We start from the raw sequence: 115,343 nt of genomic DNA, 5'->3' as shown, positions 1-115,343 counted from the left end.
CTCAAAATTGTTGGCTGCTTTAAAGTCGTATCTATTATTGTTGATTCCAAACCATATTCAGATTGATAAGATTCAGGCGATAGGATAAAAACTGCCTCGTTATCTAAAAAATGCTCTTGAACGTGCCGTTCGTTAGTCGGGCTAATATAATTAGAGGGGTTAGCACTCGGTGCTGCAATCGGTATCCCTGCTTTTTCTATTAATTCTAGAGCTAACGGATAAGCCGGCATACGCAGTGCTATAGTTTTAAGCCCTGCCGTAACCGCATGAGCTATATTAGCAGTATCTTTTAAAGGCACAACTAAGGATAAAGGTCCGGACCATAATTTAGTTGCTAGCAGATTCGCAATTTCATTAAACTCACCGATAGTTTTAGCTTGTTCTAGGCTTGCCACATGAACAATTAGCGGATTAATAGCCGGGCGGTTTTTTAGCCGAAAGATTTTTAAGCAAGCCTCTTCATTGGTAGCATCAGCACCGAGTCCGTAAACTGTTTCGGTCGGGAATGCGACCACTCCGCCCGATTTAATAAATTTCGCTGCTTTATTAATCATTGCGGAGTCACTTGAAGCAATCTCGATGTCATTCTCGCGAAGGCGGGAATCCAGATTTTTCTGTCTCTGTCCTGCTGAACTTGTTTCAGCATTTGTTGAAAAATATCCTGAAATAAATTCAGGATGACTATAATTTTTCTGGATTCCCGCCTTCGCAGGAATGACATAAAGGAATGCGAGAATAACATAAAAGAATGCAAGAATAACATACAAAGATGTAAAAATGACATTGAAAATTTGCTCATAAACAATCAAATTTTGCTACTTTATGAAATAAATCACATGTTGCTTGCAGTAATAATAAGCGATTATTGGCAACTTTAAGATCTTCATCGTTAACCATTACGTTATCGAAGAAATCGGCAATAGGCATAAGTAGTGAAGCTAACAAACTTAAAGCTTTCGTAAAATCTTTATCAGTAACACTATTTATGATTTGATTAGAAAGATTTGTTATTAAGCTAAATAATTCTTTTTCATATTTTGAAGTAAAAATATTAATATCAATCTCGCCGCCTATTCTTTTAGCCCCTAAAATATTACTTGCTCTTTTGTAAGCGGTTAATAACTCTTTTCCTTCATCGCTTACTAAAAATTTTTGTAAAGCATCAAGTTTTAGATTTATAATAACTAAATCATTTTCTATTTTCAAATCAAGAACGGCATTAATTAACAAACCGTCATATTGATTTTTGAAATAAAATTTTGCTCTTTCTTCAAAAAATGAATCTATTAAATTATTATCTCTATTAGATAAATCTTTATATAAATCAGCAGCGAAATTAATTAATTCAACAATATTTATTTGCAGTTTATTTTCTAATATTATCCTAATTATGCCGAGTGTTTGACGTCTCAATGCGTAAGGATCGCCTGAACCGCTAGGAGCTTCACCCGCTAGCATCAACCCGACTAGGCTATCTAATTTATCGGCTATCGCTAGCAGTGCCGCATTGCCGGTAGGTACATTATCCGAAGGACCTTGTGGTTTATAATGATCTCTGATCGCCTCCGCTACTTCTTCGCCTAGCCCTTCATGCATCGCATAATAACAACCCATAATTCCTTGTAGCTCGGGGAATTCTCCGACCATTTCACTAACTAAATCACTTTTGCAGAGTTTAGCCGCTGTTATTAATGATTCATTTCTTGGATATAAGTAACGACAAATATTTTCCAGTCTTTCCGTTTTTTGTTTTAAATTACCGAGTTTAGTATGAAATGTTACCCGCTCAACTTTCGATAATTGTGATGCCAAACTTTTAGACAAGTCTTGTTCATAAAAATATAAAGCATCGGCTAGCCTTGCCGCTAATACTTTTTCGTTACCTTTTACGACTAACTCGGAATCGCTAAATTTGCCGTTAGCTACAAATAAAAAATACGGTGCAAAATTTCCTTTACTATCAAACAAGCAAAAATATTTTTGATGAGTTCGCATTGAAGAGATCAATACTTCCCTAGGTAATTTTAGGAATTTCTCCGGTACTTTGCCAATCATCACAATAGGAAATTCCGCTAGCCCCGTGACTTCTTCAACTAGCCGCTCATCTTCCTTTAAGCTCAAATTATGTAAATTTGCTATTTCCTGCAAACCGATTTTGATCCTTTCCTGCCGTTCTAATCTATCTAAAATAACGTCATTTTCTAAAAGCTTACTTTTATATTCAGCGAAATTATTGATTGTTACCGCCCTATTGCCTTTAAGCCTGTGCGAGTAGGTAATATTATTAGCCGTTAAATGACCGAATTTTAGCGGTAATATTTCACCGTCAAATATACATAATATATTGCGTAAGGGGCGAATCCATTTTATTTTATAATCACCCCAATACATCGATTTCGACCAGCTATATCTATTAATAGCCGCAATTATAATTTCCGGTAAAACTTCTTTAATATCTTTTTCGGCTATTTGCTTAATGAAAAAATAATATAAATGATTATTTATTAGTTTAGTAGAAAGATGTAATTTGTCGGTATTATGTGCCTTGCAAAACCCTTGAATAGCTGTCTCGGGAGCTTCTACCGCCGGACCTTTAATTTCTATTTCCTGCGGCAAAATAGATTGAGGTAAATGAGTAACATGAACGGTAATTCTACGAGCCCCTGAAAATACTTGAGCTTTAGCAAATATTTCCTGCTCTTCAAAAATTTTTGTAAAGATATTTAAATATGCCTCTTCGGCAGTTTTTTGCATGAAAGCCGGTATTTCTTCACTAAAAAGCTCTAATAATAATTCACTCATATTCAATCCTTAACTCACACTAATTTAATATTCCCAAGACTTCGGTATTATTCTTGCGTCCCTTTATGTCATTCCTGTGCAGGGACGTTATTGCATGGCTTGTGCTGATGTACTATTTGTACGTATAGCTTAGCTCGTTCTAAAATTTTAAGTCTATAGCTTAATAAACTTTGCTATAGCTATGAAAGATATCACGAGAAGATAAAAATAGAGCAGTGCCTAAGCTATTAATTTTTGTGGATTCTTTGTACATGGTGCACCCTGAAGGATTCGAACCTCCGACCTACGGATTAGAAATCCGTTGCTCTATCCAGCTGAGCTAAGGGTGCTGGAATATTGCTAATCTTATAGCAGTTCAGCTTTTATTTTTCAAGCTTTCTTTGATGTGAACTTTTAAAAATAACTTGTCTCTTAACGTGTAGTGTATTAAAAGTAAAAAAAATCGTTATTGTGAGGATATGCTGTGTGTTGTTGCATGGCTCATAATTTACCGTATTATGGTTATTACAAGTATGGTGTCATACCGTGGCTTGACCACGGTATCCAGAAAAAACCTTAATAAAAAGACTGGATGCCGTGATCAAGTCACGGCATGACACCGTACACTTTGCAAAAATTTGAGCCATGCAACAACGCCCGTACCTTTTCGTAATTGTAAATTATGTCAGAAATTTTTACCTATGACCCTTCATTAAAATCAGCATTTTTAAATCTTAAAGTTAAGGCTAGTGCAAAAGCTAATTCGGTTAATAATTTTATAGCCGTAAATGATAAGCTATATTTAAAATTATCAATTAAAGCGATTCCGGAAAAAGGCAAAGCCAATGCGGAAATTATTAGTTTTTTATCTAAAGAATGGCGTATTGAAAGGAATAATTTGGCAATTATAAAAGGTCAAACAAGCAATTTAAAGACTATATGGATAAAAAATATAGAGTCGGACTATTTAAATTCTTTTTTAAAGCACTATATAGAATAATAAAGTTATAAAGCTATATAGTATTAATGTAAAGGTTTTCAAGATTAGGATTTTAATATGACACAAGAAAAAAAGAAATTTGATACAGAAGTCGGTAAAATTTTAAATTTAATGATTCATTCTCTTTATAGTAATAAAGAAATTTTTATAAGGGAATTAATTTCTAACTCTTCGGACGCTTGCGATAAACTAAGATATCTATCACAAAGTAACGCTAGTTTGTTAGGGGACGATAATATTTTAAAAATCACCGTTAAAATCGATAAAGATACCGGGCAGATTATTATTCGTGATAACGGTATCGGGATGAATAAAGAGGATTTAATCGAGAACCTTGGAACTATCGCCAGATCCGGTACGGCAAATTTCCTCCACAATCTTTCCGGTGATGCTAAGAAAGATAATATGTTGATTGGGCAATTTGGCGTCGGGTTTTACTCCGGTTTTATGGTAGCGGACAAAATTACCGTTACTTCAAGAAAAGCCGGCGAAAATAACATTTATAGCTGGGAATCTGACGGACTAGGAGAGTATATTATAGCGGATTCTGATAGAGAATTTACTAGAGGTACTGAGGTAGTTTTGCATGTTAAAAAAGAAGAAGATAGCTATCTTGACCATTTCCGATTAAAACACATAGTTAAAAGCTATTCAGATCATATAGCAGTGCCGATATATTTCTTTGACGAAGCCGGTAATAACGAAATTCAGCTTAATTCTGCTTCGGCTTTATGGACTAGACCAAAATCGGAAATCACCGAAGAACAATATAAAGAATTTTATAAGACTTTATCTTACTCCTTAGATGAGCCTTGGCTTACCATGCATAATAAAAATGAAGGAGCAATAGAATTTACTAATTTGCTTTTTATTCCGTCAACCAAAACCTACGATTTATTCCATCCTGACCGCAAAAGACGAGTTAAGTTATATATCAAAAGAGTATTTATTTCCGATGAGAATATTGATTTAATTCCGTCATATTTAAGATTCTTACGGGGAGTAGTAGATTCAGAAGATTTACCGCTAAATATTAGCCGTGAATCGTTGCAGCATAATAGTACCCTTGAGAAAATTAAAAATGCTATTACTAAGCGAGTTCTTGGAGAACTTAAGAAAAAGAAAGAAACTTCTCCGGAAGAATATAGCAGTTTCTGGACTAATTTCGGTGGAGCATTAAAAGAAGGGCTTTGTGAAGCAACTACCGATCATGAAAAATTGTTAGAAGTTTGTATATTTCGAAGTGCTTTGCATAATAAAATGATTAGTTTAGACGAATATATCGCAAATTTTAAAGAAGGACAGAATACAATATATTACCTTAGCGGCGATAGCCCTAAAAAATTACTTTCAAGCCCACAAATTGAAGGGTTGTTAAGTAAAAATATCGATGTTTTACTCTTCACCGATACCGTCGATGATTTTTGGGTTAATGTTAATAATAACTATAAAGATTATGCTATTAAATCGGCTACTAGAAGTGATATAGATATTGAAAAAACAATAGGAACGGCTGAAGAAGAAAAAGATACCAAACAATCTGATGATGAGTATCAAGAATTAACTAATTATTTCAAAGAAACATTAGGGGATTTAGTAAAAGAAGTAAGAATTTCAAGAAAACTTACCTCAAGCCCTGCATGCCTTGCCGTTAGTGAGGCTGCTATGGATATACGCATGGAGAGGTTTTTAATTGAACAAAAGCAAATTCTTGCTTCTTCAGCAAAGATTTTAGAATTAAATCCTAAAAACAAAATAATAGAAAAAATCTTTAATGATTTGAAAGTGAGTAATAAAAATAACGAAGAGCTAGTTAGGCTAATATTCGATCAGGCTTGTATTTTAGAAGGCGAACCGGTAGCGGATAGCGGGGCTTTTTCAAAAAGGCTTAACGATATGCTGCAAAAGGCTATATTAAGTGAATAGGTTAATGTTATTCCCGCAAAGGTAGAGCCATTTACCGTATTATGGTTATTACAAGTATGGTGTCATACCGTGAAGTATAATGTCATACCGTGGCTTGACCACGGTATCCAGAAAAAACCTTAATAAAAAGACTGGATACCGTGGTCAAGCCACGGTATGACACCGAACGGTTTGCAAAAATTCGAGCCATGCAACAACGTCAGAGGCGTCTCGCCATGACGATTTCGGAAGCCATACAACAACACCCGCCGATACCATCAATGATCCTGATTTTTTGCTTTCCTACTTAACCAATTCTGTAAATAAGACTCAGCAAGCTTAGCATCTTCAATAACTATAACGTTTTCAGCATTTCTTGTACCAGCCGATACGGTAAAATTAAACGAGCCGGTAATGACTTTTTGTTTATCAATAATTATCACTTTATTATGAGCAATGCCGGGTACTTTATCTATGCCGACATCAATTTTTGCTCTTTGTAATTCATGTATTTTAGAAAATTTTTGCTTCAAATTGCTTCGATCGAGTAATATCCTGACTTTAACTCCTCTAGCTTGTGCCTTAATTAAAGCGTCGGTAATTAAAGGATCGCTCATACCGTATGCCTGCATGTAAATAGAGCTTTGTGCTTTATCAATTTCATTCGCTATAAATTTAGTGCAACCGGAGGGAGGCGTAAAGCAGGTATTGACTTTACTTTTTGAAATTTGTGATATTTTATAGTCTAGCGGTTTTTCATTACTTGGTTCTTGGGAATCACCGAGTAAAGTCGGCTTAACTATATTACCGGATGGAGAAAAATTAACTTGAAATAAATCGGTAAAATAATTAGGATTTTCTAAGTAAGAACCAAGAGCAATTCCTAAAATAAAGATAATTACTATTTCCGTAATTTTTCGAATATAATGCTTTTTTCTCATTAGGTTTTATAAATAATTATATTTTCCACAAAACGTAGTGTATGTAAGTAAAAGTGCACTCTATGTCATTCCCGCGAAGGCGGGAATCCAGAAAAATTATAGTCATTACTTCATTTATTTCAGAATCTATTACAAAAAGATGCGGCAAACTTGTTCAACATGACAAAGAAAAGTCTGGATTCCCGCCTCCGCGGGAATGACATAGGAGGAGAATCCAGAAAAATTCGCTTGTATCAAGCTTTATGAATGACGCTATACTTTATTTCTTACGTAACTACCGGGGGCTTCTTCAATAGTTGTTAGGTTTTTATAATCTATCGATTTTTTAAGCTCTATATTATTATTTTTTTGTAACCAATCAAGCCAATAGATCCACCAAGATCCTTTATGTTCTTTAGCTGTCATAAACCAGTCTTCGCTGCTAAGCAATAAATCATCATGAGTACGATAATTATATTTAGATGTTGCCGGAGGGTTAACTATTCCTGCTATATGCCCTGAATCCGTTAAGCAGAAAACTTTATTACCGTTTAGTAACTTCATCCCTTCATATACCGAACGCCAAGGAGCTATATGGTCATCTTTTGCGGCAATACAAAAAGAATTACAATCGATATTGCTTAAATCTATGGGCGTACCTAGTAACGACAAAGCATTCGGTTCTTTTAGTAAATTGTTAAGATACATATTGCGTAAATAATAGCTGTGCATTTTTGCCGGCAGATTAGTATGGTCGGCATTCCAATATAATAAGTCAAACGGCATCGGGTTTTTTCCAAGCAAATAATTATTTACGAAGAATGACCAAACTAAATCGTTAGCCCGCAGTAAACTAAAGCTATTCGATAAATATCGCCCGTCAAAATAGCCTTTTTGCTTCATATCTTCTTCGATATGCCCTATTGTCGATTCGTTAATAAATACGCTGACTTCACCCGGGTGAGTATAATCCAAAAGAGTAGTAAGAAAGGTAGCACTATTAACGCAATCCAATTTTTTTGATTTTAAATAGCTAAGTAAAATAGCTAAAAAAGTGCCGCCGATACAATAGCCGACAAAGTTAATTTTCTTATAGCCAAGACTCATTACATACTCACAAGGAGCAAGTAAGCCGTCCTTTAAATAATCTTCAAAAGTTTTTTCCGACATATCACTATCCGGATTAACCCAAGAAACAAGGAATACTTGAAAATTATTTTCTACTAAATATGATATTAATGAATTATGGGCAGATAAATCGAGTATATAATATTTATTGATACAGGGCGGAATAATAAATAACGGCACTGAATGAGTTTGATCTTTCGGCTCATAACAAATAAGCTGCATTAAATCATTCTGAAAAACAATTTTCCCTTTTGTCTTTGCAATATTTTTTCCTAACTGGAAAGCTGATTTATCGGTAGTTTTGATATTTAATAAGTCACCTGAATTTTTGATATCTTTCAAAAAATTCTCGAGACCTTGAACAAGATTTTGTCCGCCGCTCTCCAAAGTTTCACGTAAAACCTTAGGATTACAAAAAGCAAAATTCGATGGGGAAAATGCATCGATAAACTGCTTTGTTATAAATTCTAAATGTTGTTGTAAATTCGGTGATAATTCATATTGTCGAATATTTTTTTGTATGCATTCTGAAGACATTAAATAAAATTGTTTAACGAAATCAAAATAAGCATTATCTTGCCAAGAGGAATCTTTAAATCTTTTATCTTTATTATCAGGAGAAAATATAGGTTTTGCCGTGCTACCGACAAATTTTGCACAAGCATTAGAGGTAAGTGCTCTAAATTTCTCTACATACTCAATATTAACCTTACAAAATTTTTCCGGATTTGCCCAAAATTGTTCAACCATACTGGTGAATATTATCCTGTTTCGGTCACTATCGACTAAGCTACTCGGTATCATACTACCTTTCCCTTGCATTAACTGAAGGAGAACTTCTTGATATTTATCATTAATTTCTTTTAAATTCTTGATTATTTGCTCGCTAGGAATGTTATGCATATATTTGATTTTGTTTTACATTTGTGTTAAGTATAATGGTACCCAAAAACTAGACAAGAAAATAGAGAAAAGTAGGTATAATATCTCCTAGGAAAAGGAGCAAAAAATGAAAAAAAATGAAAAAACAAGTTAAAAAATATAGTGCAGAAGAAAAAGCAAAAATAGCAATTGAAGCAATATCTGGAGAAATGACTATAGCTCAAATTACCAGCAAATATGGTGTTCACGCTAATCAGATTTATAAATGGAAGAAAGAAGCTTTAGATTTTATGGTTTCTGGATTTAAATCGAAATCTAAACAACAAGATACCGGCCAAGAAGATTTAATTAAATCATTATTTGAGCAAATAGGCCAGTTAACAGTTGAAAGAGACTGGCTTAAAAAAAAATCTAGTATCTTTGGATTTAGAGGTTAGGAAAAAAATGATAAGTTATGCTTCAAATTTAACCATAGCAAGACAATGCAAACTTTTAGATTTAAACCGCTCAAGTTACTACTACCGAGCTAGGAATACCTTAGATGATAAGGAGTATAGAGTACTGAACAGAATTGATGAGATTTTTACAGAGCATCCCTATTATGGTACTAGAAGAATGTCTCATGTCCTAAAATCCGAAGGGTTAAATGTTAGTCGTAAGATGATAAGAAAATATTATAAAATACTTGGTATTGAAGCAGTATACCCAAAGATTAATTTAAGCCGTAGGAATCAGGCTCATAAAGTATACCCATATCTATTAAATAATATAGAGGTGGTTTGCTCCAATCAAGTTTACTGTGCAGATATTACTTACATAAGATTTAAAGCAAGGTTTTGTATATTTGGTTGCTATAATGGATTGGTATAGTCGTTATATTTTGAGTTGGCGGGTGTCGATTAGTTTAGAAAATGATTTTTGTATTGAAGCTCTAAATGAAGCAATATCTATACATGGCAAGCCTGACATTTTTAATACAGATCAAGGAGTACAATTTACATCAAAAGATTTTACTCAAATACTTGAGCAACAAGGCATAGCTATTAGTATGGACGGCAAAGGCAGAGCCTTAGATAATGTATTTATTGAACGTTTTTGGCGATCTTTGAAACAAGAGAAGATTTATCGTTTTGATCTTGAAACGGTACGTGAAGCAAAGATAGCTATCAGAGATTATATAGAATTTTATAATAAGCAAAGACCTCATCAATCGCTTGAATATAAGACACCTGAAATGATACATTTTGCAGAAAAACTAGAAAATTATCAAGAGGCTATATGACATAGAAAATGCAAACTTTACTTTGAAAAACCAATACATTAATACAGGAGAATTACACCTCTAAAATTTAAAAAATTTGTCTAGACAAAGGGTACCACCTCACTTATCCTTGAAACCATTGCTTTCACTATCGCTATCTAACCACTTTTTCTGCCCCTTATTTTTTACCACTTTACTTAATTCTATTTGTGTTAAGAATTTATTTCTTGGCATTATTTACTCGCGAATTTTTCTTATTCTATATTATTTTATAACTTGTGGGTAATTGAAAGCTTGCAGTGACGTTTACACTACAACTTTAAACTATCCCACATACTATTAACCTTGTCGATAACTTCTTGAGTCATCTCTATTTTTTCACCCCATTTTCTATTAGTCTCCGGGGATATTTTGTTAGTTGCGTCTATTCCCATCTTACTACCGAGACCGGACACGGGCGATGCGAAGTCTAAATAATCTATCGGCGAATTATCGATAAAAGTGGTATCTCGTGCCGGGTCGCTTCTGGTTGCTATTGCCCAAATTACTTCTTGCCAGTTGCGAATATTAATATCCTCATCGACGACAATAATAAATTTACTATACATGAATTGCCGCAAATATGACCAAATTCCCAGCATTATTCTTTTTGCCTGACCGGGATAGGATTTACGTATTGAAACAACAGCTACTCTATATGAACAACCTTCCGGAGGAAGCCAGAAATCAACAATTTCAGGAAATTGTTGTTGAATTAGCGGAATAAAAATCTCATTTAACGCTTCACCGAGTATTGAAGGTTCGTCAGGCGGTTTACCGGTATAAGTGCTTAAATATATAGGGTTCTTTTTCATAGTAATAGTTTTTATAGTAAATACCGGAAAATCTTCGACATCGTTATAATAACCGGTATGATCGCCAAACGGTCCTTCCGGCAAATATTCATCAAGACTTACATAACCCTCAATAATAATTTCACTATGAGTCGGTACTTTTAAAGCAATATTTTTACAATTTACTAATTCTATTTTTTGATTGCCAAGCAAGCCGGCAAAATTATATTCAGAAATATTTTCCGGTAGCGGCATAACGGCAGCCAACGTTACTGCAGGATTTGCCCCTATAACTATCGCAGCAGGAAACGGTTCTTTTTTGCTCTCTTTCCAACGTTTATGATGTTCTGCCCCACCTCGAAGCTTTAGCCAACGCATTAATAGCTTATTAGGAGCTATTACTTGCATCCGATATATACCGAGATTATAATTATCTACTTTATCTTCACTAGGTCCTTTAGTTACCACAATCGACCAAGTAATTAAAGGTGAAGCGTCAAGAGGCCAACATTTTTGAATCGGTAATATATTAATATCCGGCTGCTCAATAACGATTTCTTGACATTCGGCTTTTGAAACAGTTTTTGGTGACATAGCAAATATTCGCTTAGCCAGCGGTAGCATTGAAAAGGTTTCTTTAAGAGATGCAGGAGGTTCGGGTTGTTTGAGGAATGCTAATAATTTGCCAAATTCTCTAAGTTCTGTAGGGCTGTTTAATTTTAGCCCCATGCTAATACGCTCTAAGCTAGCATATAGATTAGTTAAAACAGGAAAAGAGGACTTTGTGCCGTCACATTTTATGACATTTTCAAAAAGTAATGCCGGACCGCCTTGGGCAAGCGATCTTCTGCTAATTTCCGTAATCTCTAAATCAGCTTGAACTTCGATAGATATACGTTTCAACTGACCGTTTTTTTCTAGAAATTCTAAAAATTGCGGTAAATCCCGAAAGCTCATAAAATACTCAAAATTTGATGTCATTCCCGCAAAAGCGAGGCGTTGTTGCATGGCTCTAAAAAAGTGCTGTATGTCATTCCCGCGAAGGCGGGAATCCAGAAAAAACACTTAAAATAAGCAAAATTATATAAAATTTTACTATATAATTCGCTTAAATATTCTCTGGATTCCCGCCTTCGCGGGAATGACATAGAACATGCTTAACCTATCCACGCAACAACGCTTAAGTAACACTCTTACGTAAAAATAAATATAACCCTATTACTATAGCAACAAATATATTAAGATAACAAGGAAAGATAAAACTTAAATCCTTAGAAGCAAAATTTTGAAGAGTAAAATGTAGAGAAGTAACGGCTAACACCGAAAGAGCCGCAAGTAAAATCGGCATTAATGTGGATTTTCTACTGTAAGGATATTTAAAAAAAACAGCCAAAGCCAAAAAAGTCAAGGCAAAATTATATAGCGGCCACAGCAATCTTTGATGCCCTTCAGCAATTAATTTAATTTTCTTCTGCGTCAGAAGTTCAGTATCCGGCTGTAATAATTCTTTAATATAATACTCGTTAATATCTCGGTTATGTTTATTTCTTTCGTGAGCTAGAGGGTTATCGCTACTTAGCCTTACTATCAATGCGTTAAATGACAATTGAGTTAAATTACCGTTATTATCGTATATTTGTCTTATTCCTTTATCTAATTCAAATACCGGATCGTTATCATATATACTTAATGTACCTGACTCGGCAAATAATATAGAAGGATTTTCAAGGTTTCGGCTATCGAAAACTATTAAGCCGGACATAACGTTATTAGCTAATTTTTTATCAATATAAATAGTAATGTCTTTTGATATTTTATTAAAAATTTTTTCCTCTATCATATTGGAAATATAGTTATTTTTTATAAAACTTAAGCGGGATTTTAAATTTATATAAGATAAAGGCATGGCAGTAGAAGATAGATAGTAAGCAAATAACGTTACTATAAGTGCAATATATAAAGCAGGTTTAGCTAACTGCAGGTTATTTACGCCCGAGGCTTGCAATATGATTAACTGCCTGGCTGTTTTTAAATCGTTATACGTATAAATAACGGCAATAACGGTTATTATCGGCAATAAAACAAATAATAAGGAAGGCAATACTAGGATTATCAAATTAAAAAAATCGGTGATTTTTATACCTTTATCAAAGAGATATAAAAGCTTTAATATTTGGGTGATCCATACCAAACTAGTTACCGAAAAAGTAACCGTGACAAGCAACGGAAAGATACTTCTTATAAAATATTTTTGATATAATAACATTGATAATTTATTGTAAATACAGTTTTATGTTATTTCTAGTCCTTCCTTACTTCCTTTATGCTATTCCTACTGCCCTTTATGTCATTCCTGCGAAGGCAGGAATCCAGTCTTTATCATGCTGAACTTGTATCAGCATCTAATTTAAAGGATATCCTGAAATAAATTCAGGATGACTATTATTTTTCTGGATTCCCGCCTTCGCGGGAATGACATTAAGCCACAAAATCAAAATCTTTGCCTGCTTCTATATATTCCCTAATTCGGCTCATTAGATTTTGAAAATATGTAAGATTATGCCAAGTCATGAGCATAGAGCCTAGTATTTCGCCGACCTTAACCAAATGATGTAAATACGCTTTAGTATAATTTGTGCAAGCGGGGCAAGAACAATCAAATTCTAAAGGCTCGTTATCGTCGGCATATTTACTATTACGGATATTAACAGTACCGTATTTAGTGAAAGCTTGACCGTTCCGCCCCGACCTTGTCGGAATCACGCAGTCAAACATATCTATACCTCTCTCAACCGCACCGATAATATCAAGAGGCTTACCCACACCCATTAAATAGCGAGGTTTGTTTTGGGGCAATAAGTCAGGTGCATAGTCTAGCACTTTAAACATTAATTCCTGCCCTTCACCGACGGCAAGACCGCCGATAGCATAGCCTTCAAAATCCAAATCTACTAAATCTTTTGCCGATTCTGCACGTAATTCTTCATAAATTCCTCCTTGCATAATCCCAAATTGACCGTAGCCGGCACGTTTTACAAAAGCTTCTCGTGACCTATACGCCCATCTAGTCGTTAACTGCATAGAGGTTTTGGCTTGCTCAAATGTTGCCGGATAAGGTGTGCATTCATCAAACGCCATTGTAATAGTGCTGCCGAGCAAATGCTGTATTTCGGTGGAACGTTCCGGAGTTAGCATATATTTATCACCGTTAATATGCGAGTTAAAAGCTACGCCTTCTTCAGATATCTTACGCAATTTTGCTAGAGACATTACTTGAAAACCGCCGGAATCGGTTAATATCGGTTTACCCCAGTTCATAAATTTATGAAGACCGCCAAGGCGAGCTATACGCTCGCTACTTGGTTGCAGCATTAAATGGTAAGTATTGCCTAGTATCACGTCCGCACCCGTTTCGGCTACCGACTCCGGCAGCATTGCCTTAACCGTTCCCCTGGTACCTACCGGCATAACCCGGATATTGCATGAAGTGAGATTTAAAGTAAGAAATTGAGTAATTTATAATATTAGCAATGATACTTTTGTAAAAATTTTGCCAAAAAGTGCTTTGAAGCCGTTATTTTCAAATTTTAGATGTAATGCCCCTTACCCCATTTTTTCTAAGCACCGGGAACAGTGCTAATCTAGGTTATTCTAATGCTAATTTCTTCATCACATGATTCCATACCTGTCGGTAAGGATATGATGAAGATAACAAAAACTTAATACGCCTAGTATTACGGATAATTACTACCCCAATTTTTAATAATTTTAAACGTATTGTACCTATTTGTGCTTTTGCTAATGCACTACCTTGTAATAAATTACCTCTGATATATTCTACTAAAGTGTATGCAAGACCCGATAAAATCATTCTGAGCTGATTAGCCCACCATCTATGACAAGAAGTACGATCTGCAAATAATTCTAGTTGTTGCTCTTTTATACGGTTTTCCATATCACCACGACCACAGTAAACTTTGTCGTATAAATCTTCAGGTTTATCTGATAAATTAGTTACTATATACCTTGGATTTTCTCCAAGCATTGTCATTTCTGCCTTACCAATTATTCTACGTTCATGACTCCAACTACCAGCCTTATATGGAAACTCACTAAAAAGACGTTGCTTTTCTTGGGTTATAATAAATGCTGCTTTTGACTTCTCCATTGTAGGTTTCAGTAACTCATTTAGTCTGTTATTTTGGGGCATTCCTACAATATATTTTATATTATGAATATCACACCAATCAAACATCTGATGACGACAAAATCCACTATCACCACGAAAAATAATCTTTACCTCTGGCCAAGCTTGGCGAAAACGTTTTACTAACAATGATAATATTGCCCAAGAATGTTTTGCTTGATCCTGCTTTGACGTCCTAAGATAACTAACTAACAGATGCTTTCCACAAAAAACATACAAAGGTAAAAAGCAATTATGACCGTAATAACCATGATAAAACTTACCTTCCTGTTGCCCATGAATTTCATCATCCGTAGCATCAAAATCAAGTATTAGCTGCTTTGGTACTATTTTATGAGACTTAATAAATTTATCAAGCATTAGTTCATGCACTTTAATTGCAAAGTGTCTATCAGCATTGTTTTCTATACGACATAAGGTAGAACTACTTGCCATATCATCAATTGTTTCCATAGCTGTTTGCATAGCAGGACATTTTCGTAGATAATTGTGGTCATTTAAATCTTCATAACCTAATGCAATACCATAAATTCGTTGCCTCAGCATTGTTGCCATATTATGGGTAATTTTACTACCATCTCGTCTATCAGGAAATATTTTAGCAAGCTCCTCTGTTATACCAAGCCTTTTATCTGCTTCTCTTAATAACAACACACCTCCATCGCTACTAATATCACCTCCAGTGAAATTTATCTCTATTGTCCGATTTTTTACTTTGGAAAACTGGTAACTATATGCTATACAATTTGTCATGACAAAATCCTTTGTATTATTCTAATGAAATACCAGTATTATACAGCTTTACGAGGATTTTGTCTCCTATATCTCATGCAATATCCGGGATAAAGGCAGGGGTACGAATCTCTCCATGTGCAGTAGTAATAACGCCGCACCTGGCTTTGTTATGTTGGTGATTTAATTTAAACGAAAATTTTGACATTAATTGTGTATTTTATTTTTATTATTATAGTCGTCTAACGCATCGTCAATTTCTTGCATATGTTTATGTGCTAGCCACACCGATTTATTACCGATAATATATAAATTATTTTTAGCTCTACTAATACCGACATTTAACACGTTCGGCTTATGAGTCATAATATTTCTTGCACCTTTATCGTCCGGATGTTGTGCACCTAGCATCATAATAACGGTATCGGCTTCCTTACCTTGGAATGCGTGAATAGTACCGATATTTTCACTGCAAAATTTTTCCATTTCTTGTCCAATTTGAAGATTGATTGCAGCTTTGCCGAGTTCATTTTTTATATAAAGACTAAAATCTTTATATATTGTTATGATATAAATTTGACTTAGTAATTCAACAAAATTTTCTTTTTCTAAAACTAATTTTAGTAAATTTAATAATTTTTGAAATTCTGCTTTTGATTCGTATTGTTTATTTTCAGCTTCAGTATCTTCAACGTCTATCCACCTTGAATTTTTTAAAATTGCTTTAAGAGGAGAAGTTACATTGGAAACGGCAGGAATCATTTTATTATCATAAGCGATGCTATTGCAGATATCAAACATTGGATTCTGACATCTTCTATGCACTAGCAGAGGAAAGCCGACAGTACCGCCACCATATTTAGTTTGATATAATGAATTACGATCGGCTAAATGTTGGACTGAAACTTCAGAAGGTGACCAATCTTTGTCAGAAACTTTGTATTTTTTACATAATTCTTTAATTAAATCTTGTTTTAAAACAGATATAGGCTCCGTTTGCATCGGGTCGCCAACCACTATTACATTTTTCGCTTTGTATATGGCACTTGCTGCATATTGTGGTGGAGTTTGACCTGCTTCATCAATAATTAGCCATGAAAAATCGTTGTGATCGGCATATTTAAATACGTTATCAAAAGAATGAAAAGTTGTTGAAACTACCGGAACAACCATAAAAAAGTTTTGCCACGCCACACGCCAAGTTTCCGTTTTAGCATCAATTGATGATTTCATCACCACATCAGCAAAATATTTTAAACTATGCCAGAAATTATTAGCGTTAGCATTAATAAATATTTCATGAAGCGTTACTGCTTTAATAAATAACTTTGACCTTAATTCTTCAAACTCTTTATTAAAATATGGAGTAGTTTTATGTAGACTACCATAGTTGGTATAGTAATTTTGCCAAAAATAATCATTCTCCAGCTTTTCAATATTAAAATTTTCTTTCCTTAAAAACTCTAAAGATTTAACTAATAACTCATCTAACTCTTTAAGCTTTGTTGTTTTTTGCAATGTTGCTTGTTCTAATTCTTCAATTAATTCTTGTGCATCTTTAATTTTATTTTTTATTTCAATTTTATTTGCTAATTTTTCACTTTTACGAGTAATTATTTTTTTCTTACGTTGATTAAACTCTATATATTTTGTAGCCTCAAAAGATTTATTTTCTAAAGAAATTAAATTCATATCTTTAAAATCACATTCGATTTCTTCTAGTTGAGAATTAATATGTTCTAAACTAATGTTTAGAATTTCAATTTCCCTATTTTGTTTTTTTATAAGTGCGGCAATATCTTTATTTTCGAATTTATTTAATATTTCTCTTCTTTTATTACCAATAGTAACGACATAATCTATATTTTGATAAATATCAGCGATTTTTTTTATGTAATTCATTAAACTCAGTACAAGCTTTTGTCCATTCTTTATTAGTATCTTCTAATGAATTGCAATATTTAGGTTTAAAATGCTCCGGTGCTTTATCTACGCATTTATTGTTAGTTAGTAAATTAAAATATTGACAAAATGTATAAATTTCCTCTTCTGGATTTTTAGCAATATCTTTTTTTTGCCAAGTATCTTCGTCTTCTTGACTCCAAAATTTATTCATAAATTTTTGCTTATTACTAGCTTTACCAAGAATTGCAGCAAATATTCCCCAACTATCTTTTTTATAAAAAAGTTGTTTAAAAAAACCCAGCTCTTTATGATATATCTGATCTATTTTTGCGTAAAGCGGCAGCTCTCTGGAAATATTTTCAACAGCATTATTATTAGATGAGGCAAGGATAATGCTATAACCTTGTAAAGAAGGCTTTAACGGCTTAATATTATGTTGAAAATTTGTCGGCTTATCAGAAAAACCTTCACTTTCAAATCCTTCGGCCGGGGTTTTAAGACTAGCGAGTTGTACCGCTCGAGTAACATAAAGATTGGCAATAACGTCAAATAATAAAGTAGTCTTACCGGTTCCCGGAGGTCCATTAATTGCAAAAAGATTTTGATTAGTTGCAGTTTTATTAAATATTGAATTAATCGCCGCTGCTTGAAGTAATGCTAAAGAATTATTAGGCGATGAGGGCCAACGAGCAAATTGCATTTTGAGAGGGTCTAGCAAATCTTGCAAAATTTTTGGCTTCTCTGTAGATTCCTCTAGCACATCAAGGGAGTTTGGCTTATCACTTGCTCCCATATATTTTGCATAAGCGGAGTCATCAAAGTATTTATCTGTTCGGGTACGCAAAAAATCTAGCTGCTTTAAAAAAAAGCTATTAAACATTTCTAAAGGAGCGTAATATATAAGATTTTTATGATCTTTTGCAGTTGTATTTTTTTTAAGTTTTTTTGATATTACTCTCTTAACGCATATTTCGGTTTTTTCAAGTAAATATTTTTTATCAATATCTAATTTTTCAACTAAGCCATCAATCATAAGATTAACGCTTTCTAAATCAAATTTTTTACGTAACTCTAATTCTTTATCCGATTCTTCCGGTGCTATTGCATATTCTGATATTAAGTTATTTATTAAAATATTAGTATTATTTTCAAAATCTGCTAAATTTTCAAAATCTTTTTCTGAAAAATCCGGCTGTATAATTATACCAAGTGCATAGGCAGCAGTTGAAATTATCATTGATCCTTCTATATAATTCATATCTTCATCAAGAATTAAAGCGGCAATTGGAGTCATAATAGACCTTTCTTGATTTCTATGGTTCCGCAGCTTTTCTTCTTGAATATCAGATAACTTTATTATTTTTTTGATAATGTCAATTTCAGCAGTTGACCAATCTAAGTATCCAAGATAAACATTCCAATATATAGACACTTCATATTTAGTAAGGTCAATACCTAAATTTTGTTTATTAATAACGTTTTTAAACGGATTATCTTTGAGTAGTAAAAGTGCATCATTATCGCTTAGTTTTTTACAGAATGTTCCGCCATTTCCCTTCTTATGTTTTTCTAACTCTTCATAATATTTATTTAAGTTTTCGTTTTTATTTGGCGTTAGAACTTCAATAATTTTCCAAACATCTAAAATGGATTTTACTTGTTCAGGAGATTGGTTGTACATAAGAATAGTATTAGATTAATTATAATAGTTAGTATTCATTACGAGAGGGTATAATGGTACCCAAAAACTAGACAAGAAAATAGAGAAAAGTAGGTATAATATCTCCTAGGAAAAGGAGCAAAAAATGAAAAAACAAGTTAAAAAATATAGTGCAGAAGAAAAAGCAAAAATAGCAATTGAAGCAATATCTGGAGAAATGACTATAGCTCAAATTACCAGCAAATATGGTGTTCACGCTAATCAGATTTATAAATGGAAGAAAGAAGCTTTAGATTTTATGGTTTCTGGATTTAAATCGAAATCTAAACAACAAGATACCGGCCAAGAAGATTTAATTAAATCATTATTTGAGCAAATAGGCCAGTTAACAGTTGAAAGAGACTGGCTTAAAAAAAAATCTAGTATCTTTGGATTTAGAGGTTAGGAAAAAAATGATAAGTTATGCTTCAAATTTAACCATAGCAAGACAATGCAAACTTTTAGATTTAAACCGCTCAAGTTACTACTACCGAGCTAGGAATACCTTAGATAATGTATTTATTGAACGTTTTTGGCGATCTTTGAAACAAGAGAAGATTTATCGTTTTGATCTTGAAACGGTACGTGAAGCAAAGATAGCTATCAGAGATTATATAGAATTTTATAATAAGCAAAGACCTCATCAATCGCTTGAATATAAGACACCTGAAATGATACATTTTGCAGAAAAACTAGAAAATTATCAAGAGGCTATATGACATAGAAAATGCAAACTTTACTTTGAAAAACCAATACATTAATACAGGAGAATTACACCTCTAAAATTTAAAAAATTTGTCTAGACAAAGGGTACCACCTCAGGGTGTTGTTACGTGGCTCTAAAAAAGTGCTGTATGTCATTCCCGCGAAGGCGGGAATCCAGAAAATATTTAAGCGAATTATATAGTAAATTTTTATATAATTTTGCTTATTTTAAGTGTTTTTTCTGGATTCCCGCCTTCGCGGGAATGACATAGAACATGCTTTAACCTATCCACGCAACAACACAGGTACAAGCCACGGTATGACATTGAAACACTTATTTTCCAATCCACACAATAACAGCTCAATTTATCAAACCGCTTCAACGCACATAGCCATTCCGAGTCCGCCGCCGATGCAAAGGGTAGCGAGGCCCTTTTTGGCATTAATCCTTTTCATTTGGTGAATTAACGTAACTAAAACTCTTGCACCGCTTGCACCTATTGGATGACCTATTGCCACAGCCCCGCCATTCATATTAACTTTGCTTAAATCCCATTTCATTTCTTGATTAACATAAACGCTTTGAGCGGCAAATGCTTCATTCGCTTCGATAACATCCAAATCCTCTATGCTCCAACCTGCTTTTGCTAATGCTTTCCTTGAAGCAGGAACGGGAGCGGTACCCATAATGTTTGGATCGACGCCGGCAGAGGCGTAAGATACGATACGAACTAAAGGAGTCAAATTATGTTTCTTTAATGCTTCTTCGGAAACTACCATTAAACAAGCAGCACCGTCATTAATAGAAGAAGCGTTACCCGCCGTTACTGTGCCGTTTTTATCGAAAGCCGGACGAAGCTTGCTTAAAATCTCCATAGTAGTATTCGGTCTAACTGTTTCGTCATGCTCAAAAATAATCGTATTTTTCTTAGTAACTACGTCTATCGGTAAAATTTCATTTTTAAATCTTCCTTCTAGTTGAGCAGCAGCTGCTTTTTGATGAGACTTTAAAGAAAATTCATCTTGCATTTCACGAGTAATATTAAATTGCTTGGCAATATTTTCAGCGGTGATACCCATGAAGCTACCGGAAAATACATCAGTCAGTCCGTCATATTGCATTAAATCGATCATTTTAGCATCGCCGAATTTACAGCCTGCCCGTACATATGCACCGTGCAGCCCCAGCGACATATTTTCCTGCCCTCCCGCTATAACAATTTCATTATCGCCGGCAATAATGGAGCTAGCGGCAAGTGCTACCGTTTTAAGACCAGAACCGCATACTTTATTTACTGTAAAAGCGGTAACTTCTTTTGGAATACCGGCATGAATTAAAGATTGTCTAGCCGGATTCTGCCCGCTGCCACCCGTTATGACTTGACCGAGTATTACTTCACTTATAACAGCCGGATCAACTTTACTATCCTTTAGAATAGAGCTAATTATAGCTGCACCCAAATGAGGTGCGGAAATTGTTGCAAGACTGCCTAAAAAAGAACCGACGGCGGTTCTTTTTGCCTGGGTTATATAAACCATACGCATCAAGTTAAGAAAAGCAAGTAGGTTATACTGGTATTACGGTAGTAAATTATGAATTAAAAAGAAGCTAATATATGGTATAAATTTTTGCAAGATTAACAACTAAATTGTGAGAATTTGTACTATGGGGAAAATAGTAAACTTAGCAAAACTATGCCAAGAGTTTTTTGGAGAGACAGCCAATAATTTATCCATTACAACAGGATTTATTAAGAGACAACGAAAAATAACTGGTTCAGCTTTTCTAAAAGCTATAGTGTTTGGTAATATGAGCGATAGTAATTGTAGTCTTGATGGAATGCGTAACTTTTTAAGTGAAGAAACTATAGATATTTCTGCCCAAGGCTTAGACTTTAGGTTTACTGAGGTAGCAGTAAAATTTATGCAGTCAATGTATGAACAATGCTTGAAATTATTTAGAAATACTATGCCGCTTGATTGCAACATTTTGCAGCAATTTAATAGCGTTAAATTATTGGATAGTAGCCATATTATTCTACCTGCCAATATGGCGGATATGTATAAGGGTTGCGGTGCTTGCTATAAGGGGCGTAGTAGTACAGTGCAATCTTCTCTTAAATTACAGGTAGTATTTGATTATTTAAATCAATCGTTAGATAAAGTCGATATAACAGAAGGTATAAGGGCTGATCAAGGATATAGAGAACATTTATCAAACATATCTACTAACCCGGATATTGCATGAGATATAGGAGACAAAATCCTCGTAAAGCTGTATAATACTGGTATTTCATTAGAATAATACAAAGGATTTTGTCATGACAAATTGTATAGCATATAGTTACCAGTTTTCCAAAGTAAAAAATCGGACAATAGAGATAAATTTCACTGGAGGTGATATTAGTAGCGATGGAGGTGTGTTGTTATTAAGAGAAGCAGATAAAAGGCTTGGTATAACAGAGGAGCTTGCTAAAATATTTCCTGATAGACGAGATGGTAGTAAAATTACCCATAATATGGCAACAATGCTGAGGCAACGAATTTATGGTATTGCATTAGGTTATGAAGATTTAAATGACCACAATTATCTACGAAAATGTCCTGCTATGCAAACAGCTATGGAAACAATTGATGATATGGCAAGTAGTTCTACCTTATGTCGTATAGAAAACAATGCTGATAGACACTTTGCAATTAAAGTGCATGAACTAATGCTTGATAAATTTATTAAGTCTCATAAAATAGTACCAAAGCAGCTAATACTTGATTTTGATGCTACGGATGATGAAATTCATGGGCAACAGGAAGGTAAGTTTTATCATGGTTATTACGGTCATAATTGCTTTTTACCTTTGTATGTTTTTTGTGGAAAGCATCTGTTAGTTAGTTATCTTAGGACGTCAAAGCAGGATCAAGCAAAACATTCTTGGGCAATATTATCATTGTTAGTAAAACGTTTTCGCCAAGCTTGGCCAGAGGTAAAGATTATTTTTCGTGGTGATAGTGGATTTTGTCGTCATCAGATGTTTGATTGGTGTGATATTCATAATATAAAATATATTGTAGGAATGCCCCAAAATAACAGACTAAATGAGTTACTGAAACCTACAATGGAGAAGTCAAAAGCAGCATTTATTATAACCCAAGAAAAGCAACGTCTTTTTAGTGAGTTTCCATATAAGGCTGGTAGTTGGAGTCATGAACGTAGAATAATTGGTAAGGCAGAAATGACAATGCTTGGAGAAAATCCAAGGTATATAGTAACTAATTTATCAGATAAACCTGAAGATTTATACGACAAAGTTTACTGTGGTCGTGGTGATATGGAAAACCGTATAAAAGAGCAACAACTAGAATTATTTGCAGATCGTACTTCTTGTCATAGATGGTGGGCTAATCAGCTCAGAATGATTTTATCGGGTCTTGCATACACTTTAGTAGAATATATCAGAGGTAATTTATTACAAGGTAGTGCATTAGCAAAAGCACAAATAGGTACAATACGTTTAAAATTATTAAAAATTGGGGTAGTAATTATCCGTAATACTAGGCGTATTAAGTTTTTGTTATCTTCATCATATCCTTACCGACAGGTATGGAATCATGTGATGAAGAAATTAGCATTAGAATAACCTAGATTAGCACTGTTCCCGGTGCTTAGAAAAAATGGGGTAAGGGGCATTACATCTAAAATTTGAAAATAACGGCTTCAAAGCACTTTTTGGCAAAATTTTTACAAAAGTATCATTGCTAATATTATAAATTACTCAATTTCTTACTTTAAATCTCACTTCATGCAATATCCGGGCTAAGGACTTATTAATATCTGATTTAGGTTATTTTGTCCCAGCTTCATTTATTCAAATTATCGAACTTGGTGCATATTTTATTAGTCGTTATAAAGCAGATACTAATATATATGACCCTATCACTGAGGAAAAAATTGATTTATTAAACTTATTAGATAATAAATTCTTTTTATCAAAAGATGTACTTTTAGGTAAACAAGCAAAAGTTAAGCTACGGATTATATGTCATAAATTGACTGATGAACAGGCTATTGGTAGAAGAAGGAAGGCTAATTTATTAGCTAAGTCTCATAAATATAAATCTTCTTCAAGAAACCAGAGATTACTAGATTGGTCAATATTTATCACTAATATATCAGAGGATATGGTTAATGCTGAGCATATAATGATAATTTATCGAGCAAGATGGCAAATTGAATTATTATTTAAATTATATAAAAGTCATGCAAAAATTGAGAATCTTAAAGGGAGAAGTAAACCTGCAAGAGTTTTGTGTGAATTATATGGTAAATTATGTAGTGTGCTTATTTTTCATGGATTATCGAATTGTGTAGAATTAGCAAATGATAGAGAAATTAGTTTAACCAAAGCATTTATTGAACTACAGAAAAGGTCAAGAGAATTATTCCTGTCTATTACTGGACGTCTTAATGATTTAGAGCAGTTCCTTAAGAAATTAATTATAGATTGGGGGAAATTTTCTTTGAAAGATAAATATCGTAAAACCAGATTATCTTCCTTAAATACACTAAAATTATTAACAATTATGGCTTAACTTGATGCGTATGCTTAGCTCTAACCCGGATATTGCATGAGATATAGGAGACAAAATCCTCGTAAAGCTGTATAATACTGGTATTTCATTAGAATAATACAAAGGATTTTGTCATGACAAATTGTATAGCATATAGTTACCAGTTTTCCAAAGTAAAAAATCGGACAATAGAGATAAATTTCACTGGAGGTGATATTAGTAGCGATGGAGGTGTGTTGTTATTAAGAGAAGCAGATAAAAGGCTTGGTATAACAGAGGAGCTTGCTAAAATATTTCCTGATAGACGAGATGGTAGTAAAATTACCCATAATATGGCAACAATGCTGAGGCAACGAATTTATGGTATTGCATTAGGTTATGAAGATTTAAATGACCACAATTATCTACGAAAATGTCCTGCTATGCAAACAGCTATGGAAACAATTGATGATATGGCAAGTAGTTCTACCTTATGTCGTATAGAAAACAATGCTGATAGACACTTTGCAATTAAAGTGCATGAACTAATGCTTGATAAATTTATTAAGTCTCATAAAATAGTACCAAAGCAGCTAATACTTGATTTTGATGCTACGGATGATGAAATTCATGGGCAACAGGAAGGTAAGTTTTATCATGGTTATTACGGTCATAATTGCTTTTTACCTTTGTATGTTTTTTGTGGAAAGCATCTGTTAGTTAGTTATCTTAGGACGTCAAAGCAGGATCAAGCAAAACATTCTTGGGCAATATTATCATTGTTAGTAAAACGTTTTCGCCAAGCTTGGCCAGAGGTAAAGATTATTTTTCGTGGTGATAGTGGATTTTGTCGTCATCAGATGTTTGATTGGTGTGATATTCATAATATAAAATATATTGTAGGAATGCCCCAAAATAGGACCAGTGTTAAGGTAGCTGCGATGAGCCGCCACATTTAATGTAAAGTTCCAACATTTTAAGTTCCTAAAAGAATATTGTTGACACTTTTTAGTATTTATATTAAAAGATACAGCTAATAATATTTGATTATAGGTAGTATTGTTCGTAAATAGTACCGACATTAGGTATTCTAGGAACATACAAAATAATATATGTCAAATTTACTATCATTAGAAGATTTTAATCTATGCAACACAAAAACTGGTAAAATCAATCAACTAGCTTTTGGAGTAATGTTAATTTATTTTCGGTCTCACATTAAATTCCCTGCAGCAGAAGAAAAACCAATATCATTAAAATTAATATCAGCCATTGCTTCAGAGTTGGATATTGAAGAGTCTATTCTTTCAAAATTTAATTGGAGCGGTAGAACAGCAGAAAGATATCATCAGGATATTAGAAAATATCTGGGATATCGCCAAGCAAATAATAATGATGTTTTAATATTTACAGAATATCTAACAAATAATATTCTACCTCATTATCCATCTAATGAATTATTAATGGAGCAGACTAGGTTATTTTTTGACCAAAATAAAATTGTACTATTCAAGAAAAAACAGTTGGATCGTTATGTTGCTTCAGCAAAGCATCAATTTGAACAAAAACTTTTTGAAAAGATATTTAAAAGTTTAAGTCAAGATAACTGTTATTTGATTGACCAAATCCTTGAACAAAGCGAACAGTCAAAGAATGGTATTATAGAATTATCAGAGTTAAAAAATGATATACCTGGGGTTAGGCTAAAAAATGTTAATTTTGCTTTGGATAAGATCGCTTTATTAAAAAAAATTACTTTGCCCAAATCGATTGTAGATTTAGTAGATAGAAAATTACTGCTGAAATATTATGATCGTATCATGGTTTTATCGCCTAGTAATATTTTAGAGTTTAGCCCTGTGGCAAAATATGCGACTATGGCAATATTCTGTTATATAAGATTGCAGCTAATATTAGATAGTTTAGCTGATACATTAATTAAGCTTATAAAACGTATACGTTCTAGTTCTGAAAAATACGTAGATAACTATATTGTAAAGGAGGTTAAGCGTGTTGATGGAAAATTTGATATTCTAGAGAAATTAGCATCTTTATCAGTTAACAATCCTAAAAGTACAATTGAAGATAAGATTTACCCTGAAGTTTCTAAAGAAAAACTAGAAGCAATAATTACTGATTTACAGCAACGCGGTAAATGGTATCAACAACAGGTACAAAATAAGATTCATTCAAAGTATGCGTATGGAAGTAGAACCACACTACTACCAATACTACAAACTTTTCAGTTAAAAGAAGATCACTCTAGTTATCAACCGATTTTGAAAGCTGTTGAATTTATTAATAAGTACTGGAATGAATCAGACTCAGAGTATTATGAAACGGAGCCGCCTATTGAAGGTATAATACCTACAAATTGGCATCCAATGGTTGTTCAAGTAGATAAAGATGTGATTAAAGTTAATAAATATAACTATGAGCTTGCCGTTTTAGAAGAATTGAAGCGTTTTTTAAACTTCAAAGCAATATGGATTAAAAGAAGTTATCGATATAGAAATCCTGAAGAAGATATACCAAAAGATTTTGAACAAAAAAAGCAACAATATTATCAAGAACTTGGTCTACCTTTAGATGATAAGGAGTTTATTACAAAGTTACAAAATGCCTTAGAAAGGGGTTTAGAAAATCTAAATAGCAAAATACCTAATAATAATCTTGTTAAAATCAAGACAAGTACTGTTGGGAAGAATATTACTATTACCCCATCAGAAGCACAAAAAGATCCAAATAACATCATTGCACTACAAAAGGAAATTACAGGTAGGTGGTCAAGTATAAACCTTATTGATATTTTAAAAGAAACTGATCTACTTACCAATTTTACACGGCAAATGGAAACTATTGCTAAAAGTAGTAGTATTGAACCGTCAGGCCTTAGAAAAAGACTTTTATTGTGTTTATATGGTATAGGTAGCAATACAGGATTGAAGAGAATAAGTATTGCCAATGGTGATGTTAATTACAGCGATTTACGTTATATTAAGAAGAGGTATATTAATGCTACAAATGTTAGAAACTCTATTCGTCTAATTATTAACAATATTCTCAAAATACGTAATCCAGATATTTGGGGAGAAGCAACAACATCAGTAGCATGCGATTCAACAAAGATAAGTAGTTGGGATCAAAATCTTATTAATGAGTGGCATCACCGTTATCAAGGTCGAGGAGTAATGATTTATTGGCATGTCGATAAGAAATCATTATGTATTTATTCACAATTAAAAAGTTGTTCATCTTCAGAAGTAGGGTCAATGATTAAAGGTATAATTGATCATGATACAGAGATGAACATGAACAGAGTATTTGTTGATACTCATGGTCAAAGTGTGATAGGTTTTGCTATTAGCTACTTACTTGATTTTGATTTACTACCTAGATTAAAAGCAATAAATAAACAAAAACTTTATGGGGTTGCATCTGGAGATAAATGGAAATACCAATATATTTCTGAAATAATTAAAGGTGGTATCAATTGGAAATTAATTGAGGAGAATTACAATGAAGCCGTTAAACATCTTGTAGCATTAAAATTGGGTATTGTAGAACCTGATGTACTAGTAAAACGTTTTAGTAATAATAATTACGAACATCCTGTATATAGAACTTTGTTAGAAATTGGTAAAGCAAATAAAAGTATTTTTCTATGTAAATACCTAGATTCAGAAGATCTTAGAATTGAAATCAATGAAGGGTTGAATGTAGTAGAACGCTTAAATTATATAATGGATTTTATTTTCTATGGGAAACTAGGAGAGCTCACAACAAACAATATTGGTGATCAAGAATTATCAATATTATGTCTACATTTATTACAAGCTTGTATTGTCTATATTAATACTCTTATTATTCAGCAAGTATTATCTGAGCCTCACTGGCAAAACAAACTGACTCCTGAAGATTACAGGGCATTAACACCGTTACTTTCAACGCATATTAATCCATACGGCTTGTTTCCAATTGATTTTAACCAACGTATATTAATATATTCGCAAGCTGGGTCGGGGTATTACCGATGACAATAATAAACCGTACTCCTGTAAGAGAAAAAGCCAGATACTTTTTGAAGGATTTAAAAAAGGAACAACCAGATTATAATTACTTGAGAGAATTATTTAGACATATTCGTAAAGAACTCGATGTAAAAGTAGACAATAGCACCACAAAGAAATTACCTTATGTACCAACAGAAGAGGAAATTAGTAAGTATTATAAGGCTGTATGGAAATCAAGAAATATGAAGCATGTAGTAATTATTAAGACGTTACTTTATACTGGGGTACGAGTATCGGAATTGGTAAAAATAAAAATATCAGATATAGATTTAGATAGTTGTCAAATTAGAATTAACCACGGAAAGGGTAGTAAAGATAGAATAGTTCCGTTTCCTAATGCATTTACAGAAGTATTAGCTGTACACATTGAAAATGCAAAGAAAAATAAGACAGTTTACCTATTTGAATCTAGTTGGAAGAAACCGTATTCTGATCGAGGTATTAGGAAAATATTAATGAATTACACAAAAGAAGCTGGCATTGAGAACTCAATATCACCACATAAATTACGGCATTTTCTTTTTACATGGATGAAGAAAAAAGGCGTGGATGATGCATTAATCCAACCTTATTCGGGGCATGAGAGTCGTCAATCACTTGAAATATATTCAAAATTATCACTCGTAGACTGCCAACCAGAGTATGAAAAAAAGATTAAAGAATTCCCTGTTTAAATATGGCGGCTCATCGCAGCTACCTTAACACTGGTCCAAAATAACAGACTAAATGAGTTACTGAAACCTACAATGGAGAAGTCAAAAGCAGCATTTATTATAACCCAAGAAAAGCAACGTCTTTTTAGTGAGTTTCCATATAAGGCTGGTAGTTGGAGTCATGAACGTAGAATAATTGGTAAGGCAGAAATGACAATGCTTGGAGAAAATCCAAGGTATATAGTAACTAATTTATCAGATAAACCTGAAGATTTATACGACAAAGTTTACTGTGGTCGTGGTGATATGGAAAACCGTATAAAAGAGCAACAACTAGAATTATTTGCGATCGTACTTCTTGTCATAGATGGTGGGCTAATCAGCTCAGAATGATTTTATCGGGTCTTGCATACACTTTAGTAGAATATATCAGAGGTAATTTATTACAAGGTAGTGCATTAGCAAAAGCACAAATAGGTACAATACGTTTAAAATTATTAAAAATTGGGGTAGTAATTATCCGTAATACTAGGCGTATTAAGTTTTTGTTATCTTCATCATATCCTTACCGACAGGTATGGAATCATGTGATGAAGAAATTAGCATTAGAATAACTGAGGTGGTACCCTTTGTCTAGACAAATTTTTTAAATTTTAGAGGTGTAATTCTCCTGTATTAATGTATTGGTTTTTCAAAGTAAAGTTTGCATTTTCTATGTCATATAGCCTCTTGATAATTTTCTAGTTTTTCTGCAAAATGTATCATTTCAGGTGTCTTATATTCAAGCGATTGATGAGGTCTTTGCTGATTATAAAATTCTATATAATCTCTGATAGCTATCTTTGCTTCACGTACTGTTTCAAGATCAAAACGATAAATCTTCTCTTGTTTCAAAGATCGCCAAAAACGTTCAATAAATACATTATCTAAGGCTCTGCCTTTGCCGTCCATACTAATAGCTATGCCTTGTTGCTCAAGTATTTGAGTAAAATCTTTTGATGTAAATTGTACTCCTTGATCCGTATTAAAAATGTCAGGCTTGCCATGTATAGATATTGCTTCATTTAGAGCTTCAATACAAAAATCATTTTCTAAACTAATCGACACCCGCCAACTCAAAATATAACGACTATACCAATCCATTATAGCAACCAAATATACAAAACCTTGCTTTAATCTTATGTAAGTAATATCTGCACAGTAAACTTGATTGGAGCAAACCACCTCTATATTATTTAATAGATATGGGTATACTTTATGAGCCTGATTCCTACGGCTTAAATTAATCTTTGGGTATACTGCTTCAATACCAAGTATTTTATAATATTTTCTTATCATCTTACGACTAACATTTAACCCTTCGGATTTTAGGACATGAGACATTCTTCTAGTACCATAATAGGGATGCTCTGTAAAAATCTCATCAATTCTGTTCAGTACTCTATACTCCTTATCATCTAAGGTATTCCTAGCTTGGTAGTAGTAACTTGAGCGGTTTAAATCTAAAAGTTTGCATTGTCTTGCTATGGTTAAATTTGAAGCATAACTTATCATTTTTTTCCTAACCTCTAAATCCAAAGATACTAGATTTTTTTTTAAGCCAGTCTCTTTCAACTGTTAACTGGCCTATTTGCTCAAATAATGATTTAATTAAATCTTCTTGGCCGGTATCTTGTTGTTTAGATTTCGATTTAAATCCAGAAACCATAAAATCTAAAGCTTCTTTCTTCCATTTATAAATCTGATTAGCGTGAACACCATATTTGCTGGTAATTTGAGCTATAGTCATTTCTCCAGATATTGCTTCAATTGCTATTTTTGCTTTTTCTTCTGCACTATATTTTTTAACTTGTTTTTTCATTTTTTGCTCCTTTTCCTAGGAGATATTATACCTACTTTTCTCTATTTTCTTGTCTAGTTTTTGGGTACCATTATAGCCCGACAAGGACAAGCTATTACTAATTTTAAACAAAAGTTACCATCACCAACTGCAGAATCAGCAAATCAAGTTTTTAAGGATCCATATTTCTTTGATTTTCTTAATATAGGTAAAGAAGCTCAAGAAAGAGAAATAGAACATAACTTAATGATACACATGGAGAAAATTTTACTAGAACTAGCCCGGATATTGCATGAGATATAGGAGACAAAATCCTCGTAAAGCTGTATAATACTGGTATTTCATTAGAATAATACAAAGGATTTTGTCATGACAAATTGTATAGCATATAGTTACCAGTTTTCCAAAGTAAAAAATCGGACAATAGAGATAAATTTCACTGGAGGTGATATTAGTAGCGATGGAGGTGTGTTGTTATTAAGAGAAGCAGATAAAAGGCTTGGTATAACAGAGGAGCTTGCTAAAATATTTCCTGATAGACGAGATGGTAGTAAAATTACCCATAATATGGCAACAATGCTGAGGCAACGAATTTATGGTATTGCATTAGGTTATGAAGATTTAAATGACCACAATTATCTACGAAAATGTCCTGCTATGCAAACAGCTATGGAAACAATTGATGATATGGCAAGTAGTTCTACCTTATGTCGTATAGAAAACAATGCTGATAGACACTTTGCAATTAAAGTGCATGAACTAATGCTTGATAAATTTATTAAGTCTCATAAAATAGTACCAAAGCAGCTAATACTTGATTTTGATGCTACGGATGATGAAATTCATGGGCAACAGGAAGGTAAGTTTTATCATGGTTATTACGGTCATAATTGCTTTTTACCTTTGTATGTTTTTTGTGGAAAGCATCTGTTAGTTAGTTATCTTAGGACGTCAAAGCAGGATCAAGCAAAACATTCTTGGGCAATATTATCATTGTTAGTAAAACGTTTTCGCCAAGCTTGGCCAGAGGTAAAGATTATTTTTCGTGGTGATAGTGGATTTTGTCGTCATCAGATGTTTGATTGGTGTGATATTCATAATATAAAATATATTGTAGGAATGCCCCAAAATAACAGACTAAATGAGTTACTGAAACCTACAATGGAGAAGTCAAAAGCAGCATTTATTATAACCCAAGAAAAGCAACGTCTTTTTAGTGAGTTTCCATATAAGGCTGGTAGTTGGAGTCATGAACGTAGAATAATTGGTAAGGCAGAAATGACAATGCTTGGAGAAAATCCAAGGTATATAGTAACTAATTTATCAGATAAACCTGAAGATTTATACGACAAAGTTTACTGTGGTCGTGGTGATATGGAAAACCGTATAAAAGAGCAACAACTAGAATTATTTGCAGATCGTACTTCTTGTCATAGATGGTGGGCTAATCAGCTCAGAATGATTTTATCGGGTCTTGCATACACTTTAGTAGAATATATCAGAGGTAATTTATTACAAGGTAGTGCATTAGCAAAAGCACAAATAGGTACAATACGTTTAAAATTATTAAAAATTGGGGTAGTAATTATCCGTAATACTAGGCGTATTAAGTTTTTGTTATCTTCATCATATCCTTACCGACAGGTATGGAATCATGTGATGAAGAAATTAGCATTAGAATAACCTAGATTAGCACTGTTCCCGGTGCTTAGAAAAAATGGGGTAAGGGGCATTACATCTAAAATTTGAAAATAACGGCTTCAAAGCACTTTTTGGCAAAATTTTTACAAAAGTATCATTGCTAATATTATAAATTACTCAATTTCTTACTTTAAATCTCACTTCATGCAATATCCGGGCTAGGTAGTGGTTTTGCTTTTGTAGGGCGTCAATATCATTTACAAGTTAGTACACGAAATTATTATCTTGATCTACTATTTTACCATTTAAAGCTTAGATGTTTTATAGCTATTGAGCTAAAAGCTGTTGAATGTGAACCAGAACATGCTGGAAAGATGAATTTTTACTTATCGATAATTGATGATAAATTAAAACATCCGACAGATAACCCATCTATTGGTCTTATATTATGTAAGACCAAAGACCAAGTACTTGCTGAATATGCATTGCGTGACATGAGCAAGCCTATTGGTTTAGCAGAATATCGTATTACTGAAAATCTACCTGAAGATATTAAAACGTCTCTACCCACTATCGAAGAACTAGAAGCAGAAATGGCAAGAGATTTTGACAACAATAAAAATGTCCAAGGAAAAGTAGTCACTCGTGAATTATCAAAATCAAAAGCATAGTCAAAATAATTTTACTCGCGGTTCACAAATTTTTGCTCATCAGATGAGAATGCTTGGGCAAGGCAGTATCAATGCTTTAACAGCTGGGCTAATATTTACTGTAGTTTGGCTAATGTGGCGTACATATCAGAAATTATCTTTAATAAGTCTATATTATTTCATTATAGAAAGATATGCGGAGTTAAAACTTGCTATAGGAGAGTATTTTTATCCTATAGATCAAATAGGTATTAAATTCTATTATTTAGAGCAAAAAGCTTGGGTTTACCATAATGCTGAAGAATTTGTTTATAAATTTTGGCATATTACACCATATTCGCATAATATCAATCAATTTGGACAATTTTTATTGCATTCAGCTTGGCAAGAAGGTATTATTACTTTTACTGTAGGTATGTTTACTGCTATCATCTTTTTTATGTATCGAGGTAAAAAAGCTGTTATCCAAGATAAGATTAGGGGAGCAGATTTTGTAGAAGCTAAAACTTTAGCAAAAATGCTTTATAAAAACAAACAAGCTGCTAATATTTGCTTTTCTGGATTGCCATTAGTTAAAGATAGTGAGAGAAGGCATGTTCTTATTACCGGTACTACAGGTAGTGGTAAAACTAATATGTTAAATGAGCTATTACCTCAAATTAGAAAAGAGCGAGGTAGAGCAATTATTGTTGATTTAACAGGTAGCTTTACTGATAGATTTTTTGATCCCAAATGTGATAAGATACTTAATCCCTTAAAGCCTAAAGGTGAGTTTAGTATTAGAAAGTGGTTTACTGCGGACAAAGGTTGGTTATTTATAACTAGCACTCCTAATCAAAGGGTAATGCTTCGACCACTTATTGCTGCATGGATTAGCATAGCGATAAAAGCATTAATGAATAGGAACATCAATAATACTCATAGTAATATGTGGTTTGTGATTGATGAGCTACCAGCTTTACAAAAGATATCTTCTTTAGGAATAGCTTTAGCTGAAAGCAGGAAATATGGTGGCTGCGTTGTTGCAGGTATGCAGAATATTCATCAATTAGAGGAAATATATGGTCATGCAGGAGCAGCTTCAATGCTTGATCTATTTGGCAGCAAATTTATTTTTCGGGTAAGTGATCAACAAACAGCACATAAATCAGCTTTAATGCTTGGTGAGCAAGAAATTATTGAAACTCAAGAGAATCTCTCTTATGGTGCTAACTCCATGCGTGATGGAGTAAATATGCATAGCTTAGAGAAAAGAAAATTATTAGTAATGCCTTCTGAAATTATGAATCTAGAAGATCTTACCTGTTATGTAAAATTTGCGGGTAATTTCCCTATTACTAAATTACAAATGAATTTACAAACTATGATTTAAATCTAAAAATATAAAACCATTTTAATGGCATTTTTAAAAGATTTTAATTGTTTGATAGGGATTACCTTATAAAGAAAAATCCTATTATAATGCCCCTTTAAATCGCTAATTTAGTATTACGAGTTTTAGAGGTAAGCTGTGTATAAAAAACTTTTTTGTTATTTCAGAATTTTTTATAAATGATTTTTCAAACAGCAGAGTAAATTTTACAAGAAATATGTTTACTCTAAAGAACTAATAAAAGCTTTATCAAGACCGGTTACACTAGAAATTAAAGAAACATTACAACCTTGAGCTAACATTTTCTTTGCTACCTCTACTGCTTTATTATATTCCCCTTCAGCTTTTCCTCTAGCTTCACCAACTTGTAAACCTTCAAAAATACCTAATTCTTTTCCTTCTTGTTGCCAATGTTCTGCTAAACTTCTCATAAGCCTTGTCCCTATTTCTGGATTCAACTTTGTTGATAATAAATTCTCTAGTTTTATTTTATCATCTTGCTCTATCTTCGTCAATGTATAATATAATATCATTTCTAGATAATCATAACCTATCGTTATTTTGGTTAATTCTGGTAATATATCTGATATTTCTTGCCATCTTTTTAATAATTCCCTCTCATGTATATGCTTGAGAAAAAATTCTAATATCCCTGACCATATCCTTTGTTTAAACTCTTCATCAGGAATTTCATGGACATTCACTAATTGGTAATCATTAATCCATAATTCTCTTGCTAATTTGTTATTAGCAAATAAATCCCACAAATTCCTTGCAACATTGTATTTCTCCTGACCATTGTAAAATATCATCGGGTATATTAATGGTAAAGTCTTAGCTTTAGGATTTTGTATTAAATATCGCTCACAAATATTAATCATATATTTAAAAAGCCTAAAAGCCATAAAATGATCTGCTTTTGATTGATGTTCTACAAGCAAAAATTAAGTATCCGTCTTGTTTATCAAATTTGCATGAGAATAAAACATCAGAGATAGAATCTTTTAAAGAGCTTTCTACAAAAGTGGTATTTTCCATTGCTAAACTAGGAAAATCTATTAAACTTTTAATATTTGGGGGCAAATGTGCATTAAAGAACTCATGGGCGACTAGAGGATTCTCCAGTGCCTTACGAAATATCTTATCATGCTTAGCTTTCTTTGTGCCTTTATCTGGATCACCCAGCAGGTTTCCTTGTTCACTCATATATTTATATTTTTTAACTTGATAAAATATTATTACACTACACTCTAAACTCTTATTCCTTGATTTAGCTTGATCTCAGATACTTGCTTTACCGCACTTCTTATTTCTTTAGCTATTTCTGAGCTTGGACTTATATATTGCATTACTTGTTTATCTCTTCCTATGGCATTTAAGTAATCTTCAGGGACGAGATGGCTTTTGCCTTGAAAATCATGTACTACTATATCAGAAAATTTTTTATCACCAAGATTATAATTAGGATCAAATTTATTCTGCATAATTTGTAAATCTTTCTGTATCTTCTGCTCTATTGCTGCTATGCAAATCTTGTTACTATAAGCAGTACAAGAATCTATACCTTTTTCTCTGTAGATTTGTATTGCGGTATTGATATTCTCTTCTGTGCCAAACTTTGCTAAAGCTTGTATTTGCTGTTGCTGCAAATTATTTAGTCCGTTATTATCGTTATTTACCATTAGAAGAAGATAGTTGTAGTAATCTTAACAACAGAGTGACCTATGAGCTATCAAAATCAAAATAATTTCACTCGTGGTTCACAAATTTTTGCTCATCAGATGAGAATGCTTGGGCAAGGCAGTATCAATGCTTTAACTGTTGGGTTAGTATTTACTGTAGTTTGGTTAATGTGGCGTACATATCAGAAATTATCTTTGATAAGTCAATATTATTTTATCATAGAGCGATACGTACAATTAAAACTTGTCATAGGACAGTATTTTTATCCTATAGATCAAATAGGTATTAAATTCTATTATTTAGAGCAAAAAGCTTGGGTTTACCGTAATGCTGAAGAATTTGTTCATAAATTTTGGCATGTTACACAGCATTCGCATAATATCAATCAATTTGGGCAATTTTTATTGCATTCAGCTTGGCAAGAAGGTACTATTACTTTTACTGTTGGAATATTTACTGCTATCATCTTTTTTATGTATCGAGGTAAAAAAGCTGTTATCCAAGATAAGATTAGGGGAGCAGATTTTGTGGAAGCAGGTACTTTAGCAAAAATGCTTTATAAAAACAAACAAGCTGCTAATATTTGCTTTTCTGGATTACCATTGGTTAAAGATAGTGAGAGAAGACATATTCTTATTACCGGTACTACAGGTAGTGGTAAAACTAATATGTTAAATGAGCTATTACCTCAGATTAGAAAAGAGCGAGGTAGAGCAATTATTGTTGATTTAACAGGTAGCTTTACTGATCGATTTTTTGATCCAAAATGTGATAAGATACTTAATCCTTTGCAAGAGAATAGTTCAGCATGGCTACCATGGAATGATTGTCATGAAATTTGGGATTATAATGATATGGCCAGTAGTTTTAGTAATTATAATCCAAAATTAGATGATTTTTTTGCTAAAAGTGCTGAGCTAGTATTAGCTGAAGGATTAAGATTATATCAGGATAGTAAAGACATCAAAAAGCTTGTAAATACTATTCTTTATGCAAATAATAAAGAATTTGCAAGAGTCTTTAAAAATAGTGCAGTAGCCGGTATAATTAGCAGTAGTGCCCCTGAGACTTCGTCCGGTATTCAAGCAACTGTTAGTAAAAATATTGAAGCTCTGCAACATTTAAAGCCTGATGGTAGTTTTAGTATTAGAAAGTGGTTTACTGCGGACAAAGGTTGGTTATTTATAACTAGTACTCCTAACCAAAGAGTAATGCTACGACCACTTATTGCTGCATGGATTAGCATAGCAATAAAAGCATTAATGAATAGGAATATCAATAATACTCATAGTAATATGTGGTTTGTGATTGATGAACTACCAGCTTTACAAAAGATATCTTCTTTAGGGGTAGCTTTAGCTGAGAGTAGGAAATATGGTGGCTGCGTTGTTGCAGGCATGCAGAATATTCATCAATTAGAGGAGATATATGGTCATGCAGGAGCAGCTTCAATGCTTGATCTATTTGGTAGCAAATTTATTTTTCGAGTGAGTGATCAGCAGACAGCACATAAATCTGCTTTAATGCTTGGTGAGCAAGAAATAATCGAGACTCAAGAGAATCTCTCTTATGGCTCTAATACCGTGCGTGATGGGGTTAATATGCACAGCTTAGAGAAAAGGAAATTATTAGTAATGCCTTCTGAAATTATGAATCTAGAAGATCTTACCTGTTATGTAAAATTTGCGGGTAATTTTCCTATTACTAAATTACCAATGAATTTACAAACTTGATTTAAATCCAAAAACATAAAAGCCATTTTAATGGTATTTTTAAAAGATTTCAATTGTTTGATAGGGGGATACCTTATAAAGAAAAATCCTATTATAATGCCCCTTTAAATCGCTAATTTAGTATTACGAGTTTTAGAGGTAAGCTGTGTATAAAAAACTTTTTTGTTATTTCAGAATTTTTTATAAATGATTTTTCAAACAGCAGAGTAAATTTTACAAGAAATATGTTTACTCTAAAGAACTAATAAAAGCTTCATCAAGACCGGTTACACTAGAAATTAAAGCAATATTGCAACCTTGAGCTAACATTTTCTTTGCTACCTCTACTGCTTTATTATATTCCCCTTCAGCTTTTCCTTCAGCTTTTCCAATTTGGATACCTTTAGCTTCACCAATTTGGATACCTTTAGCTTTACCAATTTGGATACCTTGAGCTTCACCAACTTGTAAGCCTTCAAGAATACCTAATTCTTTTCCTTCTTGTTGCCAATGCTCTGCTAAACTTCTCATAAGCCTTGTTCCTATTTCTGGATTCAACTTTGTTGATAATAAATTCTCTAGTTTTATTTTATCATCTTGCTCTATCTTCGTCAATGTATAATATAATATCATTTCTAGATAATCATAACCTATCGTTATTTTAGTTAATTCCGGTAATATATCTGATATTTCTTGCCATCTTTTTAATAATTCCCTCTCATTTATATGCTTGAGAAAAAATTCTAATATCCCTGACCATATCCTTTGTTTAAACTCTTCATCAGGAATTTCATGGACATTCACTAACTGGTAATCATTAATCCATAATTCTCTTGCTAATTTGTTATTAGCGAACAAATCCCACAAATTCCTTGCAACATTATATTTCTCCTGACCATTGAAGAATATCATGGGGTATATTAATGGTAAAGTCTTAGCTTTAGGATTTTGTATTAAATATCGCTCACAAATATTAATCATATATTTAAAAAGCCTAAAAGCCATAAAATGATCTGCTTTTGATTGATGTTCTACAAGCAAAAATAAGTATCCGTCTTGTTTATCAAATTTGCATGAGAATAAAACATCAGAGATAGAATCTTTTAAAGAGCTTTCTACAAAAGTGGTATTTTCCATTGCTAAACTAGGAAAATCTATTAAACTTTTAATATTTGGGGGCAAATGTGCATTAAAGAATTCATGGGCAACTAGAGGATTCTCTAGTGCCTTACGAAATATCTTATCATGCTTAGCTTTCTTTGTGCCTTTATCTGGATCACCCAGCAGGTTTCCTTGTTCACTCATATATTTACATTTTTTGAATTGGTAAAATATTATTACACTACACTCTAAACTCTTATTCCTTGATTTAGCTTGATCTCAGATACTTGCTTTACTGCACTTCTTATTTCTTTAGCTATTTCTGAGCTTGGACTTATATATTGCATTACTTGTTTATCTCTTCCTATGGCATTTAAGTAATCTTCAGGGACGAGATGGCTTTTGCCTTGAAAATCATGTACTACTATATCACAAAATTTTTTATCACCAAGATTATAATTAGGATCAAATTTATTGATCTGTCAACAGTTTTCCGGACAGTTTTTTACGCACATTTTTGTATTTTTTCGTATTGTACTGGTGATAGATAATCGTTAGCAGAATGCATTCTTATACGATTATAAAATACCTCTATATATTCAAATATAGCATGTTTTGCTTCCTCCCTAGTTTTAAATTTATGTTGATAAATTAATTCTGTTTTTATAGTATGAAAAAAGCTTTCAGCAACAGCATTATCCCAGCAATTTCCTTTACGACTCATACTCTGTATAATACCATGTTGTTTTATAAGTTTTAAATGACTATCAGAACAATATTGGCTACCTCTATCAGTATGCCAAATAAGCTTTTTAGGTGGTTTACGTTGCCATATTGCCATTAGCAAAGCATTATTAACTAAATCAGCTTTCATATTACTATTCATTGACCAGCCTATTACTTTTCTAGAAAATAGATCAATAACTGTTGCTAAATATAACCATCCTTCTCCAGTTGGGATATAGGTGATATCACCAACCCAATAACAATTAACATTAGAAACTTTAAACTGTCTATCCAATAAATTAGGAGCAACTTGCTTATTATGCTTAGAATCAGTAGTTGCTTTAAATTTATACTTAGTTTTACATACTAAGCCAGCTTCATTCATTAGTCTTGTAATTCTCCTACGACTAACAATTATGCCTTGCCTCAACAAAGCCTTTTTAATGGGTCTAGATCCATAATTTCGTCTACCTTCCTGAAAAATAGCTCTAACCTTACAGGTTAATTCTCTATTTTCTTTATCCCTATTGCATCCAGGGTTATTTAACCACTCATAATAACCGCTACGTGATACCTTCATACATTTGCACATAATTGCAATTGAGAAATCATCTTGATGCTTCTTTATCCATGCATACCTTACAGGGACTCTTTTGCAAAGTACGCTGCAGCCTTTTTTAGTATATCACGCTCCTGTGTTACTATCACCAGCTCTTTCTTTAATCTTTTTAATTCATCATACAGATGTTCATCTGTTCTTGTTATTGATTCTTCAAATTGTTTAGAATATTTATCTATCCAACTATATAAAGTATTCTTACTGATACCTAATTCTTTTGCAGTCTGAATAACAGGTCGCTTCGATTCAGTTGCCAATTTAACTGCTGATTCTTTAAATTCACTAGAATACATTTTTGTTTTTGTCATACTGTATTTCCTTTCTGTTAATATTGTCTCATACTAACTGTCCGGAATACTATAGCCACATCAGTTCATTAGACTCTCCGAGGCGACAAAAATTTTTAGAAATGACGCTTAACGGGTTTGGAATACATAAGAATAAGAATGAATTATTTATTAAAACTAATCTCCAGAACTTTGCTTTAAGTAAACATAATCTTATCCAAGCTATTCTAGCTGTTAACGACATGTTTTATTTAGCAAGACCGCATGTTACTGCTCTATTTTATGAAGATGTACAAACTTGGCTTGAAACATGTGAGATTAGATATTCCGAAAGGGTTAGTTTTACTGGAAAATCAGGTTATACTAGGTATTTCGATTTTCTTATTCCTAAATCAAAATATGCTCCCGAACGTTTGATTCAAACTGTAAATACTCCTACCAAAGATAAAGCAAATAGTATCATAATAGATTGGCTTGACACAAAAGAAGTGCGTTCGTCAGATGCAAAGGCATACACACTTATTAACGATAATGAAAAATCGGTATTAGATAATTTTCAAGAGACATTAAAAAGTTATGAAATTACCCCCGTTCTTTGGAGTAAAAGAGATAATTTCAAGAATGAATTAGCTGCTTAAGCTGTGTGATTTATACACCTTATTATTAGAGGATTCTTTATTATTGGGTCAAAACCTTACTTACAGCTAAACTGCAAGTAAGAAGTAGTAATTTTTAACACAGGTCTCTATATTCGGCTCTTGTTTCCTACCCATTGCAAAATCGGCAAGTTTTGGGAATTTAGACGTCGGATCACTTAGCAAATTAAGCTTATCGTTTTTTCCTACTTCTTCTTCCTACCATACTTTTTTCATCTTTTTGACTAAAAAATCCAATTTTTGTAATGATTTTATCCATTTTTTCTTATATGAATAAATAAACATAATGGCTAGAGCTAATAATGATGACTTTCGCACGTATTACGCCGATGAGCCTATGGATGTGCGGTGATTGCTAAAATGGTAATATTATCTTTGCTAGGTCCATAATGCCAAAAAATTCTGTAAGCAGCAGAGGTATTATTTTCAGCATAAGCTTCAAATATATCTTCTCCGTTATCTCCTTTGATAGATTGGTATTTATGAGTATTTAAACTAGGATGTCGAGGATTCATTTGCAAATACGCTAATGATTTCCTTACTGCTTTTAAACGTTTCTCTAATCCTTTATCGTTTTCAAGCTCTTCTAAATCTTTATTTGCTTGAATAGTAAATAGAAGTTTAAAATTCATTTCTTATTCATCGTTTAAATATTTGTTAAAATCTCCTCTAGATACAGTTTGCCCTTTAGCAGAGTTTTCAATGCCTTTATTTAACTGTATTAAAGCTGTTTTATTGTTAAATAGCCAACTTTCTCTCAAGGGGATTTCTGCATATGGTTCTAAAATAATTTGTCCCTTTTTATTATTAACAGTAAGATGAAAGCTACTTATTCCCTTAGCTAGTTTACCTAAAGTTATCCTTCCTTTTGCGTCTGGTTTTAATATACATGTTTGTGCCATATAAGTTATTTTTTAAGCTTAAAATATAACTTAATATAATAACATATAGTGGGTGGTTAATCAAGTGGGATAATAAAAAAGGATATTATTATTGTTAGCTTGTAAGATTTACTTACATTTTCTTACGTGCGAAAAATCCCCCTTACTTCAAAGTTTTCCTATGGCTATTTTTGAAGATAATCTTCAGCCTTGTTTGTAACTTTTCAATTCATAATTTTATAAAACAACTAGAAAGGTGAAAAATTTATTAAATTTTAGTTGAAAAACTAAATTTAATACATTAGTTTTTTAGCAATTATTGGTTTGACATTTTTAAAAGTAAATATAAAGTAAATATTTTTAATTTTAAGCTCATTATAAAACTTATCTTTTAAGCATTCTAACCTAAAAGTATAAATAATTACTTATAGGCTATTTATGAAAGCACAACACACAACCACAACTACTACTTCTTCAAATTCTGAATATAACTATCAAAATATTTTAAATAGCATAATAGAAAATGATCCTTCATTTGTATATCTTGACCTTAGCAAACTACATTTAACGGGGGAACAGTTAAGAGAAATAGCAAACAAAATACAAAATAATAATTTTATCGGTAATATAAATTGGGGAACAATACCGCACTCTTCCAGCGAGCTAGCCCGGATATTGCATGAGATATAGGAGACAAAATCCTCGTAAAGCTGTATAATACTGGTATTTCATTAGAATAATACAAAGGATTTTGTCATGACAAATTGTATAGCATATAGTTACCAGTTTTCCAAAGTAAAAAATCGGACAATAGAGATAAATTTCACTGGAGGTGATATTAGTAGCGATGGAGGTGTGTTGTTATTAAGAGAAGCAGATAAAAGGCTTGGTATAACAGAGGAGCTTGCTAAAATATTTCCTGATAGACGAGATGGTAGTAAAATTACCCATAATATGGCAACAATGCTGAGGCAACGAATTTATGGTATTGCATTAGGTTATGAAGATTTAAATGACCACAATTATCTACGAAAATGTCCTGCTATGCAAACAGCTATGGAAACAATTGATGATATGGCAAGTAGTTCTACCTTATGTCGTATAGAAAACAATGCTGATAGACACTTTGCAATTAAAGTGCATGAACTAATGCTTGATAAATTTATTAAGTCTCATAAAATAGTACCAAAGCAGCTAATACTTGATTTTGATGCTACGGATGATGAAATTCATGGGCAACAGGAAGGTAAGTTTTATCATGGTTATTACGGTCATAATTGCTTTTTACCTTTGTATGTTTTTTGTGGAAAGCATCTGTTAGTTAGTTATCTTAGGACGTCAAAGCAGGATCAAGCAAAACATTCTTGGGCAATATTATCATTGTTAGTAAAACGTTTTCGCCAAGCTTGGCCAGAGGTAAAGATTATTTTTCGTGGTGATAGTGGATTTTGTCGTCATCAGATGTTTGATTGGTGTGATATTCATAATATAAAATATATTGTAGGAATGCCCCAAAATAACAGACTAAATGAGTTACTGAAACCTACAATGGAGAAGTCAAAAGCAGCATTTATTATAACCCAAGAAAAGCAACGTCTTTTTAGTGAGTTTCCATATAAGGCTGGTAGTTGGAGTCATGAACGTAGAATAATTGGTAAGGCAGAAATGACAATGCTTGGAGAAAATCCAAGGTATATAGTAACTAATTTATCAGATAAACCTGAAGATTTATACGACAAAGTTTACTGTGGTCGTGGTGATATGGAAAACCGTATAAAAGAGCAACAACTAGAATTATTTGCAGATCGTACTTCTTGTCATAGATGGTGGGCTAATCAGCTCAGAATGATTTTATCGGGTCTTGCATACACTTTAGTAGAATATATCAGAGGTAATTTATTACAAGGTAGTGCATTAGCAAAAGCACAAATAGGTACAATACGTTTAAAATTATTAAAAATTGGGGTAGTAATTATCCGTAATACTAGGCGTATTAAGTTTTTGTTATCTTCATCATATCCTTACCGACAGGTATGGAATCATGTGATGAAGAAATTAGCATTAGAATAACCTAGATTAGCACTGTTCCCGGTGCTTAGAAAAAATGGGGTAAGGGGCATTACATCTAAAATTTGAAAATAACGGCTTCAAAGCACTTTTTGGCAAAATTTTTACAAAAGTATCATTGCTAATATTATAAATTACTCAATTTCTTACTTTAAATCTCACTTCATGCAATATCCGGGCTAGTGCAAAAAGTAGAAAGTAAAATAGTCTCAAATAACCAAAATTATAAACATCATCCTAATGACTTTGTACATGGATTATTTAGCTCTCATGCTTATATTGATTCTAAAGAAAATGATATAGTAAAGTTTACTGCTAGTGAAAGGAATGATGAACAAATAAAAATCCGCAATGAGCAGTTAGCAGATTGGAAAGTTCATAAGGTATTTAACGAGCCTGAAGCAGGTAGATATTACGCAGTAACATATATAAATGAAAAGACGAAACAGATGGTACTTGCTCATCGAGGTACTACACTCGAAGCATTAGATTTACTTAAGACTGATTCACCTTTTGCAACTGATTTTAAAAGTATTTTAGGTGGAGAGATAGTAGCACAGCAGGCAATGGCATATATTGCAACAAAGGAAATTACCGAATACACTAAGCAACACGGTTATAATCTATCTTTTACCGGTCATTCGCTTGGTGCATGGCTTGCAGAGCTAAGTTTATATTTTGCTCATCGAGATTTTAATTATTCAAAAGCCAAGGCAATCACATTCGATAGTCCTGGTTCTGCAAAAATTATGGATAGCTTTAAACCAAATATTCTTAGTCATGAAACTGATTTTGATGTAAGAAATTTAAATATAACAACTTATCTATCAGCTCCAAATTTTGTGAATATTTGCAACCGGCATATTCATAAAGCATATAGATTATTTCCTGAAATTACCGCAGCTGAATATAGCAATAAAATAATAAATCTATTAAATAAAGCTGTCCCTATTAAAAACTATATTACTTTACTATCATTAAGTGGTGATTTACTTGATTCAATGCTAGATAGTTTTGATCCCGAAATAGGTAAGCCTATAAGATATGAGAAAATATTAGATTGGCCTTGCATAGAATATGATCCTAAAGATGACACATTAGGTAAGAAAGCAATAGATAGGGTGCTTAATTTTATACCTGTTGGTAGTACGATTAAAGATTTGGCAAGTAAATTAATACATAGAAATATTACAGCAACAACATTAGGAAGTTTTTTAGAAGTAATAGATCAATTTGTAATAGGTAATATCACCGTTAGGCAATTTTTAGAAGTTTATAAGCATTTAGAAAACGATCCTGCACAAGGATATCCGTCAAAAAAAGATATAATATCCGCTAAAGATCAATTTGAACTTTCTTACAAAGGTCATTTCCGCTCGCAAGAAGTAAATTTGTCTACTGATATAATAAACACGAATAATAAGGGAAGCAGCGATTGGTATCTAGCACAGTTGAGAAAATTAAGTATAGATAAAAAAGAAATACCGAATTTAGTAAAGCAACAGTTAAAAGCAATAAAAGAGCAATATACGATAGAAGATAAAAATAGCAAAGATTATATATGTACAACATCCCCTAACATTAAAGTAGATGATTTAAGAGGGCAAATTTTAAGGTTAATTGAAGTTAGCAAAGAAGCAAAAAAAATATTGAAAGATCGTAATGCTTATACTTCTAATGAAGCAACTAAAATCATAGAAGGCATAAACAGTAATTTACCTCTTTCATTAGTCCATAATTTTATTGCTCGTGAAGAGGCACTAGCCCGGATATTGCATGAGATATAGGAGACAAAATCCTCGTAAAGCTGTATAATACTGGTATTTCATTAGAATAATACAAAGGATTTTGTCATGACAAATTGTATAGCATATAGTTACCAGTTTTCCAAAGTAAAAAATCGGACAATAGAGATAAATTTCACTGGAGGTGATATTAGTAGCGATGGAGGTGTGTTGTTATTAAGAGAAGCAGATAAAAGGCTTGGTATAACAGAGGAGCTTGCTAACCCGGATATTGCATGAAGTGAGATTTAAAGTAAGAAATTGAGTAATTTATAATATTAGCAATGATACTTTTGTAAAAATTTTGCCAAAAAGTGCTTTGAAGCCGTTATTTTCAAATTTTAGATGTAATGCCCCTTACCCCATTTTTTCTAAGCACCGGGAACAGTGCTAATCTAGGTTATTCTAATGCTAATTTCTTCATCACATGATTCCATACCTGTCGGTAAGGATATGATGAAGATAACAAAAACTTAATACGCCTAGTATTACGGATAATTACTACCCCAATTTTTAATAATTTTAAACGTATTGTACCTATTTGTGCTTTTGCTAATGCACTACCTTGTAATAAATTACCTCTGATATATTCTACTAAAGTGTATGCAAGACCCGATAAAATCATTCTGAGCTGATTAGCCCACCATCTATGACAAGAAGTACGATCTGCAAATAATTCTAGTTGTTGCTCTTTTATACGGTTTTCCATATCACCACGACCACAGTAAACTTTGTCGTATAAATCTTCAGGTTTATCTGATAAATTAGTTACTATATACCTTGGATTTTCTCCAAGCATTGTCATTTCTGCCTTACCAATTATTCTACGTTCATGACTCCAACTACCAGCCTTATATGGAAACTCACTAAAAAGACGTTGCTTTTCTTGGGTTATAATAAATGCTGCTTTTGACTTCTCCATTGTAGGTTTCAGTAACTCATTTAGTCTGTTATTTTGGGGCATTCCTACAATATATTTTATATTATGAATATCACACCAATCAAACATCTGATGACGACAAAATCCACTATCACCACGAAAAATAATCTTTACCTCTGGCCAAGCTTGGCGAAAACGTTTTACTAACAATGATAATATTGCCCAAGAATGTTTTGCTTGATCCTGCTTTGACGTCCTAAGATAACTAACTAACAGATGCTTTCCACAAAAAACATACAAAGGTAAAAAGCAATTATGACCGTAATAACCATGATAAAACTTACCTTCCTGTTGCCCATGAATTTCATCATCCGTAGCATCAAAATCAAGTATTAGCTGCTTTGGTACTATTTTATGAGACTTAATAAATTTATCAAGCATTAGTTCATGCACTTTAATTGCAAAGTGTCTATCAGCATTGTTTTCTATACGACATAAGGTAGAACTACTTGCCATATCATCAATTGTTTCCATAGCTGTTTGCATAGCAGGACATTTTCGTAGATAATTGTGGTCATTTAAATCTTCATAACCTAATGCAATACCATAAATTCGTTGCCTCAGCATTGTTGCCATATTATGGGTAATTTTACTACCATCTCGTCTATCAGGAAATATTTTAGCAAGCTCCTCTGTTATACCAAGCCTTTTATCTGCTTCTCTTAATAACAACACACCTCCATCGCTACTAATATCACCTCCAGTGAAATTTATCTCTATTGTCCGATTTTTTACTTTGGAAAACTGGTAACTATATGCTATACAATTTGTCATGACAAAATCCTTTGTATTATTCTAATGAAATACCAGTATTATACAGCTTTACGAGGATTTTGTCTCCTATATCTCATGCAATATCCGGGCTAAAATATTTCCTGATAGACGAGATGGTAGTAAAATTACCCATAATATGGCAACAATGCTGAGGCAACGAATTTATGGTATTGCATTAGGTTATGAAGATTTAAATGACCACAATTATCTACGAAAATGTCCTGCTATGCAAACAGCTATGGAAACAATTGATGATATGGCAAGTAGTTCTACCTTATGTCGTATAGAAAACAATGCTGATAGACACTTTGCAATTAAAGTGCATGAACTAATGCTTGATAAATTTATTAAGTCTCATAAAATAGTACCAAAGCAGCTAATACTTGATTTTGATGCTACGGATGATGAAATTCATGGGCAACAGGAAGGTAAGTTTTATCATGGTTATTACGGTCATAATTGCTTTTTACCTTTGTATGTTTTTTGTGGAAAGCATCTGTTAGTTAGCCCGGATATTGCATGAGATATAGGAGACAAAATCCTCGTAAAGCTGTATAATACTGGTATTTCATTAGAATAATACAAAGGATTTTGTCATGACAAATTGTATAGCATATAGTTACCAGTTTTCCAAAGTAAAAAATCGGACAATAGAGATAAATTTCACTGGAGGTGATATTAGTAGCGATGGAGGTGTGTTGTTATTAAGAGAAGCAGATAAAAGGCTTGGTATAACAGAGGAGCTTGCTAAAATATTTCCTGATAGACGAGATGGTAGTAAAATTACCCATAATATGGCAACAATGCTGAGGCAACGAATTTATGGTATTGCATTAGGTTATGAAGATTTAAATGACCACAATTATCTACGAAAATGTCCTGCTATGCAAACAGCTATGGAAACAATTGATGATATGGCAAGTAGTTCTACCTTATGTCGTATAGAAAACAATGCTGATAGACACTTTGCAATTAAAGTGCATGAACTAATGCTTGATAAATTTATTAAGTCTCATAAAATAGTACCAAAGCAGCTAATACTTGATTTTGATGCTACGGATGATGAAATTCATGGGCAACAGGAAGGTAAGTTTTATCATGGTTATTACGGTCATAATTGCTTTTTACCTTTGTATGTTTTTTGTGGAAAGCATCTGTTAGTTAGTTATCTTAGGACGTCAAAGCAGGATCAAGCAAAACATTCTTGGGCAATATTATCATTGTTAGTAAAACGTTTTCGCCAAGCTTGGCCAGAGGTAAAGATTATTTTTCGTGGTGATAGTGGATTTTGTCGTCATCAGATGTTTGATTGGTGTGATATTCATAATATAAAATATATTGTAGGAATGCCCCAAAATAACAGACTAAATGAGTTACTGAAACCTACAATGGAGAAGTCAAAAGCAGCATTTATTATAACCCAAGAAAAGCAACGTCTTTTTAGTGAGTTTCCATATAAGGCTGGTAGTTGGAGTCATGAACGTAGAATAATTGGTAAGGCAGAAATGACAATGCTTGGAGAAAATCCAAGGTATATAGTAACTAATTTATCAGATAAACCTGAAGATTTATACGACAAAGTTTACTGTGGTCGTGGTGATATGGAAAACCGTATAAAAGAGCAACAACTAGAATTATTTGCAGATCGTACTTCTTGTCATAGATGGTGGGCTAATCAGCTCAGAATGATTTTATCGGGTCTTGCATACACTTTAGTAGAATATATCAGAGGTAATTTATTACAAGGTAGTGCATTAGCAAAAGCACAAATAGGTACAATACGTTTAAAATTATTAAAAATTGGGGTAGTAATTATCCGTAATACTAGGCGTATTAAGTTTTTGTTATCTTCATCATATCCTTACCGACAGGTATGGAATCATGTGATGAAGAAATTAGCATTAGAATAACCTAGATTAGCACTGTTCCCGGTGCTTAGAAAAAATGGGGTAAGGGGCATTACATCTAAAATTTGAAAATAACGGCTTCAAAGCACTTTTTGGCAAAATTTTTACAAAAGTATCATTGCTAATATTATAAATTACTCAATTTCTTACTTTAAATCTCACTTCATGCAATATCCGGGCTAGGCAGCATAGAAAGTATTTTAAGCACAGAACAATGTGTAATAATTAGTGCTTTTGCCGGAACAGGTAAAAGTACTTTAGCTATAGAATATGGTCGTAGACAGAAAGAGGAAGTAAAGAAAATAGTACGTTTTATTAATGCAGATTCCGCAGACAAAATCTTTGAAGCATATAGGCAACTCGCTAAAGAGTTTACTATTTATACAATAGGCGAAAAGGAAGAAGATATAATAAGATTAGTCCATGAGAGGATTGCTAATTTAAATTCAACTATATTATTTATTTTTGATAATGTGGAAGAATACAAAGATATCAAGCCTTATATTAAAGGTATAATGAATATATTTAAAGATAAGGCACAGCTATGTAATGTCATGTAAGATTGCCGAGGGATGACAGTTAGCTTTGCCGGTGATAAAATAGGCATCTGAATACTTTTGGAGTTTACAGATGCCCGGTAGAAGAATAACAAATCAGCAATACGAGGTATATATGAAATTAAGAAAATCAGGTTTGAATCAAACAATTTGTTCAGCTAAAGCAGGTTTTTCACAACGTAGTGGTAGGAATTTAGAACGTAGGGAAGTGTTATCTTTATCGAAAGGGAAGAAAGTACGTAAGTACCGTAACGATCCATTAGAAGGAGTATGGGAAGGTGTATTAGTTCCTTTATTAGAACAACTACCATATTTAACATCTTGGACATTATTAGAATATCTTCAAGACGAATACCCAGGAAAATATCCGGACAGCATTTTAAGAACTGTTCAGCGACGCACTAGCAAGTGGAGAGCATTATATGGTCCGGAAAAGGAAGTTATCTTTCGCCAGCTTCATGTACCCGGTCGTCAAGGTTTATCGGATTTTACTGCTTTAAAAGGCATAGAGATTACTATTTGTGGTAAACCGTTTAAGCATCTATTGTATCATTTTCGGTTAGCTTATAGTAATTGGTCTTTTATGAAAGTGATTCAGGGCGGAGAAAGTTTTACCGCTCTTTCTCAATCGCTTCAGGATGCATTATGGAGTTTAGGAGGATGTCCTGAAGAACATAGGACTGACAGTTTGTCAGCTGCTTTCAAGAATTTATCGCAAGAGGAGTCAGATGATATAACATGTTCTTATAAAGAAGTATGTGCTCATTATGGCATGCATGCTACAAGAAACAATCGTGGGAAAGGACATGAGAATGGTAGCGTTGAGGCTGCACATGGTCATCTTAAGAGACGTTTAGAGCAAGCTCTTTTATTGCGTGGTTCTTATAATTTTGAATCTATAGATGACTATCAAAATTTTATAGACTCTGTTGTTCAACGACACAATAATCGTCATCAACCACAACTTTATATTGAACGATCTTATTTAAAAGGATTGCCGGCCCACAGAACTATAGATTTTAGCCAAACAACAGCTAGGGTGACAACTTCTAGCACTATTACAGTAAAAAAAGTTATGTATAGTGTACCTTCCAGATTAATAGGGTATCAATTAGGAATACATATTTATGATGATCGTTTGTCATGTTACTTGGGAAGTGATCATGTTTTGGATTTACCTAGAGTAAGAGGGGATGACAAGCAAAAAGCAGCTAGATGCATTAATTATCGTCATTTAATTAATAGCTTGGTACGTAAACCCGGAGCTTTTCGCTATTCTATTCTGCGGGATGACATACTACCAACTCCTATATATAAAAAAATTTGGTTGCTAATTGATCAACATTGTACACCACGTCAGGCTAATAAATTGATGGTAGGTATTTTAAAGCTTGCAGCAGATTATAACTGTGAGCAACAATTAGGAGAATTTGTTGTGTCATCCCTAATTAAAGGTAAGGTTCCTTGTTTAGGAACGTTACAAAACCGATATCAACCTTGTATGAAGTTAGTACCTCCTCCTGTAGAAATTAAGCAACATTCACTACAAACATATAATCATCTTTTGCCTTCATTTTTAGTAAGAGAGGTTAGCCCGGATATTGCATGAGATATAGGAGACAAAATCCTCGTAAAGCTGTATAATACTGGTATTTCATTAGAATAATACAAAGGATTTTGTCATGACAAATTGTATAGCATATAGTTACCAGTTTTCCAAAGTAAAAAATCGGACAATAGAGATAAATTTCACTGGAGGTGATATTAGTAGCGATGGAGGTGTGTTGTTATTAAGAGAAGCAGATAAAAGGCTTGGTATAACAGAGGAGCTTGCTAAAATATTTCCTGATAGACGAGATGGTAGTAAAATTACCCATAATATGGCAACAATGCTGAGGCAACGAATTTATGGTATTGCATTAGGTTATGAAGATTTAAATGACCACAATTATCTACGAAAATGTCCTGCTATGCAAACAGCTATGGAAACAATTGATGATATGGCAAGTAGTTCTACCTTATGTCGTATAGAAAACAATGCTGATAGACACTTTGCAATTAAAGTGCATGAACTAATGCTTGATAAATTTATTAAGTCTCATAAAATAGTACCAAAGCAGCTAATACTTGATTTTGATGCTACGGATGATGAAATTCATGGGCAACAGGAAGGTAAGTTTTATCATGGTTATTACGGTCATAATTGCTTTTTACCTTTGTATGTTTTTTGTGGAAAGCATCTGTTAGTTAGTTATCTTAGGACGTCAAAGCAGGATCAAGCAAAACATTCTTGGGCAATATTATCATTGTTAGTAAAACGTTTTCGCCAAGCTTGGCCAGAGGTAAAGATTATTTTTCGTGGTGATAGTGGATTTTGTCGTCATCAGATGTTTGATTGGTGTGATATTCATAATATAAAATATATTGTAGGAATGCCCCAAAATAACAGACTAAATGAGTTACTGAAACCTACAATGGAGAAGTCAAAAGCAGCATTTATTATAACCCAAGAAAAGCAACGTCTTTTTAGTGAGTTTCCATATAAGGCTGGTAGTTGGAGTCATGAACGTAGAATAATTGGTAAGGCAGAAATGACAATGCTTGGAGAAAATCCAAGGTATATAGTAACTAATTTATCAGATAAACCTGAAGATTTATACGACAAAGTTTACTGTGGTCGTGGTGATATGGAAAACCGTATAAAAGAGCAACAACTAGAATTATTTGCAGATCGTACTTCTTGTCATAGATGGTGGGCTAATCAGCTCAGAATGATTTTATCGGGTCTTGCATACACTTTAGTAGAATATATCAGAGGTAATTTATTACAAGGTAGTGCATTAGCAAAAGCACAAATAGGTACAATACGTTTAAAATTATTAAAAATTGGGGTAGTAATTATCCGTAATACTAGGCGTATTAAGTTTTTGTTATCTTCATCATATCCTTACCGACAGGTATGGAATCATGTGATGAAGAAATTAGCATTAGAATAACCTAGATTAGCACTGTTCCCGGTGCTTAGAAAAAATGGGGTAAGGGGCATTACATCTAAAATTTGAAAATAACGGCTTCAAAGCACTTTTTGGCAAAATTTTTACAAAAGTATCATTGCTAATATTATAAATTACTCAATTTCTTACTTTAAATCTCACTTCATGCAATATCCGGGCTAAATTATTAGATTAACCTTTATAACATTTTCTATTAACAATTTAAAGTAATAAATTGCAAAAGGATATATTTTTTTAACCTTATAATATATAACAATTCTTAAACAATTTGAAATAAAGCATTAAATTAATTTAACTATTTGGCTAGTTTTTGAGCGGACATTTAACGTAACATCAATTATTGCCAAGCCGGCGTTGTTGCGAGGATAAACAGACCTTGTTGCCTGGATACCCCAAACGTCATTGCGAGACAGTGTTGTTGCGTGGATCGGAATCATTACAAAAAACCCCGTCATTGCGAGGAGATGCGTAGCATCGACGTGGCAATCCAGTAAAAAATAGCTAAAAATGCTATGAGATTTTTTATTTTCTAGATTGCCACGCTCCTTTCAGTCGCTCGCAATGACGTTTAGGGTATCCACGCAACAAAGCCTTGCGAGGAGGGACGTAGTGCATAACTGTTGAAAGTGAGGAAGAGAAATAATATAAGTATTTGAATTGAGAAAAGAAAAAGAAGGTTCAAATGCAAGATAAGATAGAAGAAATACTTTCCGTGTTGTCTGAAGAAGAATTAAGTAAGTTGGCAGAAGCATATGAAGTAGATAGATATAATACGAAGTTGTTAGGTAAACTAATGTTTAAAGGTTTAATGATGCTGATACTGAGCGGTAAGCAGGTAAGCCTTAGAATGTTATCATTGCTAATTAATCAAAAAGTTATAGATAAGAGAGAGAAAGAGTGAGGTGGTACCCTTTGTCTAGACAAATTTTTTAAATTTTAGAGGTGTAATTCTCCTGTATTAATGTATTGGTTTTTCAAAGTAAAGTTTGCATTTTCTATGTCATATAGCCTCTTGATAAGAGTCAGTCATATAATTTGTGTAAGTTGAAAAAAAGCAGATAAAGAATTACTGTAAAAAATAACAACTTAACCAAAGGAAATTATGGCTAAAAAATTAGAACAAGAGACAGCAAAAACAAATATAAATAATGAACTAGTAGAAGAGCTATTATCGCAAGCTAATCCTTCTGAGCTATTTGGTAAAGATGGACTGTTTCAGCAACTAAAGAAGCGTCTAGTAGAAAGAATATTGGAAAGTGAACTAAATCATGAATTAGGATATTCTAGGCATAGTAAAGTAGCGAAGATAGATAGCAATCGTAGGAATGGTACAACAGAAAAAACAATAATAGACGAGAGCGGTCAAAAAATAGTAATTGATGTACCACGTGATAGAGATAGTGAGTTTGAACCGCAACTAATCCCTAAAGGAGTTAGAAGGTTTTCCGGATTTGATGATACGGTTATTTCTCTCTACGCTCGAGGTATGACCATGAGTGAGATACAAGCACATTTAGAAGAAATCTACCACACTGAAGTTTCTAACCCGGATATTGCATGAAGTGAGATTTAAAGTAAGAAATTGAGTAATTTATAATATTAGCAATGATACTTTTGTAAAAATTTTGCCAAAAAGTGCTTTGAAGCCGTTATTTTCAAATTTTAGATGTAATGCCCCTTACCCCATTTTTTCTAAGCACCGGGAACAGTGCTAATCTAGGTTATTCTAATGCTAATTTCTTCATCACATGATTCCATACCTGTCGGTAAGGATATGATGAAGATAACAAAAACTTAATACGCCTAGTATTACGGATAATTACTACCCCAATTTTTAATAATTTTAAACGTATTGTACCTATTTGTGCTTTTGCTAATGCACTACCTTGTAATAAATTACCTCTGATATATTCTACTAAAGTGTATGCAAGACCCGATAAAATCATTCTGAGCTGATTAGCCCACCATCTATGACAAGAAGTACGATCTGCAAATAATTCTAGTTGTTGCTCTTTTATACGGTTTTCCATATCACCACGACCACAGTAAACTTTGTCGTATAAATCTTCAGGTTTATCTGATAAATTAGTTACTATATACCTTGGATTTTCTCCAAGCATTGTCATTTCTGCCTTACCAATTATTCTACGTTCATGACTCCAACTACCAGCCTTATATGGAAACTCACTAAAAAGACGTTGCTTTTCTTGGGTTATAATAAATGCTGCTTTTGACTTCTCCATTGTAGGTTTCAGTAACTCATTTAGTCTGTTATTTTGGGGCATTCCTACAATATATTTTATATTATGAATATCACACCAATCAAACATCTGATGACGACAAAATCCACTATCACCACGAAAAATAATCTTTACCTCTGGCCAAGCTTGGCGAAAACGTTTTACTAACAATGATAATATTGCCCAAGAATGTTTTGCTTGATCCTGCTTTGACGTCCTAAGATAACTAACTAACAGATGCTTTCCACAAAAAACATACAAAGGTAAAAAGCAATTATGACCGTAATAACCATGATAAAACTTACCTTCCTGTTGCCCATGAATTTCATCATCCGTAGCATCAAAATCAAGTATTAGCTGCTTTGGTACTATTTTATGAGACTTAATAAATTTATCAAGCATTAGTTCATGCACTTTAATTGCAAAGTGTCTATCAGCATTGTTTTCTATACGACATAAGGTAGAACTACTTGCCATATCATCAATTGTTTCCATAGCTGTTTGCATAGCAGGACATTTTCGTAGATAATTGTGGTCATTTAAATCTTCATAACCTAATGCAATACCATAAATTCGTTGCCTCAGCATTGTTGCCATATTATGGGTAATTTTACTACCATCTCGTCTATCAGGAAATATTTTAGCAAGCTCCTCTGTTATACCAAGCCTTTTATCTGCTTCTCTTAATAACAACACACCTCCATCGCTACTAATATCACCTCCAGTGAAATTTATCTCTATTGTCCGATTTTTTACTTTGGAAAACTGGTAACTATATGCTATACAATTTGTCATGACAAAATCCTTTGTATTATTCTAATGAAATACCAGTATTATACAGCTTTACGAGGATTTTGTCTCCTATATCTCATGCAATATCCGGGCTAGCCTACCTAACATCGCCTCACCTGTCAATTATTATTAAATATCGCTCTAAATTTCAATAAAACGGAACATATTTGGAACATCAAAATAATATTTTTGTAATATTTTTTTATTATTTAAATTAAGCCTTGCATACTACTTTTAACAGCGGTATCTATACAATCCGCAATTAACTATTAAGTGCGAATTTTAAAGTAATTTAAATAATAACAACGATATTAGGAGTTTACAAAATGAAAAAAAATGTATTTAATTTTACCTACAATGAACTTATGAAAATAAAACCTCCTGAAAAAGGTCGAGACAAATATAACGATCCTAAAGAACAAGGTTTAATATTAATAGTATCTTACGGCGGTAGTAAGGTTTTTTATTACGGTAAAAAAATAGACAGAGACTATAAATTACTATGGATAGGACATTTCCCTGAGGTATCGATTGCCGACGCTAGAAAGAAAACAACTGAATTTAAAACCCTAATTGCTAATGGTATTGACCCTACGGAAAAACCTAGCCCTTTACCTGAAGAAGTAGATACCGAGTTAACTTTTAAAGAGCTTTTTGATAGATATATAAACGACTACGCTCAATATAAAATAGCACGTTATAAAGATGTTATTGCGGATATGAAAAGACAAGCAAGCCATCTTTTTGCAAGGAAAATATCTAGTATACAGAGAGAAGATATGCAAACAATCTTTAATAATCTTACCAAGGAGGGTAAATTCAGAACAGCAAATATAGCAGTTCAAAGATTAAAAGGAATATTCAACAAATCTATTGAGTGGGGATTATTAGAGAAAAATCCTATAATCGGTATAATTAAGCATAAAGAAATTGAGCGTGAAAGATATATAACTTCCGAAGAAAAACAGCCTTTTTTTAAAATAGTTAAGCAAGAAGCAAATCCACTAAGGAAATTAATTTAACAGATAAAACCTGGTGTATACCTGCTATCAAAACCAAGAATGGAGAATCTCATTTAATACCTCTTACGAGTGAAGCGGTTGAAATATTACGCAGAAGATATCAGGAAAGTAAAAATAACTGGGTATTTCCAAGCCCTCGCAACAGTAAAAGCGGACATTTCGAAGAACCTAAAAAATCGTGGTATAAGATTAGACAAAAAGCCGGCATTCCGGATGTAAGAATACACGACCTACGTAGAACAAGAGGAAGCTGGCTGGCTATTAGCGGTGCTAGCGAATATATTATCGGTAAGGCTCTGAACCATAAAAGCCCAAAATCAACTAAAATTTACGCAAGGCTTAGCATCGATCCAGTCAGAAAATTTATGCAAAAAGCCGATGGTTTATTTAATAAGGTCAATAAATCATCCCAAACTAAAAATGTTAATAATAAAAATATTAATAATTAGTTACTACAACTTCCGTAGAGACTTTAGCTTGCCCGCTTATTAAATATTTAATTTCAACAGTGCGAATATTGAAATTTTTATAAAGATTTCTAATAAACGGTGTATCACTATTAGAAATCATAAATTTTGTGGTTTTGCTATCTAGCTCCGTAGCAAAACCTTTTAGTCTCACTTGTTCGGCTTCGTCAAAAGGTAACCTGGTATAAAATCTTTCCCCTACTTTATGGTAAGGGGGATCAAAATAAACAAAATCGTCTTTTTGCGGTTCGATAAAAGAAAAATCCGTTGTATAAATAGGTACACCGCTTAAAAAGCTACTACATTGTTTTAACCTTTCTTCTAAATTATCATTATTAATTTTTTTAGTAGAAAAGGAAGAAGCAAAATCCCCTCGTTTGTTAATTCGGTAAATCCCCTTAAAGGCATATCTATTGAGATATAAAAACCTGGCAGTAATTGCCGTCGGGTTATTATTACAATCATTATTTCTGATTTTATAATAATATTCCTTTGAGTAATTTTCGGTATAGGAGCTATATAATTTTGCTACTTCTGCAGGATTCTTTTTAACGGCATTATAAGAAGTTACCAGCTCTTGATTAATGTCGGATAGAAAACATTTCTTAAATTTATCTTTAACGGCAAAGAATAAAGCCCCGCCGCCTAAAAAAGGCTCATAATAGTTATTTAGTCCTTCGGGAATATATGAAATTAATTTATCGGCAAGTTTTCTTTTGCCGCCGACCCAGTTAATATAGCTAGAAGCTAATAAAACGGCTATGGACAATAATCTCTAAAGAGTTGATCAATATCACATTGATATTTTCTCCTAATAGATTTAGCTTGAGCCCATTTATGTTCAATTGGATTTAAATCTGGGCTATATGCCGGTAAATATTCAAGGATATGCCCAGCATTTTTGATATAATATTGCATATCTTTATTCTTATGAAAAGCAGCATTATCTAAAACAATTACACAACCATCTGGTAATTTAGGCATTAAATCCTCTTTTACCCAATGAGTAAAAGTTTGTGTATCAATATTATGTTCGAAAAGACTAACTGTCAAAAGTGCTTTGTCTAGCAAGGCTCCTATAGCATTAGTACGTCCTTTAGCTCCCCAATCATGTGTACCAAAACATCTTTCTCCCTTCATAGAATATCCATGAGTACGAGGCATGTCATGCATAAAACCACTTTCATCCAAGTATACTATAGGTTTTCCATCATGTGTATATTGAGTAATTTTATTTTGAAAGCATAACCTCTCTTTTGCTTTGGCTTTTGGGTGATTCAGTGTTTTTTTTATATGTAATATTTAAGCGTTTAAGAGCTCTCCAAATGCCATGTGTACTTACAACTAAATGTTCAGCTCTCTCATAATTATAAGCATCAGGATAGTCCTTGACATCTTGTTTTAATGCTTCCATGTTGATTTTTGTTGCAGGTTTATTACGAGTACGTGAAGGCTCCAAACGTTTTGCCCAACGCACTAATGTTGTCTTCCCTACATCAAAACGCTTGGCTGTTTGTACATAACTTAAACCTTCTTTGTTCTTTATCTTAAATACCTTTCTACGAAAATCTATACTATATGTCATAAGTCTTTTTTTATAGCCGTTTTATTAGCTTCTAGCTATAAATGGTTTAATATTAGGTTTAGCAATAGTTTTAGTATTAGGCATTTTCCACCTATTTATTTATTAATAAGCAATAATTATATCACAATTAAAGCTTAAATACCATGAGCAATAGAGGCTTTTAAGGCTAAGGCACACAATTTTATTAAATAAATAAAGGGCGATTAATATTAATTATTTTTAACTAATTAGAGCCATAGTTTTACTGCTGTCTCTACTTTGCCACTTGTTGGAAATTTTAATAAGAATATTTTTGTGAGAGTAAAAAATGCACTGTACTTCAAGGAATAGTAAGGCTAGATGTGGGACATAATATTACAATGGTGTAATATTTAACACAGAAGTTAGAACCAATCGCAAAACTGACCTAACCTCTGCGTACTATTTAAAACATGACGTAAAAAAATAGTGAGTAAATACTATGACAAATAAGGATATTCCACAACCAAAAGAACAAACTAATAATACTGACGACATAACAAATATTTCTAGTGTGATACAAAAACATCACGATCCTTTAGAAAAAATTGTCTTAGCACAATTAGCCCCCAATTTTGCTAAATTAAAATCACTTGCCAATCAACAAATAAACATAATAGATTCATTATCAGACAATGTTGATATCTCGCATCTTCACCAATTAAAACTTGAGTTAGATAACGCTAGAAAAAGAATTGAGCACCTGAAAATAGGACAAAATGAGTTTATAGCAAATGTTACTAGTAATATACAAACCTTTTGTAAAGGGATTTTGGCAAACATTAGTGTGCTTTATTTGGCAGAAGACGACCCCAAAAAACTTGATGAATTAACAAAAATAAAAGATTCTTCAGACGAAATAATTGAGTATTGCGATAAATTATTAGATTTTTCTAAAGCTCAGCTGGGTTTTATTCCTTTCACTGCTAAAAAAATCGAAATCAAAAAATTAGTAAATAGCGTTATTAATAAAGCACTGCCTTTAGCCGAAAATAAAAAATTGAGGCTTGCCCCTATTTTCGCTAACGATCTGCCTTACATAATGCTAGGGGATCAATATAGGCTTCTTTCAATATTAGAACATTTAATTATCAATGCAATTAAGTTTACCGATGAAGGAAGTATTACCGTAACAGTTAATTTATTTGATAAGGCTCGGCAAGAATTAAACGACGCTAAACCTAAGGAAGTCGTTTTACACCTTATAGTTAAAGATACAAGTAGCGGTACAATATCGGAAGAAAAACGGCAATTTATCTATAAACCTTATACGGGTGCTATTGCTATCACTGATGATATTTTTCAAGGTGTGGATTTTTCTATAGCCTTGATTAAACAATTTGTCCATGAAATGCACGGAGAGATTGACGTTAGCCCGGATATTGCATGAGATATAGGAGACAAAATCCTCGTAAAGCTGTATAATACTGGTATTTCATTAGAATAATACAAAGGATTTTGTCATGACAAATTGTATAGCATATAGTTACCAGTTTTCCAAAGTAAAAAATCGGACAATAGAGATAAATTTCACTGGAGGTGATATTAGTAGCGATGGAGGTGTGTTGTTATTAAGAGAAGCAGATAAAAGGCTTGGTATAACAGAGGAGCTTGCTAAAATATTTCCTGATAGACGAGATGGTAGTAAAATTACCCATAATATGGCAACAATGCTGAGGCAACGAATTTATGGTATTGCATTAGGTTATGAAGATTTAAATGACCACAATTATCTACGAAAATGTCCTGCTATGCAAACAGCTATGGAAACAATTGATGATATGGCAAGTAGTTCTACCTTATGTCGTATAGAAAACAATGCTGATAGACACTTTGCAATTAAAGTGCATGAACTAATGCTTGATAAATTTATTAAGTCTCATAAAATAGTACCAAAGCAGCTAATACTTGATTTTGATGCTACGGATGATGAAATTCATGGGCAACAGGAAGGTAAGTTTTATCATGGTTATTACGGTCATAATTGCTTTTTACCTTTGTATGTTTTTTGTGGAAAGCATCTGTTAGTTAGTTATCTTAGGACGTCAAAGCAGGATCAAGCAAAACATTCTTGGGCAATATTATCATTGTTAGTAAAACGTTTTCGCCAAGCTTGGCCAGAGGTAAAGATTATTTTTCGTGGTGATAGTGGATTTTGTCGTCATCAGATGTTTGATTGGTGTGATATTCATAATATAAAATATATTGTAGGAATGCCCCAAAATAACAGACTAAATGAGTTACTGAAACCTACAATGGAGAAGTCAAAAGCAGCATTTATTATAACCCAAGAAAAGCAACGTCTTTTTAGTGAGTTTCCATATAAGGCTGGTAGTTGGAGTCATGAACGTAGAATAATTGGTAAGGCAGAAATGACAATGCTTGGAGAAAATCCAAGGTATATAGTAACTAATTTATCAGATAAACCTGAAGATTTATACGACAAAGTTTACTGTGGTCGTGGTGATATGGAAAACCGTATAAAAGAGCAACAACTAGAATTATTTGCAGATCGTACTTCTTGTCATAGATGGTGGGCTAATCAGCTCAGAATGATTTTATCGGGTCTTGCATACACTTTAGTAGAATATATCAGAGGTAATTTATTACAAGGTAGTGCATTAGCAAAAGCACAAATAGGTACAATACGTTTAAAATTATTAAAAATTGGGGTAGTAATTATCCGTAATACTAGGCGTATTAAGTTTTTGTTATCTTCATCATATCCTTACCGACAGGTATGGAATCATGTGATGAAGAAATTAGCATTAGAATAACCTAGATTAGCACTGTTCCCGGTGCTTAGAAAAAATGGGGTAAGGGGCATTACATCTAAAATTTGAAAATAACGGCTTCAAAGCACTTTTTGGCAAAATTTTTACAAAAGTATCATTGCTAATATTATAAATTACTCAATTTCTTACTTTAAATCTCACTTCATGCAATATCCGGGTTAGAAGCCAAGGGGGCGAAGGGACTAGTTTTATATGTTATTTACCTTTGAAGTTGCCTTTAGTTGATAATCCTGTTGACACTGGCTGGTGTGATGTTAAGCAAAGCCCCATACGTGTATAATTGTTACTAGTAGCAGTATAATATACTGCTACTTTAAATAATCTATTTTGAGAAGTTAACGTAGGGATGTTATGTTTTAATTAGGTAAATTAAAGTAGGTTGTATCGTGCCAACAAACGAGGAAGTACAAGTTTTTACGAGCGAACAGTGGTATTCATTAGGTAAGTCTCAGTTAGATACAGAACCAGAAAAAGCACTGGAATCATTTAATAATGCAATAGAATTAGCATCTGATGATATAATGAATTATAACTATAAAGGAACAGCATTATCTCGTTTAGGTAGGCATCAAGAGGAGATAGACGTATACAATAAAGCAATATCACTTAAACCTGATCATAGCTATAGTTACTATTATAAAGGAATAGCTTTATATAAATTAGGAAGAGCAGAAGAAGCACTTAAAGCTTATAACAAAGCAATGGAATTAAAATTAGAATATTCTGGTCTTTATTATGCAAAAGGTATTGTTTTAGCAGTGCTAAATAAAAAAAGAGGAAGCACTTGAAGCTTATAATAAAGCAATAGAGATAAACCCCAATCACTATAATGCTTATAGCAACAAAGGCTGTATTTTACAGGGGCTAGAAAGAAAAGAAGAAGCACTTGAAGCTTTTAATAAAGCCATAGAATCAAAACCTGATGAAGCTAAGTTTTATTATAATAAGGGAATAGCTTTAAAAGCATTGGATAAGAATGAAGAAGCAATTAAAGCTTATGATACGGCAATTATGTTAAATCCATATTACGCTAGTGCTTACCATAATAAAGGAATCGTATTAAATATTTTAAAAGCACATACTGAAGCACTCAATGCTTTTAATAAAGCAATAGAATTAAATCCCAATAACTCTGATTATATTTTTGTTAAAGGAGCAACTTTATTAATTATAGGTGGTAAGCTTATTGAAGAAAAACAATTTGAAAAGGCTGATAGAGTATTAAGGAATAAAATATTTAATAAAATAAATGATGATCAAACAAACGAGGCATTTTCTACATTTAAAGGGATATGTTTATTTCATAGAAAAAAATATCATAAGGCACTTATTCAATTGAATTATGCTTTAACTTTAAATCCTAATTCTCCAAGTGCTAACAAATTTAAATTAAATTGCCTCAACGCATTAGGACTAAAAATCGAAGTTAAAAAAGAACAAAATAAACAACTTACTAAAGATATAAATAATATAGATGTATTACTAGAAAAGGCATTAAGTTTATTGCAAGAAGAAAAAATTGAAGAGGCAGAGAAATTTTTTAGAAGAGCTGAAAGGTTAGGAATAGACAAGAAATTTGGGGACAACGACAACAGCAAAAAATTTCAAATATGTTATCTCTCTATGAAAGCAATATATTTACAAGATCAGAAAAAATATTATGAAGCACTTAAGTCTATAAACGAAGCTTTAGGATTTAAAATGAAATATGAGGAATTAAATTTATATAGACGTAAGGCGGAATTACTAAGCTCAATCGGACACTACAAACCGGCTCTGGATTGCTGTAATTACGTTTTGACTAATGAATCCGAGGAAATATCAGAGGTAAATAGAAGAAGAGTATTATTGGTAAAAGCTATAAGTTATTATGAGTTAGGAGAGATAGAAGAAGCTGAACAGCTTATTAAAGTTTACAACTTGAATCAAGACCCTCAAATGGTAAAAGAAGAGATAGGTAAATTATTATATTTTCCTAAAAAGGATTAATAAGAAGCGTGTAAGAAAAAAGTAAATTATTGTTTTTTTATCACTAAATTTAAAGGCAGTTGATTAAAATATCTAAATAGGCATATTCAATTGACATTATAATTAAGGAATTGTTTAATTATATTTAGTAGAAATATAATGATTTAGTTTAAAGGTAGTAAGGTATAAAATGCCGAAAGTAGCAGATAATGATCCTGGAAACGCCATAAAGGAAAAGTGGGCTGACTTAAAATCATTAATGAGTAATGTTTCTACACGTACCCAAGCTGACACTTTTTTAGCTATTGCGGGTGGCTTAGTTTTAGAAGCAGAAGCACTAGGTATAAAGCTTGATATATCAGGCATGCAAGAAACTTTAAATGCAAAGGTCAAAAGTCATGAAGTTGACCAAGCAACTAATCAAGATAAAAATTTCAAAGAAAATGAATTATTACAAAAAGAACTTTTAGAAGAGCTTGAAAAATATAAAGAAGAAACCCAAAAGAAAAAAGAGCATATTAATTTAGTACAAAATAGGTTTGAAGAAAATAGTAGTAAATCTATAAAAGAAATAGATGAAGATATCAAAAAACTAGAAAAGATTAATAAAGCTATTGATGAGGGAAAACCAATTAAAGAAAGTGATTTAGATGAGCAAATCTTAAGTACCGATAAAATTAAAGAATTAAATAAAGAACATAAACAACTTTATGCCGATCGCGATGAAATCAACCAACAACACGCAGAAGCTCATGAAGAACTAAAAAAGTTAAATCAAGAAATCCATGATTTAAATAAAAAACTTGCCGATCAAAAATTATCCCCTCAAGAAAAAGAACAACTACAACATAAAATACATCTTTCCATAGAAAAATTAAAAGATCATAAGCCAATAGTGGAAATGTTAAATGAATTAAAAGTTAAAAATGATAAAATAATAGAACAAAAGGAAGAAAAACTAAAAATAAGAAAAAATACAATAGATGCATTTGGTAAAAAAATAACAGCAGATGACAATAAAAAATATTTAGATAACCCTCTACACCTTAAGCAAAAACATTCTTTATTAGAAAATCAACATAAAGCTATAGTTAGCGATGGGATAGTTAACGATAACGATTTGCGTAATAAAACATTAAATAAAATTGCGGATGATAAAAAAGTAAAGAAACAAGCAAATCAAATAAGAGACAAAATGCAAAACAGTTCTTCCTCTAATTCTATTCCTCCTAAGCATCGTAATACCAAAGGAAGAGAAAGATAATATATTAATAAAATATAAGGAGAATATTATGAAAAATAACTTAACTAAAGAAGAAAACGAAGAATTAGCAAAATATAAACAAGCAAATCAAGCAAAAATGGCAAAGCTTAAAGAACTACAGGAAAGGCAAAAGGGGTATGAAGCATCTAACGTAAGGTTAGATGAAGATATCGCAACATTACAAGCTATTAACAGACAATTAAGTAATAATTCAGATGAGGTAAAAGTAACAGGTGAGACCTCACAAGATAACGGTCATCACCCTCAAGAAAAAAAAGCTTCTTGTTCTATTTTATAGTTTTTCTAAAAAATTATACTAACTATTATGAAGCATTAATAAAATGCTTCATTTTTTTTATCATGAAATACAAAATTTCTTATTGACTTTCAACAAAAAAAATATAACTCCTTTACATTTAATTAAAATGTAAAGAAATTGTTAGGATTTGAAAAAGAGCAGAGGAGTTTAACTAAAAATCAAAAACAAGCGGTTGGATTGCTGTCCATCGGCACTTTTCTTGAGTATTTTGACTTAATGCTATATGTTCATTTAGCAGTACTACTTAATGAGTTATTTTTTCCAAAATATGAACCTCACGCAGCCTCTCTTCTTGCAGCCTTCGCCTTTTGCTCTACTTTTGTGTTTAGACCGGTTGGGGCTTATATCTTCGGTCGAATCGGTGATAAATTAGGTCATAAATCAACTGTTATTATGACAACTATTTTAATGGCATTTTCTTGTGTTATCATGGCAAATGCTCCTACTTTTGAGACAAAGGGGTTTTTCGCTTCCGTATTAGTTACAATTTGCCGTGCTGTTCAAGGAATGTCTTCTGTAGGAGAAATAGTGGGAGCAGAACTTTATTTAACTGAAGTTACAAAACCTCCAATACAATATCCAGTAGTTTCTTTTATTGCGGTTGCTTCAGTAATAGGAACAACAGCTGCATTGGGTATGGCTTCTTTAGTTACTTCATCTTTTGGACTTAATTGGCGTCTTGCTTTTTGGATGGGTGCTATAATTGCTGTAGTTGGAGGGTTTGCAAGGACTACACTAAGAGAAACGCCAGATTTTGCAAATGCAAAACTTAGGCTTTTAGAAAAATATGAAGAAGCCAATATTGATAAAGAAGAACTAAAAAATGATGTACTTTTTAATGAAAAAGTTGATAAAAAAACAACTATATATTTCTTTGTATTAAGTTGTGCCTGGCCTATATGTTTTTATTTTACTTATATTACATGTGGAGGAATTTTAAAAAATTCTTTTGGCTATACCGCTCCACAAGTCATTCAACAAAACTTTATTGTTTCAATGGTTCACTTAGTAGCTTTATCATTTATAAGCTATTTAAGTTATAAAATATATCCCCTAAAAATACTTAAAGCAAAACTATTTTTATTATTTATCTTTATGTTGTTTTCTCCATATATGCAACGACAAAATTTATTGCCTGGGGATGACAGCTAACTTTGCCGGTAAGAGGGTGGATAAGTTTGCATAAATAAGCCTCCTTTTTGTTAATGCTTTATAATATTGGAATATTTACTTAAGTTTAAATTCTAGATATAACAACGTTAAATTTGTGTCATACTTGATTTTATAATTGTTTTTCTGTAAGTATTAAGTTTGTTTAAGAGCATGTTTTTTCCTATAACTTTCAGAATTAATTTCTAGAATCGTAGAATGATGAATTAGCCTATCGATAGCTGCTACAGTCATAGAGTTTGTAGCAAAAATACTATCCCATTCACTAAAAGGCTGATTAGATGTAACAATAAGACTCCCTGATTCATATCGCTGAGCAATCAGTTCGAACAAAACATGCGTTTCAGCTTCATCCTTACGTACATATCCTATATCATCAAGGATAATAACATCATATTTATCAAGTTTAGCAAGTTCTGCCGGAAGGCGACAATCTCGACGAGAGGCTTGCAGATTTTGAACAAGCTTAGTGGGGGAAGTAAAGAGTACTCTGATATTTTTTTCTACCAATGCATACCCTAGTGCAGCAACTAAATGACTTTTTCCTACCCCGGATGGACCAAAAACTAATAAATTTTCGGCTCGCTTAACCCAACTAATATTACAAGCTAGTGATGTGGCTATAGTATTCCGGACAGTTAGTATGAGACAATATTAACAGAAAGGAAATACAGTATGACAAAAACAAAAATGTATTCTAGTGAATTTAAAGAATCAGCAGTTAAATTGGCAACTGAATCGAAGCGACCTGTTATTCAGACTGCAAAAGAATTAGGTATCAGTAAGAATACTTTATATAGTTGGATAGATAAATATTCTAAACAATTTGAAGAATCAATAACAAGAACAGATGAACATCTGTATGATGAATTAAAAAGATTAAAGAAAGAGCTGGTGATAGTAACACAGGAGCGTGATATACTAAAAAAGGCTGCAGCGTACTTTGCAAAAGAGTCCCTGTAAGGTATGCATGGATAAAGAAGCATCAAGATGATTTCTCAATTGCAATTATGTGCAAATGTATGAAGGTATCACGTAGCGGTTATTATGAGTGGTTAAATAACCCTGGATGCAATAGGGATAAAGAAAATAGAGAATTAACCTGTAAGGTTAGAGCTATTTTTCAGGAAGGTAGACGAAATTATGGATCTAGACCCATTAAAAAGGCTTTGTTGAGGCAAGGCATAATTGTTAGTCGTAGGAGAATTACAAGACTAATGAATGAAGCTGGCTTAGTATGTAAAACTAAGTATAAATTTAAAGCAACTACTGATTCTAAGCATAATAAGCAAGTTGCTCCTAATTTATTGGATAGACAGTTTAAAGTTTCTAATGTTAATTGTTATTGGGTTGGTGATATCACCTATATCCCAACTGGAGAAGGATGGTTATATTTAGCAACAGTTATTGATCTATTTTCTAGAAAAGTAATAGGCTGGTCAATGAATAGTAATATGAAAGCTGATTTAGTTAATAATGCTTTGCTAATGGCAATATGGCAACGTAAACCACCTAAAAAGCTTATTTGGCATACTGATAGAGGTAGCCAATATTGTTCTGATAGTCATTTAAAACTTATAAAACAACATGGTATTATACAGAGTATGAGTCGTAAAGGAAATTGCTGGGATAATGCTGTTGCTGAAAGCTTTTTTCATACTATAAAAACAGAATTAATTTATCAACATAAATTTAAAACTAGGGAGGAAGCAAAACATGCTATATTTGAATATATAGAGGTATTTTATAATCGTATAAGAATGCATTCTGCTAACGATTATCTATCACCAGTACAATACGAAAAAATACAAAAATGTGCGTAAAAAACTGTCCGGAAAACTGTTGACAGATCACCTTTGTCTAGACAAATTTTTTAAATTTTAGAGGTGTAATTCTCCTGTATTAATGTATTGGTTTTTCAAAGTAAAGTTTGCATTTTCTATGTCATATAGCCTCTTGATAATTTTCTAGTTTTTCTGCAAAATGTATCATTTCAGGTGTCTTATATTCAAGCGATTGATGAGGTCTTTGCTGATTATAAAATTCTATATAATCTCTGATAGCTATCTTTGCTTCACGTACTGTTTCAAGATCAAAACGATAAATCTTCTCTTGTTTCAAAGATCGCCAAAAACGTTCAATAAATACATTATCTAAGGCTCTGCCTTTGCCGTCCATACTAATAGCTATGCCTTGTTGCTCAAGTATTTGAGTAAAATCTTTTGATGTAAATTGTACTCCTTGATCCGTATTAAAAATGTCAGGCTTGCCATGTATAGATATTGCTTCATTTAGCCCGGATATTGCATGAGATATAGGAGACAAAATCCTCGTAAAGCTGTATAATACTGGTATTTCATTAGAATAATACAAAGGATTTTGTCATGACAAATTGTATAGCATATAGTTACCAGTTTTCCAAAGTAAAAAATCGGACAATAGAGATAAATTTCACTGGAGGTGATATTAGTAGCGATGGAGGTGTGTTGTTATTAAGAGAAGCAGATAAAAGGCTTGGTATAACAGAGGAGCTTGCTAAAATATTTCCTGATAGACGAGATGGTAGTAAAATTACCCATAATATGGCAACAATGCTGAGGCAACGAATTTATGGTATTGCATTAGCCCGGATATTGCATGAAGTGAGATTTAAAGTAAGAAATTGAGTAATTTATAATATTAGCAATGATACTTTTGTAAAAATTTTGCCAAAAAGTGCTTTGAAGCCGTTATTTTCAAATTTTAGATGTAATGCCCCTTACCCCATTTTTTCTAAGCACCGGGAACAGTGCTAATCTAGGTTATTCTAATGCTAATTTCTTCATCACATGATTCCATACCTGTCGGTAAGGATATGATGAAGATAACAAAAACTTAATACGCCTAGTATTACGGATAATTACTACCCCAATTTTTAATAATTTTAAACGTATTGTACCTATTTGTGCTTTTGCTAATGCACTACCTTGTAATAAATTACCTCTGATATATTCTACTAAAGTGTATGCAAGACCCGATAAAATCATTCTGAGCTGATTAGCCCACCATCTATGACAAGAAGTACGATCTGCAAATAATTCTAGTTGTTGCTCTTTTATACGGTTTTCCATATCACCACGACCACAGTAAACTTTGTCGTATAAATCTTCAGGTTTATCTGATAAATTAGTTACTATATACCTTGGATTTTCTCCAAGCATTGTCATTTCTGCCTTACCAATTATTCTACGTTCATGACTCCAACTACCAGCCTTATATGGAAACTCACTAAAAAGACGTTGCTTTTCTTGGGTTATAATAAATGCTGCTTTTGACTTCTCCATTGTAGGTTTCAGTAACTCATTTAGTCTGTTATTTTGGGGCATTCCTACAATATATTTTATATTATGAATATCACACCAATCAAACATCTGATGACGACAAAATCCACTATCACCACGAAAAATAATCTTTACCTCTGGCCAAGCTTGGCGAAAACGTTTTACTAACAATGATAATATTGCCCAAGAATGTTTTGCTTGATCCTGCTTTGACGTCCTAAGATAACTAACTAACAGATGCTTTCCACAAAAAACATACAAAGGTAAAAAGCAATTATGACCGTAATAACCATGATAAAACTTACCTTCCTGTTGCCCACTGTTGCCCATGAATTTCATCATCCGTAGCATCAAAATCAAGTATTAGCTGCTTTGGTACTATTTTATGAGACTTAATAAATTTATCAAGCATTAGTTCATGCACTTTAATTGCAAAGTGTCTATCAGCATTGTTTTCTATACGACATAAGGTAGAACTACTTGCCATATCATCAATTGTTTCCATAGCTGTTTGCATAGCAGGACATTTTCGTAGATAATTGTGGTCATTTAAATCTTCATAACCTAATGCAATACCATAAATTCGTTGCCTCAGCATTGTTGCCATATTATGGGTAATTTTACTACCATCTCGTCTATCAGGAAATATTTTAGCAAGCTCCTCTGTTATACCAAGCCTTTTATCTGCTTCTCTTAATAACAACACACCTCCATCGCTACTAATATCACCTCCAGTGAAATTTATCTCTATTGTCCGATTTTTTACTTTGGAAAACTGGTAACTATATGCTATACAATTTGTCATGACAAAATCCTTTGTATTATTCTAATGAAATACCAGTATTATACAGCTTTACGAGGATTTTGTCTCCTATATCTCATGCAATATCCGGGTTAGGTTATGAAGATTTAAATGACCACAATTATCTACGAAAATGTCCTGCTATGCAAACAGCTATGGAAACAATTGATGATATGGCAAGTAGTTCTACCTTATGTCGTATAGAAAACAATGCTGATAGACACTTTGCAATTAAAGTGCATGAACTAATGCTTGATAAATTTATTAAGTCTCATAAAATAGTACCAAAGCAGCTAATACTTGATTTTGATGCTACGGATGATGAAATTCATGGGCAACAGGAAGGTAAGTTTTATCATGGTTATTACGGTCATAATTGCTTTTTACCTTTGTATGTTTTTTGTGGAAAGCATCTGTTAGTTAGTTATCTTAGGACGTCAAAGCAGGATCAAGCAAAACATTCTTGGGCAATATTATCATTGTTAGTAAAACGTTTTCGCCAAGCTTGGCCAGAGGTAAAGATTATTTTTCGTGGTGATAGTGGATTTTGTCGTCATCAGATGTTTGATTGGTGTGATATTCATAATATAAAATATATTGTAGGAATGCCCCAAAATAACAGACTAAATGAGTTACTGAAACCTACAATGGAGAAGTCAAAAGCAGCATTTATTATAACCCAAGAAAAGCAACGTCTTTTTAGTGAGTTTCCATATAAGGCTGGTAGTTGGAGTCATGAACGTAGAATAATTGGTAAGGCAGAAATGACAATGCTTGGAGAAAATCCAAGGTATATAGTAACTAATTTATCAGATAAACCTGAAGATTTATACGACAAAGTTTACTGTGGTCGTGGTGATATGGAAAACCGTATAAAAGAGCAACAACTAGAATTATTTGCAGATCGTACTTCTTGTCATAGATGGTGGGCTAATCAGCTCAGAATGATTTTATCGGGTCTTGCATACACTTTAGTAGAATATATCAGAGGTAATTTATTACAAGGTAGTGCATTAGCAAAAGCACAAATAGGTACAATACGTTTAAAATTATTAAAAATTGGGGTAGTAATTATCCGTAATACTAGGCGTATTAAGTTTTTGTTATCTTCATCATATCCTTACCGACAGGTATGGAATCATGTGATGAAGAAATTAGCATTAGAATAACCTAGATTAGCACTGTTCCCGGTGCTTAGAAAAAATGGGGTAAGGGGCATTACATCTAAAATTTGAAAATAACGGCTTCAAAGCACTTTTTGGCAAAATTTTTACAAAAGTATCATTGCTAATATTATAAATTACTCAATTTCTTACTTTAAATCTCACTTCATGCAATATCCGGGTTAGAGCTTCAATACAAAAATCATTTTCTAAACTAATCGACACCCGCCAACTCAAAATATAACGACTATACCAATCCATTATAGCAACCAAATATACAAAACCTTGCTTTAATCTTATGTAAGTAATATCTGCACAGTAAACTTGATTGGAGCAAACCACCTCTATATTATTTAATAGATATGGGTATACTTTATGAGCCTGATTCCTACGGCTTAAATTAATCTTTGGGTATACTGCTTCAATACCAAGTATTTTATAATATTTTCTTATCATCTTACGACTAACATTTAACCCTTCGGATTTTAGGACATGAGACATTCTTCTAGTACCATAATAGGGATGCTCTGTAAAAATCTCATCAATTCTGTTCAGTACTCTATACTCCTTATCATCTAAGGTATTCCTAGCTCGGTAGTAGTAACTTGAGCGGTTTAAATCTAAAAGTTTGCATTGTCTTGCTATGGTTAAATTTGAAGCATAACTTATCATTTTTTTCCTAACCTCTAAATCCAAAGATACTAGATTTTTTTTTAAGCCAGTCTCTTTCAACTGTTAACTGGCCTATTTGCTCAAATAATGATTTAATTAAATCTTCTTGGCCGGTATCTTGTTGTTTAGATTTCGATTTAAATCCAGAAACCATAAAATCTAAAGCTTCTTTCTTCCATTTATAAATCTGATTAGCGTGAACACCATATTTGCTGGTAATTTGAGCTATAGTCATTTCTCCAGATATTGCTTCAATTGCTATTTTTACTTTTTCTTCTGCACTATATTTTTTAACTTGTTTTTTCATTTTTTGCTCCTTTTCCTAGGAGATATTATACCTACTTTTCTCTATTTTCTTGTCTAGTTTTTGGGTACCATTATACCTTCCTGTTGCCCATGAATTTCATCATCCGTAGCATCAAAATCAAGTATTAGCTGCTTTGGTACTATTTTATGAGACTTAATAAATTTATCAAGCATTAGTTCATGCACTTTAATTGCAAAGTGTCTATCAGCATTGTTTTCTATACGACATAAGGTAGAACTACTTGCCATATCATCAATTGTTTCCATAGCTGTTTGCATAGCAGGACATTTTCGTAGATAATTGTGGTCATTTAAATCTTCATAACCTAATGCAATACCATAAATTCGTTGCCTCAGCATTGTTGCCATATTATGGGTAATTTTACTACCATCTCGTCTATCAGGAAATATTTTAGCAAGCTCCTCTGTTATACCAAGCCTTTTATCTGCTTCTCTTAATAACAACACACCTCCATCGCTACTAATATCACCTCCAGTGAAATTTATCTCTATTGTCCGATTTTTTACTTTGGAAAACTGGTAACTATATGCTATACAATTTGTCATGACAAAATCCTTTGTATTATTCTAATGAAATACCAGTATTATACAGCTTTACGAGGATTTTGTCTCCTATATCTCATGCAATATCCGGGTTAGGTTATGAAGATTTAAATGACCACAATTATCTACGAAAATGTCCTGCTATGCAAACAGCTATGGAAACAATTGATGATATGGCAAGTAGTTCTACCTTATGTCGTATAGAAAACAATGCTGATAGACACTTTGCAATTAAAGTGCATGAACTAATGCTTGATAAATTTATTAAGTCTCATAAAATAGTACCAAAGCAGCTAATACTTGATTTTGATGCTACGGATGATGAAATTCATGGGCAACAGGAAGGTAAGTTTTATCATGGTTATTACGGTCATAATTGCTTTTTACCTTTGTATGTTTTTTGTGGAAAGCATCTGTTAGTTAGTTATCTTAGGACGTCAAAGCAGGATCAAGCAAAACATTCTTGGGCAATATTATCATTGTTAGTAAAACGTTTTCGCCAAGCTTGGCCAGAGGTAAAGATTATTTTTCGTGGTGATAGTGGATTTTGTCGTCATCAGATGTTTGATTGGTGTGATATTCATAATATAAAATATATTGTAGGAATGCCCCAAAATAACAGACTAAATGAGTTACTGAAACCTACAATGGAGAAGTCAAAAGCAGCATTTATTATAACCCAAGAAAAGCAACGTCTTTTTAGTGAGTTTCCATATAAGGCTGGTAGTTGGAGTCATGAACGTAGAATAATTGGTAAGGCAGAAATGACAATGCTTGGAGAAAATCCAAGGTATATAGTAACTAATTTATCAGATAAACCTGAAGATTTATACGACAAAGTTTACTGTGGTCGTGGTGATATGGAAAACCGTATAAAAGAGCAACAACTAGAATTATTTGCAGATCGTACTTCTTGTCATAGATGGTGGGCTAATCAGCTCAGAATGATTTTATCGGGTCTTGCATACACTTTAGTAGAATATATCAGAGGTAATTTATTACAAGGTAGTGCATTAGCAAAAGCACAAATAGGTACAATACGTTTAAAATTATTAAAAATTGGGGTAGTAATTATCCGTAATACTAGGCGTATTAAGTTTTTGTTATCTTCATCATATCTTACCGACAGGTATGGAATCATGTGATGAAGAAATTAGCATTAGAATAACCTAGATTAGCACTGTTCCCGGTGCTTAGAAAAAATGGGGTAAGGGGCATTACATCTAAAATTTGAAAATAACGGCTTCAAAGCACTTTTTGGCAAAATTTTTACAAAAGTATCATTGCTAATATTATAAATTACTCAATTTCTTACTTTAAATCTCACTTCATGCAATATCCGGGTTAGAGCTTCAATACAAAAATCATTTTCTAAACTAATCGACACCCGCCAACTCAAAATATAACGACTATACCAATCCATTATAGCAACCAAATATACAAAACCTTGCTTTAATCTTATGTAAGTAATATCTGCACAGTAAACTTGATTGGAGCAAACCACCTCTATATTATTTAATAGATATGGGTATACTTTATGAGCCTGATTCCTACGGCTTAAATTAATCTTTGGGTATACTGCTTCAATACCAAGTATTTTATAATATTTTCTTATCATCTTACGACTAACATTTAACCCTTCGGATTTTAGGACATGAGACATTCTTCTAGTACCATAATAGGGATGCTCTGTAAAAATCTCATCAATTCTGTTCAGTACTCTATACTCCTTATCATCTAAGGTATTCCTAGCTCGGTAGTAGTAACTTGAGCGGTTTAAATCTAAAAGTTTGCATTGTCTTGCTATGGTTAAATTTGAAGCATAACTTATCATTTTTTTCCTAACCTCTAAATCCAAAGATACTAGATTTTTTTTTAAGCCAGTCTCTTTCAACTGTTAACTGGCCTATTTGCTCAAATAATGATTTAATTAAATCTTCTTGGCCGGTATCTTGTTGTTTAGATTTCGATTTAAATCCAGAAACCATAAAATCTAAAGCTTCTTTCTTCCATTTATAAATCTGATTAGCGTGAACACCATATTTGCTGGTAATTTGAGCTATAGTCATTTCTCCAGATATTGCTTCAATTGCTATTTTTACTTTTTCTTCTGCACTATATTTTTTAACTTGTTTTTTCATTTTTTGCTCCTTTTCCTAGGAGATATTATACCTACTTTTCTCTATTTTCTTGTCTAGTTTTTGGGTACCATTATAATCTATCATCTGAAAAGCACGAAGATTATATGGCAGGAGATCGTATTTTGTTTAAAAGTACTAATAAAGATTTACAAATAGAAAATGGTGAATTTGCAACGATAACTTCAGTAAGTAACGATAGATTGATAGCTAACCCGGATATTGCATGAAGTGAGATTTAAAGTAAGAAATTGAGTAATTTATAATATTAGCAATGATACTTTTGTAAAAATTTTGCCAAAAAGTGCTTTGAAGCCGTTATTTTCAAATTTTAGATGTAATGCCCCTTACCCCATTTTTTCTAAGCACCGGGAACAGTGCTAATCTAGGTTATTCTAATGCTAATTTCTTCATCACATGATTCCATACCTGTCGGTAAGGATATGATGAAGATAACAAAAACTTAATACGCCTAGTATTACGGATAATTACTACCCCAATTTTTAATAATTTTAAACGTATTGTACCTATTTGTGCTTTTGCTAATGCACTACCTTGTAATAAATTACCTCTGATATATTCTACTAAAGTGTATGCAAGACCCGATAAAATCATTCTGAGCTGATTAGCCCACCATCTATGACAAGAAGTACGATCTGCAAATAATTCTAGTTGTTGCTCTTTTATACGGTTTTCCATATCACCACGACCACAGTAAACTTTGTCGTATAAATCTTCAGGTTTATCTGATAAATTAGTTACTATATACCTTGGATTTTCTCCAAGCATTGTCATTTCTGCCTTACCAATTATTCTACGTTCATGACTCCAACTACCAGCCTTATATGGAAACTCACTAAAAAGACGTTGCTTTTCTTGGGTTATAATAAATGCTGCTTTTGACTTCTCCATTGTAGGTTTCAGTAACTCATTTAGTCTGTTATTTTGGGGCATTCCTACAATATATTTTATATTATGAATATCACACCAATCAAACATCTGATGACGACAAAATCCACTATCACCACGAAAAATAATCTTTACCTCTGGCCAAGCTTGGCGAAAACGTTTTACTAACAATGATAATATTGCCCAAGAATGTTTTGCTTGATCCTGCTTTGACGTCCTAAGATAACTAACTAACAGATGCTTTCCACAAAAAACATACAAAGGTAAAAAGCAATTATGACCGTAATAACCATGATAAAACTTACCTTCCTGTTGCCCATGAATTTCATCATCCGTAGCATCAAAATCAAGTATTAGCTGCTTTGGTACTATTTTATGAGACTTAATAAATTTATCAAGCATTAGTTCATGCACTTTAATTGCAAAGTGTCTATCAGCATTGTTTTCTATACGACATAAGGTAGAACTACTTGCCATATCATCAATTGTTTCCATAGCTGTTTGCATAGCAGGACATTTTCGTAGATAATTGTGGTCATTTAAATCTTCATAACCTAATGCAATACCATAAATTCGTTGCCTCAGCATTGTTGCCATATTATGGGTAATTTTACTACCATCTCGTCTATCAGGAAATATTTTAGCAAGCTCCTCTGTTATACCAAGCCTTTTATCTGCTTCTCTTAATAACAACACACCTCCATCGCTACTAATATCACCTCCAGTGAAATTTATCTCTATTGTCCGATTTTTTACTTTGGAAAACTGGTAACTATATGCTATACAATTTGTCATGACAAAATCCTTTGTATTATTCTAATGAAATACCAGTATTATACAGCTTTACGAGGATTTTGTCTCCTATATCTCATGCAATATCCGGGTTAGAAGAGTTGCTAGCAGTTCAGGAAAGCAAGAGTCCTAATATTATAGATAAAGTAGGTAATTGGTTTAAAGGGGTAGTAGAAGATATTAAGGATAGATTACACAGTAATGATAACTATTACCACTTAAGAGTGAAGTTAGAGCCACCTGCTAAAGTAGCAGAAATCCTAAGAAGCACTAGCACAAATCTTGCCACAAGCCATAAAGCCCAAGAAGAGCGAAAAAGCTCTTCTTATAACCTCAAGAATTGTAATAAACAAGATACAACAATAAGTGTTAAATTACAAGAGGATATTATGGCAAAGAATAAAATAGATTATAATGCTATTAATAAACAAGAAGCATTGGAATTGAAGCAAAGATTATCATTTAAAGCGGAAGAAATAGGTAGAAATTTGCTAGGTAGTCCAAATAAGCATTTATCAAATAGTCAAGTGTTACGCTGGGAGAAAGATGGCAAAATAGTGATGAGGATAGGCGGTAGTAAAGCTGGCAGATGGTATGATTTTAGTAAAGGAGAGGGAGGAGATTTATTTACCTTAGTACAAAGAGAAAAAAATTGTGATTTTATAGAAGCTAAGAAATATTTACAAGATATGGTTGGTATATCAAACAATAGCAAGTTATTAGAAGATAAGATAAAAGAGCAATTTGACCAAAAAGTTAAGAATCAAGATCAACAAGCGAAATATGCTGAAATATCTAAGATAAAGAGAGCTGAAGAATTATATGAAAAATCAGACTCTATAAAATATGTCATGCCAAATAATGTAGCAAAAAGATATTTATCAGAACATCGTGGAATTAAAGAAGTATTAACAAGATACCAACTAAGTAACGATCTTAGAACCAATATGATGTGGGATAATAATAGCAAACAATATTATCCTGCATTAATTGCTTTTGCTAGAAATAAAGATGGTAATATTACCGGTGGACTGAGGTGGTACTCTTTGTCTAGACAAATTTTTTAAATTTTAGAGGTGTAATTCTCCTGTATTAATGTATTGGTTTTTCAAAGTAAAGTTTGCATTTTCTATGTCATATAGCCTCTTGATAATTTTCTAGTTTTTCTGCAAAATGTATCATTTCAGGTGTCTTATATTCAAGCGATTGATGAGGTCTTTGCTGATTATAAAATTCTATATAATCTCTGATAGCTATCTTTGCTTCACGTACTGTTTCAAGATCAAAACGATAAATCTTCTCTTGTTTCAAAGATCGCCAAAAACGTTCAATAAATACATTATCTAAGGCTCTGCCTTTGCCGTCCATACTAATAGCTATGCCTTGTTGCTCAAGTATTTGAGTAAAATCTTTTGATGTAAATTGTACTCCTTGATCCGTATTAAAAATGTCAGGCTTGCCATGTATAGATATTGCTTCATTTAGAGCTTCAATACAAAAATCATTTTCTAAACTAATCGACACCCGCCAACTCAAAATATAACGACTATACCAATCCATTATAGCAACCAAATATACAAAACCTTGCTTTAATCTTATGTAAGTAATATCTGCACAGTAAACTTGATTGGAGCAAACCACCTCTATATTATTTAATAGATATGGGTATACTTTATGAGCCTGATTCCTACGGCTTAAATTAATCTTTGGGTATACTGCTTCAATACCAAGTATTTTATAATATTTTCTTATCATCTTACGACTAACATTTAACCCTTCGGATTTTAGGACATGAGACATTCTTCTAGTACCATAATAGGGATGCTCTGTAAAAATCTCATCAATTCTGTTCAGTACTCTATACTCCTTATCATCTAAGGTATTCCTAGCTCGGTAGTAGTAACTTGAGCGGTTTAAATCTAAAAGTTTGCATTGTCTTGCTATGGTTAAATTTGAAGCATAACTTATCATTTTTTTCCTAACCTCTAAATCCAAAGATACTAGATTTTTTTTTAAGCCAGTCTCTTTCAACTGTTAACTGGCCTATTTGCTCAAATAATGATTTAATTAAATCTTCTTGGCCGGTATCTTGTTGTTTAGATTTCGATTTAAATCCAGAAACCATAAAATCTAAAGCTTCTTTCTTCCATTTATAAATCTGATTAGCGTGAACACCATATTTGCTGGTAATTTGAGCTATAGTCATTTCTCCAGATATTGCTTCAATTGCTATTTTTGCTTTTTCTTCTGCACTATATTTTTTAACTTGTTTTTTCATTTTTTGCTCCTTTTCCTAGGAGATATTATACCTACTTTTCTCTATTTTCTTGTCTAGTTTTTGGGTACCATTATAGTAGCCATGACTAGACATATAGAAGAGGTAAAACTTTACTATAATAGGAAGGCTACCAGGAATATGGCCAGTTTAATATCGCAACTTAGCAAAATAGATAATAGGCTATCTAGCATTAATTTTAAAACTTTAGAAGAGTTGCTAGCAGTTCAGGAAAGCAAGAGTCCTAATATTATAGATAAAGTAGGTAATTGGTTTAAAGGGGTAGTAGAAGATATTAAGGATAGATTACACAGTAATGATAACTATTACCACTTAAGAGTGAAGTTAGAGCCACCTGCTAAAGTAGCAGAAATCCTAAGAAGCACTAGCACAAATCTTGCCACAAGCCATAAAGCCCAAGAAGAGCGAAAAAGCTCTTCTTATAACCTCAAGAATTGTAATAAACAAGATACAACAATAAGTGTTAAATTACAAGAGGATATTATGGCAAAGAATAAAATAGATTATAATGCTATTAATAAACAAGAAGCATTGGAATTGAAGCAAAGATTATCATTTAAAGCGGAAGAAATAGGTAGAAATTTGCTAGGTAGTCCAAATAAGCATTTATCAAATAGTCAAGTGTTATGCTGGGAGAAAGATGGCAAAATAGCCCGGATATTGCATGAGATATAGGAGACAAAATCCTCGTAAAGCTGTATAATACTGGTATTTCATTAGAATAATACAAAGGATTTTGTCATGACAAATTGTATAGCATATAGTTACCAGTTTTCCAAAGTAAAAAATCGGACAATAGAGATAAATTTCACTGGAGGTGATATTAGTAGCGATGGAGGTGTGTTGTTATTAAGAGAAGCAGATAAAAGGCTTGGTATAACAGAGGAGCTTGCTAAAATATTTCCTGATAGACGAGATGGTAGTAAAATTACCCATAATATGACAACAATGCTGAGGCAACGAATTTATGGTATTGCATTAGGTTATGAAGATTTAAATGACCACAATTATCTACGAAAATGTCCTGCTATGCAAACAGCTATGGAAACAATTGATGATATGGCAAGTAGTTCTACCTTATGTCGTATAGAAAACAATGCTGATAGACACTTTGCAATTAAAGTGCATGAACTAATGCTTGATAAATTTATTAAGTCTCATAAAATAGTACCAAAGCAGCTAATACTTGATTTTGATGCTACGGATGATGAAATTCATGGGCAACAGGAAGGTAAGTTTTATCATGGTTATTACGGTCATAATTGCTTTTTACCTTTGTATGTTTTTTGTGGAAAGCATCTGTTAGTTAGTTATCTTAGGACGTCAAAGCAGGATCAAGCAAAACATTCTTGGGCAATATTATCATTGTTAGTAAAACGTTTTCGCCAAGCTTGGCCAGAGGTAAAGATTATTTTTCGTGGTGATAGTGGATTTTGTCGTCATCAGATGTTTGATTGGTGTGATATTCATAATATAAAATATATTGTAGGAATGCCCCAAAATAACAGACTAAATGAGTTACTGAAACCTACAATGGAGAAGTCAAAAGCAGCATTTATTATAACCCAAGAAAAGCAACGTCTTTTTAGTGAGTTTCCATATAAGGCTGGTAGTTGGAGTCATGAACGTAGAATAATTGGTAAGGCAGAAATGACAATGCTTGGAGAAAATCCAAGGTATATAGTAACTAATTTATCAGATAAACCTGAAGATTTATACGACAAAGTTTACTGTGGTCGTGGTGATATGGAAAACCGTATAAAAGAGCAACAACTAGAATTATTTGCAGATCGTACTTCTTGTCATAGATGGTGGGCTAATCAGCTCAGAATGATTTTATCGGGTCTTGCATACACTTTAGTAGAATATATCAGAGGTAATTTATTACAAGGTAGTGCATTAGCAAAAGCACAAATAGGTACAATACGTTTAAAATTATTAAAAATTGGGGTAGTAATTATCCGTAATACTAGGCGTATTAAGTTTTTGTTATCTTCATCATATCCTTACCGACAGGTATGGAATCATGTGATGAAGAAATTAGCATTAGAATAACCTAGATTAGCACTGTTCCCGGTGCTTAGAAAAAATGGGGTAAGGGGCATTACATCTAAAATTTGAAAATAACGGCTTCAAAGCACTTTTTGGCAAAATTTTTACAAAAGTATCATTGCTAATATTATAAATTACTCAATTTCTTACTTTAAATCTCACTTCATGCAATATCCGGGATAGTGATGAGGATAGGCGGCAGTAAAGCTGGCAGATGGTATGATTTTAGTAAAGGAGAGGGAGGAGATTTATTTACCTTAGTACAAAGAGAAAAAAATTGTGATTTTGTAGAAGCTAAGAAATATTTACAAGATATGGTTGGTATATCAAACAATAGCAAGTTATTAGAAGATAAGATAAAAGAGCAATTTGACCAAAAAGTTAAGAATCAAGATCAACAAGCGAAATATGCTGAAATATCTAAGATAAAGAGAGCTGAAGAATTATATGAAAAATCAGATTCTATAATCTATATGACGCCAAATAATATAGCAAAAAAATATTTATTAGAACATCGTGGAATTAAAAAAATATTAACAGGATATCAATAATGATCTTAGAACCAATATGATGTGGGACAGTAATAGCAAACAATATTATCCTGCATTAATTGCTTTTGCTAGAAATAAAGATGGTAATATTACCGGTGGACAATCAATTTATTTAAACAAAGAAACAAATAATAAAGCTGATATTGAGGTTAATAAACGTTCTTTTGGCAGAATCAGAGGTTCTTTTGTTGAGATTAGTAAAAATAATGAACAGCAGAACATACCAAACAGTAAAGATGGCAACAATTCAGCAAGTAATGTAACGATTATAGCAGAGGGGCTCGAGACAACTTTAAGCATTGCAGAAGCTGGTATTAAGGGCAAAATGCTTTGTAGTTTAGGTGTAAGTAACATCAGGGAACTATGAGCCTATCAAAGGTGAGAGAATAATAATTGCTGCTGATAATGATGGCAAAGATGCAGTATCAGTTAATACTGTAATTAAGGCTCAGGAAGAATTAATTAGGCAAGGAGCGACGGTAGCAATAATACGACCACCAGAAAAAGGCGATTTTAATGATATGTTAAAATCCCAAGGAGCAGAATCTATAGACAAGCTTATAGAGCCTGAAATAATAAAATTAACAGCAGCTAGTAAGGCAACAGAACTTAAATCATCCTTAAAAGCAAATGATAATAGCAAATCACAAATTAAGTCTATAGAATTACTATTTTCAAAATTTGCAAATAACGATAATAACGGACTAAATAATTTGCAACAACAGCAAATAACAGCTCTAGCCAAGTTTGGCACAGCAGAAAATATCGATACTGCTTTACAAATCTACAGAGAAAAAGGTATAGATTCTTGTACTGCTTATAGTAACAAGATTTGCATAGCAGCAATAGAGCAGAAGATACAGAAAGATTTACAAATTATGCAGAATAAATTTGATCCTAATTATAATCTTGGTGATAAAAAATTTTCTGATATAGTAGTACATGATTTTCAAGGCAAAAGCCATCTCGTCCCTGAAGATTACTTAAATGCCATAGGAAGAGATAAACAAGTAATGCAATATATAAGTCCAAGCTCAGAAATAGCTAAAGAAATAAGAAGTGCAGTAAAGCAAGTATCTGAGATCAAGCTAAATCAAGGAATAAGAGTTTAGAGTGTAGTGTAATAATATTTTATCAAGTTAAAAAATATAAATATATGAGTGAACAAGGAAACCTGCTGGGTGATCCAGATAAAGGCACGAAGAAAGCTAAGCATGATAAGATATTTCGTAAGGCACTGGAGAATCCTCTAGTCGCCCATGAGTTCTTTAATGCACATTTGCCCCCAAATATTAAAAGTTTAATAGATTTTCCTAGTTTAGCAATGGAAAATACCACTTTTGTAGAAAGCTCTTTAAAAGATTCTATCTCTGATGTTTTATTCTCATGCAAATTTGATAAACAAGACGGATACTTATTTTTGCTTGTAGAACATCAATCAAAAGCAGATCATTTTATGGCTTTTAGGCTTTTTAAATATATGATTAATATTTGTGAGCGATATTTAATACAAAATCCTAAAGCTAAGACTTTACCATTAATATACCCGATGATATTTTACAATGGTCAGGAGAAATATAATGTTGCAAGGAATTTGTGGGATTTATTTGCCAATAACAAATTAGCAAGAGAATTATGGATTAGTGATTACCAGTTAGTGAATGTCCATGAAATACCAGATGAAGAGTTTAAACAAAGGATATGGTCGGGGATATTAGAATTTTTTCTCAAGCATATACATGAGAGGGAATTATTAAAAAGATGGCAAGAAATATCAGATATATTACCGGAATTAACCAAAATAACGATAGGTTATGATTATCTAGAAATGATATTATATTATACATTGACGAAGATAGAGCAAGATGATAAAATAAAGCTAAAGAATTTATTATCAACAAAGTTGAATCCAGAAATAGGAACAAGGCTTATGAGAAGTTTAGCAGAGCATTGGCAACAAGAAGGAAAAGAAATAGGTATTCTTGAAGGCTTACAAGTTGGTGAAGCTCAAGGTATCCAGATTGGTGAAGCTAAAGGTATCCAAATTGGTGAAGCTCAAGGTATCCAAATTGGAAAAGCTGAAGGAAAAGCTGAAGAAAGAGTTGAGATAGCAAAAAGAATGCTATCTCAAGGTTGCAATATTGCTTTAATTTCTAGTGTAACCGGTCTTGATGAAGCTTTTATTAGTTCTTTAGAGTAAACATATTTCTTGTAAAATTTACTCTGCTGTTTGAAAAATCATTTATAAAAATTCTGAAATAACAAAAAAGTTTTTTATACACAGCTTACCTCTAAAACTCGTAATACTAAATTAGCGATTTAAAGGGGCATTATAATAGGATTTTTCTTTATAAGGTCCCTTCCTATCAAACAATTGAAATCTTTTAAAAATGCCATTAAAATGGTTTCTATATTTTTGCATTGAAATCAAGTTTGTAAGTTCATTTGTAATTTAGTAATCGGGAAATTACCCGCAAGTTTTACATAACAGGTAAGATCTTCTAGATTCATAATTTCAGAAGGCATTACTAATAATTTTCTTTTCTCTAAATGATTCATATTAACTCCATCCCGCATAGAGTTAGCTCCGTATGAGAGACTTTCTTGAGTTTCAATAATTTCTTGCTCACCAAGCATTAAAGCTGATTTATGTGCTGTTTGTTGATCACTTACTCGAAAAATAAACTTGCTGCCAAATAGATCAAGCATTGAAGCTGCTCCTGCATGACCATATATTTCCTCTAATTGATGAATATTTTGCATACCTGCAACAACGCAGCCACCATTGATCTTGCTACAATAAAACGGACAAATTAAAGAGAGTCATGTAAAAATAAAAACATCAAAGTAGGGATTTTTGTGATGACTCAAAGAACATATGATAAAGAATTTAAGATTAATGCAGTAAAACTGTATTTAGCAAATAAAGGTAGTAAAAGCATCAATGATATTGCTAAGGATTTAGGGGTTTCCCGATCTGGTTTGGGATATTGGCTTAAGAATTACAAAGGCAAAGGAGAAGCTAGCTTTGTTGGTAGTGGCAATGTAGTGAATCAAGAAGTACGAGATTTAAAGAGGGAGTTACATCTTGTAAAACAAGAGCGAGATATCTTAAAAAAAGCAGTGGTCATCTTTTCAGCTCCCCCAAACAAAGGTACGAATTTATGAAGAATCATAGTTCTTATTTTTGTGTAGATCAGATGGCTAAGATTTTAGGGGTTAGTAGGAGTGGTTATTATGATTTTATTAATCGTATGCCAAGTAAAAGAGCTGAATATAATGAGGAATTGATAAGTAAGATTAAAACTATTTTTACTGAAAGTTATAAAACTTATGGAAGTCCAAGAATTCATGCAGAGTTAAAAGAACAAGGCTTTATTTGTTCACGTCCTCGAGTAGCAAGGCTAATGCAAGTAAATAGCATTCAAGCAAAAATGTACAGAAAGTTTAAAAAGACTACAAGGCAGTCTGATAAACCTTATCATAGGGGAGAAGATTTGGTTAAACAAAATGGCTCTAGCCCAAGTCCAAATAGTATTTGGGTAGCAGATATTAGTTATATTTCTGTAAATAATAAGTGGGCTTATTTAGCTATTATCCTTGATCTATTCTCACGGAAAGTAGTAGGTATGGCAATAGACGAAACAATGAGAACAGACTTGATAATTAAAGCTCTTAACTCTGCTGCATTACAACGTAAACCGCTCAAGGGGCTTATTCATCATTCTGATCTTGGAAGCCAATTTACTAGTTTTGACTTTTATAATGCAACCAAAAAACATGGAATTGTTTTAAGTCATGGAAAGACTGGGGTTTCCTATGATAATGCTGCTATGGAAAGCTTTTTCCACACTCTGAAAACTGGAGTCAATCATAAATTTTGTGTAAGTATCTAAAATTCATTTTCTAATAATTCATATTTAAAATCTCCGCAAAGTATCTCAAATTGATTTAAAGCAAGGGACCATTCTCTAATGGGCATGGTCCATTTCTTTGCAGCATTTTTTAGAGCCAGAAAGACGATTTTTGTATATGCAACGACAAAATTTATTGCCTGGGGATGACAGCTAACTTTGCCGGTGATAAAATAGGCATCTGAATACTTTTGGAGTTTACAGATGCCCGGTAGAAGAATAACAAATCAGCAATACGAGGTATATATGAAATTAAGAAAATCAGGTTTGAATCAAACAATTTGTTCAGCTAAAGCAGGTTTTTCACAACGTAGTGGTAGGAATTTAGAACGTAGGGAAGTGTTATCTTTATCGAAAGGGAAGAAAGTACGTAAGTACCGTAACGATCCATTAGAAGGAGTATGGGAAGGTGTATTAGTTCCTTTATTAGAACAACTACCATATTTAACATCTTGGACATTATTAGAATATCTTCAAGACGAATACCCAGGAAAATATCCGGACAGCATTTTAAGAACTGTTCAGCGACGCACTAGCAAGTGGAGAGCATTATATGGTCCGGAAAAGGAAGTTATCTTTCGCCAGCTTCATGTACCCGGTCGTCAAGGTTTATCGGATTTTACTGCTTTAAAAGGCATAGAGATTACTATTTGTGGTAAACCGTTTAAGCATCTATTGTATCATTTTCGGTTAGCTTATAGTAATTGGTCTTTTATGAAAGTGATTCAGGGCGGAGAAAGTTTTACCGCTCTTTCTCAATCGCTTCAGGATGCATTATGGAGTTTAGGAGGATGTCCTGAAGAACATAGGACTGACAGTTTGTCAGCTGCTTTCAAGAATTTATCGCAAGAGGAGTCAGATGATATAACATGTTCTTATAAAGAAGTATGTGCTCATTATGGCATGCATGCTACAAGAAACAATCGTGGGAAAGGACATGAGAATGGTAGCGTTGAGGCTGCACATGGTCATCTTAAGAGACGTTTAGAGCAAGCTCTTTTATTGCGTGGTTCTTATAATTTTGAATCTATAGATGACTATCAAAATTTTATAGACTCTGTTGTTCAACGACACAATAATCGTCATCAACCACAACTTTATATTGAACGATCTTATTTAAAAGGATTGCCGGCCCACAGAACTATAGATTTTAGCCAAACAACAGCTAGGGTGACAACTTCTAGCACTATTACAGTAAAAAAAGTTATGTATAGTGTACCTTCCAGATTAATAGGGTATCAATTAGGAATACATATTTATGATGATCGTTTGTCATGTTACTTGGGAGGTGATCTGTCAACAGTTTTCCGGACAGTTTTTTACGCACATTTTTGTATTTTTTCGTATTGTACTGGTGATAGATAATCGTTAGCAGAATGCATTCTTATACGATTATAAAATACCTCTATATATTCAAATATAGCATGTTTTGCTTCCTCCCTAGTTTTAAATTTATGTTGATAAATTAATTCTGTTTTTATAGTATGAAAAAAGCTTTCAGCAACAGCATTATCCCAGCAATTTCCTTTACGACTCATACTCTGTATAATACCATGTTGTTTTATAAGTTTTAAATGACTATCAGAACAATATTGGCTACCTCTATCAGTATGCCAAATAAGCTTTTTAGGTGGTTTACGTTGCCATATTGCCATTAGCAAAGCATTATTAACTAAATCAGCTTTCATATTACTATTCATTGACCAGCCTATTACTTTTCTAGAAAATAGATCAATAACTGTTGCTAAATATAACCATCCTTCTCCAGTTGGGATATAGGTGATATCACCAACCCAATAACAATTAACATTAGAAACTTTAAACTGTCTATCCAATAAATTAGGAGCAACTTGCTTATTATGCTTAGAATCAGTAGTTGCTTTAAATTTATACTTAGTTTTACATACTAAGCCAGCTTCATTCATTAGTCTTGTAATTCTCCTACGACTAACAATTATGCCTTGCCTCAACAAAGCCTTTTTAATGGGTCTAGATCCATAATTTCGTCTACCTTCCTGAAAAATAGCTCTAACCTTACAGGTTAATTCTCTATTTTCTTTATCCCTATTGCATCCAGGGTTATTTAACCACTCATAATAACCGCTACGTGATACCTTCATACATTTGCACATAATTGCAATTGAGAAATCATCTTGATGCTTCTTTATCCATGCATACCTTACAGGGACTCTTTTGCAAAGTACGCTGCAGCCTTTTTTAGTATATCACGCTCCTGTGTTACTATCACCAGCTCTTTCTTTAATCTTTTTAATTCATCATACAGATGTTCATCTGTTCTTGTTATTGATTCTTCAAATTGTTTAGAATATTTATCTATCCAACTATATAAAGTATTCTTACTGATACCTAATTCTTTTGCAGTCTGAATAACAGGTCGCTTCGATTCAGTTGCCAATTTAACTGCTGATTCTTTAAATTCACTAGAATACATTTTTGTTTTTGTCATACTGTATTTCCTTTCTGTTAATATTGTCTCATACTAACTGTCCGGAATACTATAGCCACATCACTGTAAGGTATGCATGGATAAAGAAGCATCAAGATGATTTCTCAATTGCAATTATGTGCAAATGTATGAAGGTATCACGTAGCGGTTATTATGAGTGGTTAAATAACCCTGGATGCAATAGGGATAAAGAAAATAGAGAATTAACCTGTAAGGTTAGAGCTATTTTTCAGGAAGGTAGACGAAATTATGGATCTAGACCCATTAAAAAGGCTTTGTTGAGGCAAGGCATAATTGTTAGTCGTAGGAGAATTACAAGACTAATGAATGAAGCTGGCTTAGTATGTAAAACTAAGTATAAATTTAAAGCAACTACTGATTCTAAGCATAATAAGCAAGTTGCTCCTAATTTATTGGATAGACAGTTTAAAGTTTCTAATGTTAATTGTTATTGGGTTGGTGATATCACCTATATCCCAACTGGAGAAGGATGGTTATATTTAGCAACAGTTATTGATCTATTTTCTAGAAAAGTAATAGGCTGGTCAATGAATAGTAATATGAAAGCTGATTTAGTTAATAATGCTTTGCTAATGGCAATATGGCAACGTAAACCACCTAAAAAGCTTATTTGGCATACTGATAGAGGTAGCCAATATTGTTCTGATAGTCATTTAAAACTTATAAAACAACATGGTATTATACAGAGTATGAGTCGTAAAGGAAATTGCTGGGATAATGCTGTTGCTGAAAGCTTTTTTCATACTATAAAAACAGAATTAATTTATCAACATAAATTTAAAACTAGGGAGGAAGCAAAACATGCTATATTTGAATATATAGAGGTATTTTATAATCGTATAAGAATGCATTCTGCTAACGATTATCTATCACCAGTACAATACGAAAAAATACAAAAATGTGCGTAAAAAACTGTCCGGAAAACTGTTGACAGATCATACTGCTAGTGGTAGACAAGTACTGACTCAAGCAGTAGACTCACTTGTTAACAACTACCGCTCTTCTAAATTATTACAGGATAGTTATCAATCTCAGTTTATGAGCTCACAAAGTTATCTTGACTCATTAAATGATAGATATAGTGATTTAACTACTACAGGAAATTCCATAGCAACTGAAATAGGTAAAAGATTAAGCTATGAAGAGGCGAAATCTATCGGTATTACTGATAGCCAGTATTTAGCCTTGCAGCAGATGAATTCAGACAGCACATCTGCTACTGATCATACTGGTAGTAGTAATAGAAAAGGAACTAGTACTAGTGCTACAGGAAGTATTGGTGTGAATACTATGTTTGGTAGTGGAATTATTGGAGTTACATCAACTAATGATCAAGGAAAAGAACAAGGAAAATCAGTTAATCAGCAACAATCATATAATGAAGCATTATCTAAGATTAAAAGTGCTACTAAAGATGGCAGATTAAGTAATGCAAGTAGTAGCATGCAGTCACTTAGCAATAATCTAAATAGTAATTTTTCTGAGCAACAATCTGTAGGGCAAGAAATAGCAAGCACTAAACAAAATATAGAGCAATTAAGTTATAATATGAATTATATTGCACAAAACTCGGCTGCTATTGATCGTAATTTAAATGAACCAGTATTGAATAGCATAATTGCAAAAAATATTCCTGGAGTAAATAGCAAGGAGCAAGCAGCAGCGTGGGTGAGTACTCACACACAAGAAGCTGAGCAAATAGCTTTAGATATAGCTAAAATTAACAATACTATACCTAAAAACTTAAGCTCTGTAAGTAGAGTCAATATTCCATCTAAAGAAAGCTTACGATCAAGTTTTGATGAAAATAAACAACGATTAAATGATCAAGCTGCTATTAGTAGTATTGATGATAGAAAAAATGATATTTATGATAAAAATGTAGAACAAATGCTAATTAATAATGTAGGTAATAATGAAGTAGAAAAAGTAAAGCTTCTTGAGCAGTTATCTGATAAAGTAAAAGATAAGAGGGAACAAATTGAAGATGAATTTAATAAAACTCCTGAATCAACGATTGTCAGAACTGGCCAGCAAATAGCAGATAATATTGGCATTAGCGATAAGGCGATAAAGAAAAGAAACATTAAACTACCAGGCTATAAAAATGACAATAATTAAAAGAAATTTATGAAAAATATCAAAAAATTAGCATTCATATTTATCTTGCCATTAATATTTTTTAGCAGTATTTTTGCAGAAAATACCACTAGTATTGTTAATGAAAAACCACAACCAATAGATCTACAAAGCAAGATTCAAGATCTAAACATTTTAGCAGAAGAATATTTTAATAAAGAGCGTGGTAGAGCAATTATTGTTGATTTAACAGGTAGCTTTACTGATCGATTTTTTGATCCAAAATGTGATAAGATACTTAATCCTTTGCAAGAGAATACTTCAGCATGGTTACCATGGAATGATTGTCATGAAATTTGGTATTATAATGATATAGCCAGTAGTTTTAGTAATTATAATCCAAAATTAGATGATTTTTTTGCTAAAAGTGCTGAGCTAGTATTAGCTGAAGGATTAAGATTATATCAGGATAGTAAAGACATCAAAAAGCTAATAAATACTATTCTTTATGCAAATAATAAGGAATTTGTTAGGATCTTTAAAAACAGTGCAGTAGCCGGTATAATTAGCAGTAGTGCCCCTGAGACTTCCTCAGGTATTCAAGCAACTGTTAGTAAAAATATTGAAGCTCTGCAACATTTAAAGCCTGATGGTAGTTTTAGTATTAGAAAGTGGTTTACTGCGGACAAAGGTTGGTTATTTATAACTAGTACTCCTAATCAGAGAGTAATGCTACGACCACTTATTGCTGCATGGATTAGCATAGCGATAAAAGCATTAATGAATAGGAACATCAATAATACTCATAGTAATATGTGGTTTGTGATTGATGAGCTGCCAGCTTTACAAAAGATATCTTCACTCCCTATAGCTTTAGCTGAAAGCAGGAAATATGGTGGCTGCGTTGTTGCAGGCATGCAGAATATTCATCAATTAGAGGAGATATATGGCCATGCAGGAGCAGCTTCAATGCTTGATTTATTTGGCAGTAAATTTATTTTTCGGGTAAGTGATCAACAAACAGCACATAAATCAGCTTTAATGCTTGGTGAGCAAGAAATTATTGAAACTCAAGAGAATCTCTCTTATGGTGCTAACTCTATGCGGGATGGAGTTAATATGAATCATTTAGAGAAAAGGAAATTATTAGTAATGCCTTCTGAAATCATGAATCTACCAGATCTTACCTGTTATGTAAAACTTGTGGGTAATTTCCCTATTACTAAATTACAAATGAGGTAGTATTTAAAAAAGTGTGTCAAACTGGGAAAGAAGTATATAAATTAAATAAAAAATACAGATAAAAAAGGTTTTGACAATGCAAGAAAATACAAGATTAGAAAAGATAGAGAAGCAAGTAAAAGGAATGCCATCGATACAGAATGAAGCATTAGAAGAGATAATAAAAGGTCTATATCAAGGTAAGCCGTTACTTGGGAATCAAGGACTATTAACCAATTTAATTAAAGATTTAACGCAAGTAGCCTTACAAGGAGAGATGGCAGCTCATTTGGAGGAGAATAGCTTAGAAGAAGGAGGGAATCGGCGTAACGGTATAAGCAGAAAAAGAGTTCGAAGCGGTAGCGGCTCGTTTGATTTAGAAGTACCAAGAGATCGAAATTCGAGCTTTGAGCCGCAAATTATTAAGAAGCGTCAAACAGTATTAAATGAAGAACTAGATAATAAAATATTAGCCCTTTATGGTTTAGGAACAAGCTATGATGATATTACTGCTCATTTACAAGAGATATACGGAGTAGATGTATCAGCAAGCACTATTGCAGCAATAACGGATAGGTTATTACCGCAAATAACCGAGTGGCGTAATAGACCGCTTGAATCTGTTTATCCAATATTGTTTTTAGATGCAATGTTTTTTAAAGCAAGACAAGATGGCAAGGTAAGTACTAAAGTGTTATATAACGTAATGGGTGTAACGGAGTTTGGACACAAGGATATATTAGGGTTTTATAGCTGTGAAAGTGAAGCATCGCACTTTTGGTTATCAGTATTAAATGATTTAAAAGCTAGGGGAGTAAAAGATATTTTGATTGCCTGTGTTGATGGATTAAAGGGTTTTCCGGAGGCGATAAATGCTTGTTTTCCTGAAGCTGAAGTACAGCTTTGTGTTATTCATCAGATTCGTAATTCTTTAAGGTATGTTGCAAGTAAAAACCAAAAGGAATTTATGGCTGATTTAAAAACTGTTTATAAGGCAGAAACAAAGGATTTAGCGGAGTATAACTTATTAAGGTTGGATGAGAAATGGGGCAATAAATATCCGATGGTAATAAAATCTTGGCAACAAAACTGGGAAAATTTATCCACTTATTTTAAGTATTCTAGCGACATCAGAAGGCTAATTTATACAACTAATGTAGTGGAAGGATTCCATAGGCAAATACGAAAATATACCAAGACCAAGGGTGCTTTTACCTCTGAAAATGCTTTATTTAAGCTAGTTTTTTGTGCTATAAAACAGATAACTGCTAAATGGAACCAGCCTCTGCAAAATTGGGCTTTGACTATATCACAGCTTGATATTTTCTTTCCCAATAGGCTTAATTTAAAAAGGTGACTTTTTTACCATGACACACTTAAAAAAATACTCTCACAAATGAATTTACAAACTTGATTTCAATGCAAAAATATAGAAACCATTTTAATGGCATTTTTAAAAGATTTCAATTGTTTGATAGGGGATATACCTTATAAAGAAAAATCCTATTATAATGCCCCTTTAAATCGCTAATTTAGTATTACGAGTTTTAGAGGTAAGCTGTGTATAAAAAACTTTTTTGTTATTTCAGAATTTTTTATAAATGATTTTTCAAACAGCAGAGTAAATTTTACAAGAAATATGTTTACTCTAAAGAACTAATAAAAGCTTCATCAAGACCGGTTACACTAGAAATTAAAGCAATATTGCAACCTTGAGCTAACATTTTCTTTGCTACCTCTACTGCTTTATTATATTCCCCTTCAGCTTTTCCTTCAGCTTTACCAATTTGGATACCTTTAGCTTTACCAATTTGGATACCTTGAGCTTCACCAACTTGTAAGCCTTCAAGAATACCTAATTCTTTTCCTTCTTGTTGCCAATGCTCTGCTAAACTTCTCATAAGCCTTGTTCCTATTTCTGGATTCAACTTTGTTGATAATAAATTCTCTAGTTTTATTTTATCATCTTGCTCTATCTTCGTCAATGTATAATATAATATCATTTCTAGATAATCATAACCTATCGTTATTTTGGTTAATTCCGGTAATATATCTGATATTTCTTGCCATCTTTTTAATAATTCCCTCTCATTTATATGCTTGAGAAAAAATTCTAATATCCCTGACCATATCCTTTGTTTAAACTCTTCGTCAGGAATTTCATGGACATTCACCAATTGGTAATCACTAATCCATAATTCTCTTGCTAATTTGTTATTGGCAAATAAATCCCACAAATTCCTTGCAACATTATATTTCTCCTGACCATTGTAAAATATCATCGGGTATATTAATGGTAAAGTCTTAGCTTTAGGATTTTGTATTAAATATCGCTCACAAATATTAATCATATATTTAAATAGCCTAAAAGCCATAAAATGATCTGCTTGTGATTGATGCTCGACAAGTAAAAATAAATATCCGTCTTGTTTATCAAATTTGCATGAGAATAAAACATCAGAGATAGAATCTTTTAAAGAGCTTTCTACAAAAGTGGTATTTTCCATTGCTAAACTAGGAAAATCTATTAAACTTTTAATATTTGGGGGCAAATGTGCATTAAAGAACTCATGGGCAACTAGAGGATTCTCTAGTGCCTTACGAAATATCTTATCATGCTTAGCTTTCTTCGTGCCTTTATCTGGATCACCCAGCAGGTTTCCTTGTTCACTCATATATTTATATTTTTTAACTTGATAAAATATTATTACACTACACTCTAAACTCTTATTCCTTGATTTAGCTTGATCTCAGATACTTGCTTTACTGCACTTCTTATTTCTTTAGCTATTTCTGAGCTTGGACTTATATATTGCATTACTTGTTTATCTCTTCCTATGGCATTTAAGTAATCTTCAGGGACGAAATGGCTTTTGCCTTGAAAATCATATACTACTATATCAGAAAATTTTTTATCACCAAGATTATAATTAGGATCAAATTTATTCTGCATAATTTGTAAATCTTTCTGTATCTTCTGCTCTATTGCTGCTATGCAAATCTTGTTACTATAAGCAGTACAAGAATCTATACCTTTTTCTCTGTAGATTTGTAAAGCAGTATTGATATTTTCTGCTGTGCCAAACTTGGCTAGAGCTGTTATTTGCTGTTGCTGCAAATTATTTAGTCCGTTATTATCGTTATTTACCATTTTTGAAAATAGTAATTCTATAGACTGAAATTGTGATTTGCTATCATCACTTGCTTTTAAGGATGACTGTTTAGTTATTTTACTAGCTACTGTTAATTTTGCTATTTCAGGCTCTATAAGCTTGTTTATAGATTCTGCTCCTTGGGATTTTAACATATCGTTAAAATCGCCTTTTTCTGGTGGTCGTATTATTGATACCACAGCTCCTTTGCTAATTAATTCTTCCTGAGCTTTCATTACAGTGTGAACTGATACTGCGTCTTTGCCATCATTATCAGCAGCAATTATTATTCTTTCTCCTTTGATAGGCTCATAGTTCCTAATGTTACTTACACCTAAACTACAAAGAATTTTGCCTTTAATACCAGCTTCCCTAATACTTAAAGCGGTCTCAAGCCCCTCTGCTATAATCGTTACATTACTTGCTGAATTATTGCCATCTTTACTGTTTTGTACGTTCTGCTGTTCATTATTTTTACTAATCTCAACAAAAGAACCTCTGATTCTGCCAAAAGAACGTTTATTAACCTCAATATCAGCTTTATTATTTGTGTCTTTGTTTAAATAAATTGATTGTCCACCGGTAATATTACCATCTTTATTTCTAGCAAAAGCAATTAATGCAGGATAATATTGTTTGCTATTATTATCCCACATCATATTGGTTCTAAGATCGTTACTTAGTTGGTATCTTGTTAATACTTCTTTAATTCCACGATGTTCTGATAAATATCTTTTTGCTACATTATTTGGCATGACATATTTTATAGAGTCTGATTTTTCATATAATTCTTCAGCTCTCTTTATCTTAGATATTTCAGCATATTTCGCTTGTTGATCTTGATTCTTAACTTTTTGGTCAAATTGCTCTTTTATCTTATCTTCTAATAACTTGCTATTGTTTGATATACCAACCATATCTTGTAAATATTTCTTAGCTTCTATAAAATCACAATTTTTTTCTCTTTGTACTAAGGTAAATAAATCTCCTCCCTCTCCTTTACTAAAATCATACTATAATGGTACCCAAAAACTAGACAAGAAAATAGAGAAAAGTAGGTATAATATCTCCTAGGAAAAGGAGCAAAAAATGAAAAAACAAGTTAAAAAATATAGTGCAGAAGAAAAAGTAAAAATAGCAATTGAAGCAATATCTGGAGAAATGACTATAGCTCAAATTACCAGCAAATATGGTGTTCACGCTAATCAGATTTATAAATGGAAGAAAGAAGCTTTAGATTTTATGGTTTCTGGATTTAAATCGAAATCTAAACAACAAGATACCGGCCAAGAAGATTTAATTAAATCATTATTTGAGCAAATAGGCCAGTTAACAGTTGAAAGAGACTGGCTTAAAAAAAAATCTAGTATCTTTGGATTTAGCCCGGATATTGCATGAAGTGAGATTTAAAGTAAGAAATTGAGTAATTTATAATATTAGCAATGATACTTTTGTAAAAATTTTGCCAAAAAGTGCTTTGAAGCCGTTATTTTCAAATTTTAGATGTAATGCCCCTTACCCCATTTTTTCTAAGCACCGGGAACAGTGCTAATCTAGGTTATTCTAATGCTAATTTCTTCATCACATGATTCCATACCTGTCGGTAAGGATATGATGAAGATAACAAAAACTTAATACGCCTAGTATTACGGATAATTACTACCCCAATTTTTAATAATTTTAAACGTATTGTACCTATTTGTGCTTTTGCTAATGCACTACCTTGTAATAAATTACCTCTGATATATTCTACTAAAGTGTATGCAAGACCCGATAAAATCATTCTGAGCTGATTAGCCCACCATCTATGACAAGAAGTACGATCTGCAAATAATTCTAGTTGTTGCTCTTTTATACGGTTTTCCATATCACCACGACCACAGTAAACTTTGTCGTATAAATCTTCAGGTTTATCTGATAAATTAGTTACTATATACCTTGGATTTTCTCCAAGCATTGTCATTTCTGCCTTACCAATTATTCTACGTTCATGACTCCAACTACCAGCCTTATATGGAAACTCACTAAAAAGACGTTGCTTTTCTTGGGTTATAATAAATGCTGCTTTTGACTTCTCCATTGTAGGTTTCAGTAACTCATTTAGTCTGTTATTTTGGGGCATTCCTACAATATATTTTATATTATGAATATCACACCAATCAAACATCTGATGACGACAAAATCCACTATCACCACGAAAAATAATCTTTACCTCTGGCCAAGCTTGGCGAAAACGTTTTACTAACAATGATAATATTGCCCAAGAATGTTTTGCTTGATCCTGCTTTGACGTCCTAAGATAACTAACTAACAGATGCTTTCCACAAAAAACATACAAAGGTAAAAAGCAATTATGACCGTAATAACCATGATAAAACTTACCTTCCTGTTGCCCATGAATTTCATCATCCGTAGCATCAAAATCAAGTATTAGCTGCTTTGGTACTATTTTATGAGACTTAATAAATTTATCAAGCATTAGTTCATGCACTTTAATTGCAAAGTGTCTATCAGCATTGTTTTCTATACGACATAAGGTAGAACTACTTGCCATATCATCAATTGTTTCCATAGCTGTTTGCATAGCAGGACATTTTCGTAGATAATTGTGGTCATTTAAATCTTCATAACCTAATGCAATACCATAAATTCGTTGCCTCAGCATTGTTGCCATATTATGGGTAATTTTACTACCATCTCGTCTATCAGGAAATATTTTAGCAAGCTCCTCTGTTATACCAAGCCTTTTATCTGCTTCTCTTAATAACAACACACCTCCATCGCTACTAATATCACCTCCAGTGAAATTTATCTCTATTGTCCGATTTTTTACTTTGGAAAACTGGTAACTATATGCTATACAATTTGTCATGACAAAATCCTTTGTATTATTCTAATGAAATACCAGTATTATACAGCTTTACGAGGATTTTGTCTCCTATATCTCATGCAATATCCGGGCTAAATGAAGCAATATCTATACATGGCAAGCCTGACATTTTTAATACGGATCAAGGAGTACAATTTACATCAAAAGATTTTACTCAAATACTTGAGCAACAAGGCATAGCTATTAGTATGGACGGCAAAGGCAGAGCCTTAGATAATGTATTTATTGAACGTTTTTGGCGATCTTTGAAACAAGAGAAGATTTATCGTTTTGATCTTGAAACAGTACGTGAAGCAAAGATAGCTATCAGAGATTATATAGAATTTTATAATCAGCAAAGACCTCATCAATCGCTTGAATATAAGACACCTGAAATGATACATTTTGCAGAAAAACTAGAAAATTATCAAGAGGCTATATGACATAGAAAATGCAAACTTTACTTTGAAAAACCAATACATTAATACAGGAGAATTACACCTCTAAAATTTAAAAAATTTGTCTAGACAAAGGTGATCTGTCAACAGTTTTCCGGACAGTTTTTTACGCACATTTTTGTATTTTTTCGTATTGTACTGGTGATAGATAATCGTTAGCAGAATGCATTCTTATACGATTATAAAATACCTCTATATATTCAAATATAGCATGTTTTGCTTCCTCCCTAGTTTTAAATTTATGTTGATAAATTAATTCTGTTTTTATAGTATGAAAAAAGCTTTCAGCAACAGCATTATCCCAGCAATTTCCTTTACGACTCATACTCTGTATAATACCATGTTGTTTTATAAGTTTTAAATGACTATCAGAACAATATTGGCTACCTCTATCAGTATGCCAAATAAGCTTTTTAGGTGGTTTACGTTGCCATATTGCCATTAGCAAAGCATTATTAACTAAATCAGCTTTCATATTACTATTCATTGACCAGCCTATTACTTTTCTAGAAAATAGATCAATAACTGTTGCTAAATATAACCATCCTTCTCCAGTTGGGATATAGGTGATATCACCAACCCAATAACAATTAACATTAGAAACTTTAAACTGTCTATCCAATAAATTAGGAGCAACTTGCTTATTATGCTTAGAATCAGTAGTTGCTTTAAATTTATACTTAGTTTTACATACTAAGCCAGCTTCATTCATTAGTCTTGTAATTCTCCTACGACTAACAATTATGCCTTGCCTCAACAAAGCCTTTTTAATGGGTCTAGATCCATAATTTCGTCTACCTTCCTGAAAAATAGCTCTAACCTTACAGGTTAATTCTCTATTTTCTTTATCCCTATTGCATCCAGGGTTATTTAACCACTCATAATAACCGCTACGTGATACCTTCATACATTTGCACATAATTGCAATTGAGAAATCATCTTGATGCTTCTTTATCCATGCATACCTTACAGGGACTCTTTTGCAAAGTACGCTGCAGCCTTTTTTAGTATATCACGCTCCTGTGTTACTATCACCAGCTCTTTCTTTAATCTTTTTAATTCATCATACAGATGTTCATCTGTTCTTGTTATTGATTCTTCAAATTGTTTAGAATATTTATCTATCCAACTATATAAAGTATTCTTACTGATACCTAATTCTTTTGCAGTCTGAATAACAGGTCGCTTCGATTCAGTTGCCAATTTAACTGCTGATTCTTTAAATTCACTAGAATACATTTTTGTTTTTGTCATACTGTATTTCCTTTCTGTTAATATTGTCTCATACTAACTGTCCGGAATACTATAGCCACATCACTAGCTTGTAATATTAGTTGGGTTAAGCGAGCCGAAAATTTATTAGTTTTTGGTCCATCCGGGGTAGGAAAAAGTCATTTAGTTGCTGCACTAGGGTATGCATTGGTAGAAAAAAATATCAGAGTACTCTTTACTTCCCCCACTAAGCTTGTTCAAAATCTGCAAGCCTCTCGTCGAGATTGTCGCCTTCCGGCAGAACTTGCTAAACTTGATAAATATGATGTTATTATCCTTGATGATATAGGATATGTACGTAAGGATGAAGCTGAAACGCATGTTTTGTTCGAACTGATTGCTCAGCGATATGAATCAGGGAGTCTTATTGTTACATCTAATCAGCCTTTTAGTGAATGGGATAGTATTTTTGCTACAAACTCTATGACTGTAGCAGCTATCGATAGGCTAATTCATCATTCTACGATTCTAGAAATTAATTCTGAAAGTTATAGGAAAAAACATGCTCTTAAACAAACTTAATACTTACAGAAAAACAATTATAAAATCAAGTATGACACAAATTTAACGTTGTTATATCTAGAATTTAAACTTAAGTAAATATTCCAATATTATAAAGCATTAACAAAAAGGAGGCTTATTTATGCAAACTTATCCACCCTCTTACCGGCAAAGTTAGCTGTCATCCCCAGGCAATAAATTTTGTCGTTGCATATATGGAGAAAACAACATAAAGATAAATAATAAAAATAGTTTTGCTTTAAGTATTTTTAGGGGATATATTTTATAACTTAAATAGCTTATAAATGATAAAGCTACTAAGTGAACCATTGAAACAATAAAGTTTTGTTGAATGACTTGTGGAGCGGTATAGCCAAAAGAATTTTTTAAAATTCCTCCACATGTAATATAAGTAAAATAAAAACATATAGGCCAGGCACAACTTAATACAAAGAAATATATAGTTGTTTTTTTATCAACTTTTTCATTAAAAAGTACATCATTTTTTAGTTCTTCTTTATCAATATTGGCTTCTTCATATTTTTCTAAAAGCCTAAGTTTTGCATTTGCAAAATCTGGCGTTTCTCTTAGTGTAGTCCTTGCAAACCCTCCAACTACAGCAATTATAGCACCCATCCAAAAAGCAAGACGCCAATTAAGTCCAAAAGATGAAGTAACTAAAGAAGCCATACCCAATGCAGCTGTTGTTCCTATTACTGAAGCAACCGCAATAAAAGAAACTACTGGATATTGTATTGGAGGTTTTGTAACTTCAGTTAAATAAAGTTCTGCTCCCACTATTTCTCCTACAGAAGACATTCCTTGAACAGCACGGCAAATTGTAACTAATACGGAAGCGAAAAACCCCTTTGTCTCAAAAGTAGGAGCATTTGCCATGATAACACAAGAAAATGCCATTAAAATAGTTGTCATAATAACAGTTGATTTATGACCTAATTTATCACCGATTCGACCGAAGATATAAGCCCCAACCGGTCTAAACACAAAAGTAGAGCAAAAGGCGAAGGCTGCAAGAAGAGAGGCTGCGTGAGGTTCATATTTTGGAAAAAATAACTCATTAAGTAGTACTGCTAAATGAACATATAGCATTAAGTCAAAATACTCAAGAAAAGTGCCGATGGACAGCAATCCAACCGCTTGTTTTTGATTTTTAGTTAAACTCCTCTGCTCTTTTTCAAATCCTAACAATTTCTTTACATTTTAATTAAATGTAAAGGAGTTATATTTTTTTTGTTGAAAGTCAATAAGAAATTTTGTATTTCATGATAAAAAAAATGAAGCATTTTATTAATGCTTCATAATAGTTAGTATAATTTTTTAGAAAAACTATAAAATAGAACAAGAAGCTTTTTTTTCTTGAGGGTGATGACCGTTATCTTGTGAGGTCTCACCTGTTACTTTTACCTCATCTGAATTATTACTTAATTGTCTGTTAATAGCTTGTAATGTTGCGATATCTTCATCTAACCTTACGTTAGATGCTTCATACCCCTTTTGCCTTTCCTGTAGTTCTTTAAGCTTTGCCATTTTTGCTTGATTTGCTTGTTTATATTTTGCTAATTCTTCGTTTTCTTCTTTAGTTAAGTTATTTTTCATAATATTCTCCTTATATTTTATTAATATATTATCTTTCTCTTCCTTTGGTATTACGATGCTTAGGAGGAATAGAATTAGAGGAAGAACTGTTTTGCATTTTGTCTCTTATTTGATTTGCTTGTTTCTTTACTTTTTTATCATCCGCAATTTTATTTAATGTTTTATTACGCAAATCGTTATCGTTAACTATCCCATCGCTAACTATAGCTTTATGTTGATTTTCTAATAAAGAATGTTTTTGCTTAAGGTGTAGAGGGTTATCTAAATATTTTTTATTGTCATCTGCTGTTATTTTTTTACCAAATGCATCTATTGTATTTTTTCTTATTTTTAGTTTTTCTTCCTTTTGTTCTATTATTTTATCATTTTTAACTTTTAATTCATTTAACATTTCCACTATTGGCTTATGATCTTTTAATTTTTCTATGGAAAGATGTATTTTATGTTGTAGTTGTTCTTTTTCTTGAGGGGATAATTTTTGATCGGCAAGTTTTTTATTTAAATCATGGATTTCTTGATTTAACTTTTTTAGTTCTTCATGAGCTTCTGCGTGTTGTTGGTTGATTTCATCGCGATCGGCATAAAGTTGTTTATGTTCTTTATTTAATTCTTTAATTTTATCGGTACTTAAGATTTGCTCATCTAAATCACTTTCTTTAATTGGTTTTCCCTCATCAATAGCTTTATTAATCTTTTCTAGTTTTTTGATATCTTCATCTATTTCTTTTATAGATTTACTACTATTTTCTTCAAACCTATTTTGTACTAAATTAATATGCTCTTTTTTCTTTTGGGTTTCTTCTTTATATTTTTCAAGCTCTTCTAAAAGTTCTTTTTGTAATAATTCATTTTCTTTGAAATTTTTATCTTGATTAGTTGCTTGGTCAACTTCATGACTTTTGACCTTTGCATTTAAAGTTTCTTGCATGCCTGATATATCAAGCTTTATACCTAGTGCTTCTGCTTCTAAAACTAAGCCACCCGCAATAGCTAAAAAAGTGTCAGCTTGGGTACGTGTAGAAACATTACTCATTAATGATTTTAAGTCAGCCCACTTTTCCTTTATGGCGTTTCCAGGATCATTATCTGCTACTTTCGGCATTTTATACCTTACTACCTTTAAACTAAATCATTATATTTCTACTAAATATAATTAAACAATTCCTTAATTATAATGTCAATTGAATATGCCTATTTAGATATTTTAATCAACTGCCTTTAAATTTAGTGATAAAAAAACAATAATTTACTTTTTTCTTACACGCTTCTTATTAATCCTTTTTAGGAAAATATAATAATTTACCTATCTCTTCTTTTACCATTTGAGGGTCTTGATTCAAGTTGTAAACTTTAATAAGCTGTTCAGCTTCTTCTATCTCTCCTAACTCATAATAACTTATAGCTTTTACCAATAATACTCTTCTTCTATTTACCTCTGATATTTCCTCGGATTCATTAGTCAAAACGTAATTACAGCAATCCAGAGCCGGTTTGTAGTGTCCGATTGAGCTTAGTAATTCCGCCTTACGTCTATATAAATTTAATTCCTCATATTTCATTTTAAATCCTAAAGCTTCGTTTATAGACTTAAGTGCTTCATAATATTTTTTCTGATCTTGTAAATATATTGCTTTCATAGAGAGATAACATATTTGAAATTTTTTGCTGTTGTCGTTGTCCCCAAATTTCTTGTCTATTCCTAACCTTTCAGCTCTTCTAAAAAATTTCTCTGCCTCTTCAATTTTTTCTTCTTGCAATAAACTTAATGCCTTTTCTAGTAATACATCTATATTATTTATATCTTTAGTAAGTTGTTTATTTTGTTCTTTTTTAACTTCGATTTTTAGTCCTAATGCGTTGAGGCAATTTAATTTAAATTTGTTAGCACTTGGAGAATTAGGATTTAAAGTTAAAGCATAATTCAATTGAATAAGTGCCTTATGATATTTTTTTCTATGAAATAAACATATCCCTTTAAATGTAGAAAATGCCTCGTTTGTTTGATCATCATTTATTTTATTAAATATTTTATTCCTTAATACTCTATCAGCCTTTTCAAATTGTTTTTCTTCAATAAGCTTACCACCTATAATTAATAAAGTTGCTCCTTTAACAAAAATATAATCAGAGTTATTGGGATTTAATTCTATTGCTTTATTAAAAGCATTGAGTGCTTCAGTATGTGCTTTTAAAATATTTAATACGATTCCTTTATTATGGTAAGCACTAGCGTAATATGGATTTAACATAATTGCCGTATCATAAGCTTTAATTGCTTCTTCATTCTTATCCAATGCTTTTAAAGCTATTCCCTTATTATAATAAAACTTAGCTTCATCAGGTTTTGATTCTATGGCTTTATTAAAAGCTTCAAGTGCTTCTTCTTTTCTTTCTAGCCCCTGTAAAATACAGCCTTTGTTGCTATAAGCATTATAGTGATTGGGGTTTATCTCTATTGCTTTATTATAAGCTTCAAGTGCTTCCTCTTTTTTATTTAGCACTGCTAAAACAATACCTTTTGCATAATAAAGACCAGAATATTCTAATTTTAATTCCATTGCTTTGTTATAAGCTTTAAGTGCTTCTTCTGCTCTTCCTAATTTATATAAAGCTATTCCTTTATAATAGTAACTATAGCTATGATCAGGTTTAAGTGATATTGCTTTATTGTATACGTCTATCTCCTCTTGATGCCTACCTAAACGAGATAATGCTGTTCCTTTATAGTTATAATTCATTATATCATCAGATGCTAATTCTATTGCATTATTAAATGATTCCAGTGCTTTTTCTGGTTCTGTATCTAACTGAGACTTACCTAATGAATACCACTGTTCGCTCGTAAAAACTTGTACTTCCTCGTTTGTTGGCACGATACAACCTACTTTAATTTACCTAATTAAAACATAACATCCCTACGTTAACTTCTCAAAATAGATTATTTAAAGTAGCAGTATATTATACTGCTACTAGTAACAATTATACACGTATGGGGCTTTGCTTAACATCACACCAGCCAGTGTCAACAGGATTATCAACTAAAGGCAACTTCAAAGGTAAATAACATATAAAACTAGTCCCTTCGCCCCCTTGGCTTCTAACCCGGATATTGCATGAAGTGAGATTTAAAGTAAGAAATTGAGTAATTTATAATATTAGCAATGATACTTTTGTAAAAATTTTGCCAAAAAGTGCTTTGAAGCCGTTATTTTCAAATTTTAGATGTAATGCCCCTTACCCCATTTTTTCTAAGCACCGGGAACAGTGCTAATCTAGGTTATTCTAATGCTAATTTCTTCATCACATGATTCCATACCTGTCGGTAAGGATATGATGAAGATAACAAAAACTTAATACGCCTAGTATTACGGATAATTACTACCCCAATTTTTAATAATTTTAAACGTATTGTACCTATTTGTGCTTTTGCTAATGCACTACCTTGTAATAAATTACCTCTGATATATTCTACTAAAGTGTATGCAAGACCCGATAAAATCATTCTGAGCTGATTAGCCCACCATCTATGACAAGAAGTACGATCTGCAAATAATTCTAGTTGTTGCTCTTTTATACGGTTTTCCATATCACCACGACCACAGTAAACTTTGTCGTATAAATCTTCAGGTTTATCTGATAAATTAGTTACTATATACCTTGGATTTTCTCCAAGCATTGTCATTTCTGCCTTACCAATTATTCTACGTTCATGACTCCAACTACCAGCCTTATATGGAAACTCACTAAAAAGACGTTGCTTTTCTTGGGTTATAATAAATGCTGCTTTTGACTTCTCCATTGTAGGTTTCAGTAACTCATTTAGTCTGTTATTTTGGGGCATTCCTACAATATATTTTATATTATGAATATCACACCAATCAAACATCTGATGACGACAAAATCCACTATCACCACGAAAAATAATCTTTACCTCTGGCCAAGCTTGGCGAAAACGTTTTACTAACAATGATAATATTGCCCAAGAATGTTTTGCTTGATCCTGCTTTGACGTCCTAAGATAACTAACTAACAGATGCTTTCCACAAAAAACATACAAAGGTAAAAAGCAATTATGACCGTAATAACCATGATAAAACTTACCTTCCTGTTGCCCATGAATTTCATCATCCGTAGCATCAAAATCAAGTATTAGCTGCTTTGGTACTATTTTATGAGACTTAATAAATTTATCAAGCATTAGTTCATGCACTTTAATTGCAAAGTGTCTATCAGCATTGTTTTCTATACGACATAAGGTAGAACTACTTGCCATATCATCAATTGTTTCCATAGCTGTTTGCATAGCAGGACATTTTCGTAGATAATTGTGGTCATTTAAATCTTCATAACCTAATGCAATACCATAAATTCGTTGCCTCAGCATTGTTGCCATATTATGGGTAATTTTACTACCATCTCGTCTATCAGGAAATATTTTAGCAAGCTCCTCTGTTATACCAAGCCTTTTATCTGCTTCTCTTAATAACAACACACCTCCATCGCTACTAATATCACCTCCAGTGAAATTTATCTCTATTGTCCGATTTTTTACTTTGGAAAACTGGTAACTATATGCTATACAATTTGTCATGACAAAATCCTTTGTATTATTCTAATGAAATACCAGTATTATACAGCTTTACGAGGATTTTGTCTCCTATATCTCATGCAATATCCGGGTTAGAGGTTAGGAAAAAAATGATAAGTTATGCTTCAAATTTAACCATAGCAAGACAATGCAAACTTTTAGATTTAAACCGCTCAAGTTACTACTACCGAGCTAGGAATACCTTAGATGATAAGGAGTATAGAGTACTGAACAGAATTGATGAGATTTTTACAGAGCATCCCTATTATGGTACTAGAAGAATGTCTCATGTCCTAAAATCCGAAGGGTTAAATGTTAGTCGTAAGATGATAAGAAAATATTATAAAATACTTGGTATTGAAGCAGTATACCCAAAGATTAATTTAAGCCGTAGGAATCAGGCTCATAAAGTATACCCATATCTATTAAATAATATAGAGGTGGTTTGCTCCAATCAAGTTTACTGTGCAGATATTACTTACATAAGATTAAAGCAAGGTTTTGTATATTTGGTTGCTATAATGGATTGGTATAGTCGTTATATTTTGAGTTGGCGGGTGTCGATTAGTTTAGAAAATGATTTTTGTATTGAAGCTCTAAATGAAGCAATATCTATACATGGCAAGCCTGACATTTTTAATACGGATCAAGGAGTACAATTTACATCAAAAGATTTTACTCAAATACTTGAGCAACAAGGCATAGCTATTAGTATGGACGGCAAAGGCAGAGCCTTAGATAATGTATTTATTGAACGTTTTTGGCGATCTTTGAAACAAGAGAAGATTTATCGTTTTGATCTTGAAACAGTACGTGAAGCAAAGATAGCTATCAGAGATTATATAGAATTTTATAATCAGCAAAGACCTCATCAATCGCTTGAATATAAGACACCTGAAATGATACATTTTGCAGAAAAACTAGAAAATTATCAAGAGGCTATATGACATAGAAAATGCAAACTTTACTTTGAAAAACCAATACATTAATACAGGAGAATTACACCTCTAAAATTTAAAAAATTTGTCTAGACAAAGGTGATCTGTCAACAGTTTTCCGGACAGTTTTTTACGCACATTTTTGTATTTTTTCGTATTGTACTGGTGATAGATAATCGTTAGCAGAATGCATTCTTATACGATTATAAAATACCTCTATATATTCAAATATAGCATGTTTTGCTTCCTCCCTAGTTTTAAATTTATGTTGATAAATTAATTCTGTTTTTATAGTATGAAAAAAGCTTTCAGCAACAGCATTATCCCAGCAATTTCCTTTACGACTCATACTCTGTATAATACCATGTTGTTTTATAAGTTTTAAATGACTATCAGAACAATATTGGCTACCTCTATCAGTATGCCAAATAAGCTTTTTAGGTGGTTTACGTTGCCATATTGCCATTAGCAAAGCATTATTAACTAAATCAGCTTTCATATTACTATTCATTGACCAGCCTATTACTTTTCTAGAAAATAGATCAATAACTGTTGCTAAATATAACCATCCTTCTCCAGTTGGGATATAGCTAGAAGCTAATAAAACGGCTATGGACAATAATCTCTAAAGAGTTGATCAATATCACATTGATATTTTCTCCTAATAGATTTAGCTTGAGCCCATTTATGTTCAATTGGATTTAAATCTGGGCTATATGCCGGTAAATATTCAAGGATATGCCCAGCATTTTTGATATAATATTGCATATCTTTATTCTTATGAAAAGCAGCATTATCTAAAACAATTACACAACCATCTGGTAATTTAGGCATTAAATCCTCTTTTACCCAATGAGTAAAAGTTTGTGTATCAATATTATGTTCGAAAAGACTAACTGTCAAAAGTGCTTTGTCTAGCAAGGCTCCTATAGCATTAGTACGTCCTTTAGCTCCCCAATCATGTGTACCAAAACATCTTTCTCCCTTCATAGAATATCCATGAGTACGAGGCATGTCATGCATAAAACCACTTTCATCCAAGTATACTATAGGTTTTCCATCATGTGTATATTGAGTAATTTTATTTTGAAAGCATAACCTCTCTTTTGCTTTGGCTTTTGGGTGATTCAGTGTTTTTTTTATATGTAATATTTAAGCGTTTAAGAGCTCTCCAAATGCCATGTGTACTTACAACTAAACGTTCAGCTCTCTCATAATTATAAGCATCAGGATAGTCCTTGACATCTTGTTTTAATGCTTCCATGTTGATTTTTGTTGCAGGTTTATTACGAGTACGTGAAGGCTCCAAACGTTTTGCCCAACGCACTAATGTTGTCTTCCCTACATCAAAACGCTTGGCTGTTTGTACATAACTTAAACCTTCTTTGTTCTTTATCTTAAATACCTTTCTACGAAAATCTATACTATATGTCATAAGTCTTTTTTTATAGCCGTTTTATTAGCTTCTAGCTATATAGGTGATATCACCAACCCAATAACAATTAACATTAGAAACTTTAAACTGTCTATCCAATAAATTAGGAGCAACTTGCTTATTATGCTTAGAATCAGTAGTTGCTTTAAATTTATACTTAGTTTTACATACTAAGCCAGCTTCATTCATTAGTCTTGTAATTCTCCTACGACTAACAATTATGCCTTGCCTCAACAAAGCCTTTTTAATGGGTCTAGATCCATAATTTCGTCTACCTTCCTGAAAAATAGCTCTAACCTTACAGGTTAATTCTCTATTTTCTTTATCCCTATTGCATCCAGGGTTATTTAACCACTCATAATAACCGCTACGTGATACCTTCATACATTTGCACATAATTGCAATTGAGAAATCATCTTGATGCTTCTTTATCCATGCATACCTTACAGTGATGTGGCTATAGTATTCCGGACAGTTAGTATGAGACAATATTAACAGAAAGGAAATACAGTATGACAAAAACAAAAATGTATTCTAGTGAATTTAAAGAATCAGCAGTTAAATTGGCAACTGAATCGAAGCGACCTGTTATTCAGACTGCAAAAGAATTAGGTATCAGTAAGAATACTTTATATAGTTGGATAGATAAATATTCTAAACAATTTGAAGAATCAATAACAAGAACAGATGAACATCTGTATGATGAATTAAAAAGATTAAAGAAAGAGCTGGTGATAGTAACACAGGAGCGTGATATACTAAAAAAGGCTGCAGCGTACTTTGCAAAAGAGTCCCTGTAAGGTATGCATGGATAAAGAAGCATCAAGATGATTTCTCAATTGCAATTATGTGCAAATGTATGAAGGTATCACGTAGCGGTTATTATGAGTGGTTAAATAACCCTGGATGCAATAGGGATAAAGAAAATAGAGAATTAACCTGTAAGGTTAGAGCTATTTTTCAGGAAGGTAGACGAAATTATGGATCTAGACCCATTAAAAAGGCTTTGTTGAGGCAAGGCATAATTGTTAGTCGTAGGAGAATTACAAGACTAATGAATGAAGCTGGCTTAGTATGTAAAACTAAGTATAAATTTAAAGCAACTACTGATTCTAAGCATAATAAGCAAGTTGCTCCTAATTTATTGGATAGACAGTTTAAAGTTTCTAATGTTAATTGTTATTGGGTTGGTGATATCACCTATATCCCAACTGGAGAAGGATGGTTATATTTAGCAACAGTTATTGATCTATTTTCTAGAAAAGTAATAGGCTGGTCAATGAATAGTAATATGAAAGCTGATTTAGTTAATAATGCTTTGCTAATGGCAATATGGCAACGTAAACCACCTAAAAAGCTTATTTGGCATACTGATAGAGGTAGCCAATATTGTTCTGATAGTCATTTAAAACTTATAAAACAACATGGTATTATACAGAGTATGAGTCGTAAAGGAAATTGCTGGGATAATGCTGTTGCTGAAAGCTTTTTTCATACTATAAAAACAGAATTAATTTATCAACATAAATTTAAAACTAGGGAGGAAGCAAAACATGCTATATTTGAATATATAGAGGTATTTTATAATCGTATAAGAATGCATTCTGCTAACGATTATCTATCACCAGTACAATAGAAAAAATACAAAAATGTGCGTAAAAAACTGTCCGGAAAACTGTTGACAGATCATACTGCTAGTGGTAGACAAGTACTGACTCAAGCAGTAGACTCACTTGTTAACAACTACCGCTCTTCTAAATTATTACAGGATAGTTATCAATCTCAGTTTATGAGCTCACAAAGTTATCTTGACTCATTAAATGATAGATATAGTGATTTAACTACTACAGGAAATTCCATAGCAACTGAAATAGGTAAAAGATTAAGCTATGAAGAGGCGAAATCTATCGGTATTACTGATAGCCAGTATTTAGCCTTGCAGCAGATGAATTCAGACAGCACATCTGCTACTGATCATACTGGTAGTAGTAATAGAAAAGGAACTAGTACTAGTGCTACAGGAAGTATTGGTGTGAATACTATGTTTGGTAGTGGAATTATTGGAGTTACATCAACTAATGATCAAGGAAAAGAACAAGGAAAATCAGTTAATCAGCAACAATCATATAATGAAGCATTATCTAAGATTAAAAGTGCTACTAAAGATGGCAGATTAAGTAATGCAAGTAGTAGCATGCAGTCACTTAGCAATAATCTAAATAGTAATTTTTCTGAGCAACAATCTGTAGGGCAAGAAATAGCAAGCACTAAACAAAATATAGAGCAATTAAGTTATAATATGAATTATATTGCACAAAACTCGGCTGCTATTGATCGTAATTTAAATGAACCAGTATTGAATAGCATAATTGCAAAAAATATTCCTGGAGTAAATAGCAAGGAGCAAGCAGCAGCGTGGGTGAGTACTCACACACAAGAAGCTGAGCAAATAGCTTTAGATATAGCTAAAATTAACAATACTATACCTAAAAACTTAAGCTCTGTAAGTAGAGTCAATATTCCATCTAAAGAAAGCTTACGATCAAGTTTTGATGAAAATAAACAACGATTAAATGATCAAGCTGCTATTAGTAGTATTGATGATAGAAAAAATGATATTTATGATAAAAATGTAGAACAAATGCTAATTAATAATGTAGGTAATAATGAAGTAGAAAAAGTAAAGCTTCTTGAGCAGTTATCTGATAAAGTAAAAGATAAGAGGGAACAAATTGAAGATGAATTTAATAAAACTCCTGAATCAACGATTGTCAGAACTGGCCAGCAAATAGCAGATAATATTGGCATTAGCGATAAGGCGATAAAGAAAAGAAACATTAAACTACCAGGCTATAAAAATGACAATAATTAAAAGAAATTTATGAAAAATATCAAAAAATTAGCATTCATATTTATCTTGCCATTAATATTTTTTAGCAGTATTTTTGCAGAAAATACCACTAGTATTGTTAATGAAAAACCACAACCAATAGATCTACAAAGCAAGATTCAAGATCTAAACATTTTAGCAGAAGAATATTTTAATAAAGAGCGTGGTAGAGCAATTATTGTTGATTTAACAGGTAGCTTTACTGATCGATTTTTTGATCCAAAATGTGATAAGATACTTAATCCTTTGCAAGAGAATACTTCAGCATGGTTACCATGGAATGATTGTCATGAAATTTGGGATTATAATGATATAGCCAGTAGTTTTAGTAATTATAATCCAAAATTAGATGATTTTTTTGCTAAAAGTGCTGAGCTAGTATTAGCTGAAGGATTAAGATTATATCAGGATAGTAAAGACATCAAAAAGCTAATAAATACTATTCTTTATGCAAATAATAAGGAATTTGTTAGGATCTTTAAAAACAGTGCAGTAGCCGGTATAATTAGCAGTAGTGCCCCTGAGACTTCCTCAGGTATTCAAGCAACTGTTAGTAAAAATATTGAAGCTCTGCAACATTTAAAGCCTGATGGTAGTTTTAGTATTAGAAAGTGGTTTACTGCGGACAAAGGTTGGTTATTTATAACTAGTACTCCTAATCAGAGAGTAATGCTACGACCACTTATTGCTGCATGGATTAGCATAGCGATAAAAGCATTAATGAATAGGAACATCAATAATACTCATAGTAATATGTGGTTTGTGATTGATGAGCTGCCAGCTTTACAAAAGATATCTTCACTCCCTATAGCTTTAGCTGAAAGCAGGAAATATGGTGGCTGCGTTGTTGCAGGCATGCAGAATATTCATCAATTAGAGGAGATATATGGCCATGCAGGAGCAGCTTCAATGCTTGATTTATTTGGCAGTAAATTTATTTTTCGGGTAAGTGATCAACAAACAGCACATAAATCAGCTTTAATGCTTGGTGAGCAAGAAATTATTGAAACTCAAGAGAATCTCTCTTATGGTGCTAACTCTATGCGGGATGGAGTTAATATGAATCATTTAGAGAAAAGGAAATTATTAGTAATGCCTTCTGAAATCATGAATCTACCAGATCTTACCTGTTATGTAAAACTTGTGGGTAATTTCCCTATTACTAAATTACAAATGAATTTACAAACTTGATTTCAATGCAAAAATATAGAAACCATTTTAATGGCATTTTTAAAAGATTTCAATTGTTTGATAGGGGGATATACCTTATAAAGAAAAATCCTATTATAATGCCCCTTTAAATCGCTAATTTAGTATTACGAGTTTTAGAGGTAAGCTGTGTATAAAAAACTTTTTTGTTATTTCAGAATTTTTTATAAATGATTTTTCAAACAGCAGAGTAAATTTTACAAGAAATATGTTTACTCTAAAGAACTAATAAAAGCTTCATCAAGACCGGTTACACTAGAAATTAAAGCAATATTGCAACCTTGAGCTAACATTTTCTTTGCTACCTCTACTGCTTTATTATATTCCCCTTCAGCTTTTCCTTCAGCTTTTCCTTCAGCTTTTCCTTCAGCTTTTCCTTCAGCTTTTCCAATTTGGATACCTTTAGCTTCACCAATTTGGATACCTTTAGCTTTACCAATTTGGATACCTTGAGCTTCACCAACTTGTAAGCCTTCAAGAATACCTAATTCTTTTCCTTCTTGTTGCCAATGCTCTGCTAAACTTCTCATAAGCCTTGTTCCTATTTCTGGATTCAACTTTGTTGATAATAAATTCTCTAGTTTTATTTTATCATCTTGCTCTATCTTCGTCAATGTATAATATAATATCATTTCTAGATAATCATAACCTATCGTTATTTTGGTTAATTCCGGTAATATATCTGATATTTCTTGCCATCTTTTTAATAATTCCCTCTCATTTATATGCTTGAGAAAAAATTCTAATATCCCTGACCATATCCTTTGTTTAAACTCTTCGTCAGGAATTTCATGGACATTCACCAATTGGTAATCACTAATCCATAATTCTCTTGCTAATTTGTTATTGGCAAATAAATCCCACAAATTCCTTGCAACATTATATTTCTCCTGACCATTGTAAAATATCATCGGGTATATTAATGGTAAAGTCTTAGCTTTAGGATTTTGTATTAAATATCGCTCACAAATATTAATCATATATTTAAATAGCCTAAAAGCCATAAAATGATCTGCTTGTGATTGATGCTCGACAAGTAAAAATAAATATCCGTCTTGTTTATCAAATTTGCATGAGAATAAAACATCAGAGATAGAATCTTTTAAAGAGCTTTCTACAAAAGTGGTATTTTCCATTGCTAAACTAGGAAAATCTATTAAACTTTTAATATTTGGGGGCAAATGTGCATTAAAGAACTCATGGGCAACTAGAGGATTCTCTAGTGCCTTACGAAATATCTTATCATGCTTAGCTTTCTTCGTGCCTTTATCTGGATCACCCAGCAGGTTTCCTTGTTCACTCATATATTTATATTTTTTAACTTGATAAAATATTATTACACTACACTCTAAACTCTTATTCCTTGATTTAGCTTGATCTCAGATACTTGCTTTACTGCACTTCTTATTTCTTTAGCTATTTCTGAGCTTGGACTTATATATTGCATTACTTGTTTATCTCTTCCTATGGCATTTAAGTAATCTTCAGGGACGAAATGGCTTTTGCCTTGAAAATCATATACTACTATATCAGAAAATTTTTTATCACCAAGATTATAATTAGGATCAAATTTATTCTGCATAATTTGTAAATCTTTCTGTATCTTCTGCTCTATTGCTGCTATGCAAATCTTGTTACTATAAGCAGTACAAGAATCTATACCTTTTTCTCTGTAGATTTGTAAAGCAGTATCGATATTTTCTGCTGTGCCAAACTTGGCTAGAGCTGTTATTTGCTGTTGCTGCAAATTATTTAGTCCGTTATTATCGTTATTTACCATTTTTGAAAATAGTAATTCTATAGACTGAAATTGTGATTTGCTATCATCACTTGCTTTTAAGGATGACTGTTTAGTTATTTTACTAGCTACTGTTAATTTTGCTATTTCAGGCTCTATAAGCTTGTTTATAGATTCTGCTCCTTGGGATTTTAACATATCGTTAAAATCGCCTTTTTCTGGTGGTCGTATTATTGATACCACAGCTCCTTTGCTAATTAATTCTTCCTGAGCTTTCATTACAGTGTGAACTGATACTGCGTCTTTGCCATCATTATCAGCAGCAATTA

General features: G+C 32.5%; 100 protein-coding genes, 1 tRNA gene and 19 pseudogenes (2 of these 120 cut by a window edge). 65 read left to right on the top strand and 55 right to left on the bottom strand.

Features of this window, described 5'->3' with window-relative positions; genetic code table 11:
- The 3 genes from AAGD48_RS10390 to AAGD48_RS10380 form a co-directional block, all read right to left on the bottom strand.
- On the bottom strand, window positions 1-554 hold the 5' portion of the coding sequence (locus AAGD48_RS10390) for an L-threonylcarbamoyladenylate synthase (RefSeq protein WP_341789925.1). Its footprint begins 382 nt before the window's first position; only the first 554 of its 936 coding nucleotides appear in the window; it begins with the start codon at window positions 552-554; its stop codon lies beyond the left edge, outside the window.
- Window positions 555-795: 241 nt separating this feature from the next.
- Complete coding sequence (glyS, locus tag AAGD48_RS10385) at window positions 796-2,802, bottom strand: glycine--tRNA ligase subunit beta (protein WP_341789924.1); 2,007 nt, start codon at window positions 2,800-2,802, stop codon at window positions 796-798.
- 252 nt (window positions 2,803-3,054) lie between these two features.
- Window positions 3,055-3,131 (bottom strand) — tRNA-Arg (locus AAGD48_RS10380).
- A gap of 332 nt (window positions 3,132-3,463) precedes the next feature.
- Between AAGD48_RS10380 and AAGD48_RS10375 the strand changes: the two genes are divergently transcribed.
- Both AAGD48_RS10375 and htpG read left to right on the top strand, forming a co-directional pair.
- On the top strand, window positions 3,464-3,781 hold the full coding sequence (locus AAGD48_RS10375) for a DUF167 family protein (protein ID WP_341789923.1): 318 nt from the start codon (window positions 3,464-3,466) through the stop codon (window positions 3,779-3,781).
- A gap of 57 nt (window positions 3,782-3,838) precedes the next feature.
- Entirely contained in the window at window positions 3,839-5,707 is a 1,869-nt protein-coding gene (gene htpG / locus AAGD48_RS10370) for a molecular chaperone HtpG (protein ID WP_341789922.1), read from the top strand.
- 257 nt (window positions 5,708-5,964) lie between these two features.
- Here htpG and AAGD48_RS10365 read toward each other — a convergent pair whose 3' ends face one another.
- Complete coding sequence (locus tag AAGD48_RS10365; protein ID WP_341789921.1) at window positions 5,965-6,627, bottom strand: phospholipase D family protein; 663 nt, start codon at window positions 6,625-6,627, stop codon at window positions 5,965-5,967.
- A 252-nt stretch (window positions 6,628-6,879) separates the two neighbouring features.
- Window positions 6,880-8,637, bottom strand: coding sequence for a class I poly(R)-hydroxyalkanoic acid synthase (locus AAGD48_RS10360; protein WP_341789920.1), 1,758 nt, complete (start codon window positions 8,635-8,637; stop codon window positions 6,880-6,882).
- Between the two features lie 116 nt (window positions 8,638-8,753).
- On the opposite strand from AAGD48_RS10360, the gene AAGD48_RS10355 reads away from it, so the two are divergent.
- From AAGD48_RS10355 to AAGD48_RS10345, 3 genes are read left to right on the top strand one after another with little or no spacing between them, the layout of a single operon-like run.
- Entirely contained in the window at window positions 8,754-9,053 is a 300-nt protein-coding gene (locus tag AAGD48_RS10355) for a transposase (RefSeq protein ID WP_045812944.1), read from the top strand.
- 7 nt (window positions 9,054-9,060) lie between these two features.
- Window positions 9,061-9,486, top strand: coding sequence for an IS3 family transposase (locus AAGD48_RS10350; RefSeq protein WP_341789919.1), 426 nt, complete (start codon window positions 9,061-9,063; stop codon window positions 9,484-9,486).
- Window positions 9,461-9,898, top strand: coding sequence for an integrase core domain-containing protein (locus tag AAGD48_RS10345; protein ID WP_341789918.1), 438 nt, complete (start codon window positions 9,461-9,463; stop codon window positions 9,896-9,898). The genes AAGD48_RS10350 and AAGD48_RS10345 overlap by 26 nt, the downstream gene beginning before the upstream one ends.
- A gap of 290 nt (window positions 9,899-10,188) precedes the next feature.
- Here AAGD48_RS10345 and AAGD48_RS10340 read toward each other — a convergent pair whose 3' ends face one another.
- The 6 genes and pseudogenes from AAGD48_RS10340 to AAGD48_RS10315 form a co-directional block, all read right to left on the bottom strand.
- Window positions 10,189-11,667, bottom strand: a complete 1,479-nt coding sequence (locus AAGD48_RS10340) for a UbiD family decarboxylase (protein ID WP_341790796.1) — start codon at window positions 11,665-11,667, stop codon at window positions 10,189-10,191.
- A gap of 223 nt (window positions 11,668-11,890) precedes the next feature.
- Window positions 11,891-12,976: an LptF/LptG family permease gene (locus AAGD48_RS10335; protein WP_341789917.1), complete on the bottom strand. Its 1,086-nt coding sequence runs from the start codon at window positions 12,974-12,976 to the stop codon at window positions 11,891-11,893.
- A gap of 212 nt (window positions 12,977-13,188) precedes the next feature.
- Window positions 13,189-14,178: pseudogene (tgt, locus tag AAGD48_RS10330) on the bottom strand (tRNA guanosine(34) transglycosylase Tgt); the annotation flags it as partial.
- A 178-nt stretch (window positions 14,179-14,356) separates the two neighbouring features.
- The gene (locus AAGD48_RS10325) at window positions 14,357-15,670 is read right to left on the bottom strand and encodes an IS1380 family transposase (protein ID WP_341789277.1); all 1,314 of its coding nucleotides are present in this window, start codon (window positions 15,668-15,670) and stop codon (window positions 14,357-14,359) included.
- Window positions 15,671-15,856: 186 nt separating this feature from the next.
- The gene (locus AAGD48_RS10320; protein WP_341789916.1) at window positions 15,857-17,551 is read right to left on the bottom strand and encodes a DEAD/DEAH box helicase; all 1,695 of its coding nucleotides are present in this window, start codon (window positions 17,549-17,551) and stop codon (window positions 15,857-15,859) included.
- Window positions 17,526-19,235, bottom strand: a complete 1,710-nt coding sequence (locus tag AAGD48_RS10315) for a hypothetical protein (RefSeq protein WP_341789915.1) — start codon at window positions 19,233-19,235, stop codon at window positions 17,526-17,528. The genes AAGD48_RS10320 and AAGD48_RS10315 overlap by 26 nt, the downstream gene beginning before the upstream one ends.
- 124 nt (window positions 19,236-19,359) lie before the next feature.
- Here AAGD48_RS10315 and AAGD48_RS10310 point away from each other — a divergent pair, with 124 nt between their 5' ends.
- Both AAGD48_RS10310 and AAGD48_RS10305 read left to right on the top strand, forming a co-directional pair.
- A complete protein-coding gene (locus AAGD48_RS10310; protein ID WP_045812944.1) occupies window positions 19,360-19,659 on the top strand; it encodes a transposase in 300 nt (99 codons plus the stop codon).
- 7 nt (window positions 19,660-19,666) lie between these two features.
- Complete coding sequence (locus AAGD48_RS10305) at window positions 19,667-19,972, top strand: integrase core domain-containing protein (protein ID WP_341789914.1); 306 nt, start codon at window positions 19,667-19,669, stop codon at window positions 19,970-19,972.
- A 355-nt stretch (window positions 19,973-20,327) separates the two neighbouring features.
- On the opposite strand, the gene AAGD48_RS10300 is transcribed toward AAGD48_RS10305, so the two are convergent.
- On the bottom strand, window positions 20,328-21,506 hold the full coding sequence (locus AAGD48_RS10300) for an acetyl-CoA C-acetyltransferase (RefSeq protein ID WP_341789913.1): 1,179 nt from the start codon (window positions 21,504-21,506) through the stop codon (window positions 20,328-20,330).
- A 103-nt stretch (window positions 21,507-21,609) separates the two neighbouring features.
- Here AAGD48_RS10300 and AAGD48_RS10295 point away from each other — a divergent pair, with 103 nt between their 5' ends.
- From AAGD48_RS10295 to AAGD48_RS10720, 7 genes and pseudogenes are all read left to right on the top strand, one after another.
- A complete protein-coding gene (locus tag AAGD48_RS10295) occupies window positions 21,610-22,206 on the top strand; it encodes a hypothetical protein (protein WP_341789912.1) in 597 nt (198 codons plus the stop codon).
- Window positions 22,207-22,279: 73 nt separating this feature from the next.
- Entirely contained in the window at window positions 22,280-23,593 is a 1,314-nt protein-coding gene (locus tag AAGD48_RS10290) for an IS1380 family transposase (RefSeq protein WP_341789277.1), read from the top strand.
- 166 nt (window positions 23,594-23,759) lie between these two features.
- Window positions 23,760-24,545: pseudogene (locus AAGD48_RS10285) on the top strand (IS4 family transposase); the annotation flags it as partial.
- 113 nt (window positions 24,546-24,658) lie between these two features.
- Window positions 24,659-25,462: an IS1380 family transposase gene (locus AAGD48_RS10280; protein WP_341789911.1), complete on the top strand. Its 804-nt coding sequence runs from the start codon at window positions 24,659-24,661 to the stop codon at window positions 25,460-25,462.
- 153 nt (window positions 25,463-25,615) lie between these two features.
- The gene (locus AAGD48_RS10275; RefSeq protein WP_341789910.1) at window positions 25,616-28,540 is read left to right on the top strand and encodes a Tn3 family transposase; all 2,925 of its coding nucleotides are present in this window, start codon (window positions 25,616-25,618) and stop codon (window positions 28,538-28,540) included.
- Complete coding sequence (locus AAGD48_RS10270) at window positions 28,537-29,250, top strand: tyrosine-type recombinase/integrase (RefSeq protein ID WP_341789693.1); 714 nt, start codon at window positions 28,537-28,539, stop codon at window positions 29,248-29,250. The genes AAGD48_RS10275 and AAGD48_RS10270 overlap by 4 nt, the downstream gene beginning before the upstream one ends.
- A 72-nt stretch (window positions 29,251-29,322) precedes the next feature.
- Window positions 29,323-29,843 (top strand): annotated as a pseudogene (locus AAGD48_RS10720) (transposase).
- Between the two features lie 103 nt (window positions 29,844-29,946).
- Here AAGD48_RS10720 and AAGD48_RS10255 read toward each other — a convergent pair.
- Both AAGD48_RS10255 and AAGD48_RS10250 read right to left on the bottom strand, forming a co-directional pair.
- Entirely contained in the window at window positions 29,947-30,783 is an 837-nt protein-coding gene (locus tag AAGD48_RS10255; RefSeq protein WP_341789908.1) for an IS3 family transposase, read from the bottom strand.
- A gap of 7 nt (window positions 30,784-30,790) precedes the next feature.
- A complete protein-coding gene (locus tag AAGD48_RS10250; protein ID WP_045812944.1) occupies window positions 30,791-31,090 on the bottom strand; it encodes a transposase in 300 nt (99 codons plus the stop codon).
- 60 nt (window positions 31,091-31,150) lie between these two features.
- Between AAGD48_RS10250 and AAGD48_RS10715 the strand changes: the two genes are divergently transcribed.
- The 4 genes and pseudogenes from AAGD48_RS10715 to AAGD48_RS10235 all read left to right on the top strand — a co-directional run bounded on the left by AAGD48_RS10715 (window position 31,151) and on the right by AAGD48_RS10235 (window position 34,732).
- Complete coding sequence (locus AAGD48_RS10715; protein ID WP_410526017.1) at window positions 31,151-31,372, top strand: PDDEXK nuclease domain-containing protein; 222 nt, start codon at window positions 31,151-31,153, stop codon at window positions 31,370-31,372.
- 66 nt (window positions 31,373-31,438) lie between these two features.
- On the top strand, window positions 31,439-32,752 hold the full coding sequence (locus tag AAGD48_RS10245) for an IS1380 family transposase (RefSeq protein WP_341789277.1): 1,314 nt from the start codon (window positions 31,439-31,441) through the stop codon (window positions 32,750-32,752).
- Window positions 32,753-32,928: 176 nt separating this feature from the next.
- A pseudogene (locus AAGD48_RS10240) lies at window positions 32,929-33,381 on the top strand (PDDEXK nuclease domain-containing protein); the annotation flags it as partial.
- Window positions 33,382-33,424: 43 nt separating this feature from the next.
- Window positions 33,425-34,732: a type IV secretion system DNA-binding domain-containing protein gene (locus tag AAGD48_RS10235; protein ID WP_341790794.1), complete on the top strand. Its 1,308-nt coding sequence runs from the start codon at window positions 33,425-33,427 to the stop codon at window positions 34,730-34,732.
- Window positions 34,733-34,953: 221 nt separating this feature from the next.
- On the opposite strand, the pseudogene AAGD48_RS10230 reads toward AAGD48_RS10235, so the two are convergent.
- Window positions 34,954-35,938, bottom strand: a pseudogene (locus AAGD48_RS10230) (Rpn family recombination-promoting nuclease/putative transposase).
- 44 nt (window positions 35,939-35,982) lie between these two features.
- Window positions 35,983-36,408, bottom strand: a pseudogene (locus AAGD48_RS10225) (conjugal transfer protein TraA); the annotation flags it as partial.
- Between the two features lie 48 nt (window positions 36,409-36,456).
- Between AAGD48_RS10225 and AAGD48_RS10220 the strand changes: the two are divergent.
- On the top strand, window positions 36,457-38,148 hold the full coding sequence (locus AAGD48_RS10220) for a type IV secretion system DNA-binding domain-containing protein (protein WP_341789907.1): 1,692 nt from the start codon (window positions 36,457-36,459) through the stop codon (window positions 38,146-38,148).
- A 228-nt stretch (window positions 38,149-38,376) separates the two neighbouring features.
- On the opposite strand, the gene AAGD48_RS10215 is transcribed toward AAGD48_RS10220, so the two are convergent.
- From AAGD48_RS10215 to AAGD48_RS10210, 3 genes and pseudogenes are all read right to left on the bottom strand, one after another.
- The gene (locus AAGD48_RS10215) at window positions 38,377-39,432 is read right to left on the bottom strand and encodes an Rpn family recombination-promoting nuclease/putative transposase (protein ID WP_341789906.1); all 1,056 of its coding nucleotides are present in this window, start codon (window positions 39,430-39,432) and stop codon (window positions 38,377-38,379) included.
- A gap of 44 nt (window positions 39,433-39,476) precedes the next feature.
- Window positions 39,477-39,704, bottom strand: a pseudogene (locus tag AAGD48_RS10710) (conjugal transfer protein TraA); the annotation flags it as partial.
- Between the two features lie 29 nt (window positions 39,705-39,733).
- Window positions 39,734-40,881 (bottom strand): IS3 family transposase gene (locus AAGD48_RS10210; protein WP_410526007.1). Its coding sequence is split into 2 segments (ribosomal slippage): window positions 39,734-40,635 and window positions 40,635-40,881, totalling 1,149 coding nucleotides; the frame shifts between segments, so codons are not numbered across the junction.
- A gap of 101 nt (window positions 40,882-40,982) precedes the next feature.
- Between AAGD48_RS10210 and AAGD48_RS10205 the strand changes: the two genes are divergently transcribed.
- Complete coding sequence (locus AAGD48_RS10205; protein WP_341789905.1) at window positions 40,983-41,498, top strand: DUF1829 domain-containing protein; 516 nt, start codon at window positions 40,983-40,985, stop codon at window positions 41,496-41,498.
- Window positions 41,499-41,851: 353 nt separating this feature from the next.
- Here the strand turns inward: AAGD48_RS10205 and AAGD48_RS10200 are convergent, their stop codons facing one another.
- On the bottom strand, window positions 41,852-42,148 hold the full coding sequence (locus AAGD48_RS10200; protein WP_341790816.1) for a hypothetical protein: 297 nt from the start codon (window positions 42,146-42,148) through the stop codon (window positions 41,852-41,854).
- A 3-nt stretch (window positions 42,149-42,151) separates the two neighbouring features.
- Window positions 42,152-42,418, bottom strand: a complete 267-nt coding sequence (locus tag AAGD48_RS10195) for a hypothetical protein (RefSeq protein ID WP_341789904.1) — start codon at window positions 42,416-42,418, stop codon at window positions 42,152-42,154.
- Between the two features lie 417 nt (window positions 42,419-42,835).
- Between AAGD48_RS10195 and AAGD48_RS10190 the strand changes: the two genes are divergently transcribed.
- The 4 genes from AAGD48_RS10190 (at window position 42,836) to AAGD48_RS10175 (ending at window position 46,488) form a co-directional block, all read left to right on the top strand.
- The gene (locus tag AAGD48_RS10190; protein WP_341789903.1) at window positions 42,836-43,087 is read left to right on the top strand and encodes a hypothetical protein; all 252 of its coding nucleotides are present in this window, start codon (window positions 42,836-42,838) and stop codon (window positions 43,085-43,087) included.
- A gap of 66 nt (window positions 43,088-43,153) precedes the next feature.
- Window positions 43,154-44,467 carry an IS1380 family transposase gene (locus AAGD48_RS10185; RefSeq protein WP_341789277.1) on the top strand — a complete coding sequence of 438 codons (1,314 nt, stop codon included), beginning with the start codon at window positions 43,154-43,156 and terminating at the stop codon, window positions 44,465-44,467.
- 179 nt (window positions 44,468-44,646) lie between these two features.
- Complete coding sequence (locus AAGD48_RS10180; RefSeq protein ID WP_341789902.1) at window positions 44,647-46,251, top strand: lipase family protein; 1,605 nt, start codon at window positions 44,647-44,649, stop codon at window positions 46,249-46,251.
- Between the two features lie 66 nt (window positions 46,252-46,317).
- Complete coding sequence (locus AAGD48_RS10175; RefSeq protein WP_341789901.1) at window positions 46,318-46,488, top strand: transposase; 171 nt, start codon at window positions 46,318-46,320, stop codon at window positions 46,486-46,488.
- Between the two features lie 160 nt (window positions 46,489-46,648).
- Here the strand turns inward: AAGD48_RS10175 and AAGD48_RS10170 are convergent, their stop codons facing one another.
- The gene (locus tag AAGD48_RS10170) at window positions 46,649-47,962 is read right to left on the bottom strand and encodes an IS1380 family transposase (RefSeq protein ID WP_341789277.1); all 1,314 of its coding nucleotides are present in this window, start codon (window positions 47,960-47,962) and stop codon (window positions 46,649-46,651) included.
- A gap of 136 nt (window positions 47,963-48,098) precedes the next feature.
- Here AAGD48_RS10170 and AAGD48_RS10165 point away from each other — a divergent pair, with 136 nt between their 5' ends.
- Both AAGD48_RS10165 and AAGD48_RS10160 read left to right on the top strand, forming a co-directional pair.
- Window positions 48,099-48,485: a transposase gene (locus tag AAGD48_RS10165; protein ID WP_341789900.1), complete on the top strand. Its 387-nt coding sequence runs from the start codon at window positions 48,099-48,101 to the stop codon at window positions 48,483-48,485.
- 73 nt (window positions 48,486-48,558) lie between these two features.
- Window positions 48,559-49,872: an IS1380 family transposase gene (locus AAGD48_RS10160; RefSeq protein WP_341789277.1), complete on the top strand. Its 1,314-nt coding sequence runs from the start codon at window positions 48,559-48,561 to the stop codon at window positions 49,870-49,872.
- Window positions 49,873-50,032: 160 nt separating this feature from the next.
- Here AAGD48_RS10160 and AAGD48_RS10155 read toward each other — a convergent pair whose 3' ends face one another.
- Window positions 50,033-50,206: a hypothetical protein gene (locus AAGD48_RS10155; protein WP_341789899.1), complete on the bottom strand. Its 174-nt coding sequence runs from the start codon at window positions 50,204-50,206 to the stop codon at window positions 50,033-50,035.
- Between AAGD48_RS10155 and AAGD48_RS10150 the strand changes: the two genes are divergently transcribed.
- The 5 genes from AAGD48_RS10150 to AAGD48_RS10130 all read left to right on the top strand — a co-directional run bounded on the left by AAGD48_RS10150 (window position 50,133) and on the right by AAGD48_RS10130 (window position 55,001).
- Window positions 50,133-50,429, top strand: a complete 297-nt coding sequence (locus AAGD48_RS10150; protein ID WP_341790793.1) for a hypothetical protein — start codon at window positions 50,133-50,135, stop codon at window positions 50,427-50,429. The two genes, AAGD48_RS10155 and AAGD48_RS10150, sit on opposite strands and share 74 nt — an antisense overlap.
- A 70-nt stretch (window positions 50,430-50,499) precedes the next feature.
- Complete coding sequence (gene istA, locus AAGD48_RS10145; protein ID WP_341789898.1) at window positions 50,500-52,035, top strand: IS21 family transposase; 1,536 nt, start codon at window positions 50,500-50,502, stop codon at window positions 52,033-52,035.
- Between the two features lie 73 nt (window positions 52,036-52,108).
- Window positions 52,109-53,422: an IS1380 family transposase gene (locus AAGD48_RS10140; RefSeq protein ID WP_341789277.1), complete on the top strand. Its 1,314-nt coding sequence runs from the start codon at window positions 52,109-52,111 to the stop codon at window positions 53,420-53,422.
- Window positions 53,423-54,122: 700 nt separating this feature from the next.
- The gene (locus tag AAGD48_RS10135) at window positions 54,123-54,341 is read left to right on the top strand and encodes a hypothetical protein (protein ID WP_341789897.1); all 219 of its coding nucleotides are present in this window, start codon (window positions 54,123-54,125) and stop codon (window positions 54,339-54,341) included.
- A 201-nt stretch (window positions 54,342-54,542) separates the two neighbouring features.
- The gene (locus tag AAGD48_RS10130; RefSeq protein ID WP_341789896.1) at window positions 54,543-55,001 is read left to right on the top strand and encodes a transposase; all 459 of its coding nucleotides are present in this window, start codon (window positions 54,543-54,545) and stop codon (window positions 54,999-55,001) included.
- Window positions 55,002-55,161: 160 nt separating this feature from the next.
- Here the strand turns inward: AAGD48_RS10130 and AAGD48_RS10125 are convergent, their stop codons facing one another.
- Window positions 55,162-56,475: an IS1380 family transposase gene (locus AAGD48_RS10125; RefSeq protein WP_341789277.1), complete on the bottom strand. Its 1,314-nt coding sequence runs from the start codon at window positions 56,473-56,475 to the stop codon at window positions 55,162-55,164.
- 323 nt (window positions 56,476-56,798) lie between these two features.
- Here AAGD48_RS10125 and AAGD48_RS10120 point away from each other — a divergent pair, with 323 nt between their 5' ends.
- Complete coding sequence (locus AAGD48_RS10120) at window positions 56,799-57,494, top strand: Arm DNA-binding domain-containing protein (protein ID WP_341789895.1); 696 nt, start codon at window positions 56,799-56,801, stop codon at window positions 57,492-57,494.
- Window positions 57,485-57,943 (top strand): site-specific integrase, encoded by a 459-nt coding sequence (locus tag AAGD48_RS10115; protein WP_341790792.1) that lies wholly within the window; start codon window positions 57,485-57,487, stop codon window positions 57,941-57,943. The genes AAGD48_RS10120 and AAGD48_RS10115 overlap by 10 nt, the downstream gene beginning before the upstream one ends.
- Here the strand turns inward: AAGD48_RS10115 and AAGD48_RS10110 are convergent.
- Genes AAGD48_RS10110 through AAGD48_RS10100 form a run of 3 tightly spaced genes read right to left on the bottom strand, consistent with a single transcriptional unit; the run spans window position 57,933 to window position 59,546 of the window.
- Window positions 57,933-58,730, bottom strand: coding sequence for a Dam family site-specific DNA-(adenine-N6)-methyltransferase (locus AAGD48_RS10110; RefSeq protein WP_341789894.1), 798 nt, complete (start codon window positions 58,728-58,730; stop codon window positions 57,933-57,935). The genes AAGD48_RS10115 and AAGD48_RS10110 overlap by 11 nt on opposite strands.
- The gene (locus tag AAGD48_RS10105) at window positions 58,721-59,191 is read right to left on the bottom strand and encodes an IS630 family transposase (protein WP_341790737.1); all 471 of its coding nucleotides are present in this window, start codon (window positions 59,189-59,191) and stop codon (window positions 58,721-58,723) included. The genes AAGD48_RS10110 and AAGD48_RS10105 overlap by 10 nt, the downstream gene beginning before the upstream one ends.
- A gap of 1 nt (window position 59,192) precedes the next feature.
- Complete coding sequence (locus AAGD48_RS10100; protein WP_341789893.1) at window positions 59,193-59,546, bottom strand: IS630 transposase-related protein; 354 nt, start codon at window positions 59,544-59,546, stop codon at window positions 59,193-59,195.
- A 460-nt stretch (window positions 59,547-60,006) separates the two neighbouring features.
- Here AAGD48_RS10100 and AAGD48_RS10095 point away from each other — a divergent pair, with 460 nt between their 5' ends.
- From AAGD48_RS10095 to AAGD48_RS10065, 8 genes and pseudogenes are all read left to right on the top strand, one after another.
- Complete coding sequence (locus AAGD48_RS10095; RefSeq protein ID WP_341789892.1) at window positions 60,007-60,954, top strand: HAMP domain-containing sensor histidine kinase; 948 nt, start codon at window positions 60,007-60,009, stop codon at window positions 60,952-60,954.
- A gap of 73 nt (window positions 60,955-61,027) precedes the next feature.
- Window positions 61,028-62,341, top strand: coding sequence for an IS1380 family transposase (locus AAGD48_RS10090; protein ID WP_341789277.1), 1,314 nt, complete (start codon window positions 61,028-61,030; stop codon window positions 62,339-62,341).
- A gap of 404 nt (window positions 62,342-62,745) precedes the next feature.
- Window positions 62,746-63,147, top strand: a complete 402-nt coding sequence (locus AAGD48_RS10085; protein ID WP_341789891.1) for a tetratricopeptide repeat protein — start codon at window positions 62,746-62,748, stop codon at window positions 63,145-63,147.
- Window positions 63,125-63,307 (top strand): annotated as a pseudogene (locus AAGD48_RS10705) (tetratricopeptide repeat protein); the annotation flags it as partial. The gene AAGD48_RS10085 and the pseudogene AAGD48_RS10705, both read left to right, overlap by 23 nt.
- An 18-nt stretch (window positions 63,308-63,325) precedes the next feature.
- A complete protein-coding gene (locus AAGD48_RS10080) occupies window positions 63,326-64,348 on the top strand; it encodes a tetratricopeptide repeat protein (RefSeq protein WP_341789890.1) in 1,023 nt (340 codons plus the stop codon).
- Between the two features lie 169 nt (window positions 64,349-64,517).
- Window positions 64,518-65,591 (top strand): hypothetical protein, encoded by a 1,074-nt coding sequence (locus AAGD48_RS10075; RefSeq protein ID WP_341789871.1) that lies wholly within the window; start codon window positions 64,518-64,520, stop codon window positions 65,589-65,591.
- A gap of 28 nt (window positions 65,592-65,619) precedes the next feature.
- Window positions 65,620-65,889: a hypothetical protein gene (locus AAGD48_RS10070; RefSeq protein WP_341789872.1), complete on the top strand. Its 270-nt coding sequence runs from the start codon at window positions 65,620-65,622 to the stop codon at window positions 65,887-65,889.
- 138 nt (window positions 65,890-66,027) lie between these two features.
- Window positions 66,028-67,062, top strand: a complete 1,035-nt coding sequence (locus tag AAGD48_RS10065; RefSeq protein WP_341789873.1) for an MFS transporter — start codon at window positions 66,028-66,030, stop codon at window positions 67,060-67,062.
- Window positions 67,063-67,215: 153 nt separating this feature from the next.
- On the opposite strand, the gene istB (AAGD48_RS10060) is transcribed toward AAGD48_RS10065, so the two are convergent.
- Entirely contained in the window at window positions 67,216-67,680 is a 465-nt protein-coding gene (gene istB / locus AAGD48_RS10060; protein WP_341790791.1) for an IS21-like element helper ATPase IstB, read from the bottom strand.
- Between the two features lie 75 nt (window positions 67,681-67,755).
- Here istB (AAGD48_RS10060) and AAGD48_RS10055 point away from each other — a divergent pair.
- Window positions 67,756-68,903, top strand: a protein-coding gene (locus tag AAGD48_RS10055) for an IS3 family transposase (protein WP_410526007.1) whose coding sequence is annotated in 2 segments (ribosomal slippage) — window positions 67,756-68,002 and window positions 68,002-68,903 — 1,149 coding nt in all. Because the reading frame shifts where the segments join, the coding sequence is not laid out codon by codon here.
- Between the two features lie 121 nt (window positions 68,904-69,024).
- Here the strand turns inward: AAGD48_RS10055 and AAGD48_RS10050 are convergent.
- Entirely contained in the window at window positions 69,025-69,405 is a 381-nt protein-coding gene (locus AAGD48_RS10050; protein ID WP_341789874.1) for an integrase core domain-containing protein, read from the bottom strand.
- Window positions 69,406-69,464: 59 nt separating this feature from the next.
- Here AAGD48_RS10050 and AAGD48_RS10045 point away from each other — a divergent pair, with 59 nt between their 5' ends.
- On the top strand, window positions 69,465-69,746 hold the full coding sequence (locus tag AAGD48_RS10045; RefSeq protein ID WP_341789889.1) for a transposase: 282 nt from the start codon (window positions 69,465-69,467) through the stop codon (window positions 69,744-69,746).
- A 135-nt stretch (window positions 69,747-69,881) separates the two neighbouring features.
- Here the strand turns inward: AAGD48_RS10045 and AAGD48_RS10040 are convergent.
- Window positions 69,882-71,205: pseudogene (locus tag AAGD48_RS10040) on the bottom strand (IS1380 family transposase).
- Between the two features lie 59 nt (window positions 71,206-71,264).
- Between AAGD48_RS10040 and AAGD48_RS10035 the strand changes: the two are divergent.
- Complete coding sequence (locus AAGD48_RS10035) at window positions 71,265-72,371, top strand: IS1380 family transposase (RefSeq protein WP_341789888.1); 1,107 nt, start codon at window positions 71,265-71,267, stop codon at window positions 72,369-72,371.
- 135 nt (window positions 72,372-72,506) lie between these two features.
- Here AAGD48_RS10035 and AAGD48_RS10030 read toward each other — a convergent pair whose 3' ends face one another.
- The 3 genes from AAGD48_RS10030 to AAGD48_RS10020 are packed head-to-tail and all read right to left on the bottom strand — an operon-like array spanning window position 72,507 to window position 73,910.
- Window positions 72,507-73,037 carry an IS3 family transposase gene (locus AAGD48_RS10030; protein ID WP_341789885.1) on the bottom strand — a complete coding sequence of 177 codons (531 nt, stop codon included), beginning with the start codon at window positions 73,035-73,037 and terminating at the stop codon, window positions 72,507-72,509.
- A gap of 7 nt (window positions 73,038-73,044) precedes the next feature.
- The gene (locus tag AAGD48_RS10025; RefSeq protein WP_341789884.1) at window positions 73,045-73,344 is read right to left on the bottom strand and encodes a transposase; all 300 of its coding nucleotides are present in this window, start codon (window positions 73,342-73,344) and stop codon (window positions 73,045-73,047) included.
- A 53-nt stretch (window positions 73,345-73,397) separates the two neighbouring features.
- The gene (locus AAGD48_RS10020) at window positions 73,398-73,910 is read right to left on the bottom strand and encodes a transposase (RefSeq protein WP_341789887.1); all 513 of its coding nucleotides are present in this window, start codon (window positions 73,908-73,910) and stop codon (window positions 73,398-73,400) included.
- Window positions 73,911-73,969: 59 nt separating this feature from the next.
- Here AAGD48_RS10020 and AAGD48_RS10015 point away from each other — a divergent pair, with 59 nt between their 5' ends.
- A complete protein-coding gene (locus tag AAGD48_RS10015) occupies window positions 73,970-75,052 on the top strand; it encodes an IS1380 family transposase (RefSeq protein WP_341789886.1) in 1,083 nt (360 codons plus the stop codon).
- A gap of 158 nt (window positions 75,053-75,210) precedes the next feature.
- Here AAGD48_RS10015 and AAGD48_RS10010 read toward each other — a convergent pair whose 3' ends face one another.
- Both AAGD48_RS10010 and AAGD48_RS10005 read right to left on the bottom strand, forming a co-directional pair.
- Entirely contained in the window at window positions 75,211-75,741 is a 531-nt protein-coding gene (locus AAGD48_RS10010) for an IS3 family transposase (protein WP_341789885.1), read from the bottom strand.
- A gap of 7 nt (window positions 75,742-75,748) precedes the next feature.
- Window positions 75,749-76,048: a transposase gene (locus AAGD48_RS10005; protein ID WP_341789884.1), complete on the bottom strand. Its 300-nt coding sequence runs from the start codon at window positions 76,046-76,048 to the stop codon at window positions 75,749-75,751.
- 104 nt (window positions 76,049-76,152) lie between these two features.
- Here AAGD48_RS10005 and AAGD48_RS10000 point away from each other — a divergent pair, with 104 nt between their 5' ends.
- A complete protein-coding gene (locus AAGD48_RS10000) occupies window positions 76,153-76,275 on the top strand; it encodes a hypothetical protein (RefSeq protein ID WP_341789883.1) in 123 nt (40 codons plus the stop codon).
- Window positions 76,276-76,435: 160 nt separating this feature from the next.
- Here the strand turns inward: AAGD48_RS10000 and AAGD48_RS09995 are convergent, their stop codons facing one another.
- Window positions 76,436-77,749, bottom strand: a complete 1,314-nt coding sequence (locus AAGD48_RS09995) for an IS1380 family transposase (RefSeq protein ID WP_341789277.1) — start codon at window positions 77,747-77,749, stop codon at window positions 76,436-76,438.
- An 89-nt stretch (window positions 77,750-77,838) separates the two neighbouring features.
- On the opposite strand from AAGD48_RS09995, the pseudogene AAGD48_RS09990 reads away from it, so the two are divergent.
- A pseudogene (locus tag AAGD48_RS09990) lies at window positions 77,839-78,789 on the top strand (conjugal transfer protein TraA); the annotation flags it as partial.
- Window positions 78,790-78,880: 91 nt separating this feature from the next.
- Here the strand turns inward: AAGD48_RS09990 and AAGD48_RS09985 are convergent.
- Together AAGD48_RS09985 and AAGD48_RS09980 are read right to left on the bottom strand one after the other, a co-directional pair.
- Entirely contained in the window at window positions 78,881-79,717 is an 837-nt protein-coding gene (locus tag AAGD48_RS09985) for an IS3 family transposase (RefSeq protein ID WP_341789327.1), read from the bottom strand.
- Window positions 79,718-79,724: 7 nt separating this feature from the next.
- Window positions 79,725-80,024 (bottom strand): transposase, encoded by a 300-nt coding sequence (locus AAGD48_RS09980; RefSeq protein WP_045812944.1) that lies wholly within the window; start codon window positions 80,022-80,024, stop codon window positions 79,725-79,727.
- A 138-nt stretch (window positions 80,025-80,162) separates the two neighbouring features.
- On the opposite strand from AAGD48_RS09980, the pseudogene AAGD48_RS09975 reads away from it, so the two are divergent.
- The 4 genes and pseudogenes from AAGD48_RS09975 to AAGD48_RS09960 all read left to right on the top strand — a co-directional run.
- A pseudogene (locus tag AAGD48_RS09975) lies at window positions 80,163-80,696 on the top strand (conjugal transfer protein TraA); the annotation flags it as partial.
- 87 nt (window positions 80,697-80,783) lie between these two features.
- Window positions 80,784-82,097, top strand: coding sequence for an IS1380 family transposase (locus AAGD48_RS09970; RefSeq protein WP_341789882.1), 1,314 nt, complete (start codon window positions 80,784-80,786; stop codon window positions 82,095-82,097).
- Between the two features lie 176 nt (window positions 82,098-82,273).
- Window positions 82,274-83,757 (top strand): annotated as a pseudogene (locus AAGD48_RS09965) (toprim domain-containing protein); the annotation flags it as partial.
- A gap of 44 nt (window positions 83,758-83,801) precedes the next feature.
- Entirely contained in the window at window positions 83,802-84,845 is a 1,044-nt protein-coding gene (locus tag AAGD48_RS09960) for an Rpn family recombination-promoting nuclease/putative transposase (RefSeq protein WP_341789881.1), read from the top strand.
- A 227-nt stretch (window positions 84,846-85,072) separates the two neighbouring features.
- On the opposite strand, the pseudogene AAGD48_RS09955 reads toward AAGD48_RS09960, so the two are convergent.
- Window positions 85,073-85,441: pseudogene (locus AAGD48_RS09955) on the bottom strand (type IV secretion system DNA-binding domain-containing protein); the annotation flags it as partial.
- A gap of 66 nt (window positions 85,442-85,507) precedes the next feature.
- Here AAGD48_RS09955 and AAGD48_RS09950 point away from each other — a divergent pair.
- From AAGD48_RS09950 to istA (AAGD48_RS09940), 3 genes and pseudogenes are all read left to right on the top strand, one after another.
- Window positions 85,508-85,813, top strand: a complete 306-nt coding sequence (locus tag AAGD48_RS09950; RefSeq protein WP_341789880.1) for a transposase — start codon at window positions 85,508-85,510, stop codon at window positions 85,811-85,813.
- Window positions 85,762-86,541, top strand: a pseudogene (locus tag AAGD48_RS09945) (IS3 family transposase); the annotation flags it as partial. The gene AAGD48_RS09950 and the pseudogene AAGD48_RS09945, both read left to right, overlap by 52 nt.
- Window positions 86,542-86,763: 222 nt before the next feature.
- Window positions 86,764-87,924: an IS21 family transposase gene (istA, locus tag AAGD48_RS09940; RefSeq protein ID WP_341789879.1), complete on the top strand. Its 1,161-nt coding sequence runs from the start codon at window positions 86,764-86,766 to the stop codon at window positions 87,922-87,924.
- Here the strand turns inward: istA (AAGD48_RS09940) and AAGD48_RS09935 are convergent.
- A protein-coding gene (locus tag AAGD48_RS09935; protein WP_410526007.1) for an IS3 family transposase occupies window positions 87,879-89,026 on the bottom strand; the annotation gives its coding sequence in 2 pieces (ribosomal slippage) (window positions 87,879-88,780 and window positions 88,780-89,026; 1,149 coding nt in all). The two genes, istA (AAGD48_RS09940) and AAGD48_RS09935, sit on opposite strands and share 46 nt — an antisense overlap.
- 116 nt (window positions 89,027-89,142) lie before the next feature.
- Between AAGD48_RS09935 and AAGD48_RS09930 the strand changes: the two genes are divergently transcribed.
- The 4 genes and pseudogenes from AAGD48_RS09930 (at window position 89,143) to AAGD48_RS09915 (ending at window position 93,704) form a co-directional block, all read left to right on the top strand.
- Window positions 89,143-89,955 (top strand): IS3 family transposase, encoded by an 813-nt coding sequence (locus AAGD48_RS09930; RefSeq protein WP_341789878.1) that lies wholly within the window; start codon window positions 89,143-89,145, stop codon window positions 89,953-89,955.
- A 19-nt stretch (window positions 89,956-89,974) separates the two neighbouring features.
- Window positions 89,975-91,168: a hypothetical protein gene (locus tag AAGD48_RS09925; RefSeq protein WP_341789867.1), complete on the top strand. Its 1,194-nt coding sequence runs from the start codon at window positions 89,975-89,977 to the stop codon at window positions 91,166-91,168.
- A gap of 174 nt (window positions 91,169-91,342) precedes the next feature.
- Window positions 91,343-92,368, top strand: a pseudogene (locus tag AAGD48_RS09920) (type IV secretion system DNA-binding domain-containing protein); the annotation flags it as partial.
- A 124-nt stretch (window positions 92,369-92,492) separates the two neighbouring features.
- Window positions 92,493-93,704, top strand: coding sequence for an IS256 family transposase (locus AAGD48_RS09915; RefSeq protein WP_341790790.1), 1,212 nt, complete (start codon window positions 92,493-92,495; stop codon window positions 93,702-93,704).
- Window positions 93,705-93,990: 286 nt separating this feature from the next.
- Here the strand turns inward: AAGD48_RS09915 and AAGD48_RS09910 are convergent, their stop codons facing one another.
- Together AAGD48_RS09910 and AAGD48_RS09905 are read right to left on the bottom strand one after the other, a co-directional pair.
- On the bottom strand, window positions 93,991-95,022 hold the full coding sequence (locus AAGD48_RS09910; protein WP_341789876.1) for an Rpn family recombination-promoting nuclease/putative transposase: 1,032 nt from the start codon (window positions 95,020-95,022) through the stop codon (window positions 93,991-93,993).
- A 44-nt stretch (window positions 95,023-95,066) separates the two neighbouring features.
- Window positions 95,067-96,512, bottom strand: a pseudogene (locus AAGD48_RS09905) (toprim domain-containing protein); the annotation flags it as partial.
- Between the two features lie 76 nt (window positions 96,513-96,588).
- Between AAGD48_RS09905 and AAGD48_RS09900 the strand changes: the two are divergent.
- Window positions 96,589-96,897: a transposase gene (locus AAGD48_RS09900; RefSeq protein ID WP_341789875.1), complete on the top strand. Its 309-nt coding sequence runs from the start codon at window positions 96,589-96,591 to the stop codon at window positions 96,895-96,897.
- A 160-nt stretch (window positions 96,898-97,057) separates the two neighbouring features.
- Here AAGD48_RS09900 and AAGD48_RS09895 read toward each other — a convergent pair whose 3' ends face one another.
- Window positions 97,058-98,371, bottom strand: coding sequence for an IS1380 family transposase (locus AAGD48_RS09895; protein ID WP_341789277.1), 1,314 nt, complete (start codon window positions 98,369-98,371; stop codon window positions 97,058-97,060).
- A 59-nt stretch (window positions 98,372-98,430) separates the two neighbouring features.
- Between AAGD48_RS09895 and AAGD48_RS09890 the strand changes: the two genes are divergently transcribed.
- Window positions 98,431-98,811 carry an integrase core domain-containing protein gene (locus AAGD48_RS09890; protein WP_341789874.1) on the top strand — a complete coding sequence of 127 codons (381 nt, stop codon included), beginning with the start codon at window positions 98,431-98,433 and terminating at the stop codon, window positions 98,809-98,811.
- A gap of 121 nt (window positions 98,812-98,932) precedes the next feature.
- Here AAGD48_RS09890 and AAGD48_RS09885 read toward each other — a convergent pair.
- Window positions 98,933-100,080, bottom strand: a protein-coding gene (locus AAGD48_RS09885; protein WP_410526007.1) for an IS3 family transposase whose coding sequence is annotated in 2 segments (ribosomal slippage) — window positions 98,933-99,834 and window positions 99,834-100,080 — 1,149 coding nt in all. Because the reading frame shifts where the segments join, the coding sequence is not laid out codon by codon here.
- 30 nt (window positions 100,081-100,110) lie between these two features.
- On the opposite strand from AAGD48_RS09885, the gene istB (AAGD48_RS09880) reads away from it, so the two are divergent.
- Window positions 100,111-100,620, top strand: coding sequence for an IS21-like element helper ATPase IstB (istB, locus tag AAGD48_RS09880; RefSeq protein ID WP_341790789.1), 510 nt, complete (start codon window positions 100,111-100,113; stop codon window positions 100,618-100,620).
- 153 nt (window positions 100,621-100,773) lie between these two features.
- Here istB (AAGD48_RS09880) and AAGD48_RS09875 read toward each other — a convergent pair whose 3' ends face one another.
- The 5 genes from AAGD48_RS09875 to AAGD48_RS09855 all read right to left on the bottom strand — a co-directional run bounded on the left by AAGD48_RS09875 (window position 100,774) and on the right by AAGD48_RS09855 (window position 106,807).
- Entirely contained in the window at window positions 100,774-101,808 is a 1,035-nt protein-coding gene (locus AAGD48_RS09875; protein ID WP_341789873.1) for an MFS transporter, read from the bottom strand.
- A 138-nt stretch (window positions 101,809-101,946) separates the two neighbouring features.
- Window positions 101,947-102,216 (bottom strand): hypothetical protein, encoded by a 270-nt coding sequence (locus tag AAGD48_RS09870; RefSeq protein WP_341789872.1) that lies wholly within the window; start codon window positions 102,214-102,216, stop codon window positions 101,947-101,949.
- A 28-nt stretch (window positions 102,217-102,244) separates the two neighbouring features.
- Window positions 102,245-103,318 (bottom strand): hypothetical protein, encoded by a 1,074-nt coding sequence (locus tag AAGD48_RS09865; protein WP_341789871.1) that lies wholly within the window; start codon window positions 103,316-103,318, stop codon window positions 102,245-102,247.
- Window positions 103,319-103,487: 169 nt separating this feature from the next.
- A complete protein-coding gene (locus AAGD48_RS09860; RefSeq protein ID WP_341789870.1) occupies window positions 103,488-105,089 on the bottom strand; it encodes a tetratricopeptide repeat protein in 1,602 nt (533 codons plus the stop codon).
- Between the two features lie 404 nt (window positions 105,090-105,493).
- The gene (locus tag AAGD48_RS09855) at window positions 105,494-106,807 is read right to left on the bottom strand and encodes an IS1380 family transposase (RefSeq protein WP_341789277.1); all 1,314 of its coding nucleotides are present in this window, start codon (window positions 106,805-106,807) and stop codon (window positions 105,494-105,496) included.
- A 59-nt stretch (window positions 106,808-106,866) separates the two neighbouring features.
- On the opposite strand from AAGD48_RS09855, the gene AAGD48_RS09850 reads away from it, so the two are divergent.
- On the top strand, window positions 106,867-107,751 hold the full coding sequence (locus AAGD48_RS09850) for an IS3 family transposase (protein ID WP_341789869.1): 885 nt from the start codon (window positions 106,867-106,869) through the stop codon (window positions 107,749-107,751).
- 121 nt (window positions 107,752-107,872) lie between these two features.
- Here the strand turns inward: AAGD48_RS09850 and AAGD48_RS09845 are convergent.
- From AAGD48_RS09845 to AAGD48_RS09830, 4 genes and pseudogenes are all read right to left on the bottom strand, one after another.
- Window positions 107,873-108,334, bottom strand: a pseudogene (locus AAGD48_RS09845) (IS3 family transposase); the annotation flags it as partial.
- Window positions 108,335-108,351: 17 nt separating this feature from the next.
- Window positions 108,352-108,822, bottom strand: a complete 471-nt coding sequence (locus AAGD48_RS09840; protein ID WP_341790737.1) for an IS630 family transposase — start codon at window positions 108,820-108,822, stop codon at window positions 108,352-108,354.
- Window position 108,823: 1 nt separating this feature from the next.
- Window positions 108,824-109,177, bottom strand: a complete 354-nt coding sequence (locus tag AAGD48_RS09835) for an IS630 transposase-related protein (RefSeq protein ID WP_341789396.1) — start codon at window positions 109,175-109,177, stop codon at window positions 108,824-108,826.
- Between the two features lie 24 nt (window positions 109,178-109,201).
- The gene (locus AAGD48_RS09830) at window positions 109,202-109,561 is read right to left on the bottom strand and encodes an IS3 family transposase (RefSeq protein ID WP_341789868.1); all 360 of its coding nucleotides are present in this window, start codon (window positions 109,559-109,561) and stop codon (window positions 109,202-109,204) included.
- 128 nt (window positions 109,562-109,689) lie between these two features.
- On the opposite strand from AAGD48_RS09830, the gene AAGD48_RS09820 reads away from it, so the two are divergent.
- The 3 genes and pseudogenes from AAGD48_RS09820 to AAGD48_RS09810 form a co-directional block, all read left to right on the top strand.
- Window positions 109,690-110,813 (top strand): IS3 family transposase gene (locus AAGD48_RS09820; RefSeq protein WP_410526016.1). Its coding sequence is split into 2 segments (ribosomal slippage): window positions 109,690-109,936 and window positions 109,936-110,813, totalling 1,125 coding nucleotides; the frame shifts between segments, so codons are not numbered across the junction.
- 42 nt (window positions 110,814-110,855) lie between these two features.
- Window positions 110,856-112,049, top strand: coding sequence for a hypothetical protein (locus AAGD48_RS09815; RefSeq protein ID WP_341789867.1), 1,194 nt, complete (start codon window positions 110,856-110,858; stop codon window positions 112,047-112,049).
- 174 nt (window positions 112,050-112,223) lie between these two features.
- Window positions 112,224-113,258: pseudogene (locus tag AAGD48_RS09810) on the top strand (type IV secretion system DNA-binding domain-containing protein); the annotation flags it as partial.
- 230 nt (window positions 113,259-113,488) lie between these two features.
- On the opposite strand, the gene AAGD48_RS09805 reads toward AAGD48_RS09810, so the two are convergent.
- Together AAGD48_RS09805 and AAGD48_RS09800 are read right to left on the bottom strand one after the other, a co-directional pair.
- A complete protein-coding gene (locus AAGD48_RS09805) occupies window positions 113,489-114,580 on the bottom strand; it encodes an Rpn family recombination-promoting nuclease/putative transposase (RefSeq protein ID WP_341789865.1) in 1,092 nt (363 codons plus the stop codon).
- Window positions 114,581-114,624: 44 nt separating this feature from the next.
- Window positions 114,625-115,343, bottom strand: a pseudogene (locus AAGD48_RS09800) (toprim domain-containing protein) (its annotated part continues 289 nt past the right edge of the window); the annotation flags it as partial.

The sequence above is a fragment of the Rickettsia endosymbiont of Polydrusus tereticollis genome, from assembly GCF_964026385.1.
Lineage (GTDB): Bacteria > Pseudomonadota > Alphaproteobacteria > Rickettsiales > Rickettsiaceae > Rickettsia.
The sequence above is the reverse complement of the archived record's forward strand: the minus strand, read 5'-3'. Positions and strand labels throughout refer to the sequence as shown.

What these genes read in the sequence shown, in the direction of transcription:
- glyS (WP_341789924.1), bottom strand. Translation starts at nt 2,802, where the DNA reads ATGAGTGAATTATTATTAGAGCTTTTTAGTGAAGAAATACCGGCTTTC.
- AAGD48_RS10375 (WP_341789923.1), top strand. Translation starts at nt 3,464, where the DNA reads ATGTCAGAAATTTTTACCTATGACCCTTCATTAAAATCAGCATTTTTA.
- htpG (WP_341789922.1), top strand. Translation starts at nt 3,839, where the DNA reads ATGACACAAGAAAAAAAGAAATTTGATACAGAAGTCGGTAAAATTTTA.
- AAGD48_RS10365 (WP_341789921.1), bottom strand. Translation starts at nt 6,627, where the DNA reads ATGAGAAAAAAGCATTATATTCGAAAAATTACGGAAATAGTAATTATC.
- AAGD48_RS10360 (WP_341789920.1), bottom strand. Translation starts at nt 8,637, where the DNA reads ATGCATAACATTCCTAGCGAGCAAATAATCAAGAATTTAAAAGAAATT.
- AAGD48_RS10355 (WP_045812944.1), top strand. Translation starts at nt 8,754, where the DNA reads ATGAAAAAACAAGTTAAAAAATATAGTGCAGAAGAAAAAGCAAAAATA.
- AAGD48_RS10350 (WP_341789919.1), top strand. Translation starts at nt 9,061, where the DNA reads ATGATAAGTTATGCTTCAAATTTAACCATAGCAAGACAATGCAAACTT.
- AAGD48_RS10340 (WP_341790796.1), bottom strand. Translation starts at nt 11,667, where the DNA reads ATGAGCTTTCGGGATTTACCGCAATTTTTAGAATTTCTAGAAAAAAAC.
- AAGD48_RS10335 (WP_341789917.1), bottom strand. Translation starts at nt 12,976, where the DNA reads ATGTTATTATATCAAAAATATTTTATAAGAAGTATCTTTCCGTTGCTT.
- AAGD48_RS10325 (WP_341789277.1), bottom strand. Translation starts at nt 15,670, where the DNA reads ATGACAAATTGTATAGCATATAGTTACCAGTTTTCCAAAGTAAAAAAT.
- AAGD48_RS10320 (WP_341789916.1), bottom strand. Translation starts at nt 17,551, where the DNA reads ATGAATTACATAAAAAAAATCGCTGATATTTATCAAAATATAGATTAT.
- AAGD48_RS10315 (WP_341789915.1), bottom strand. Translation starts at nt 19,235, where the DNA reads ATGTACAACCAATCTCCTGAACAAGTAAAATCCATTTTAGATGTTTGG.
- AAGD48_RS10310 (WP_045812944.1), top strand. Translation starts at nt 19,360, where the DNA reads ATGAAAAAACAAGTTAAAAAATATAGTGCAGAAGAAAAAGCAAAAATA.
- AAGD48_RS10305 (WP_341789914.1), top strand. Translation starts at nt 19,667, where the DNA reads ATGATAAGTTATGCTTCAAATTTAACCATAGCAAGACAATGCAAACTT.
- AAGD48_RS10290 (WP_341789277.1), top strand. Translation starts at nt 22,280, where the DNA reads ATGACAAATTGTATAGCATATAGTTACCAGTTTTCCAAAGTAAAAAAT.
- AAGD48_RS10280 (WP_341789911.1), top strand. Translation starts at nt 24,659, where the DNA reads ATGACAAATTGTATAGCATATAGTTACCAGTTTTCCAAAGTAAAAAAT.
- AAGD48_RS10275 (WP_341789910.1), top strand. Translation starts at nt 25,616, where the DNA reads ATGTCAAATTTACTATCATTAGAAGATTTTAATCTATGCAACACAAAA.
- AAGD48_RS10270 (WP_341789693.1), top strand. Translation starts at nt 28,537, where the DNA reads ATGACAATAATAAACCGTACTCCTGTAAGAGAAAAAGCCAGATACTTT.
- AAGD48_RS10255 (WP_341789908.1), bottom strand. Translation starts at nt 30,783, where the DNA reads ATGATAAGTTATGCTTCAAATTTAACCATAGCAAGACAATGCAAACTT.
- AAGD48_RS10250 (WP_045812944.1), bottom strand. Translation starts at nt 31,090, where the DNA reads ATGAAAAAACAAGTTAAAAAATATAGTGCAGAAGAAAAAGCAAAAATA.
- AAGD48_RS10245 (WP_341789277.1), top strand. Translation starts at nt 31,439, where the DNA reads ATGACAAATTGTATAGCATATAGTTACCAGTTTTCCAAAGTAAAAAAT.
- AAGD48_RS10235 (WP_341790794.1), top strand. Translation starts at nt 33,425, where the DNA reads ATGAGAATGCTTGGGCAAGGCAGTATCAATGCTTTAACAGCTGGGCTA.
- AAGD48_RS10220 (WP_341789907.1), top strand. Translation starts at nt 36,457, where the DNA reads ATGAGCTATCAAAATCAAAATAATTTCACTCGTGGTTCACAAATTTTT.
- AAGD48_RS10215 (WP_341789906.1), bottom strand. Translation starts at nt 39,432, where the DNA reads ATGAGTGAACAAGGAAACCTGCTGGGTGATCCAGATAAAGGCACAAAG.
- AAGD48_RS10205 (WP_341789905.1), top strand. Translation starts at nt 40,983, where the DNA reads ATGACGCTTAACGGGTTTGGAATACATAAGAATAAGAATGAATTATTT.
- AAGD48_RS10200 (WP_341790816.1), bottom strand. Translation starts at nt 42,148, where the DNA reads ATGAATTTTAAACTTCTATTTACTATTCAAGCAAATAAAGATTTAGAA.
- AAGD48_RS10195 (WP_341789904.1), bottom strand. Translation starts at nt 42,418, where the DNA reads ATGGCACAAACATGTATATTAAAACCAGACGCAAAAGGAAGGATAACT.
- AAGD48_RS10190 (WP_341789903.1), top strand. Translation starts at nt 42,836, where the DNA reads ATGAAAGCACAACACACAACCACAACTACTACTTCTTCAAATTCTGAA.
- AAGD48_RS10185 (WP_341789277.1), top strand. Translation starts at nt 43,154, where the DNA reads ATGACAAATTGTATAGCATATAGTTACCAGTTTTCCAAAGTAAAAAAT.
- AAGD48_RS10175 (WP_341789901.1), top strand. Translation starts at nt 46,318, where the DNA reads ATGACAAATTGTATAGCATATAGTTACCAGTTTTCCAAAGTAAAAAAT.
- AAGD48_RS10170 (WP_341789277.1), bottom strand. Translation starts at nt 47,962, where the DNA reads ATGACAAATTGTATAGCATATAGTTACCAGTTTTCCAAAGTAAAAAAT.
- AAGD48_RS10165 (WP_341789900.1), top strand. Translation starts at nt 48,099, where the DNA reads ATGGCAACAATGCTGAGGCAACGAATTTATGGTATTGCATTAGGTTAT.
- AAGD48_RS10160 (WP_341789277.1), top strand. Translation starts at nt 48,559, where the DNA reads ATGACAAATTGTATAGCATATAGTTACCAGTTTTCCAAAGTAAAAAAT.
- istA (WP_341789898.1), top strand. Translation starts at nt 50,500, where the DNA reads ATGCCCGGTAGAAGAATAACAAATCAGCAATACGAGGTATATATGAAA.
- AAGD48_RS10140 (WP_341789277.1), top strand. Translation starts at nt 52,109, where the DNA reads ATGACAAATTGTATAGCATATAGTTACCAGTTTTCCAAAGTAAAAAAT.
- AAGD48_RS10135 (WP_341789897.1), top strand. Translation starts at nt 54,123, where the DNA reads ATGCAAGATAAGATAGAAGAAATACTTTCCGTGTTGTCTGAAGAAGAA.
- AAGD48_RS10130 (WP_341789896.1), top strand. Translation starts at nt 54,543, where the DNA reads ATGGCTAAAAAATTAGAACAAGAGACAGCAAAAACAAATATAAATAAT.
- AAGD48_RS10125 (WP_341789277.1), bottom strand. Translation starts at nt 56,475, where the DNA reads ATGACAAATTGTATAGCATATAGTTACCAGTTTTCCAAAGTAAAAAAT.
- AAGD48_RS10120 (WP_341789895.1), top strand. Translation starts at nt 56,799, where the DNA reads ATGAAAAAAAATGTATTTAATTTTACCTACAATGAACTTATGAAAATA.
- AAGD48_RS10100 (WP_341789893.1), bottom strand. Translation starts at nt 59,546, where the DNA reads ATGACATATAGTATAGATTTTCGTAGAAAGGTATTTAAGATAAAGAAC.
- AAGD48_RS10095 (WP_341789892.1), top strand. Translation starts at nt 60,007, where the DNA reads ATGACAAATAAGGATATTCCACAACCAAAAGAACAAACTAATAATACT.
- AAGD48_RS10090 (WP_341789277.1), top strand. Translation starts at nt 61,028, where the DNA reads ATGACAAATTGTATAGCATATAGTTACCAGTTTTCCAAAGTAAAAAAT.
- AAGD48_RS10075 (WP_341789871.1), top strand. Translation starts at nt 64,518, where the DNA reads ATGCCGAAAGTAGCAGATAATGATCCTGGAAACGCCATAAAGGAAAAG.
- AAGD48_RS10070 (WP_341789872.1), top strand. Translation starts at nt 65,620, where the DNA reads ATGAAAAATAACTTAACTAAAGAAGAAAACGAAGAATTAGCAAAATAT.
- AAGD48_RS10045 (WP_341789889.1), top strand. Translation starts at nt 69,465, where the DNA reads ATGACAAATTGTATAGCATATAGTTACCAGTTTTCCAAAGTAAAAAAT.
- AAGD48_RS10030 (WP_341789885.1), bottom strand. Translation starts at nt 73,037, where the DNA reads ATGATAAGTTATGCTTCAAATTTAACCATAGCAAGACAATGCAAACTT.
- AAGD48_RS10025 (WP_341789884.1), bottom strand. Translation starts at nt 73,344, where the DNA reads ATGAAAAAACAAGTTAAAAAATATAGTGCAGAAGAAAAAGTAAAAATA.
- AAGD48_RS10020 (WP_341789887.1), bottom strand. Translation starts at nt 73,910, where the DNA reads ATGACAAATTGTATAGCATATAGTTACCAGTTTTCCAAAGTAAAAAAT.
- AAGD48_RS10010 (WP_341789885.1), bottom strand. Translation starts at nt 75,741, where the DNA reads ATGATAAGTTATGCTTCAAATTTAACCATAGCAAGACAATGCAAACTT.
- AAGD48_RS10005 (WP_341789884.1), bottom strand. Translation starts at nt 76,048, where the DNA reads ATGAAAAAACAAGTTAAAAAATATAGTGCAGAAGAAAAAGTAAAAATA.
- AAGD48_RS10000 (WP_341789883.1), top strand. Translation starts at nt 76,153, where the DNA reads ATGGCAGGAGATCGTATTTTGTTTAAAAGTACTAATAAAGATTTACAA.
- AAGD48_RS09995 (WP_341789277.1), bottom strand. Translation starts at nt 77,749, where the DNA reads ATGACAAATTGTATAGCATATAGTTACCAGTTTTCCAAAGTAAAAAAT.
- AAGD48_RS09985 (WP_341789327.1), bottom strand. Translation starts at nt 79,717, where the DNA reads ATGATAAGTTATGCTTCAAATTTAACCATAGCAAGACAATGCAAACTT.
- AAGD48_RS09980 (WP_045812944.1), bottom strand. Translation starts at nt 80,024, where the DNA reads ATGAAAAAACAAGTTAAAAAATATAGTGCAGAAGAAAAAGCAAAAATA.
- AAGD48_RS09970 (WP_341789882.1), top strand. Translation starts at nt 80,784, where the DNA reads ATGACAAATTGTATAGCATATAGTTACCAGTTTTCCAAAGTAAAAAAT.
- AAGD48_RS09960 (WP_341789881.1), top strand. Translation starts at nt 83,802, where the DNA reads ATGAGTGAACAAGGAAACCTGCTGGGTGATCCAGATAAAGGCACGAAG.
- AAGD48_RS09950 (WP_341789880.1), top strand. Translation starts at nt 85,508, where the DNA reads ATGACTCAAAGAACATATGATAAAGAATTTAAGATTAATGCAGTAAAA.
- istA (WP_341789879.1), top strand. Translation starts at nt 86,764, where the DNA reads ATGCCCGGTAGAAGAATAACAAATCAGCAATACGAGGTATATATGAAA.
- AAGD48_RS09930 (WP_341789878.1), top strand. Translation starts at nt 89,143, where the DNA reads ATGTGCAAATGTATGAAGGTATCACGTAGCGGTTATTATGAGTGGTTA.
- AAGD48_RS09915 (WP_341790790.1), top strand. Translation starts at nt 92,493, where the DNA reads ATGCCATCGATACAGAATGAAGCATTAGAAGAGATAATAAAAGGTCTA.
- AAGD48_RS09910 (WP_341789876.1), bottom strand. Translation starts at nt 95,022, where the DNA reads ATGAGTGAACAAGGAAACCTGCTGGGTGATCCAGATAAAGGCACGAAG.
- AAGD48_RS09900 (WP_341789875.1), top strand. Translation starts at nt 96,589, where the DNA reads ATGAAAAAACAAGTTAAAAAATATAGTGCAGAAGAAAAAGTAAAAATA.
- AAGD48_RS09895 (WP_341789277.1), bottom strand. Translation starts at nt 98,371, where the DNA reads ATGACAAATTGTATAGCATATAGTTACCAGTTTTCCAAAGTAAAAAAT.
- AAGD48_RS09870 (WP_341789872.1), bottom strand. Translation starts at nt 102,216, where the DNA reads ATGAAAAATAACTTAACTAAAGAAGAAAACGAAGAATTAGCAAAATAT.
- AAGD48_RS09865 (WP_341789871.1), bottom strand. Translation starts at nt 103,318, where the DNA reads ATGCCGAAAGTAGCAGATAATGATCCTGGAAACGCCATAAAGGAAAAG.
- AAGD48_RS09855 (WP_341789277.1), bottom strand. Translation starts at nt 106,807, where the DNA reads ATGACAAATTGTATAGCATATAGTTACCAGTTTTCCAAAGTAAAAAAT.
- AAGD48_RS09835 (WP_341789396.1), bottom strand. Translation starts at nt 109,177, where the DNA reads ATGACATATAGTATAGATTTTCGTAGAAAGGTATTTAAGATAAAGAAC.
- AAGD48_RS09830 (WP_341789868.1), bottom strand. Translation starts at nt 109,561, where the DNA reads ATGAAGGTATCACGTAGCGGTTATTATGAGTGGTTAAATAACCCTGGA.
- AAGD48_RS09805 (WP_341789865.1), bottom strand. Translation starts at nt 114,580, where the DNA reads ATGAGTGAACAAGGAAACCTGCTGGGTGATCCAGATAAAGGCACGAAG.